This is a genomic window from Psychrobacter sp. UBA3480, assembly GCF_002377945.1.
In the GTDB taxonomy this organism is placed as follows: Bacteria; Pseudomonadota; Gammaproteobacteria; order Pseudomonadales; family Moraxellaceae; genus Psychrobacter.
This window is the reverse complement of the sequence record NZ_DFQV01000020.1, coordinates 255,412-370,754: the sequence shown is the minus strand read 5'-3', so window position 1 is coordinate 370,754 and position 115,343 is coordinate 255,412. Positions and strand designations below refer to the sequence as shown.

Sequence of the window (115,343 nt, the reverse complement as noted above, 5' to 3'; positions counted from 1 at the left end):
CATGAAAGCCAACTATCCACAAGCATTGCTCTTGTACCGGATGGGTGATTTCTATGAGCTGTTCTTTGATGATGCTAAGCGAGCGGCGCAAATACTAGATATCACACTGACGCGCCGTGGTACGGATAAAGCAGGCAACACGATAGCCATGGCGGGTGTACCCTTCCATGCAGCCGATAGCTATATGGCACGCTTGATTGCGGCTGGGCAGACAGTGGTCGTATGCGAACAAATTGACGAATCGACAACTGGTAACGCTGATAATAAGTCCAATGTCCCTGCGATGGGCGACAAGCAAAAGAAAGATAAAAGCAAATCTGCCGCTGGTAGCATCATGCGCCGCGAAGTGGTTAAAACGCTTACCGCAGGTACTATTACTGATGACGCATTGATTGCACCTAATCATACGCCGACTGTGGTCGCCATCGATATTGCAGCTATGAAAACGCAAGACAATAGCCAGACGTTACAAGCAGCCGTTAGTCAGATGGATTTGGCCGCGGGTACACTGACTACCCAGACACTAATAGCAGATAAAAACGATATAGATGGTCTGCAAACTCAAATGCTGACTGTATTGGCGCGTTTTGCGCCTAGTGAATGCATCATTAGTGAAGCGCTCAGCGATAGTATTGGCGATACTGACGCAGAGTGGCTACTATGGTTACGACAAAATTTGGACTGCCCTATTATAGAAGTCGCTGCCAACGATTTTCATCGCGAGCATGCCAGCGACACCCTTTGCCAACAGTTTGAAGTTCAACGCCTTGATGGATTAGGTATTGCTGAGGCTCCACTTGCGCAAACCAGCTGTGCTGCGCTTATCCACTATGCGCGCCAAACCCAGCAGCGCCACGTGCCTCAAGTCAACCAACTCATCGTCGAGTATAGTGATGACTACCTAATTATCGATGCCAATAGCCAGCAAAACCTTGAGCTATTTACCCCTGTTAGTAGCAATGGTACTTCTTTGATATCTGTGCTGAATCACTGTCAGACTCCGATGGGCAAGCGTTTACTCGTGCAGCAAATGAAGCGCCCACTTCGTCAACATTCACGTATCAATATGCGTTTGGACGCGATAGCATCTCTATTGAATACAGAACATGCACCAAACAATCTTGAGCAAACATTAGCAAATAGCGTAACCAAGAATACACTGGTCACGAGCATACGCGAGACGCTACATGCCATCGGTGATGTTGAGCGCATTAGTAGTCGCATCGGTCTGATGAGCGCTAAGCCCCGCGACTTGCGTAAACTTGCCGAGGGTATCGCTAGTAGCGCACAGCTGACTACTCTATTGACAACATCGGGTATCAGTCATGAAGACGCTGGCCTGCTACCAATGCTAATGCAGCAATTGCCAGATCAACTACCTGCTGTTCAATCCGTCGCCGAATTAATCGAGCGCGCTATTGTCATTGAACCACCTGCGCATATCCGCGATGGAGGAATGCTAGCGGCGGGCTACGATGAAGAGCTTGATCGTCTTACCCACTTGCATGACAATATTCAATCGACGCTAGACGAAATGTTAGAGCGTACCCGTCAAGACAATCAATTACCTAGTCTAAAAGTCGGCTTTAATAAAGTTAGCGGCTTCTATTTTGAATTGCCCAAAATGCAGGCAAAGAATGCCCCTGCCCACTTTATCCGTCGACAAACGCTTAAAAGTAGCGAGCGCTTTATCACTGATGAGCTAAAGGAAGTTGAGACAGAATATCTAAGTGCCCAGTCCTTAGCATTAGCTCGTGAAAAGCAGCTGTATCAAGAGCTGCTCACTCAATTAAACCAACACTTGGCTGACCTACAACAGCTTAGCGCGGCTATCGCCCAATTAGATGTGCTAAGCAATTGGGCCCAGCTTGCCATGACGTATAACTGGCAGCGCCCAATCATGGGGCTACATACAAAAGACCAAAGCGAATCGGTGGCCAAAAATCAAACCAACATTGATATTCGTCAAGGTCGTCATGTTGTGGTTGAAGCAGCATTGAATCAAACCAACGCCAACAGCAGGAACGGTAATTCACTAAGTACAAACCACTTTGTCGCCAATGACTGTGCACTAGGTAGTGATGGGTATCCTGAAAGGCTGCTTCTTATTACTGGCCCTAATATGGGTGGTAAATCGACCTATATGCGCCAGACCGCCCTGATTGTACTGCTCGCGCATTGCGGCAGCTTTGTGCCAGCAGCTAGTGCTCATATTGGTGACATTGATCGTATCTTTACGCGTATTGGTTCAGCTGATGACTTGGCAGGTGGCAAATCGACCTTTATGGTAGAGATGATCGAGACAGCCAATATCTTAAATCAAGCAACCAATAAATCACTGGTATTAATGGACGAAGTCGGCCGCGGTACTGCCACCACTGATGGTTTGGCCATTGCCCATGCCTGTGTCAATCACCTAGTCGAAATTGGTTGCCTGACATTATTTGCCACTCACTATTTTGAGCTGACCCAATTAACGAATGGTACTGGCAAGCATCATGCTGATATCCGTAACGTTCATGTAGCAGCCAGCGAAGTTGATGGTCAGTTATTGCTATTGCATCAAATTAAAGATGGCGCAGCGAGTTCTAGCTTTGGGCTACATGTCGCAAAAATGGCTGGTATTCCCACCCAAGTGCTAGAGGATGCTAAGCGCTATCTAGCAGACAACTTACAGTTAGACCATTTAGCCGTAGATAAAGCAAAAACTGTTGATGATAAAAATGAATTAGCTAAGTCAGTAAAGGATAAACGGGAAGATAGTTATAATGATGCTACTCTCAATCAAGAAGTGAGTCATACTACTCAAGCGGCAGACACATTGAACAATCCAAAACAAAATCAGCTATTTAGCTTGCAAGATGAGCTGAGCATAATTGACCCTGATAGCCTGACACCTAAGCAAGCGCATGATTTACTTTATCATCTGAAGAAAATCATTAGTCATTAAAGGGAATTGTCAAAGTGTACTAAAGGCGCTAAAATACGCTTTATTTTCCAACTATTCTATGTAGCCCTTATAGTTGATTTAATTTAGAAGAATTACAATGCAGCTGAGCGCAGAGGTATAAATAATACTTCAAGCAAGGTTGACACAGTAACTCTTTTAAAAGGAATTGACTATATCAGCCAATCCAATAACAGGTAGACCTCACTATGACCTTTGTCGTTACAGATAACTGCATTCTTTGCAAATACACCGACTGTGTAGAAGTCTGTCCTGTGGACTGCTTTTATGAAGGCCCAAACTTCCTAGTCATCGATCCTGATGAGTGCATCGACTGCGCGCTATGCGAGCCTGAATGTCCGGCCAATGCGATCTTCTCAGAAGATGAAGTACCGAAAGACCAAGAGATGTTTACTCAGCTAAATGAAGAGCTGGCACAAAAATGGCCAAACATCACTGAGATGAAAGGGCAAATGCCAGAAGCTGAAAAGTGGGACGGCGTAGAAGGTAAGATTCAATATTTAGAAAGGTAATCCTCATCTTAAATTACCTATATATTGTACCAATAAAAAACCACCTAATAGCGATATGCTGTTAGGTGGTTTTCTTTGCTTTGAAGATAAATATTATACTAGCCAAACACACTATAGATTAGCATTGTGGCTACAGGAATTAGGTAGATATATTGCTTCTATATTACTACTACAACTCCATGAGCCTGTACTAGTGCGAAGCCATTTTACTTTTTTTCTAGCTAGTTTTGGATTCACCTGTGTCGATATAGTGGCAATAATACTAGAAGACGGTGTCAGCGGGTTGCTAAGTTGAGCAATACCAATATTATTAGGCAATACCACACCCACTTGCGAGCTACCCATTATAAGGTTAGAACCGGATGCTCGCGGATCACATTCACTTGTACTTAAACCAATTATTGTCCTACCCGTCTGTATACACTCTTCCACCGTCAGACGCAGTTGTCCCAACTCATTGACCACTCGTGTGGCCTGAGTTTTACCTATGTAAATTTGATACTGTGGTATTGCAATGGCTCCTAATACGCCAATGATGGCCACGACTATCATCAGTTCAATCAAGGTAAACCCAAACTGATCTACTGTGTGACGATTTTTAGTAAATAACATAGTAGTAGCCAGATTTATAGTAGTATCTCTACAGGTGCACAGTTTATGCCATTATCTCTTAATTCATATAAAACATCCTGTTAAAATGTCTAGCTAATTTAACAGGATGTTTTATAAAGACATTATTATTCACTTACCCATCATTACAGTAGATGGTAAACTACTGATCGTATGACCATTAAAATTAAGCCACAAAAAAGCCAAGCAATAGGCTTGGCTTTCTTGTAACTGTCTAAATTAGAAGAGCTCTAAGATAGAAAATAACTATTATGGGCAACCTGCTGCTGCATATTTATCATCACCATCAAACGCACAAGTCCAAGTACCCAAATCACTACGTGACCAAACAACTGTAGTCGCCGCATCTGTTAATGCTGCCGATGCTGAACCAGCGAAAGTACCTTCAATCGTACCGTCAGACGTAAGTACAGTGGCGTTTGTTACAGCAACTGCAGGCGGGTTTGTTGCATCGGTAACTGCTGGTTCAGATAAATCGAAAAGATTTGAACCAGTGAAACCAAGGTCACAAGCGTTAGCAGCTGTTTTGCCATCGTTTAAACAAGTTTCATAAGCAGTTTTTAATGCGCCAGTTTCAGCTACAACACGACTAACTTGTGACTTAGCGATATAGTTCTGATACTGAGGAATAGCGATCGCAGCTAGAATACCGATAATAGCAACAACGATCATTAGTTCGATTAAGGTAAAACCTTTTTGAGCAGTGTTCATAAACATTCCTTATTGGAGTAGTACGAAGACAGATTCCTGATAGTCATCAAAATTTATCTGTCGATGATATAGCAAAATTGTTTCTTACTAATAGTGTTGCATGTTATGTGCCAAATTAACAGATAAGGCTATTAGTATAGATTTTTGATTGAGAAACAATGAAATTTGCTATAAGAAAATGACAATCGCTGTCTTATGTACTTAAATTGTCCAACAATGTTACGCTTAAGCTGCTAAAAATTGTCAGTTTGACACTATGAGTAATAAAAAGTAAGAAAGGCTGACGATTTTTGTCAGCCTTTCTTATTTCAGTGACTATTTATTTATTCCAGTCGTCTCCAGTACTACAGACGCTACCCTTGCACTTAATACCCTGATAATTAAAAGTTAAGGTGCCATCGCTACTCATCTGAGTATTAGCTTTAGGCACTGCAGTAATTACCCATTTGGCAGTTAATGGATTCGGCGTGATGGCAACAGCATAAAGGGCTGTGCCTTGCTTAGGATAATCACCACCTAACCCTGTAAGAAGGGCATTACTATAAGCACCCTGTGCCAATTTGCGACTTTGAATTTCAGAAGCAATATTGTACATCTCACTCATCATATCAGTACGTTTGGTTTTAATAACGTATCTTTGATAATTAGGATATGCAATGGCTGCAAGCACACCTATGATAGCTACTACTATCATTATTTCAATGAGAGTAAAGCCTTTAATATTATTACGTCTATTGCTCAATTTAACGTTGTTTATATTTGTGATCATAGTATTTGCTTTCTTATCGCCGTCATGATGCATGAAACTATTAGTTAGTTTTTTGATAGGACTACCAACTTTCTTGACCAGTACCACAATTGGTAGATGCTGCAGTAATAGTTCTATCTTTGCTCTTGCATTGTGTGCCAGTGCTACTGGTCATAATAACGCTAGCATGTTCAGTAATACCCGTACTCTTGGGTGTAGCTACCATACGCCATGAACTACCCGCTGTAGAGTAGCTATTCACTGCGGGTGCTAGCGTATTACCTGTGTTGCCATCCACTAAAGTAATCAAGTAGCTGTAGTTTGTATTATTACTACCTCTCGGGACATAGATAGTCTTGTTATCAGTTGCGTCATAGCCATAACTTATATCACCATTACTTGCGAGCTTTCTAGGTACAAAGCCTTTATAAGTTAAAGCGCTAGCTCGCCAACGATTAAGCTCTATTGCCAATTGCTGCATAGTTGCTTGGGCTTGTGACTCAGCGTTTCTCACAGCGTACTGTCTATAAGAAGGTATCGCAATCGCTGCCAAAATAGCAACGATAAAAACGACAACCATAAGCTCAATAAGTGTAAATCCTGTCTGATTTTTGAGCATTTGTCTGTTCATAAGTTCGCCCTATTAGTCTACTTCATACCACGTTTTTGGTTGTAGAATGAAACGCTCATGAAATATCAATTCGGGCGCTGTACCGTTACCCAATATCTGATCAGCATTCGTCAGACCTTGTGCTTCATCTATTAAGCTATTACCACTCTTATTGCTATCAGAACCAAAACTTACTCTGTCAGTCTGGCGCTCTGCTAATGTCTGTGTACCGATAAGTAGACGTTGGTTTGTAAGCGTTGAACTACGTGGGCCTAGAGTTAGCTCCTGAATTCCCTGTCCTGCTCTAACGAATCCACCAGTACCGTTCTTAGAAGTATCATCTAAACAGATACCATAAGGTAGACAATACAACTGTCGCTCTGATCCACCTACAATTTTAGCAGTGCATGAATCTGTAGGACCGTAACTCATATCTGGGTTATAGACTGTGGTGTACAAGAAGTTGTCGATAACTTCAGACTTACCAATACCTTTTGTATATCTGACATTGTCGTAGCCATCGAAGCGTGTTAATGGATAGTACCAGCCTCGCTGAACACCTGATTGCATTGTACTAATGACATTATTCTTTTGGGCTAAACTATAGCCAGCTGTTGACCCAGTTCCTATCGCCGTCGGTAACTGAACCAAATTGCTGTCCGCTAGATCAACGACTTTTTGACCATTAATGTTACTAGCTGTCGTAAAGTTGCTAGCATAAAATACTTCATTGGCTTTGGTAACATCGCTATCTATAATTCCATAAAGTCGATCCGCATATGCAGTGGTATTACGTATTTTAGATAATGGTGAGCTGCGATCGCCTGAAATCACGTTGACCAGTGCAAATAATGTATTTGTGGTTGAATTACGGTAGAAGCTAACTACTGGACGTTCATAAAAACGATAAGCATACTTTTGACTTACCGTTGTCGCATGAGTGCTTTTAAGCACGCGTGTTACTCGAGTATTACTAAATTTTGATTCAGGAGATGCTGTGCCTGATGTTACTGGCTTGACGAAACCAGCATTGGTAAAGTCCGCACGAAACACCTGACCACCCAAATCTGCAAAGTAGATATGGTCCATAAAACCGTCATTATCACGATCCAAAGTCGTAACACCACCAACAATACTGTTCTTCATGTCCGTAACTGTTTTAGTAGCCCCACTATCACTAGATGCCGACCATATTAATGCGCCATCTTTTGCGTTGATAATGTAGACCGCGTTACCTTTAGCTGAGGTTTTTGCAGAACAGCCACCTAACAACGAATCTACGATACCAACCTGAAAGCTTTCATTCTCATAACATGTATCATAACCACCACCAAATACTAGAACATCAGTCCCTGTATCTGAGCTACTGGTTTTAATTTTTGCTTTGGTCGGTTTTGCCCATATTTGCCCCATGCGGCTAAATCCTGCAGTCGAAGGCGTAATAGAGAACAACATCTTTGGACTGTCTATATTGCCAAGATCTATGCCATAAAAAGCCTCGCCCCCCATTCTTAAGCCGCCATAAGCAAATACACCTTTGTTACCACTAGTATCGATAGATACTCGTTTATTTGGAAAATCATACTGATAATCTGTATTGACTAACCATGGTGCATCAATACCAAAATTTGGCGTTCCAATCTCAGTTTTGGTACTATCCTTTATGAGCGCATCTGACTGGCTAGTATTTCTCAGCATCTCTCTCGGAATAATGACGAATCTTTCCTTTCCGCCATCACCAGCATTACTATAGTTGTCGGCATTGACAAGGTGCAATCCGCCTTCAGTAGATCCAAATAATATATAATCGTCACGTTGGTCGGTAACTTTACCATCAGCATCTAGTGTTGCAGAATAAGACACAGATGCTGGTGTAGAGTGCAATGTCGCACCAACAACTTTGATTGCTTTCGAAGCATTTGCAGTACTCAGTGTCATGTCCTTAACTGCTGTAGCTGTACTTGGAAGAACATCAAAGCCTAAAAAGTTCAATAGCTTTCTCAAAGAAGTCTCAGAGTAAGTGCCTGTATCATTGAACTTATTAGTACTAGAAAGTGGAGCATTATCTAGTGTTACTTTTCCAGCACTGTTTACACCGAATTTCCTCAACATAGTGGTTTGGTTTGTAGCACTCTTCCAGTCCTCTACATATAACGTCCTGACTGAAGATACACCTGTATCTGGTGTTTTTAGTTGCGCATAGAATCCACCAGATTCCACTTTATCGTTTGCATTGGTATAGTCTTTGTCAGACCATAAATCTTGTGTCGTTTTGTTCAACTCCCCTGCTGTATTTTTGAACAGCTTTGCACTATTTTTACCGTATAGTGTTCCTTCATTCAAATTGTATTTTTTCATATTACCTTCCCAAATCACTGAGTTCTCAGCAACTTTAGGCTGTAGGGTTGGGTAATAAGCAATAGCAAGTTGGCTATCAGCACGGTAAGGATCGTTAGGAACGATGATAGTACCTGAAGGTGTAGAAGGTAATGTTTGATTAAGGTCGCTAACAAAGGTTGTAATACTATTAACAATATCCTCTGTGGATTGTGCTGAATAGAAACCACCTTCACCAAACCCACCTACATTGGGTAACGATGGGTGTGACTTTGCTCCCCAGTTGCAAGCATTTTTTGCATCAACGCCTGTAATTTTTTCACAGTTGTAAAAATCACTTGTTTTCTGCGTGCCTTTGGAATCTACGTACGAAAGCCTACGAATTACCCTTTCTGTTTCAGGCAAGGCTGCATCAGCTACTCGGTCAACGTCGAAACTTGAACCAAACCCAACCACAGCTGTTAAAATTTCACCATTTGCCCCTAATGGATTGAGAGCTGGATTACGCAACGCTTTAGCAAATGCTCCTACTTCAGGCATACCATTGTTATTTTCACTACCGCTTGGTAACGCTCCTGAAGATGGCACACTGAAAGTATTTCCTGTAACGTTCAGTGCTGACCTCATAAGGGTAGTAGGAGAAGGTGCACTATTTGGATTACCATCTGTTAAGAAGTATATTCCTCTTCCATCACAGCTAGCACTAGTAGTAGACGACAATGGGCTAATATAATTATTACCACTCTTAGAAGATGACACAGAGTCACTAAAACCACTATAGGAAGAGTTAGAGGTATTGGTACCCAACATATAAGCGCCAGCCTCAGCATAAGCATTGGCTGTTGGCGTACCATTTTCACCATTCAAGCCTGCTACTGCTACTTTAATAGCAGTACGCTGTGCTGGGGTAATTAATGCTGCTGGCACAAGGATTTTTCCACTCCTACCATCACCACCTTTATACTGGTTGTTACTATTACTCTGTGTAGAAAACTGACCAATACCGATAGCAACCTTTGTAGAATCTAACTGAGTACTGTCCATCAAGGTAAATATGGCATCTTTAAGACGTGTTAAGCGATCATAAACTTTATCAAATTTGTAAAAATAAATATTACCACTACCAGAGGTTATAGAGCTAAACCCACTTCCTGTTGGGGGAGAAATCGCTGTACCGCAATCTGCAAAACCGTAACCAACAGATCCAGACCCATCGCTAGCACCACATCGGTACCATTGACCCACTGGAGAATAACGATAAAAGTACTTTCTAGTCTCACAATAGTTTTTAGGATATGTAGGTACAGTCGTAGATACCTCAGAACCCTTAGTATAAGAAACTCCTGAAGGTAAATCACAAGCATAACTCACTTGGTTGATACTCATACTACCTGAGGTATCCAACATCATGGTAATAGTAGTTTTACCACCTTCAGCCGCTTTATAAATCTCTAAGTCGCCAATTTGTTTATTTGCGACATCCGCTTGTGATATTGGCATCGCAACCATTGATGCCATTACAACGACTAAATATTTCAGTGGTAACGTACGTTTTTCCGTGTTTTTTGATACGTTGTCAAGTCGTTTCATGACATCTATCCTTTATGAAATTAGCGTAATTAATAAGCAGATTAGGGGGTAACTGAGAGTATGCATTTTGATGACAGTGTGCCTTTACCATATGGTATACATAAGGTGGACGAAGAAGCATTTTCTACATCTACTTGCTCATATAGCATTTTGCTTGGCGTAGATGCAGACAACATACAATCGCTTAGAGATTTTTTGCCAGTAGCTACATTGGCATTTATACTGGTTTGCTCAAAACATTTGTCACTGCCTACTTTTGGTTCGTTGTAAGCTGGTAGAGCGGAAGAGGCTCGAACGTCAAACTGGTAACGTTTACTGGTCCTATCTTGTACCTCTTTACCGATAACCATATGATCAAACACAGGTGTATTGGGGTTGGTAGGCGTAACTGTAACACTCATTTGTGTCATGACTGTCTGTCTAGCACTGGTATAGTCATTGGCGTTGGTATAATCACAGAATCCACCGCTTAAACTACTCCAATAGCCACCAGTCGATTTTTTGACAGAGGCATTTGCGGCCAAGTATTTTTTAGTGCGAGGATTGAAACAATAAATAAATTCGTTGGTTGCATTGTCTGGATTCAATAAAAAATGACCAAACACCCCTGCTGCACTTGTTACGTCGCGGTACTCTTCAGAACTCGGACTACCATTAACCATCATTTCTAGCTTTTGATTGGCGCTATCAGATGATTGTAATAAAACCGTATTTATTTGATCACTCGTTGCAATTTTTAAATCGGTATTACTTTGTCTAACGGCTATCGCGCCTGCTAACATAATGAGAACTAAGAACAATAGCACCACGATCAGTGTTGCCCCACGCTCTCCATTAGAATATATCTGACCACTTTTCTTTCCTTGGTCTAAAGAATGTGATAAACGATAGTGGTTGCTCATTTCAAATTATCCTAATAGGTCTTAAGGAGTTAAGCTAGTATCAACATCAATCACTCGTGCATTACGCAATAGCGTTGTAGACTCATAACTTGTACGCACTTGCTGTTGGCGAGTAGTGTCTGTCTTCAAACTATTACTTTGGCCCAGTAAGGTAAATGAAGATTGGTCATTACTACCTATAATAGGTGTCGTACCATGAACAATAAGACCTATCTTCACAGCTGTTATTGACGGCTTCGTCGCCATCAATAAATATGAGCTGCTTGGTAGATACATCATTTGGCCTGCACTGGCTGCTGCTGACGATTTTGTACCTAGTAAAATTTTAAATTGGTCAACATTGATAATAAACTCTTGACCAGCTGTGCCAAAATTACGAGAGTCTGTTGACGCACCAACAGTGAGTATGCCACCAGTTGGACTAACCCTTCCTGCATCACAGGCTAGTACTAAATTTCTTATATTACCGGTACTCGTATCACCTGTTGCTCTACGTAAAAAGTAGCGCTCCACTACAATATCATTAACAGCAGCATCCGCACCTTCACAATCACTCATGATATTGCCCGTTGTATTGGTGTATTGAATGGTCAACTGATCGCTATTAACATTAGTATTAGAGATACCTGTCCATCCATTGGTGCCAATAGCACTATCACCATCACGTCTTGTTAGATAGGCGGTATTAGTATAAGGTGTTGTTATACCTAGATTAGCAGCAGTTAATACAATTCCCCCATTTACCGTTGTACTAGTAATTTGAGTAGTTGGATTACCTAAATTTGCGATTCGTACTTTTTTCTCTAATTGTTGTAGTCCAAATATACTTGCATCTTGTAGTTCGCTACCACTAGATTGAATACTACTGGTCTTAACATTGATTAAATATACTTGCATCACGGCAGCTGATACTAGTAAACCTAAAATCAGAGAAATCATAAGCTCTATTAACGTAAAGCCTTGTTGATGTTCATATCTGCGACTATAGCTTGATATCATCAGTAAGCCTCCATAATAAAGCACTCTGCACCATTCTTATAAGTACCATCTGCATTAGCACAAGCAGTCGATAAACTATTATCTAACGTAATGGTTGTATCTCCCCAACTAGCAACAAAACACTGACGCTCTTGTTTACCCGATGTACCAGGACAGCCATTTGGTACTAAACCAATCGTAATATCATTCGCACTTGCATACGATCTGACTAATAGGCCATCACGAGTCGCAAGCTGCGCAAGCGTACAACTATCAGCAGCTACTGGTACGGTATTGGTGTTTTTTATACAACTGTCTTTTGTAATACTAGTACCATCGATAGTAACTGCGTCAGCTGTACCGTTTATAGCTGTTTTAAAAGCACTGATGCCATCAGGATTGGTGCGCATTATCTCAGCACCACCTCTCATTATAGTTAGTGCCCGAGTGCGCATAAGACTTTCATCTGTGGCTTTTACTGCTGACATTTGCATAGCCGTAAAGCCCAATACAGCGACTGCTAACAGTAATAGCGCTACTAACACTTCTACCAATCCTACACCTTGTTGCTGGCTGACGTTTTTCATTAACAACTCCCAGCGTTTGTAATATCAACATTAGCAATACTCGTAAGACTAACCTGCTTAGGAGATTCACTAGTAGAGCCGCTATCGCATATGGTATAAACTACTGTTGCACCACCATCTATTGACTTACTAGGTCGAAAAACAATATTAGTAACAGTAGTAGGACTAATTTGTTGTGTTACCGCGCTCTGTCTATTGAGATTATAGCTAGAGATACTAGCTCCATTAGCTTGCAATACAATTTTACTAGGAGTAGTAGACGTATCATATAAAACAGTAATATTCTGCCGACGAAGAATACTTTCTACTTTAGCCTCTTTTAACGCATTAGCAATCGTCGCCGCCGTCGACTTAACCCGCTGGTCTGCAAGCTGAGTACTAATATTAGGCGCCGCAATACCTGCAATAATGGCGAGTACAGCAATGGTTACCATTAGTTCAATCAAGGTAAAACCTGAACTAATATTTTTTAGCTTAGGTGATAATTCGTTCAAAGATGCGTTCACATCATATTCCTATTTAAAACGGCAATTAACTATCTTTCGTCTATATCTCACTAAAATTTATTGTAAGTATCTTATATTTTTAGCTTACTACTATTTTTATACTGACTACCCTAATAATATGCAATTTTCGTTCCACGACATATAACTAATGATGTTTAAAAAAGTCGATATTTGTCACTTAATATATGTAACTTATCCATAAATATGTAAATCACTATCGACGTATACAGCTATAAAACAACAAATTAGTATACATAGTTATAATAATATAGCGTTAAGGAAATATATTAGCAATAATTAGATATTACTGACAAAGATATATTGGGTTTAGGATTTGCTGCCATGGGCTAATACGTAAGCAGAAATTTGATAAATATTATGGCTGCTATCCGTTGCTAATTTTACTGCTGCAGGTGGAACAAGGACTCGCGCTAATGATTGTAAGCTTGCACCTGTAGTAGATACGTCATCAAATAATAGTAAGCGTTTTTTAGGAGGGTTTTCGATTAGAGCAAAGGCGTTATCTAAGTTGCTAAGACGTTCGGCACGAGACAGTCCCTGCTGACTAACTGTATCGTCAATACGCTGAACGCCTTGCCATAAAGGAATTTGCCAATGTTTAGACAATTGAGCAGATAGAATACTGACAGGATCGAACCCACGTTTGACCAATCGTTGACTTGTCGTTGGCATAGCAACAATCACGCTGTTATTGCGATGACAACCGTGTGGACGCGGTAATTGACGTATGGCATGTAATAGTAACGGCAATTTCGTCATATCCTCTTGATGCTTAAATGCTCGGATAGCTTGACGTATCGGATACTCATAGTAGGTGGAGGCTTGGATAGATAGAGATATACTAGGAGCGATATCCACTTCAAAAGGTCTTGGCAACCAAGTAATATCATTGTGACAGTGAGCACAAAGTAAACCACTGCTCAAATAGCTGTTTGCTTGATGAATGATATCAGTAAGAAAAGAGTGTTTCTTTAAGGCTGTCCGTGTAGAAGATGCATCCGATACATCATGTAGACTAGATGGGGCTTGATGGTGCAGTAGTTGAGATTGTGGTGTACTACGATAAATACGGCATAGTTGGCAGCGCATATCCATATACTCTGCCAACCACAGTCCAGTTTGATAAGGCGCTAAACGGCGCATAAACTATTATTCGTCATAACTTATAATAAATTTCATCTATGTCAGAACCTTTCTCAAATTGATGTCCTTGCTAAATTAGAGTCCTTTCCAATCGTTCAGTACGATACCAAAGCCGATAGAGGTATTTTCATGATTATAATCAATGATCGACTCACCATAGCCTTGGAATAGCTGCACCATACCATTAACGTTCTCTGATATAGGATAGATATAGTCGATTTGCGCAGCACCTTTATTGGTACCTGGATTGTAGCGCAAGGTACCGCTAATGCTCTGATCAGCTGGCAAATCATACAAGAATTTGATATCACCGTAGCCCATGTAGTCTTCGATATCTGGATTATCGTCATCGCTACTACTTTCGTTATTTACTCGAGCCCATAGGCGCGGTATGACTGAGAGTCTGCCCCACTCTGCACCCGCCATGAGGTAAGCACGATTCCATGAACGTGATAATGGATCATCTTGTCCATTCGAGTGATGGACAGCACCTGCGCCCAACATACGTAGACGTCCACCAAAAGGTAGATCTGCTGTCACAGGTTGGGTTAAGAATATTTCAGGTTGATAATCGGTAGCACGGAATGGACGCGAGTTGTCTTCGTTATAAACTTGCCAATGTGATTCTTGAGTATAGCCAAACCATAGGTCAGCACTGGTATCAAACAAATCTTCTGCGACTTTCGTTTTTAGGGACAATTGGAATTTTAGCTCAGTCTCACGTATGTCATTAGAATCAAAAGGATCTGTTTCTTGTGATGGTGTGCTTGGATTCAAATTAGGATCGAAAGTATAAAATAATGGCAACAGATACGTCGGTCGATATGGTCTAACCGTCCAAGTACCACGCTCACTGTTTTTATCTAGGTCATAAGATAGACTGAGTGGCGAGAATTTTTCGATGTCTGTTTGAGTGACACCTACATTTTCTAAAATTTGCGCCTCACTATTCGTTTCAGCATCTATTTCTACGTTGCCATTTGCCTTCAATTTGCTGGCTGCTGTTTGCTGATTGGTCATTAAAATGGTATCTGCATCTTCAACTGTCGTCCCACTCATCGCCGTTTGAGACTCAGCCAATATCACTTTTGGATTACCTGAGACCGTACTTTGAAAGGTCTTTGCCAAATCAATTGGTTGTTTGGTTGAGGTGTAGCTTGGTGTCTTACCTTGTTCAGCTACTTTATCAAAACAAGCGAGGCGAGCAGCACTAGACTGGACTTGAGTACATTCAAAAAACAGCTTGGCTTGCTGAGCAATAAATTCTTTGCTAATTATTTTGCCATTTTGTGTACTCATATCAGAAGATATCGCACTGTTATCAAGACTCTGTGATAGGTCAAGATCCTCGTATTCAAACGCAGCTTCGGGTGCTGGCAGTTCGTTATAAGTCTGAGAATCATCAGCAGCTTGTACTTGTATCGTGGTACAACTCAACGCAAGAGCAACTGCAATACGAAGAGGCATCTGCGCATTCTGGTAAGACGGCTGTTGGTGACGCTGAGTATTGGTATGGGCAAACATAAGTGTCCTTTATCTAACTAGCATTAGCGCTAGCAGAGTATATGAGGTAATTAATATAGCCATTAGCGTTATCGCTAAAATAGAATTGACTGAGACTATCAGCTAATCGCAGATATTAGGAGCGAAAAAAATGACAATTAGTGCCCCTGCTGCATTGTTTCTTTATTGTAATGAAAATATAAGCACGATACTAGCTTTATCGATAGTTAAAATAAGCGTATATCAATATAATTACTTATATAACAAATACTTAATAAACATTCCATAGTATGAATTTAATGGCATCAAAAAAGCCAGCATACTTTCTTAGTATACTGGCCTTCTTAATATTCTTAAGAATTTTCGAAATATTACACTGGTTTCTTAAGTGTTCATTGTTAAATGTTAGTTGTTCAACGCCGATAATGTTTGCTCAAATTCTGAGCGACCGATCTCACCCACTTGCTGATTTACTAGCTGACCATCAATATAATACAGTAACGCTGGTGGACCAAAGAGTTGGTAACGAGACAACACGGCTTTTGAGTCTGCTGTCGTCTCAGTGATATCGAGCTTTACTAGTTGCCAATCTTGCATCTGCGCTGGACGATTATGAAACAGGTTCTTGTCCATAATGCGGCACTCAATACACCACTCTGCTGTCAGATCGACAATGACATTCGGATTGGCTGCGACAATGGCATCTAGCTCTGCAAGCGTCGTGATCGTCTTATCAGTGGTGCTATCACTATTCACTGGTTGACCAGACGTTGACTGTACCATCATCGGTGCTGCACCCAATGACGCTAATGGATGTAAGCTATCGTCATTACCCAATGCAGCGCCGACTATTAAACATGCTGCCCAAATACCAGCGATAAGGCTCAATGCTTGGGTCAGCATACGACCTTTACCTAGCCAACTCCATGCCCATGTTGCCACGACCATATACCATAACGCCCATACCATCAGCATGACTGGCGATATAAAGACTCGCTCAATCAATAGCAGTGCCACGGCAAACAGTAGTAAAGCAAAGCCTTGCTTGACCCAATTCATCCACTCGCCTGCCTTTGGCATAATTTTGCCTTGGGTAGCACCGATTAGAATAAGTGGTGCGGATAAACCAAAACCCAGCATGAATAAAGCGGCAAAGCCTAGCAATGGACTACCAATGGTAGAAACCGCTAATAATGCCCCAAATAATGGCGCAGAAACACAAGGTGACACGACTAGCGCAGATAAAAACCCAGCGATTAAACTGCCGCCTGTACTGCCAAGCTTACTGTCACCTGCTTGGCTTAAGCCTTGCATCTTTCGACTGATCGCTTGTGGTAATCGCACACTGAAAAGACCTAACATGTATAGTGCGAGAAGTATAAAAACAATAGCAAAGCTAATGAGAATAATTGGATTCTGCAGCCAACCAATAATACCTAAAGACTCACCGAATACTGCAATGACAGCGCCCAAAATACCATAAGCAGTCGCTACCCCAACCGCGTAACTGGTGGTCAAGATGACACCGCGTTTGACCGTTGGGTTTTGTTCGCGGGCTACAATATTGGCCACAATAGGCAGCATCGGTAGGACACAAGGCGTCAAAGCCAAGCCTAAGCCTGCTAAAAATAATAGTACTAATGCCAGCCAAGGGTGAGAGGCCAAACCAAAAGGATCGCTATCAACGAAACTGTTATTCAAGGTACTTTCGCTATTGGCCGTCTCGCCCGATACGCTGCTATTTGCTGCAGAAATCGTATTCGTCGCCGCACTACTATCTAAAGAATCATACTCTACAGCGCTGTCATCAATGAGATCATAGTCAATAGCACCATCGTCTGTCAGTGCTTGCGCCTCATCAGGCAAAGTATTATCAAGAGCTGTTGAGCTTGCTTCCTCTGGTGTCGCCGTAGCACTATTCTCTGAATCGGTCGAGCTCGCAGTATTCTTACTATCTGCTGATACCTGCGTCGATGCAGCTGCAATATCGACAGTCGTATTAATCTTTTCAGGTGGATAGCACAGCCCTGCTTTTGCACAGCCCTGCCAGCCGACGACGATAGCGGCACTATCTATATTCTTGCCACTATTGTTCGTCAGTGTGGTGGTAGCGACCATATTGGCTTGGTCAAATACCAGTACCTTGCCAAATGTTGGATCATCTATCGAATATGGTGTCTGGCTAAAGGTAAAAGGTGCAGCCGTCACGCCAGCGGGTAGCGTAAGCTTAATTTGCTTTTTATAGACGTAATGTTCAGGAGTGATATCAAAATTAATAGATAACCGCGTACCTGCTTTGACGGGGGTACTATCTGTACTTACCTGAAACGCTTGATCTACTGGCAAAAACTTTGACTTCGATGAGCTTTCACTACTACCGAAAAGGTCGCCTAACCCTGCCGCTTGTACCGCCGATGTCGCTGATAAACCTGTCAACAATGAGCCACTAGCGATAGCAAGCGCTAAGATATGTGATTTTTTCGAATGAGTAGATACGCTAAATGATGAGGACTTTGGTGATGTCTTGATGGACATGAATGGCTACCTATTATTACCGATATTTTAATCAATCTGCTCGCTATTTATTTGCGTGTCGCAGCAATGTCTATCTTGGTTTTAACTTTTTCTGGTGGATAGCATAGACCTGCTGTTGCACACCCTTGCCAACCAATAATAATAGGCGCGTTTTTGGCGCTCTTACCATTACTCGTCGTCAGCGTCGTGGTTGCAATGACACTTCTTTGCGTAAATACAGGAACCTGACCAAAGGTCGGATCATTGATTGATACTGGTGATTGATTAAAAGTGAACGGCGTGGCACTTATTCCTTTAGGGAAGCTCAACGTAAGCTTATCCTTATAAACATAATGCCCTGGCGTAATTTCAAAACTGATCGACAACCGGGTGCCTTTGGAAGTCGCTTTGGTATTACTGACCACCTGAAAGGCTTCATCCACTGGTAAGAACTTTGATTTTGCCGAGGAGCTATTTTTAAATAAGTCATTTAACCCTGCTGCTTGTACACTGATCGATGTCATTGACAGAACCGTTACTAATGAAGTGCTTGCAACAGTTAGAACCAATTTATAAAGGTTTTTAGAAAAATATTTATTAGACTGTTGAATCGACATAGATGATTACCTTTAATTGCAGTTTGCGATGACTATTTTGCTGAGCGCCTAGATATATTTATAGCACTGGCTATCAAACTTGTAATGAACAGCAGGCGATTTATCTACTGATAAAAAATATCAACCAATAAGAGAATATTGGTTGATATTTATAAATTGTTGAAAGTGCATGGATGAACGAATGTTTCATTCTACAAAGCTATATCAGTATCAGAATTTGTTCACTATACGTCTGTTACTAAGCTTTATAACTGAGCATAAAGATCCGCATCTTGACCTTCACCACCTTGTTGACCATCAGCACCTAATGAAAATAAATCGTAAGGTCGCCCTTCACTACCTGGTGCAACATACTGCATCTCATTTTCCCAGCCATCGGTTGGATAGCCACCTTTAATATATCCACCTTCAGGATAGTTTTTTGCATCAGCTGGCGGTGTCGTAAGCGCCTCTAACCCTTGTGCAGTCGTTGGATAGCGCGAGTTATCAACCTTATACATATCTAGCGCATTTGAGACAGTGGCAAGCGCCGTTTCAGTTGTTTTAACACGGGCCTTATCACTTTGACCAACTACTTTTGGTACCACTAATCCAGCAAGAATGGCTAGGATCACAATAACGACCATAATCTCGATAAGAGTGAATCCTGCTTGACCAGACTTTCTCGCCACACTGCACTGCATAGCTGAAGAAGCGGTCTTATGGTCAGTTACAATATTTGAATGGGATTGCGTATTCTGAATAGCACTTTTTTGCGTCATATTTACTTGGAGTTTGTCAGTCATAGTCATCGCTTTGGTCATCACAGTTATGTAAATAGTAAAAGTGGCGTTCTATCATAGCTCTCATTAATGATATATCAATGAGCTCTGAAACTATTGTCACTATAAACCATGGTTTTATTTTTATCCAGCGCTGCGCCCAGTTTGAGTTTGGGTTTGCTATTTTAGCCAAAGCCAAATATTGAATGACACCAACTGTATGACTATTAAACCGTGCTTACTATAGCGCGGCGCTGGTGTTTGCCATAGCAAAAATAGCGTTCGTTCAACAATATACAACAGTAAGCAAACCTTAAGAAAGCTAGTCCAAGGTTTAGCAAGCAAGTGAGGTTATATGAATAGAGTAAAAAAGAACTAAATAGATATTTTGGAAAAGGCAAACTGGCTGCATGTAAGGAATATAATTAATAATTAACTAGCGCGTTAACTTTAACCTAACCTGCCAAATCGTTCATATTAACAATAGGTAGCATAACCGCCATCACAATAATCATGACTACTACGCCCATTAGCACTAGCATTAGAGGTTCAAGTAATGATAATAAGGTGCTGATAAAATTGGTTGCTTCTGCCTCCTGCATATTGGCGGCACGGCTCAGCATATTTTCAAGCTCGCCTGAGTTTTCTCCACTTTTTATCATCTGTACCATCATCGGTGGAAAGTAAGTAGATTTCTCTAGTTGGCTAGACAAGCTAGAGCCTTCTGTGACCCTATCAGCAGCAGTGATAATGGTTTTTTGGATATGTAAATTGGTCGTGACCGCAGCCCCAATATGTAATGCCTCAATCAATGGCACCCCTGAGCGTACTAGTATCGCAAGGGTACTGGCAAACCGCGCGGCATTCAATCCTCTCGACAATCTAGCGAGTATCGGTAATCTTAGTACCACGCTATCAATCGTTAATTTACCTGCTTGCGTTTGGGCAAAACGGTAGAATAAAAATGCGGTACTTGCCAATACCAGTAATATTAACCACCACCACTGAGTAATGATATTCGATAGCGTGAGAACAATTTGAGTAATTAAAGGCAGTGCTTGCTCAGACTGTTCAAAGACTTTGACAATTTTGGGCACGACGAAGCTCATCAGCCCCATAATTACCGCAATTGCCATTACCATCAGGACAATTGGATAGACCATAGCCCCTTGGATTTTCTTTTGGAGGGCAAAACGGTTTTCGGTGTAGTCTGCTAGCTGATTGAGGATAAGGTCAAGATGGCCAGATTTTTCGCCTGCGGCAATCGTAGCGATGTATAACGGTGGAAAGCTAGCAGCTTGTTGCAGGGCACGTGCTAAGCTGAGCCCTTCCAAGACATGTGAGCGTACCGCAAGCATCAGGGATTTGATATGAGTCTTTGGGGATTGCTTAGCAACCGCTGCCAAGGTTTCCTCAAGTGGAATACCCGCTGCTAGTAGCACAGATAGCTGACGTGTCAGCAATGCCAACTCGTATGCAGACGGTTTTTTGTAGCGGTTTTTGCTCTGACTTTGTCTGTCATTGACCGGGTTGACTTCAACTGGTGTCCATTGCTTATCACGTAGCTGCTGGCGAATTTGCCGCGCAGAATCCCCCTCTAGCAAGCCTTTTTGGACAACGCCATGGTCGTCAAGCGCTTTGAAATGATAGGCAGGCATGGCAACAGATATCCTAAGAGACTTACAGGTAGACAGTTATAATTTATGACTTAATAGAAATTTATTAATTTGACATGTGACGCTTAAAAAAGTGGCGTTGAGTCATTACTATCAGGCATCAAACCTTGTAATAATAAGACATCCAGATGCTGCTGCTGTAGCTTTTTATCGAAGTCATTGACCTCAGCGATTAGCATTCTTTCAATACGTTTATCACTCGCGAAAACGCTCAAGCGCGCACAAATAACGGCCAACTGATAAATGCGTTTTTTGCAATAACCGTCAAGACCTTGTAATAATCTAACCATATGCGGGGTTTCAAGACTGGCATAATCATAGTCAGCCACGACTTGCTGGCCAAGAGCTGTGACGCCATAAGTAATCGACAGATGGGCACAATAATAACAGCTGAATAAATAACCAACCACATGACCGATATAATAGCCTCGATCGTAAGTAAAACTACTCACACCAAAGTGCCCAAGTACATAACTGTTGAGGCTACCTTGGTCGCGAATTGGCTTGCCGTGCTTTAACTTACCGACCGTAGCAAAGCACAATGGATTGCGACCATCTTGAGTCGTTAGCTGCCAACCGGCGGGTTGCTGTGCAGGCATATGGCGTACGATATCTGCAATAATGTCATCGACTACATGCAGCTGCTGCCAGAGTCTTTCGAGCGTATCCGTATCCATCAACCCACGTTTATCAAGCTGCTGCGCAAGTAAATATTGCTGATATTCTGCGAATTGCGGCTTCAGGGTTTGTACTAAGTAAGTAGGACGCGTATTGGCAGATGCCATATATAACAGTCGAGTACGCTCATGCTGAGCACGATAAAGCGCAACACGCTGCGTAGCGACATTAGTTTCTTGAGCCACAGGTTTTGCAGCTACTGTAAGACTATCGGATGACTCAGATATTACTGCTTCAGTTGATACCGCCTCGATATCTGACAAGGTAAACATCGTCAATAATGCCGCCTTATCAGGTGTCTCTACCGACTCATTTTTCGGTGCATCTTTGCTGACATGCGGGTTATCTATAGCAGTGTTTTTATCAACATTACTTTCTATTTTAGCAGTTGCAGCAGCCTCTTGTTGGCCATTACTTTCTGCATTTAGCTTTGCGGTCGGTTCAGTCATAACATACCATCAGCAGCGAAAATAAACATCGTCTCGATCCTTTTATATGCCTATCGTATAAGGACATATAACGCGCTACAACATCAACGCTTTTGTCTCGACGACTCATCAACCCATAGTACCTGAACACAGACTCAATGTCAGCTGCCCTTAACTAAAATAGCCATAGCAAGTTACCAAAGATCTTATAGATATGAGTGACTCAACGTTTATAAACAATATATATTCACAAATTAAAAAAAAGCGCCAAGGACATATAAATGACCTTAGCGCTTATCGTCGAGATTCTATTTAAATAACTTAAATAAACAGCAACTAGAACTATGCAAGATTGTTCTGTCGATACTGCTGACGGTATGCTTTTGGCGAAACACCATACACACGTTTAAATGCCTGACTAAAAGTTGAATCTGAGGCGTAGCCCACCATCTCGCTGATACGGCTAATACTGTTTTGCTGTAAGCGTAAATAGCGAGCCGCCAATCGTAAGCGGTAATCGATCAGATAAGTCAGTGGCGGCATGCCAACAGTGTCTTTGAAACGCTGTGCAAAGCTGGAACGCGACATCCCTGCCACTTCGGCAAGCTGATGAATGGTCCAGCTCTCACCCGGTGCCCCATGCATTGCGGCTAGCGCCTTAGTCAAAAATGGATCCTTCATGGCTTTGAGCCAGTTTTCTGTGGCTTCAGGCAAGCTTTCAATATAGACGCGCAAACACTCAATCATCATGATGCTTGCCCAATGATTGATTACAGCCGTTTTGCCCATACGCTCACGCTCAGCTTCTAGTGTTAGCAGCTTTATCTCTACATCAATCACTTCAAACCGTCCGTCAGCAGCATCATTGAGCTCTGGCAATATCGGTGGCAGTACTGACAACAGAGGATTAATCATCTCTTTGTCGTATTTGCATTCGATCAGTATCAAAGAAGAATTGGGGTCGCCATCGCCATCGATATCAAGTGTACGCTCGGTGCAATTACTCAATAGTTCATCAAGCGACTCGGCAACATCGCCATGGTGATTGAGTGCGTAACTCACATGCTTGTGCGCATTCGGAATCATGATCATGTCGCCAGCGCGAGCTTCTCGTAGACCATTACCAACATCGATGCAAAAACCGCCAGACATTACTAAGTAAAATAAAATGGTGTCTTTTCTAGTAATAGAATAAGACCAATTGCCAGTGCCATTTAGACGATAATACTTAGTCTCAAATAAATGCACGTTTTGCAGCAATACACTTAGTGCGTCCATCAATCAATTCCTCAATAATGCAGATTAATAACGATTCATCTTAAAAAAATAATAGTATTCTTAATAACGATTTCTGTCAGTTTCCTCTATGCCAATACTTGCTCCAATAAATAATTTTTATTAAATACAATGGATGTGAAAACACTTAAGCATAATGCATCATTTAAAACGTCATGTCTATTTACTTATTAGAATTACTAAACAATAATAGAGGAGACACAGTCACGCTAGGCCTTAAGGAAAACCTACAGGAAGTATTGATAAAAATTTGGGGGATTATCTAGTATTGAAGATGCTATCAAATTCTATCTGTTTAATCTTATAAAGGTAATATAGAGATAAAATCGAATAGGCATAAAAAAATCGCCATCAAGGGCGAGTGCTATTACTGATATATTTTTAGATTAAGATATGATTTGTATGTAGATACATAGAGAATAAAATATGGGGCGACTGATGGGACTCGAACCCACGACAACCGAGATCACAACCCGGGGCTCTACCAACTGAGCTACAACCGCCATAACTATTGCCAAAGAATAGGCAAGATTTGCAGGCTAAATGGTGCGCCTGGCAGGATTCGAACCTGCGGCCACCTCCTTAGAAGGGAGATGCTCTATCCAGCTGAGCTACAGGCGCTCTTAGAGGACTTTTATATACTAAGCTTACTTTGCGATATATTTTACTATATCAGAAACTAAACCGTTATACATAAAAAAAAGCCTGTAAGGCTCTTAAAATAGATGGTCGGAGTGATAGGATTCGAACCTACGACCCTCTGGTCCCAAACCAGATGCGCTACCAAACTGCGCCACACTCCGAAATTCTCTATTATCACGATATTTTGTTAATCAACTCGTTGTTGGCAATGCCGCTAACTTGTTAATGTTCCTCGCTATCGAGGTGCACATATTAAGGGGTAAAGGCGATTGTGTCAACACCTATTTTCGATTAATTTCAAATAATCGCTAATTTTTTTCAAATTACGTCAATTTTGCCAAAATAGTGACAGTAAGACCCTTTTCTTATTTACCTATCAGTCAGTCATTCGCGTTGTCATTATTGACCGTATTACATTTCTCCAGATGTGGCAGTACTTCACCGTTGAGTGTACCTGTCAAAACATCAAACGGCATTAACCATAAATGGGCATCAATTGATTCATTGTTTTTAATATCATCGCTACTGCTATCATTACTACCATAATGAGTTTGCTGCTTGAGCGCTACTGGCTGCCTATCACTACCTAGCACCGGATAAACCAACCAGACCTGCCCCGCCAAGTAAGCTTGTGCATAGCTGGTCAATTGATAAGCGTCGCTCGCACTAATTGCAGCGGCATGTGGTAAGTACTTCCACTTAATATCGATGACATGACTGTAGTGACCTTTGGTTTTGTTTTTGGCTTTAGTTTGATGAGATGCTATATCGTTCTGATTTTGACAATCGTCAGAGACGGTTTTAAATATCAGCAAATCAGGCCGTATAGATAAGCATGCTAGTCCTTCAGCATCGTTAAGCCAGACACTTTGGGTCTGATAAAAAGGACGGTAACTACTACTAATCTGTTGAAACATCGATGCAATACGCTGACTTGCCCATTGCTCAAAAGCTTGATTCATATCAATCAATAAACACAACCTTAGCTGAGAGCAATTTTGTCTACTTGGATCAATACCGTTACCTGTCGCAGCTGTCGTCTGTTTCAATAACCAGTATGCCAAGTCTACTAACTGCTGCGCGTTGTGCAATTTTTGCTTTTGGAGTGGCTGAACGTCTAGTTGACGCTTTACTTGAGCATATATTAACGCTATCTGCTGCATTTCGCGGTTGTTTAGCGTAGGCACTTGCTGCCATGGCTGCAACAGTTTTGAAGAAATAAACTGGGGCAATAAAGGCATCAAGTAAACCAATGCTCTTTTAATCAGCCGATTGGCCAACATGTTGTGACTGAATACGCTACTTTCACAGATGAACTTATGCGGTTGCATACTATTGTGACGCAGTTGCTCTTTGATGAGCAGTCGACCTTGCAGGGATGCCTGATTTTCAATCTGAGCCTGATAATGCTTGGTTGGTTGATAATCCATTAAACGCTGCAAAAATTGCTCAATCAACCAGTCTGATATAGGCAATACTTTTAACGGTAAAGAATTGGACTGGGAACTAAACTGACCGAAGTTTTTCATATCGGGTAGCTTACGATTGTTATGCGCATCAAGATGAATCAAATCCGATAGCATACCCTGTATCCAATGACGAGTCTGGACGATATCGCTAGGCTGAGTGGACTGATTGAGCTTTGGTAATATCTCAAGCGTCATGCTACTGGGTAGCAGAATAATTCCAATATAGTGTCCAACCTTAAGCTGCCACTGTCCTTGCTTACGCTTGATAGTAAATACTGCAAACTCTTGTGCCATTAGCCAGTCGAAGTCAGACGCGTGCAAAAAATCATGCATGGACAAGCGTTGATGCTCAAACACGGTGATAACATTCATAGTAGCGACACTACTGTTAGGGATACGAGTCTGGCGACTGCTTACCCTAATAGAGTGTTCCTTGGCGTAATATGGATTATTCGTCATCACTGAACAGTCACCCTGCTAGTACAAACGCTGATAGATAGCAGCATGATTAAACTCACCATCTCTAGCAATCAAATCGGCATTGATAGTATAGCTATTCATACTCATAGACTGACCAAGAAAAGAACCTTGCCTTGCAAACATTTGGTGTTCAGCGGAAGCATTATTTTGGCTGCCCATCGGATTATACAAGTCGTCATTCATTAGCGATTGACTGTCCTGTACAAACTGCTTACTCGTCGGTTGCTGCTCATCTCTAAAGATATACTGCAGCACCGTAATTTGACCACCAGCTGCTTGAGCCAATTGAGGAATAATTTGTTCGACGAGCGCCGTTTGTAATTGCTCTAACTGAGTGACGGCGAACAAAAACGCATGCCCCAACTGTGCTTCTATTCCCAGTGTCTGCATGATACGTCTATTCAAGCCTGTTAGTAATTTACTCAAATCTATCGTACCTGCTTCTAAGTCTTCAGACACACCAGCATCAGTGTCATTACTATCATGAATTGTCGATAGTAAATTAGGCTGCGGCGGACAATCCACAAAGCGAAAACGTCGACGTAATGCCATATCAAGTGGCGCTAAAGAATGGTCTTGGGTATTCATAGTGGCATAAATATCGACATTGGCAGGCACGCTAAAAGCACGCCCAGAATACGCCAAACTCACTGTCATCGCATTCGGCTTGCCCGCTCGTTTATCAGGCTCTATCAAACTGAGAAGCTCGCCAAACACCCGTGACACGTTAGCACGGTTAATCTCATCAATCAGCATGGCATAACGCTGCTGAGGGTCACGGGCGGCGCGTTGGCACAGCTTCAGGAATGCTCCATTTTGCACCGCGTAACTCATTTGATTCTGATTAGAAGGGCTATTGTTTACTTGTGCGGCGCCACTCATGACAGGCCGTATACCTTCTACAAACTCTTCATAACCGTAGGCTTGATGGAAGCTCACCATACTAAAACGTTGCTGAGCAATATTTTGATTTTGATGGGCTTGATTGTCACGCTGTGCCTGCTGAAACTCTGCTAATTGCTGCGATAAATCTTCTAGTAGCACCATACTCTCTGGCAATAAATACCATGCTCCACTATTGTCTTTATCAAAATAAGCTTGGCTCGCGCGGTTATCAAAACTGACTGTTTGAGAATTCGTAGGGCTATGTCTACGTAACTCTAACCAAGCTGTACTATCTAGATTTTTATCACGTGCGTTCTGAGCAGCTTTGGTCATAAAAAAAGGATGATCAATAATTTCTCGTACCTTTAACAAATCCTGCTGCTCAGCACGTAGATCTAAAAACACCAGACACAATACTTCGCGCCAGCTTAGACCTTGCAGCAGCTGTTCTAATAAGTCCTCATTTTCAGTCTTGGGTAGATAGTCGGTATATTGCTTCGCGATTTGCAGCAATCTATAGGTTTTACCTGTACCAGCAACGCCCGTATAAATAATATTGGTCGGTTCATGATCAGACATATCAGGCATAACGTTATCCAGCGGCATTGAAAACAGGTTTGAAATAGACATGCTAACATTTTGTCATTATAACGTGGCTGTCTATTGGCATGGTAACTATAGTCAACCCTCTATAAATTAGATGCGGTGTCAGTCTCGCTTAATCTACTATTTGTAGTACTGTTCCTCGGCTTCCTTGTATCCAAATTATATTGAACTGACTATACCAATCACTTAATAATATTAATGCCCAAATGTTGCTGATAGATAAGATGACTAGGCTGCTTTAAGTGGCGATCTAAATTGATGACATAACCTAGCAACATAGCCACGCTACTATAGTTTTGTAAGCGCAGCAGTTCATGCTAATAATAGTAGGAAGGCAATGGTTGATGTACCATAGTATTTGTAGTGACTTTTATAACCTATATTTTTGTCGCTATCATAAAAAGCCATACTAAGAATGTCATTCAACTCATTTACGTTAAGGAATTTTGTATGTCAGGATTATTAAAAAAACTACCCGCCAAGCTGACCAATAAACTGCCAGCCAAAGTATCTGACAGCACAAAATCTTCAGTTGAGAAACCCAGTAGCACGCTAAAACCAATTAGCAATCAATTTACTAAACTGTTATCAGTCACCAAATATCTGCCTGCTGGTGCACGCTCAAGTATTTTATCTAAAGCCTTTGGCAAGGTCGTCCCCTATGTCGGCACAACTGGCATTTATTATGAGACGGTAGAACCAAACCAAGTCGTCGTTAGTTTAAATAACAATAAGGCCGTCCAAAACCATATCGGCTCTATTCATGCAGTCGCCATCACATTACTAGCTGAGACGGCTACGGGGTTTATTTTGGGTTTAAACTTGCCCTCTGATCGCATTCTGCTGATTAAGTCTTACTCGGTAAATTTCCATCGTCCAATCAAAAAAGGTCAAATTGCTGCTATTGCAAGCTTGTCTGATGAACAGCGTTTGGATATCCTAAACACACCAAAAGGTGAGATGATTATCCCTTGTGTCATCAAAGATCGTGAGTCTGATAGTGACCGCGATCCAATTATGGTTGAGATGACGTGGGCATGGATACCAAAAGCGGAACTAGAGGCACGCCGCCAAGGTAAAGCGTCTGAAAAAGTTGCAGAAAATGACACTGAAGCCGATGCACCAATCGAAGAAAACGACGCCTCATCTATTCAAAATAATAGTGCTGATAAGTAGTTAATAAAAATTGATAACAAACCCAATGAGGAAACAGTATGTCGAAACTTAGTACTTGCCTATCTACGCTAGCGCTAGCCACTATGTGCTCATTGGGTTTTGTTCATAGCGCTAATGCCAATACAACGACAGCTGTCAGCGTTGCTAAGTCTGGGCCTACTTTCTTGGGTGATGGCGGTACTTATCCTTTTTCAGAAGCTGTACGCGTGGGCAATACATTGTATATGTCGGGACAAATTGGCTTTAAAGATGGCAAACTGGTCAAAGGCGGTATCAAAGCTGAAACCAAGCAAGTGCTAGATAATATCCATAGCACGTTATTAAAATATGGCTACCGAAGGTCTGATATTGTTAAATGTATGGTCATGCTGACTGATATGGATGACTTTGATGATTTTAATAAGGTCTACAAGGCTGAGATGATAAAGCCTTATCCTGTACGCTCAGCCTTTGGAGTATCAGAACTGGCTGCTGGAGCAAGCGTTGAGATTGAATGTATGGCTGCCAAATAATAGCGGCTGAAAACTCTAAAGCTTCACAATCATAAAAATATTAAAACTAAAATAACTGGCTATTCACGCCAGTTATTTTTTGTCTGTTATACCGATATCGAGTCTGCAAATTTACACCAATATTTTCTCGTCCGTTAAGGCGCTCTCTTTCGTTACACGTAGCACTTCTTCCAATGTCGTACGCCCTTCTATAACTTTACGCAAACCATCTGCACGTATCGACGGTGTTTTCTGGCGAGCATACTCTTCCAGCTCATACTCAGCCGTATTGCTATGAATCATACGGCGCAATGTATCGTCGATTGGCACGACTTCATATATAGCGGTGCGACCTTTAAACCCCGACTGATTACATTTATCGCAGCCAACTGGCTTAGGCAAACGAATCGACTCATTTACTATATCTTTGGTATCACTTTTCAGCATTGACCCAATGCCAATTTCAGTAAATAGCTTGGCTTGCTCAGTATCAGCAGCCTGCCAGCTCTGACAGTGTAAACATAAAGTACGTACCAAACGTTGTGCTACTACGCCAATAAGTGACGACGACAACAGAAACGGCTCAACACCCATGTCCTGTAAGCGAGTAACCGCGCCAGTAGCGGTGTTGGTATGCAGCGTCGATAGTACCAAATGCCCTGTCAAAGACGCCTGCACGGCAATCTCTGCTGTCTCTAAATCACGAATCTCACCAACCATCACCACATCGGGATCTTGACGGAGCATTGCACGCAAACTTTTAGCAAATGTCATGTCTACTTTATTGTTGACCTGCGTCTGCCCGATACCATCAAGCTGAAACTCAATCGGATCTTCAGCAGTCAAGATATTGCGTGTCTGATCATTTAAATCGGTCAATGCAGAATATAGCGTCGTGGTTTTACCCGAGCCAGTCGGCCCTGTCACCAAAATAATGCCGTGTGGACGATGGATTAAGCGCTTTAGCTCAGTGTAGTCACTATCAGAAAGCCCCAAATACGTCATATTCAAACGACCAGCTTGCTTGTCCAATAAACGCATCACCACCCGCTCACCAAAGCTCGATGGCAAAGTCGATACACGCACGTCGACCTCTCGCCCTGCCAGTCTTAAACTGATACGACCATCTTGCGGCACTCGCTTTTCAGCGATATCTAACTTAGCCATTACCTTAATACGCGAAACCAACAATGGAGCCAGTTGACGTTTTGGTGTGATGATTTCTTTTAGCTCACCATCGACTCGGAAACGGACGACCAAACGCTTTTCAAAGGTCTCAATATGAATATCTGAGGCGCTTAAACGGATGGCTTCGGACAACAAGGCGTTGATCAAACGAATAATAGGTGCATCGTCTTGTTGATCCATCAGGTCTTCAGTTTCAGGGACACTATCTGCCAAGCTATCGAGATCAGGATGGTCTTCAAGTCCAGCAGCAATATGCTGAGACTCTCCTGTATTGCCAGCATAAGCTGCGTTCATACGTTTTTCAAAATCGTCCGCGCTAACACTTTCGTAAGTGGGTACACCGCGAATGCCTTGCTGCTGTAAAAACCGTACTGCTTCATTGATCGCTGACAACGGAGTAGCTTTGGTAAGTACCAATGTCGGCGGCAATTCAGGATCTATCGCAAGTATGGCCAAAATCTGATGGCGTTTCGCAAAGCTGTATGGCAATTGCATCATAAAGACGGCCCAATAAGTGAGGAGAAGATAAGAAGTACGCACGCCAAGACAGGGTTGATGCCTTGTCCTTAACAGTTCGAATCAAAAAAGACTGCCAGTAAGGTTGCATGAGTTTGTTATAATAGCATTTTGTTTTAGACGGGTATTATTTTATATGACTGGCGCTTTATACCTATCGCCCAGCACATATTATTACTATCAGAGTTAGCATATCATGCGATTTTTTGCTGACAGCTTACCATTGTCTATTACAACTTTTAGATTGCCCATCATATTTTGTCTGTCCCTTCTCCCGCTCGATATTAGGATTTTCCGTTATGTCAGAGAACGTTAGCACTACTCATCCAACACCACTTTTACAGGATACCTTCACTGTTGGTAGCCGCACCTTTTCTTCGCGTCTGTTAGTCGGTACCGGTAAATATAAAGACATGACAGAGACTGGAGAAGCCATTGCCGCTTCAGCAGCCGAAATCGTGACCGTCGCCATTCGCCGTGTCAATATTGGACAAAATAGTGATGAGCCTAACTTATTAGATGTGATTTCACCTGATAAATATACGATATTACCGAATACTGCTGGCTGCTTTGACGCCGAAACAGCCATTCGCACTTGTAAGCTTGCTCGTGAACTATTAGGTGGGCATAATTTGGTTAAGCTTGAGGTATTGGGGGATGAGAAAACCTTATATCCAAACGTTATGGAAACTTTAAAAGCCGCCAAAGTACTGATTGATGATGGTTTTGAAGTGATGGTTTATACGTCAGATGACCCTATCGTCGCACAAGAATTAGAAAGCATGGGCTGTGTCGCCATTATGCCACTTGGCAGCTTGATTGGGTCTGGGCTTGGTCTACTCAATCGTCATACGCTTAGCTTAATAATCGAAAACGCTAAAGTACCCGTATTGGTTGACGCTGGTGTCGGTACTGCGTCTGATGCTGCACTTGCGATGGAGCTTGGCTGTGATGGTGTACTGATGAACTCAGCCATTGCCAATGCACAAAATCCAGTAATGATGGCACATGCAATGAAACATGCTATGTGGGCAGGTCGCGCTGCGTTTTTGGCAGGTCGTATGCCAATGCGTAAGATGGCTACTGCCAGCTCACCACAGACTGGGTATTTCTTTCAATAAATTGAATTATAGATGACATATCATAATAGAGCGTGTTGAGTATTTACGTATAGCGCTGTCAGTGCTATGGTTTATTGCTTAACACGCTTTATAAAATAATAAAAAATGTTATTTGATTGAATATCTACTTATTATAATTTTCACATAACACTTATCGTCATAAAAGGATTTATTATGCGACTTCTCACAGCAGTCGACCAGTTGTTTCTACTTCTTGAGTCGCGTAAACAGCCCATGCACGTTGGTGGACTGTTTGTATTTGAATTACCAGATAATGCAGATAGCGATTTTGTCTATCAATTGGTAAAACAAATGCAAGAGTCTGATGTGCCGCCTAGCTTTCCTTTTAATCAAGTACTTGAACATTTAGCCTTCTGGAAAAAAGACAAAGACTTTGATGTTGAGCATCATTTGCATCATGTCGCGCTACCAAGTCCTGGACGCGTACGTGAACTATTGATGTACGTCTCAAGAGAACATGGACGTTTATTAGATCGTGCCATGCCTTTGTGGGAATGTCATGTTATCGAAGGTATCCAGCCAGAAGTCGAAGGTGGACCTGAACGTTTTGCATGGTATTTTAAGATTCATCACTCTTTGGTTGATGGCATTGCGGCGATGCGTTTGGTTCAAAAATCCTTATCACAATCGCCAACCGAGCCAGTTACCCTTCCTGTCTGGTCGTTGATGGCACGTCATCGCAACCAAGTAAATGCTATATTGCCTGCCGAACGATCTATCAGAGGCATCATAAAAGAGCAGATATCTACTATCAAACCTGTATTTACAGAACTGCTAGATAATGTGAAAAACTACGGTGATGAAGGGTACGTCGGTACTTTTGACGCCCCAATGAGTATCTTGAATAAACGTATATCAGCCTCACGGCGTATAGCCGCACAGTCTTATGATATAAAACGGTTTAACGATATTGCTGAAAGGCTCAAAATTAGCAGGAACGATGTGGTACTGGCGGTCTGTGCAGGTGCTATTCGCCGTTATCTAATCTCAATGGATGCGCTACCGAGCAAACCGTTGATTGCTTTTGTACCGATGTCACTGCGTACAGATAATAGTATCTCGGGCAACCAGCTGTCATTTGTATTGGCAAACTTGGGTACGCATTTGGACAATCCCCTGCGCAGGATAGAGCTTATCCATCGTAGTATGAATCATGGCAAACGTCGCTTTCGCCGCATGAACCAAGCGCAGGTCATTAACTACAGTATCGCCTCATACGCGTGGCAAGGCATTAATTTGGCGACAGGATTATTCCCTAGAAAGCAGGCATTTAACCTAATTATCTCTAACGTACCCGGTTCTGAAAAACCGCTGTACTGGAATGGTGCACGTCTACAATCGCTGTACCCTGCTTCTATCGTCTTCAATGGTCAAGCGATGAATATCACCTTAGCCAGTTATCTAGATAAGATTGAGTTTGGCATCACCGCTTGTAGCAAGGCATTACCTCGCGTACAAGATATGCTGATGCTGATAGAAGAAGAGTTGCAGCTGCTAGAAACTACCAGTAAGGAGTTAGCATTCAAAGGCATCACTGTTGAAGATAAAGCAGGCAATAAGGGTAATGATAAAACAAAAAAGCTGGCTCCATAACGGAACCAGCTTTTTTTCATTCATACTCAATCTAGACACTAACCACATCTAAATCCTGAAAGCGCTAAACGTTAATACCATTAAGGTTAACGTTTAGATTGCGTCACCCCAGATTGGTACAACTGTTTGCATCAATGGCTTGAGTAATTTCACATTACAAGCGAAGATAGAGCCTGATGTCATAGAGTTGTGCGCGCCAGTATGATCAACCACCACACCGCGTGCTTCAGTTACGATAAGCTCGCCCGCAGCGATGTCCCAAGGCTTGATAGACATCTCAAAATAACCGTCAAAACGACCAGCAGCAACATAGCATAAATCAAGCGCAGCTGAACCCATACGACGTACCTGACCACCTGCCTCAGATATCTTCTGTAAGCTCTCAAAGTGCTGTTTAGCATAAGAGATAACTTCGCCATTGCGCTTACGCTCAAGCGGATGACCGGTCGTAAAGAAACCGCCATCAATGGTTTTGCGCTCGCTCACTTGCATACGGCGATTGTTCAAGCGCGCGCCTTTACCGCGGCTCGCTGAGAACATCTCATCACGAACTGGATCATAGACCACACCGTGCTGAGTAACACCTTTATGCTGTACAGCGATAGATACGCAGAACTGCGGTACACCGTGGACAAAGTTCTTAGTGCCATCTAGTGGATCGATAATCCAGCACCAGTCAGCATCTTCGCCGCGACCTTCTTGCATACCGAACTCTTCACCCAAAAATGAATGATTAGGATAGCTGGCTTTTAGCGTCTCGATAGTGAGCTCTTCGCTAAAGCGATCAATGCGGGTAACCAGACCATCAAGTCCTTTAGACTCAATATCTAACTCGATTTTGTGGCGGTTTTGATGCGCATATAAAATCTCTTTACCAACTTTTTCAGCAGTACGCGCTGCGATGACGACCATGGGTTCCATAAATAACCTATTTGCTTGATGAATGAATATAAAAAATAAGACTAACTCTGTGCCCACAACATGCCAAACAGCCGCCGCATCACACCACATCTATGCGATTAAAAACGTGTCTTTTATAAACGAAAACTTATAAAAGACACCCGCATTATACTAAAATTGTTCGATAAAAACGAAAAAACCGTCACGCTGACCAATCCAGTATTTTGGCGATCATCTAAACTGCGCAAGTTGTAAAAAAGTTAGCACCTGCGGCTAGCAGGCGTTTGCTCTGTTTAAGGAGCTTATATCGGTTTTAATTCATGCTTTTTTAGCGCATTAATTTCTTAAAATAATATTGTAACGCTTACGATAAAAGTATTTTAAGCTGTTTGATCACGCCTTCGATATCTAAACCACAGTCAGCTAACTGCTCTACTTGGGAGCCATGAGCGATAAAACGATCAGGAATACCGATATTAGCAATAGCTGGACGACTTTGCTTAAAGGCTGCCGACCCATTGAGTAAATATTCATTCACTGCACTACCTGCACCGCCCATAATCATGTGCTCTTCCAAGGTCGCGATATGAGTCACCCCTTGCGTCAGTAACGTCTCAAGCATTGCTGTATCTAGCGGTTTTACCCAGCGCATATTGACCACATGTACTTGACACTCTGGCACTGCATCGTTATTTATTAAGCTTTCTGCGGCTTGCTGAGCAGTGGCTACCATCGTACCAAAGGCCAATAAGGCTAGTTTATAAGGTGCATCAGCTTTACCTAATACTGACTCAACAACTGCTTTGCCAACTTTATAAGTTTGGGCTGGTTGCTTAATATCAGCACCTGTGCCTGTACCACGCGGATAACGTACCGCCGTACAGCCTGGATACTCATAGCAAGTATTGAGCAAATGGTAGCATTCGTTCTCATCTTTTGGCGCTGCAATCACCATATTAGGCACACAACGTAAAAATCCAAAATCAAACACGCCAGCATGCGTGGCACCATCTTCACCGACTAGGCCCGCTCGATCTATGGCAAACATCACATCGAGATTCTGTAAGGCCACGTCATGAATCAGCTGATCATATCCACGCTGCAAGAACGTTGAATAAATCGCGACAATAGGTTTGACGCCTTGAGTTGCCATCCCAGCCGCTAGCGTGACCGCGTGTTGCTCAGCGATGGCCACATCAAAGAAACGCTCTGGAAAGTGACGAGCAAAGTCCGTCATCCCTGAGCCTTCTTCCATGGCAGGGGTGACAGCTAGTAGCTTATCGTCTTCGGCCGCTTTATCACACAAAAACTGGCCAAACACTTGCGAGTACTTTAACGCCGGCTTATCTTTTGAAGCCTTTGCTATTGAAGTATTAGCTGCGTTGGTTTTTGCTTCGTTATCTTCGACAGGCAACTTACTAATTGCGTGATAACCCACTGGATCCAATTCTGCGGGTGCAAACCCTTTACCCTTAGTGGTATAAATATGCACCAATACGGGACCTGATACTTGCTTTGCCAATGACAATACACGCAATAGCTCAGGAATATTATGTCCATCAAATGGACCAAAATAGGTAAAACCAATCGCTTTGAATAAGTTGTCTTCTAGCTGCGGAACATCGCGCATCTCTTTATGACGTTTGCGGCGATCGAACGCCTGCATATCAGGACGGTGGCAGAGTACTGGCTCACCTGACTCAGAGATATCAACTTGATAACCTGATTCCCAAAGCATGGCTAAATGTCGTGAAAATCCGCCAATAGAGCAAGATATCGACATATCATTATCGTTTAGAATGACCAACAAATCAGCATCTTGCTGTACTGCGTCATTCATGGCCTCAAATGCCATACCACCTGTCATCGCACCATCACCAATGATGCAAGCAACCGTTTGCTCGCGGCCCTGATAGCGCAGTGCGAGACTCATACCCAGACCAGCTGAAATAGAGGTCGATGAATGCCCAACGCCAAATGTATCGTAGACAGATTCTGCGCGCTCAGGAAATGCTGTCAAACCGTCTTTAGATCTGATAGTACCTAGCTGCTCACGGCGACCTGTCAGTACTTTATGAGCATAGGCTTGATGACCTACATCCCAGACAATTTGGTCTTGCGGCGTCTCTAACAAATAATGCAATACTATGGTCAGCTCAACCACGCCCAAATTGGCACCAAAATGCCCACCGCTTTGACCAGCTGAATACAATAGAAAAAGGCGCAATTCATCAGCCAACGTAATAAGCTTGGCAGCCGAAAGCGTGCTGAGGTCAGTGGGTGTATCAATTGCATCAAGCAATGGCGTATGAGGACGCACACGTGGAATCACAGTATAGGTCTGCTGTAAGCTCGATAGCTGAGCAGCAGAATCCAGCACTGATGTAGATAGGGACTGAGACTTTGGAGAATGAGGTGACTGCTGCATAAACCGTACGATACCTACCAATCTGCTGACAAGACGTGTCTTTAAAATATAGCGATGACTATAATCAAAAGACGTCAATAATACCTACATCATTATTGATGTAATCGACCATATAATTATTCATGCAACTTTCGTATTTGTATAGCTGCGCTACTTACGACAGTACACACGCTAGCTCAATAGACTGCGCGTCAATACCAACGTTTTGATATCAAAATATTGATGCTTTCATACTATTGACAACTGAGGGGTGACATTATGCCCTATTATTTTGCATCAATAGCGGATGTTAGTGACGACATAGTAATGTAAGGGTAAAGACTTGTCACTGTATCCGTCAAAATAGTATGGCATAATAGCATTTTTTTTTAATTGTCGCTTTAATCATCGTGCGTCGTCTGTGAACTTTGTGTGTTTTTATAAAAAATACAATGAGCACGTTGTCTTTATGAACAGGTTATACTGGTATCATCTTAATTTTAGCAGTAAAGTTTAGGTGACATGCTCATCTCAACTAATAGTTATTTCGAAAACAGTAGTTATCTCGAACAGTAACCGGCTCTAACAGCGCTCATCTCGAACAGCAACAACATACTTTTCACCGCCACGACTTTAGGCTTATGTAGGACAGCAATGTCATATCAATTTATCACTAGTGCCAAATTACCCACTCGTCACGGCGAGTTTGATATTCATATCTTTGAAAATAGCGAAGGTCAAGAGCATGTCATGCTGACCGTTGGTCTAGCTGTGGTCGATCAACAGACAGATGATGTGGCTATTCAACACTCAAACGACAAGATATTGAGCCAAAAAGATGAATCAGTATCGAAGCAAGTACCGCTCATTCGCATTCATTCTGAATGCCTAACAGGCGACGCGTTTAGCTCATTGAAATGTGACTGCGGTCCGCAGCTCAATACTGCCATGCAAGCCATCCAAGAGTCGGGTTGCGGTGCGATTTTGTATTTGCGTCAAGAAGGTCGCGGTATTGGTTTGACCAATAAGATTCGTGCGTATGCCCTTCAAGATCAAGGACATGATACGCTAGATGCTAATCTCATGTTAGGCTTGCCTGCCGATGCGCGTATCTATGATATGTGTGGTCCGATGCTTGCCCATGTCGGTGTTGACGCTGTCAGGCTCATCACCAACAATCCAAACAAAGTCGCTTATCTGACTGAGCATGGTATTGATGTTGTCGAACGGGTGCCATTGTTGGTCGGTGTCAATGATATGAATGCTGAATATCTAGCAACCAAACGTGATCGCATGGGCCACTTGTTTGATAAAAATATCAATCTTGATATAGACGCTTCTCTCGATACAGACCTTAATACCGCCATACACCTGAATAAATAGATATCTTATGAGTATTACAAATACAAATAACGAAACAGACTTATCAACGGTAGCGTCCGTGACGACGCCAACCAATAACGACATCATGCGAGTGCGTGAGTTTTTGGTTGATTTACAAGCACGTATCTGTGAATCGCTAGAAGCACAAGAGCGTGACGGCAGCACTAACGACAACGAATATGCGACCTTTGTACCTGATGACTGGGAACGTCCTGAAGGCGGCGGCGGTCGATCGTGTGTATTGGCAGATGGCGAGGTCATCGAAAAAGCGGGCGTCATGTTCAGCCATATTCATGTACACAACCTACCTGCCTCTGCGACCGCGCGTCACCCTAATATCGCTGGGCGTAAAGCCCAAGCAATGGGCGTGTCTCTGGTTGTCCATCCCAGAAATCCAAACGTGCCTACGAGCCATGCCAATGTGCGTTTATTCGTAGCGGAAGCGGAAGGTGAAGCACCTATTTGGTGGTTTGGCGGTGGTTTTGACTTAACGCCATTCTATCCAGTACTCGCTGATTGTGTACACTGGCATCAAGTCTGTCATGATCTATGTGCGCCTTTTGGGGACAATATCTACGCTGATTTCAAACAGTGGTGTGATGAGTATTTCCATCTGCGCCATCGTGATGAGCAGCGCGGTATTGGTGGTCTGTTTTATGATGACGTCAGTACTGAGAGTCGCGGCTGGGACTTTGAGACTTGCTTTAATTTTATGAAAGCCGTGGGCAACGGTTATCTTGACGGTATCATGCCGATTTTTGAACAGCGTAAAAATACGCCTTATACTGAAGCGCAGCGCGAGTTCCAGCTCTATCGCCGTGGCCGCTACGTCGAGTACAATCTGGTCTACGATCGTGGCACCCTATTTGGACTACAGAGTAACGGACGTATCGAATCCATCCTAGTCAGTATGCCACCGCTTGCCAGCTGGCATTATCGCTTTGAGCCTGCTGAAGGAACGCCTGAATTTGAGTTGACCGATTATTATCTAAAACCGCGTGATTGGTTAGCACTATAAGTTTCGTAAATATCACGGCATTCATATTTTTGGCAAATATTAAAAAGGTCAGCTACTATTCGCTGGCCTTTTTTATTGTCAGTACTATCCAAACGAGCTACTCTCACGTCGTTATCGTACAGAAATATGTTGTTTAACTACCATAAAATCACTGCAACCAACCATAACCAAGTTAAGTTATGCTTATCTAAAATATTACGAGGATATAACAACTATATAATTCCCATCGCCCAGATAACCGTTACAATAGAAGACATTCTTTATTAGCAACTGTGCTCAGAAGAATTTTAGGCAGTATTTTGTATAACTATATTTTACGACGAAGCGAGCGTTTGTAATCGCGCTTACTATTAGCCAAGTTTAAAGGAGTAAGTCATATGGCACAGGTTCATACCAACAAATCTTTCAAATCTCTGTTTAGCGTTACCTTGATGGCGGCTGCACTGGGTCTAACGGCCTGTAGCACTTCAACAGGATCTAACCCTGACGTGCAAGCGCGTCAAGACACCATGAAAAACTGGGGCGATGCAATGGGCGTCATGGGTGATATGGCAAAAGCACCTGATACATTTGATGCCGATGTATTTAAAGAGCAAGCGGCGTTCTTGGCAGAAGATGCCGCCAAGCCTTGGAGTCATTTTGAAGACCCTGAAGCGGTAGGTAATGCTACCGAAGCGGTTTGGTCTAATGCTGATGGCTTCAGTGCTGAAGCTGAAAACTTTCAAAAAGTCACTGCTGAGCTAAATGCTGCCGCCCAAAACGCCACTAGCATGGACGATGTTAAACCTGCCTTTGGACAAGTTGGTGCAAGCTGTAAATCATGCCATACCGACTTTAGAGCAAAAGACGAATAAAGCTTTTATATTTATAGCAAGTAGACACGTATAAAAAACCGCCATATCAATTGATGTGGCGGTTTTTTAGTTTTTTAAATATTGTGGAAATCAAAGTTTTAACACTAAATGAATATTTCACCGAGCGCGCTACTCTGCCACTGTTTTATTCACGTCCATAACGTCTTGCTGCTCGTTCATTTTATTAACGATTGCACTTACTGAAGGGTCACTCAAATCGATCGTACGTATTGGGAATGGAATGTTTACGCCCGCTGCATCCAACGAGTTTTTGATACCTACAATTACTTGATGAATCGAGGCAACCTTATTGGCTTGCGTACCATCTTCGATAAACCAGCGTACCATTAGATCAATGGACGAACCACCAAAACCAGTAGCAATCACGCTTGGCGTTGCTTTCTTCGAGACGCTTTCTATCTTATCTAATGCTTTTATAATCTCAGCTTTGGCCGCTTCAATATCATCTTCATAACCAATACCAACTGCGACTTGCAGACGGCGCTGCTTGTAAGCGGTATTGACGGTCAATGCTGAAGTATAAAGATCTGAATTTGGAATCACCACTTGCCTGCCATCATAAGTTCTGATGGTGGTTGCACGGATTTTAATATCTTCGACTGTTCCTTCATAGTCGCCTGAAACAATCTGATCACCGATACGAAACGGCTCTGAAATTAGTAGCAAGATACCAGAGAGTAAGTTTTGGAAGATATCCTTAAAAGCAAAACCGATAGCCACAGAACCGATACCGAGCGCGCCAATCAGCTTAGCAGGGGTGAACCCTGGTACCGCAATAACCATCGCTATCATAAAACCAATAAAGAAAATAAGCGCCCCGCCTACCCGTTGAAACACTTTGACCAAGTTCTGATGCCGACTACGACTGCCTAATAATTTGTGAACGATTTTTTTGAAGACAATCGATAAGAACCAAAAAATTAGGATAACGATAATTGATGCGACAAAGTATGGGATGCGTTCAACAAAACCAACCCATATCTCATTTGCCGAACCAAGAATGCTTTGATACGTTAATCCATCTGTCGTCGTAGACTGCGCAGTTGTCTCAGCACTCAGTGTCGTGTCTGCCTCAGAGGTAGGCATCTGGGTAATACTCCTTTATTCTATTTATTTTTAGCACTGCACCTGTACTAATAGGTGCTGTCATTCTGACAATTAGCCCATCAAATCGGCCTGTACGATTTCGATCCAGTAGCCGTCCACATCTTTGATAAAGGCAATGTTTTTCATGCTGCCATCTTCTGGACGTTTTTTGAATTCGACGTTGTTTTTATCAAACCAAGCAACTGCTTCATCCAAGCTTGGAACACTAAAACAAATATGACCAAAGCCTTGTGGATCTTGATTGCCATCATGATAGCTAAAATCAGCTTTTGTCTCGGTGCCGTAGTTATGCGTCAACTCCAAGATGCCACGTTGACGGAAAGCAAAGATTTCTAAGTCATCGCCAGTTGGCAAGTTTTCGCGCTCGCTCTCGGTCAACTTAGCCAAGAAATATAAATCGAATTCCATGTCAGGGAATTTCTTAACGGCAAGCAATGTCATGCCCAAGACACCAGTGTAAAACGCTAGCGATTTAACAGGATCTTTGACACGCAGCATGGTGTGGTTAAAAGTAAAACCGGTCGTCTGTGATGAGATTGGCTGAACACCATTAGTACTGACGCTGCTAGCAGGCTGGTCTATTGCGTCGTTATTGTTGTTAGATGAAGTAGACATAATTATCCTAATATAATTCAAAAAATAAAGGCAAAAACACGCAAATCACGATTGTCGTAATTTGCGTCGTTCTCTTATCATAATAAAAAATGGCAAAATAACTGATAGGGTTTTGTAAGAATATGAACAAGGTATGTTCGTCTTTATGCCCTAACTAGCTAGTTATCTGAATCTACCTAAGACTGATTAGCTATCTAAAAAACGCACTTTTCCTGTCTCGAGATCATACTCAGCACCGACTACCAGTAGCTGACCACTATTGGTTAAGTCCTCTAATGCACGTGAGCCATGTTTTAGCTGACTGACTGACATACGTACGTTAGCGCGGATAGAGCGATCGACCAGCTCGTCTGCATCGACGTCTTGACCATTGGCAGTTGCTAATTCGTGCAAGTTATAAACGCTTGGGCGAATACGATCAACAATAGATTGCAAGTTAGGTGAATAATTCTGCTCAGGGTTAATCAATGTCTCAACGCAAGCCGTGACAGCGCCGCATTTTGAATGTCCAAGTACCACTACCAATTGCGTACCAAAGGCTTCGGCTGCAAACTCGATTGAACCAATCTGCGATGGTGCAACGACGTTACCCGCAACTCGTATAACAAACAAATCTCCCAAACCTTGATCAAAAACAATCTCAACTGGTACTCGTGCATCTGAGCAACCCAAAATAATGGCCAATGGATTTTGATCCTTGACCAACTCTGGACGGCGCTGCATATACTCATCGGTACTGGTGAGGCTATCAACGTAGCGTGCATTACCTGCTTTTAAAAGCTCAAGCGCTTCTTGACCTGTGGTTGGACGTATATCGGTAGGCATGAGAGATCCTTTATCATCAATAATATTAGAGTTATAAGCTGTTTTGCATACATATATTCAAGCACAGATTGGCTAATTATCGCCAAACTATCAGGCTAATCATGTTTGTCAACCATAACGTGATTGTATAGGAATAAAAACCAAAAAACGGTAAAAAAATTTGTCTAAATATCGCTAGGTGAATGTAGTCACATCTAAAAATACAGCTGTATATATCGCTGCTACGATAGTATGACTCGCGTAACTTATAACGAACTTGCACTGAATTATATCAAGGGTTTGTTATAATACGCAGCACTCAGCCAGCATTCAGACCGCGCTTACGCTCATGCCAATCCCTATAATGACAGCCAGCTGCATATAGCTATTGGACGCTTAGGAACAGATATTATGACCGATTTATCTCAAAATACGCATAACACCTCTGCGTCACCTCATGATGATCAGGTGCTGCTACAACTGACTGGTCTAAAAAAAACCTATGATCAAACTGAAGTCCTAAAAGACATCAACCTTGATATCAAGCATGGTGAGTTTCTGACGTTACTTGGTCCATCAGGCTGTGGTAAGACGACATTATTACGCTTGATTGCAGGCTTTGAGCAGCCGAACGCTGGGGCGATATATTTGGATGGCGTACAGATGGCAGGCTTGTCCGCTGATAAACGTCCAGTGAATACCGTATTTCAGCAGTATGCGTTGTTTCCTCATATGAGCGTCGCCCAAAACGTAGCATATGGCCTAAAGCTGAAAAAAGTTCCAAAAGATGAAATCCAAAGACGCGTCAGTGAGATGCTAGCGATGGTACAGCTAGAGCATTTGGCCAACCGTAAGCCGCAAGATTTGTCTGGTGGTCAGCAGCAGCGAGTTGCGATTGCACGCGCGGTGATTAACCGTCCTAAATTACTATTGCTTGATGAACCGTTATCCGCGCTCGATCATAAACTACGCCTGCAAATGCAATCTGAGCTAAAACGTCTGCAACGTGAGCTAGGTATTACCTTCGTTTTCGTGACTCATGACCAAGAAGAAGCGCTGTCGATGTCAGACCGTATTGCGGTGATGAAAGACGGTACGTTCCAGCAAATCGGTACGCCTATCGAAATTTATGAAACCCCTGCCAATTTATTTACTGCTAAATTCATCGGCGAGACTAATTTATTTAGAGCTGAAGTCAAAGGGGTTTATCCAGACCAGCCAGATCGCGATGGCAAAGTGACCAACGGACGTATCGAGGTCGAAGTCTGTGAAGCACAGGCACAAGAAGGGCCAACCACCTTACGCAACTTACGTCGTCCCAATTTTGCCAATGACGTACAAGTGGGCGATATCGTCAATTTACTACTTCGCCCCGAAGACTTACGAATATATGATCCAAAAGACAATGAACATAGTGGACTGTTGGGCCGTGTCATCGAGAGTAACTATAAAGGTAGCACCTTAGACTCGATTATCGAACTGGCAAATGGTCATATCATTAAAGCCTCTGAATTTTTTGATGAGGATGATCCGAGCTTTGATTACAAACTAAATGAAGGCGTCAAAGTCTCATGGGTAGATGGCTGGGAATGGGTATTGCCAGAAGATCCTGACACTATGAAAAACACGACTGTACAAAAGGATGGTAGCTGATGGCCCGCAACCACTTAGGCAGTAAAAGTTCATTTCGTACCGCTACGCTTTGGCTAATTTGGGGTTGGCTACTGATATTTGCACTATTACCAAATACCCTAGTCATCGCTGTCAGTTTTTTAACCCGTGATAGCAGTGCCTTTATCAGCTTGCCTGTCAGTATCGACAGTTATGTGCGGATGATTGACCCCTTATATTTTGAGGTATTTGTCCACTCATTATGGATGGCAGGTATCACAACGGTTATCTGCTTGCTGCTGGGCTACCCTTTTGCATGGCTGATTTCCAAAGCAAAAGTGCGCTGGCAGCCGCTGCTGATGCTACTACTGATACTGCCCTTTTGGACCAACTCTTTGGTACGGACGTATGCGCTCAAATTACTATTTGCCAATAATGGTTTGATTAATAAATTACTATTAGCCATCGGTGTAATCGATACGCCAATCGATATTTTATATACCCAAGGCGCAGTGATAGCTGGTCTGACGTATTTACTATTTCCATTTATGGTCCTACCACTATATGCCGTATTTACTGACTTACGCAATGACATGCTACTGGCCTCGCAGGATTTGGGTGCCACTAAAACACAGACCTTTTGGCATGTAGTACTGCCATTAACGACACCGGGGATTATTTCTGGTGTACTGCTTGTGCTATTGCCTGCAATGGGCATGTTTTATGTGGCGGATATCTTGGGTGGTTCTCGTAACTTATTGGTTGGTAATATCATCAAAAACCAATTTTTGGATGCGCGTGATTGGCCCTTTGGCGCAGCAGCTAGCGTATTGTTGACATTGGCTATGGCAGTATTATTACTTGCTTACCGTGCCAGTAGCCGCCGCATTGGCAAGACTGACTTTAACGAGGTGGCCTAATGTCTTACAGCTCACCGAACAACAAAACTCGTCCGCTTAAGATTGGTCATATCGCTGCCAAAGGCTATCTCGGACTGATTTATGTCTTGTTGTATCTGCCCATCATTGTCTTGGTGGTGATGTCCTTTAACAAATCAAAAATTGGCTATAACTGGGGCGGTTTTAGCTTAAAGTGGTACGAATCACTATTCAATAACCAAGCGATGCTCGATGCATTTTGGCATTCTATTGTCTTGGGATTGGTGGCGGCCACTGTCTCGACTTTGATAGGCACACTCACTGCCCTAGCCTTACATCGTTATAATTTTCGTGGTAAAGGCTTATTAAATGGACTGCTATTTGTCCTGATGATGTCGCCTGAGATTGTACTCGCTATCTCATTGCTAGCATTGTTCTTACTGATTGGTTTGCAACTAGGCTTTGTCTCATTGCTATTGGCGCACATTACTTTTTGCCTACCTTTTGTTGTGATTACTGTCTTTGCACGTTTGAGTAGTTTAGATGAGCGTCTAATGGAAGCGGCACGTGATTTGGGTGCTAACGAATCAACCATGGTGCGTACAGTATTGATTCCTGTTATCTTGCCAGCCGTCATGGCAGGTTGGTTGCTGGCATTTACCTTATCGCTAGATGATGTGGTAGTGTCGACCTTTGTCACAGGACCTAGCTATGAGATTTTACCGCTGCGCATTTATTCTATGGTGCGCGTAGGACTCAAACCAGAAGTCAACGCCATTGGTACGTTATTACTGTTTGCTTCGCTAGTATTGATCGTTATCTCACAGTTACTGTTACGCAAGCGCTAGATGTTAATTGCTAACTAATTGCTTATTAACTGACCATTAATACCGGACTATGAGTGAAAGTCAGCGCTATATTGACTATAATGAATTTTTCTCACCTTAGCGGTTAGGTTATATTATGCTTGAGCTACGTCATCTTAATACGTTAACCGCGCTACGGGCGCATGGTTCACTTGCAGCAGCGGCGGATGAGCTACACGTTACTGCCTCAGCCGTTTCGCATCAATTAAAAGAGCTTGAGAACTACTACGACATCAGCTTGGTCAATCGTCGGACGCGACCGCTTAGTTTTACGCCAGCTGGTAAAGCAGTATTGGCGTTAGCAGACAATATCTTACCGCAAGTAACTCGTACCAAATCCAACCTTAAACGCTTAGCGCATGGTCAAGCAGGCAGGTTGCGCCTAGCATCAGAGTGCCACAGCTGCTTTGATTGGCTCATGCCAATACTTAACCACTATCGCCGTGAATGGTCGGATGTTGAGCTAGACTTTGCCACAGGGTTTGAACCTGAGCCGCATCATTTACTTATGGAAGGTGATATTGATCTGCTTATTACTACCAGTGATTTACCGCTCGACGGTATCAGCTATCAGCCATTATTTGAATATGAGAGTCGTTTGGTACTTTCACCAACGCATGATTTAGCTGCTCAAAAACTTATTGAACCTGATGATTTGATCAATGAGACATTGATTGCCTATCCCGTAGAGGCCAAACGCCTCGACATCATTGCCAATTTTATGACGCCAGCACAAGTAAGCTTTGAGAGTGTTCGTACTACAGAGCTGACAGCGATGCTAATCCAGCTGGTCGCCAGTGAGCGCGGTGTCGCAGCATTACCTGATTGGGTGGTTGCTGAATATGAGAGGAAAGGCTGGGTCGTATCACGACCACTAGGAAAGGGTGTGCATTGTCAGCTGTATGCCGCGACGCGTACCTCAAGTAAAGATACGGCGTATATGCAGGGATTTGCCAGTTTATTGGAAGGGATAGTGAAGCCAGTTTAATACTCCACTGTTCATTACATTTTTTGGTTATAAAATATCGTTCGCTTTCTTACGTTATGATAGGCGTTGGGGAAAATGATGGTTCCCTAGTGAGGACTTGAACAATAGGCTGTCGGCTAATGATATCAACGTTTTAACTCGATGAAATAGTCACGGTGTACTTCATGGTGTACATGCAGTGAGCTTTTCGTGGGCACATCAAATTACCCTTGATAATTGTGACAACCAGGACAGCTGCAATGACATTTTATTTAAAAGATAGCGACCAAGAGTATTTCAGCAAGTTTTGGGTGCAAGAAAGAAAATATCTAAGCGAAGTTGGTGGACGGTTATTAACCGTAGATGAAGCAAATACTCACCCATTTAATGATCTATTAATTACAGGGTCTAAAGGGATAGTGGGGATCGATGCTATGAAGCCTAGGCTAACTCATAGCTACCATTACTTTTGTATTCCCTATGAGCTAGGAGAAGAAATAGAGGAAGGTTTAGTACCTGAAACTATAATAGCTCAATTAATTAATGATAACTTGAAGTGTGCTATCTTTATAGCATCAACCGATGCCAGTTTTGGTTGTTTTGGTGAGTGCTTTCACACAAACGAGGAAATAATTTGGAATTTTTCATCACCACACTTAAATACACCGTTTCTTATATTTGATAATGAAAAGAAAGTGTTTGCGCTGATAGACTATGACTTACCCTTACAAATCATTGGCTATAAAACCCCTATTTTAGATAGAAAGGACTACATTAAAAGTAAAATAGGTCAAAATGGATGGGATACTGTATTTGAAAGGTATTCCCATTATACGAACATGCCACACTTTTTTAATGAGTATTATAAGTTTCTATTGCCCGATAAAGTAGTCAAGTTTTTAGATTCTAGAGTGATACCTCCTCCAGTGAACTGCACTCAAAAATAGAGTTTTATGGACATCATCATAGTCAGATATAACTCCTAAAGTGAATATTCAAAAAATTGTGTTCGGTGCGCTATACAGGCATCTAACTTCTAGTGCTAGAAATAACTTCAATGACTAAGGAATTGATAGCATAGCTTAATATTAGTCATACTGATGAGATGGAAGGCAAAGATATTCCACAAGAACTAACAGATGAAATGCAAGATTTTCTTGATAGCAGTAGAAGCAAAGAAAAATAATTATGAATGAATACAAAAAACTACGAATGAAAGTTTTCAGGCTTTTTAAAGAAGGCCTGATAAAAGAAGCTTCTGAATTATTCGAAAGTAACAATATGGATTACTTTGAAACATCTCCAACTGATAAATGGAACTGGCTACATCAGCTCTCAATGGGATTTAACCCAAAAGAACCACCGAAAAAAACTATTGAGTTTTTTATAGAAAAAGGTGTTCCAATCAATGCTCAAGACAGTTATGGCATGACACCATTGCACTATGCAATGCGAGGAGAAAATGCAGAAGCCGCTATTGCCTTATTAGAAGCAGGGGCAGATCCAAACATTCCTAATAGAGATAAACTTATACCTCTGAGAATGACTTTGCTGATGCCTGATAGGTTAGATGTACTAGAACTGATGTTAAAAAATGGTGGGGATGTTAACTACTATAATGGAAAAGATTACTTACTTGAAGCAATTAAAGGTTTTCGAGGTGATCATCCTGATTTTCAAGAATTAATACAAATGCTTGAAAATTATTCAGGTGAGTAAAAAAATTGTAAGAGAAATGATTGAAAATAGGTATACCCCAACGGAACCAGCTATTTCACTCTTCAAACCTATTAACAGACCACTTAAAACAGACTGATATAATGGAACCACTTATAACAGACTCTTAAACGATTAATATCTATCAACGCCTACAAAACTAGCTTAAAGAAATAAAAACCCAGCGCGGTTGCCAGTAAAGTCAGCCCAACATGCAAACCGATGAGCGCTAAGCCTGCCAGCAGCCGCCCGTCATGGATAAAGCCAAATACCTCTGCACTAAACGTACTAAAAGTCGTCAATCCACCCAAAAATCCGGTAATCACAAACACGCGCACGTGATCGGACAAGTTGCTACCCATACGCTCAAACCACACTAGCGCCAGCCCTATCAGCAGTCCACCCAAGATATTAGCGCTCAAAGTACCGAGCGGCACCCAACCATGTAGAGCATTAAAACGCGATAACCAAGCTCGCAGACAAGCACCGAATGCTGCGCCCAAACCGATAGCAAGCCACTGCATAAACTATCCTTAATTCATATAAACGTGTTGGACCAAATGCTCATTTATACGGCTGGCAATTCTGTCATCGGCCAACGCGGAATACAGCTAACAGCCAAATCATCAGACTGTCCAGCTTGCAAGCGCTCAAAACCTGCGTAAGCAATCATCGCGCCATTATCCGTACATAGCGCAGGCGGTGCATAATGAACCGTCGCATTAATTTTAGCCAGTTCCGCTTCTAACATCTCACGCAGATGAGTATTGGCACTAACCCCACCTGCAATTACCAAACGGCTCATATCTGCTTGCTTGAGTGCTTTAACACATTTCTTCACTAGCGTGTCGACTACTGCATGCTGAAAACTGGCGGCAATATCAGCACGAACCTGTGGATCGCTGTCAGATTTATGACCAGAACCGCCTGACAGTGGCGTGTCTTTAATCAGATTATGTACGGCAGTTTTCATACCACTAAACGAGAAGTCTAGACCCCGATGTAGCATTGGTCTTGGGAGTGCGTAAGCGTCAGGATTACCAGTTTCTGCTAGTTTGGCAATATTAGGGCCGCCAGGATAAGGCAGGCCTAGCATTTTAGCCGCTTTATCAAAGCACTCACCCGCCGCATCATCTATCGACTCGCCCAATATCTCATATTGTCCAACACCGTGAGCAGCAATAAGTAACGTGTGCCCACCAGATACTAGTAGCGAGACAAAAGGAAATGCCGGAGGGTTCGCGCCCATAAGCGGCGCCAAAAGATGCCCTTCCATATGATGGATACCAATCGCTGGAATATCCAAACCATATGCCAAGCTACGACCAAACAGTGCGCCTGTCATCAATGCACCAATAAGACCAGGTCCTTTAGTATAGGCAATCGCATCGATGTCGCTTTTTTTCATATCGCATTGCTCTAGCAGCTCATTCAATAACGGCACGAGCTTACGAATATGATCGCGGCTAGCAAGCTCAGGCACAACGCCACCATAAAGTGCGTGCAGCTCAATCTGAGAGTACAGTACTTGCCCGACCAAACCTTGGTTGTCGCTATTTATTTGCTCACTATCAAAAATCGCTAGCCCCGTCTCATCACAAGAGGTCTCTAAGCCCAATACTTTCATACTTTTGCCTTTATACTTTCGTTTTCGTGCTATTTTTGTCGCACTTTTATCTTACATCATTTTGAGAGATTGGATAACGAATACAGCCAGTCACACACTATCTCAAATTCGCTTGATACAGCTATATATTATGAGACTGGCGTGACAAAAAACGTGCATAAAAAAACCGTCATTGTCAGTCACAATGACGGCCAGTTTAGCAAATTTCAATAGCTGACATACTCTAATATAGCGTATCAGCTTACCGACGCTAGCATATAATCAACAGCCGCTTTAACTTGTGCTTCGGTCACACCATTTACCGCTTGCGCTGGCATTTTATTAAAGCCTTTAGCCGAGTGCATATACAGCGTTTCTTTGTCTTTAGTTAGACGAGCTGTCCAAGCCGCTGTATCACCATACTTTGGCGCATCGAGTAAACCTGCAGCATGACAAACCTGACAGTTTGATTCATACAGTTTAGCACCTGCATCTGCGGCCAACGCTTCAGAATCAGTTTCAGGTGTTGCTACTGCGTCATCTACTATGTCGGCAGACTCTGTTGCTGCTTCTGATTCTGATTCTGGATCAACCACAGACTCAGGCGTCGTGCCTTCGGTTTCTGCTACAGCTGTCTCTTCTATAGCGGTAACAGGCTCATTGGCTGCTGTAGACTCTTCAGTGGCTGTGTTATCACCGCTACAAGCACTCACAGTAAATACCACGCTCATGCCGATCACAGACAACTTCAGCTTGTTCATATACAGTTGTATATCAATCATGGTTTTACCCTTACTTAGTCAGTCTGCAATCAATTAGTGATGCGTTATATCAGCTTAAAGTACTTACGTATACGACCAACGACTGTTTAATAGTCAATTGAGCTAATGGTCAATTCAGCACTAAATTACTCAGCAGTAGCTGCAGCTGTATCGTCAGTAGCCGCCATATCAGTGCTGTCAGTAGCTGCTGCTTCTGCTGTATCAGCGTCAGCCGTTCCTGCTTCGGCAGTAGCTGTACCGTCAGCTTCTGTACCCGCAGCATCAGCCGCTGGCATCGGTGCTGTCTCTGGGAATTCCATTTCTTCAGCTGGTGGCGCATTTTTAATGGCAAGTTCAGCAGCTTCGTCAACGCGATCGATTGCCATTACTTCTTCATGCTCTTCGCCGCCACTACAAGCGCTCACGCTCACACCTAAAGTTACGATAAGTGCGGTGCTTAATGCCGTGTTAAATACTGTTTTTTTCATTCCAACATCCTCAATAAAATACACACAAAACGGTTCATAGGCTTACTAGGGTCTATTGAACTTTCAAATGTGGTGCTGGCAGTCACTATTTTTTAGACAATATGCAGTGAAATTGCTGAAGCCTAGTCATTCTAGGTTAAACTATTTCGCCATATATTGACAAAAAAGAGTACTGCCCTGAAAGGCTGATGCTAAAATTACCCCAACCGTTGTTGAAAACCTAGCTAAGGTCTCGACATTATCGTCGGTTTTCGCCTAGTTTGGGGTAACTTTAGCCATCAGCAGCCCTAATATTTGAAAGTTCAATAGACCCTATAATATGGGAATTATCATAGCATAAACTCCAATCAAACCGTTATAGACGGTAGGGATTTTTTATTGATAAAGCGTTGTATATATGTCGAATTCATAGTTTGAGAGCCAAATTCAAATAGCTATCTAATTGAACACCTTATCAGCAATAAATGCTTAAAATCATTGACTTTGTTGGTATTTTTTATTAAAATACCTGCCCTTACGCTAATGCGTGAGAATTGTCCTAGTTTGAGCTGATGCCTGTAATCTTGAGATATTACGGCTAAATACTAATACACAGCCAAACTAATGCCCTTATATCTCATCCTAATCGAGGAGTCTTCATGCCTGCAGTTAAGGTTAAAGAAAACGAACCAGTTGATATCGCTATCCGTCGTTTCAAACGTGCTTGTGAAAAAGCTGGTGTATTATCAGACGTACGTAAGCGTGAGTTTTATGAAAAACCAACGCAAGTACGTAAGCGTAAAAAAGCTGCTGCCGTAAAGCGTTATAAGAAGAAGTTACAACGCGAAACTATTCGTACCACTCGTATGTACTAATCAGTAATCTGATTAGTTAAGTACAAGCGCTACACTAACGCCACTGTTATCAATCGATATCAGTGGCGTTTTTTATGCTACAATTTTTGTTATTACTGCTGACATAATTTTTTATTAAAACTACTATCAGCAGGTTTTGTTCTAAAAATTTAACAAACGACCTCTAACGAATAGCATTTAACAGATCGATAAGGATAATAGCAGTGAGCCAACTTAAACAGACGTTATCAGATAATATCAAAGTTTCAATGAAAGCTCGTGAGCTTGAGCGCGTCAAAGTACTGCGCAACGTACAGTCAGTAGTGAAACAAATCGAGATTGACCGTCAGACAGAGCTTGATGATGCGCAAGTATTAGAAGTTTTGCAAAAACAGCTAAAGCAGCGTCAAGAATCACTAACTATCTTTACAGAAAATGGCCGTGATGACTTGGCCACCAAAGAGCAGTTTGAGATTGATATCATCAACGAGTTTATGCCGCAGCAAATGAATCAAGACGAGATCATGGCATTGGTAAATGCTGAAATCGCTGAGCAAGGTGCTACGTCTATGCGTGATATGGGTAGCGTCATGGGTGTTTTGAAGAATAAAACAGCTGGCCGTGCTGATCCTGCTTTGATTTCTAAAATGGTTAAAGACGCGCTACAGGGCTAGCACTTGCTATTGATTGGCAGGCTAATCTGTATAAATAACCGCCTAAGGCTTAAAGTCTTGGGCGGTTTTTATTGCTTTGATTTCTGCATTAATATTGGCCAATAACGGACGCGCACTAGTAGCCTGATCTGTGGTTTGTAGATTTTCCGTCAATTGTTTGGCTTGTGTCAAAGAGGTCAGCGCACTCTCATAACGCCCATTCCACAGCTGATCATAACTGCGATAGCGCAATGCATTAATCGTCGCAATATTGGCTAACTGTGGTGAGGTGGTGGTCTTAGCAAGTTTTTCATTGGCGAGTTGCAAGCTTTGCCATGCATAACGATCGCTTGGCTGCTGTTCTGTTAGTGGTTTCAACAGCGCTTGGGCTTTTATCGGCTGACTACTATTAGTCAGCGCTTCGGCTAGATAAAGGCGTAAATCACGGCGCTCCGGATATATACGCTGCTGGCTCTCTAAGACATCTACGGTTTGTTGCCATTTACCTTGTTCACTTAATAGCTGACTGTGGGTAATCGACAATAGAGGCTCTAAATTCTGACGCTGCGTGCTTGATAACGCATTTATCTCAGCCAATACCTTATTAGCATCTGTAAAGCGTTGCTGCTCTCCATACCAATGCATTAGCGCAAGTTTGGCCCCGAGACTGTTTTTAGCGGCCGTTGTCAGTGTGACTTCGGATGCATGTTTACCAGTCACTTGCACACGCCAATACAACAAATCAAACAATGCTTGATGGCGCTGCTGCTGGCTCAATGAGAGCGCTGGATACTGCTGAGCGCGACTTTGTGACTCGCTCAACCGCTCATTACTCAGAGGATGTGAGCGTACAAAGCTCGGTAAAAATTGATTCTCAACTTGGTTCAACTGACTCTGTTGATTCATCGTGGCAAAGAACCGTGGCATCGCCCGAGGATCATAACCCGCTTGGGTCATAATTTGCATCCCTACTCGGTCAGCCTCACGTTCGTTACTACGGCTAAAGGCCATGCTGCTATTCATATAGGCTGTCTGACTGCCCATCATCACTGCCGCAGCGGCATCACCATCGACAGCTGAGGCAGCAATCGCGGCTAGCATACCGCCTAGCTGCATCAGCAAGGCTTTTTTACGTTCGTTAGCGCCGCTTTCGTAGTGCCGTTGACTGATATGCGCAACTTCATGCGCGACAACGCTTGCCAGCTCATCCATGCTACTAGCTGACAGTATCGTCCCAGTATTGATACCGATTACGCCGCCAGGTGCTGCAAAGGCATTGATACTAGGGTTATCAATGATAACGACGCCAAGTGGTGCTTGCTGACGAGCTTGAGCATTGAGACGCCACGTCATGTCTTTTATCGTTTCTTGTACCCAAGGATCATGTTCCATTCTGACGCGGCCATTGATATTCTGTAATGACCACTCGCCAAGCATTTTGTTTTGATATTGCTCAGCAAAGCTCAAGCCTTGTCCGCGCAGGTTTGGTAGATCTAGCGTTTGCGGATCTGTGACTTGCCAAGAGCTATCAGCAAATGGCAGCATTTGACTCTCACGACTATGTGCACCACTAGCCATGGCTAGTAGCATCATTGACAGCCCTACCTTGATACTATTTGGCAAAGCTACACTCATAAAATGACGTTTACCTTTTTGCTTAGACAGCATAATCGGCAAGCCTACAGAGTTGGTGGCTACTAAAGAGTTGTTGCTGTTGGGTCGCTTCGTTCTATGAGCGTGGTACAAGTGCATATCCTATAAGATAATTGACGACGTCTTTTCGACTATACGAGCTTGTTTATACAAGGTCAATTCTACAATGAACTTAACTACCAATAACTTAGCCACCCGTCACGATTGCGCAACATGGCTGTGTAATTATTCATTAGGCTACTATTTATGCAGTAAATCTCAAACGTATAACTATTAATCGGGCAATTGCCAATCGGGCAACTCTTGGTTATGTGATTCTAGTGAACCGAACACAGCGTTGATTATATTCAACTGCAACTATACATTGTCTATTTGGTATAATAAGCAACAATGATAGTAGGTTTAGATGACTGTGATGCCGACCTCATAATTTATAATTGATAGATTATGTTCGTACTCAATATCAGAGCCTATTGCTAATAAAACAAATTAAAATATAGATATCTACAAGGTTTAAGTTATGCCCGCTGCTAGTGAATTAGTCATCGAACGTGTATCGCACTTTATGCAATTATCAGGGAATTTGACTGATGCACAGCAAAACGATATTGCGAGTTTACTAGAGTTGCTACCGACTGAGAGTCATAATCCAGATGATGTAGCTATAGAACAATCTGAACTAAATATAAAAGGTTTCGTTGATGGACGCGGTCTTGCATGCCCGATGCCATTGTTAAAAACTAAGGTCGCATTACGTGACGTAACAGTTGGCAAATCACTGTATGTAGTTGCAACCGACCCTAACTCGCAAGCTGATATCACAGCGTTTTGTAGACAAAGTCAGCAATCACAGGCGACAGATTATTTAGAGCTAGTGGTCAATGAAGTTACTGACCATTCGTCAGTTGATGGCACATCATTACAGCGTTTCGCTACAATATATCACTTCATCATTACCAAAACTGATAGCAACTAAGCGCTGCTATCCTTTACAATTAAATCATAAAGATTTTTATCTGACTATTTGCTTAACTATTTAACCAAGGTCAAGAATATGGCTAATACTTCTACTGATGCTGTAAATACAAATAAAAAAGATGGCTCAGCTCCTATAAAAAACGATGCACGCGATGCTGCATTAAAAGCCGCTGCTCAGCGACCACCCTATGACGCGAGTGCATTGGGCAATACCAGTACGCGCGACTTGGTACCAGCTATGCCAACTCACCTGTCAGCGCCAGGGGTAAATTTGGGTGCGTATATCAATACTGTCCATCAAATTCCTATTTTGACGCCAGTGCAAGAGCAAGAGCTGGCACATCGCTATTATGATGAAGGTGATGTCGAAGCCGCTCGTCTACTGGTAATGTCGCATCTACGTTTTGTGATTCATATCGCACGTAGCTACTCGGGCTATGGATTGCCGCAAGCAGATTTAATCCAAGAAGGTAACTTAGGATTAATGAAAGCAGTCAAACGTTTTGACCCAAATAAAGGCGTACGTTTGGTATCCTTTGCTGTGCATTGGATCAAAGCTGAAATTCATGAGTTTGTGATTCGCAACTGGCGTATCGTCAAGGTTGCGACCACCAAGGCTCATCGTAAACTGTTCTTTAACTTGCGTAGCCTTAAGAAGACCAATAATCAGCTGACACTAGAAGAAGCGGACGCTATCGCTAATGACTTGAATGTCACACGCAAGCAAGTGTTAGAGATGGAATCACGTCTAACCTCTTATGATGCTTCGTTTGAGGCGCAGTCAAGCGACGATGATGATGGTCGTTACGCCCCTCAGCTATTTTTGGAAGACGGTATCGATCCAGCTGAGCAGTTAGAGGAAGCGGATTGGGAAGAGAACAACTCATCAGCACTCATCGCTGCTATGGGCACTTTAGATGATCGTTCGCGTGATATCGTCGAACAGCGCTGGTTGTCTGAGCAAAAATCCACCTTGCATGAGTTAGCAGCGGTTTACTCTATCTCAGCTGAGCGAGTCCGTCAGATTGAAAAGAATGCCATGGACAAGATTCGTGATGCGATGACCATTGATAGTGTGATTCTGCCAGATGATATTCAGTAGCCCTAAGATGATACGAGTTGTTCAATGTTAAATTGGATCGGTATTGCAGCAATTAATATGGCTATTGCTGTTGCTTTGGGCGCATTTGGTGCGCATGGTCTAGAAGGTCTTGTCAGTATGCAGCAGCTAGAATGGTGGCATACGGCAACGCTGTATTTGTTCGTACATGCGCTTGGACTACTACTTGTGGGTCTCTTGATTCGTTTGAAATATATTACTCAGACGACCGCTTGGTTACTACAAATTGGCATTATCATTTTTGCTGGTAGTTTGTATGCAATGACGCTTGGTGCACCACGTTGGTTCGGTGCGATTACGCCTATTGGCGGCGTTCTTATGATTGCAGGTTGGCTATGGCTGGCCATTTCTGCCTTTCGATTGAAGGACTGAGTTAGCTGAGCTGTTTAATAGTTATTGTCATTTTTAGCTCTTTGCATCAGCTGCAACGAATCATCAATAACAAAATAGAAGATACGTAGTGAATAGCGGATACACAGGAATTTTAAAATATTAAGGAGTATTTAATATGAGCACCATTAGTGTCAATGGTAAAAGCTTGCAAACCACTCATCAGACTGTACAACTGGTTATCAATGAGCTTGGTCTTAGCCAAGGTCGTTACGCTGTAGAAGTAGACGGCGAGCTGATGCCAAAGAGCGAGCTTGCTCAACTACGTATCGTAGAAGGTATGAATATCGAAGTAGTACAGGCCGTCGGCGGTGGTTAATAATGTTTAGACAGATAAGCTTGAGCTGACAGCTAGTTTATTTCGTTCTAAGTTTACTAATGCTAAAAAAGACCTCAACGTATTACACGTTAGAGGTCTTTTTTTACGTCAATTACAAACTAATGCAGTAGCTACTTATAAATTTTTTATTCTCTTAGTCTGCTTTCACTAGCTTGTAACGATAGTGTTCAAAGTTTTAAACTTGAACTAGGCTGCTGGTACTGCTTCTGCAGGGGTTAGATCCTGATAACGACTATCGCGTCCTGCACCCTGAGTCTTTTTGCGCTCTTGACGGGTTTTATACTTACGTACTTGTCTATCTAGCTTGTCTGCCATCTCGTTAATGGCTTTATACATATCATCTTCATACGCTTGGACAAACATTTCTTGACCCGAGACACGCATAATTGCTTCAGCTTTATGGCTCTTTTTACCGCCGTCGCTAGCACCACTATTGTCCAACGATAAAATCACTTGAATACTTTGTATCTGATCAAAGTGACGCTCTACTTTTTCAAGCTTCTCGCGTACTGCTGTGTCCATAGCTTCGGTAACGCTGATATGATGACCACTGATAGAAACATTCATATTGTTGTCCTTTTATTTGTAACTTACAATCAACAGATGAGATAGCATTCTTGCTCTTATCATCCTGCCTTACCACTAACTATACCAATGCCTCTAGTAATGTGTCGACGTATCCTTTTATCGTCTCCTTTATTAGTTGTAAATAAATACTATAAATCGGCGCTTGGTTTTCGTTGTTGGTATGGCTCTAATTTGTCATGAAAATCGCCCAGTAGCAAGCCATTAAATTGTAATGAAGTGTAACAATACCTATTATTTCTACTTGGTTTCTATATAATCAAAAAATTTTATTTTTTATATCTGTATTGCACTATACAGACAGGTAGCCATTAACCTTATAGAAAGATGAGCTTAGATAATTAGTATTTCTGTTTGCGCTGAGTAGACGAGCCAATATTCATTGCTTCACGATATTTGGCGACGGTTCTTCTGGCTATATCGATACCATCTGCTAACAGCTCATCCTTGATACGACTGTCTGATAATGGTTTTTTGGGATCTTCGTCAGCGATGAGCTTTTTAATCATGGCACTGATAGCGGTCGATGAGATATCTCCATCAGCACTACTTACGTGAGAGGAGAAGAAGTGTTTCAAAGAAAACAATCCTTGCGGCGTCAAGATGGTTTTACTGGTGGTAAGGCGTGAGACTGTCGACTCATGCAAGTCAACTTCTTCAGCAATTGCCTTTAATATCAAGGGTTGCATGGCGGTTGCACCATGCTGCAGGAACTCTTGTTGATAGCGTACAATGCTGGTCGCTACTTTGAGTAGGTTTTGATTGCGCTCTTCGATACTACGAATAAACAATCGAGCATCGGTAAGGTTTTCGCGTAGATATTGATTGTCAGGACTGTCATCGCCGCGCTTGACTAGATTGGCATATTCTTGGTTTACGCGTAGTTTTGGTAGGGTGTCTGGATTGAGGCGTACATACCAGCCATCCTCTTCTACTTCAGAGTTACTTGTCGCCTTATTGTTTCTAACAGGTGTGACCAACACATCTGGAATATCGTAGCTTTCAGGCGGCTGGGCATAGTCAGGCTGGCTAGATTGAAATAGCAGCCCTGGCGAAGCGTTTAAGGTACGTAGTAGCGTAAGCGCAGGTGTAATATATTCTGGTGCAAGCCCTGTACATTCAGTCAGTGCTTTAATATTATTACTGACTAAATGCTCGCTCGCTGATAGTAGCGCTTGGGCTTCTTGTAGATATTCGGTGTGGGCATCTAGTTTGGATAGCTGAATCGATAAGCACTCGCTTAAATGACGCGCCCCTACGCCAACGGGATCACAGGACTGGATAATGCGTAATACCGTCAAGACCTCTTCTTTTTCAACGCGCTCATCCCATTGATAGAAACTTGCCATCGTATCAAAGCTCTGCAGCAGCTCATCTATATTAATTCGAATAAAGCCCATATCATCCATGGAGTCTATTAAATATTCTGCAATCAGCGTATCGGCCTCTGATAAACGCTTAAAGTTCAGCTGCCAGCGCACATGATCTTGAATGGTAGACGATGTACCGCCTTGGTAACTATCGAAATCTTCATCACCCCTACTATTGCCAGAGCCCATTGCAGTAGAGGCGTAGTTACCCGTGTCAAAGCTACCTATATCAAAGCTATCGGTATCAGAACTGCTGTAGCTATCTACATCTATTGCACTATCATCGATATTAGGCTGTTGAAGCTTATCCAAACTATCACTGAAGCTATCACTACTATCGCCACTGTACTCTGTACCGCTAGTAGGTACTGAGTCGAATGAGTCAATACTACTTTGATTCCAACTATCAAGCGTCAATGGCTCGCTCCACTCCTCTATTTCATCGTCACCACTGTCGTATTCGTCATCATTTTCAATACGTTCAAGTAATGGATTACTATCTAGCTTTGCCTGAACCTCTTGTGCGAGCTCAAGACTAGAGAGCTGCAGCAATTTTATGGCTTGCTGCATTTGCGGGGTTAGCTTTTGTGAGTTGCTCAGCGTGGTCGCCAATCCGAACGACATACTCATGGGCGGCTTCTTGCACTCCGATCTTAGTGATATTGTGTTTATTCTGTCAGTAAAGGTAACGACATAAATCTTATCAGGACATGACGATAGCATTTTTTGCCACAATTTTGCTATGATAATTTATGTTTTGTCCGGATACGTTTGGTTTGCTATCGCTAGTAAACTATCATCTTGGCAAGGATGAGCAACCCATAAATACGAGCAGTCTGCTCATTACCGCGAAAATATTATAATAAATAAATTACGGTAAATGGCCAATACAGCTCACACCCAATAGGAATATTGTCATGAATTCAAGTAACCACCAACTTAACGTCGCTGCTATTCAAATGAACAGTCAGCAGAATGTTGAGGATAATCTAGCAGATATCAAAGCCGCCATCACAGACGCACAAGCTCAAGGTGCTGAGCTTGTTGTATTGCCTGAGAACTGCTGTAGCATGGGGCAGCAATCTGCTACTGCTGAGCGTTTTGATGATTTATCAGCGACGATAGCAGATTACGCCCGCACCGCTGGTATCCATGTACTAGCAGGCTCGTTACCCTGCCATTATCGCCCTAATGGCACTGTCGTTCCTGATGGTAGATTGCGCCAAGTGAGCCAGCTGTTTGCACCAGATGGTACCCGTGTAGCACGTTACGACAAGATTCATCTGTTTACCGCAACTGTAGCCGATAAGCATGGCAGCTATAACGAAGCGGCGACCTTTGAGCCGGGTACGCAGACCGTAGTTGCGCCACTAGCAGTAGGCAATACAGTCTATCAGCTCGGCATGATGGTATGTTTTGATTTGCGCTTCCCAGCATTGGCGCAGCGTCTGCGACAAGCAGGTGCTGAACTATTGAGTGCCCCTTCTGCCTTTACGTACTTGACTGGGCAAGCGCACTGGTCGTTGTTATTACGGGCGCGTGCTCTAGATAGTCAGTGTATGGTCATTGGCGCAGCGCAAGGTGGTGATCATCTTTATAAAGATGGTAGTACTCGTCAAACATGGGGACATGCAGCTATTACAGCGTTTGATAGTACTGTTATCGCAAGCTATGACGATAGCGAGTTGGATAAACAATATGCCATCGTCATGGCGTCATTAGACAAACAAGCGCAAGAGCAAGGCCGTCAGAAACTGCCTATCTTTGACTGTCATCGTTTGGCATAGATTATTAATTACAGTAGATTTCGTGCCTAATTGCTAGGACAAGTCTTCATTTTGAGCATGAGTTGCTCGTGGATGGGCGCGATCATAAACTTGCGTTAATTTTGCAAAATCAACGTGGGTATAAATTTGCGTGGTGCTAATATCACTATGCCCGAGCATCTCTTGTACGGCGCGCAAGTCACCACTGCCTGACAGCATATGTGATGCAAAACAATGACGCAGTAGATGTGGATACATGTTTTGTGCGATACCTGCGCGGGTGGCAGCAACTTTTAAACGCTGCTGCACTGCCCGTGTTGATAATCTGGTGCCGAGCTTTTCACTGATAAACAAGGCATTGTCCATTTGCTCTACCCACAGGTTACGATGCGGCAGGTAGCAACTAATCGCTTCTGCTGCCTTTATCCCTAATGGCACTAGGCGTGTTTTATTACCCTTACCCGTGACTCGTACCCGTAACTCAGACAGGTCTACATCTGTCATATCGAGTGCAACCAATTCGCCAACACGCAAGCCACTACTATAGAGCAGTTCAAACATGGCCTTGTCACGTAACCATAAGCGCGCTTGCTCTGGCGTATCAGGCATCTCTTGATCGAGTAGCTGAGTCAGTAAATCGACATCAGCGATAGAAGGCAGCGGTCTAGGACTACGCTTAAGCTGATAGCCAGTGGTTGGGTTGATACGTGCTAACTCTTCTTCAATCATCCAGCCATAAAAATGCCGAATCGCAGACAACTCTTGCTGGACACTGGCAAGCGCTAGCTTGTCTTCATCAAGACGTTGACTAATGTGCTGGGCAAGTTGCCGTTTATCACAGCGTGTCCACGTTAGACGCTTACCACGTAAAAATAATGCCAGTTGATTTAAACCAGCGAAATAAGCGGTCAGAGTATGCGGTGAATGGTTGCGAACAGATAATGTATTGAGCCAACGATGCACAGGTGCAAGTAGCTCTCGTAACGCAGCATCGGACTCTATAATGGCGGCCAGCTCAGTAGATAGCCAAGGTGCTGAGTTCGCTGCCTGATTGCCTTTATTATTAGACATAGCCATACTAGAACCATCCTTGGCATTTATGCGACTGGCCTAACAACAGTTATCAGCCTTCAGCATTTGGTTTAAGTCCCACTTGTGCCATCAGGCCATCTGGACTAAATACACCTTCATAAACGAAAGCGGTCGGACCCGTCATCGTAACCGAATAACCTGGCTGCCATTTGATAATCATGCTGCCACCATATAGCTGTGCGCGAACTTCCTCACCCTCATCGAGCCAACCCTCACGTATACCAACGGCTACTGCTGCACACGCGCCCGTACCACAAGCTTGCGTCTCGCCTACACCGCGCTCGTACACACGCAAACGAATGTGGCGCTGATTCATCACTTGCATAAAGCCCACATTGACGCGGTCTGGGAATGCAGGATGCGACTCAATTGCTTTACCTAGAGTCTCAACCTCAGCATCGAGTACGTCATCGACTTTTATCACAGCGTGCGGGTTACCCATATTGGCAACGTACAGCTGCACAGGCGTACCATTTACATCAAGATGATAGGTGTTTTGAATTTTGGTCGTCGCTCTTGGGCTAAATGGAATCTCATCTGGCTCAAATTTAGGCTTGCCCATATCGACATCTACCCAACCGTAACGATCAGTAGTTAGAGAAATAATACCGCTAGCCGTCTCAACGCGTAGACGCTGCTTAAATGACAGTTTACGTGCTTGCACAAAACGCGCGAAACAACGAGCGCCGTTGCCACACTGTTCGACTTCGGTGCCATCAGTATTAAAGATACGATAACTGAAATCGACATCAGGGCGCATGGGTGGCTCAACTACGAGCAGCTGATCAAAACCAATGCCTAGGTGACGATCGCCCAATAACTGCACCAAATCCTTGGTCAAATCTAAGCGCTGGGTCACTAAATCAATGACCATGAAATCATTACCCAACCCATGCATTTTAGTAAACTCTATTAGCATATCTTTGATGTCCTATCCTATTTTTATGTATGCCTTATATTAGCACGCTGTCAGATACAATCATAATTATCACCGCTATCAAATACCAAGTTATATGTATATCTCACAACTGACCTACTTACTTAGCATTAGGCACAAAAAAACCCACTGTTATCGCCACAGTGGGTTCTCTTTAATCAACAGAGCTATAATTAAAAAGCTATTTAATCAACACAGCCATCGATGACCATATCAATTAACGCGTCTTACAATGCTATTTATCCTGCCACAATGTTTCATCTGCATATAACGCTTCAATCGTTTCGCGCTTGCGAATAAGCTGATGACTATCACCAGACACCATTACTTCGCTAGCACGCGGGCGTGAGTTATAGTTACTACTCATGGTAAAGCCGTAAGCACCTGCACCTGTAATGGTAAGTACATCGCCTGTGGCCAATGATAGTAGGCGGTCTTTTGCCAAGAAATCACCCGTCTCACAAATCGCGCCAACGATATCCCACGGCTGCGTACCATCCGTATCGATACCAGCACTAGGTAATACACTTGGAATCACCGCCATCTCAGCTTGATATAAAGCAGGACGAATCAAGTCATTCATCGCGGCATCAACGATAGCAAAATTCTTATGCTCAGTCGGCTTGAGTACGTCAACTTGAGTCAATAGCACGCCAGCATTAGCAACGATACTACGACCTGGCTCAAAGAACACGGTCAAACCAAGCCCGCTAAGTTTTGGTAATAAAGCTTGGGCAAACTCATCGATAGACACAGGCGTCTCATCGATATAGCGCACACCTAAACCACCGCCCAAATCGATATGCTGTAACTCAATACCTGCGTCACGCAGGCTATGTATCAGCTCAATAACTTTATCTAATGCTGCAACAAACGGCTCTACTTCAGTCAATTGCGAGCCAATATGACAATCAATACCAACAATGTCGATATGTGATAAGTCGGCCGCTTGCTGATAGACCGCTAATGCGTCTTCGTGAGTGATGCCGAACTTGTTGTCTTTGAGACCTGTTGAGATATATGGATGGGTTTTGGCATCGACGTTAGGGTTGACGCGTAACGAGATTGGCGCAGGCTTATCGAGTGACTTTGCCACTTCATTAATTAAAGTCAGCTCGCTGATAGACTCAACATTAAAACAGCCAATACCTTGAGTCAGCGCATATTCGATATCACTGTACGTTTTGCCCACACCTGAGAATACCACACGTGATGCTGCGCCACCTGCCGCCAACACGCGCATTAGCTCACCGCGAGAGACAATATCAAACCCAGCACCTGCCTGTGCCAAGACACCCAGCACGGCAAGGTTAGAGTTTGCTTTTACGGCATAGCATACTTGATGATTCAGACTGGCAAAGCTATCAGTATAAGCTTGATAAACGTCCAATATTGCTTGCTTTGAATACACGTAGCAAGGTGTGCCATATTGTTTTGCCAACTCATCGATACTGACCTGCTCCATATACAATGCATCGTCGCGATAGCTTAGCGCTGGCAAGTGAGCACTCAACGCTTTCGGGTCAACATATAGTCCTTGCTCAGTTTGGATAGTAACGGATTCGCCAGTAGTAGAATCGGTCAAGTCAGCAGGTAGTTCAGAATGACTCATATAAACATCTCTAATATAATCAGATTATCAAGGGTGAAAATTAAATTTAGGTAGCAAAGCTATTTAGTCAATCAGGCAGTAAAGAATCGACAGTTAGTTAGACAGCCAATTAAAAAGCATCTGACCGCTAACTATTTATTCAGCTTAGCGATTATTAGCCTCGCAACTATTAGCCCAGTAATTAATAGCGTGGCAATTAATAGTCGTTGGGATCAGTACTAGGCTCAGGTAGCACCATTTGCTCTTCTAGATAGCGGTTTTTTTGATAGTTATCATCGTCGATACCTGCAAGGGCTGCATCTTGTGGATGGCTAGTACTATCCAGTACAGACGCACTGCCCTCTATCGTTTGACTACTAGAGTCTGCCAGATATAGATCACCTTTTTGCCCGCAGCCTGACAATCCTACCATAACCACACTGCCAATAAATAAAGTGGCAACAGCCTGACGACTGGTACGAGCGAACGAGCTAGCATGCTTGGCTGCTGAGGGGCTGTGTATAGTAGACATATAATAGATAACCTGTGAGCTTACGACGGCATAATGGCGATAGTAAATCGTGATAAATAAAAAATAAATTGATAGCCAAACCAGCAGTTAAAGCACTGTCCTTATGACCATTTTCATCATAGCATTATTACATAAAGCTGTACGGATACTGAATATGATTGGTGAATAAATTTGCGTGATGTTGGATATTTTCTAAAACATTAGTCGAATTTTTATAGTAATATCGTCTGCGAGCTTAGATATGAATGTATGACATATGGGTGTCTCGACAATATTTCTTACAATTTTGTGAGTCATAGCCCTGCTATGCAGCCCATACAAGTTATCCATTTATAGTTCTATAACTCCCTGAATATAATTGATTTATTTCATATTTAGCCATTTATTAATCACACATTTTAAACCTTACCCCTGTCGTGGTGTAGAAACAAAAATGTGTTACATTATATTCCCAGTTTGCGGCGGCAATAGGATGCTAGCCTGAGATGCATACGCATTACCTCATAAGCATGGATGCATAGCACTGTCAGAAATAGTAGCCCAAGTATAAACAAAATCGCCAATATGCTTGCTTGATATGATCAGCATAGATATAGCTGATTTTTATTTTACTCGGCAGTTATCAACTTCATCAATTCCATATAATAATGACATTATGTCTCAGCTGTGACCTTTACTACAGCAGTTGAGATATCAGCGATGTAGCATTTGATGATAATAAAACAGGACGTGGCAATAGACGTCTTTTTTGTATCGAACGAACGATATAATTGATTTGCCCTTTATAAAAACCAATCTAAGGATAGAGTATGAGCACCAACCTAAGTACCACTTTTGATGATAAGAATAGCGAAACATCAACCCTAACCAGCCCCACTTTAGTCCTCAACTGCGGTTCGTCTTCTATCAAATACGCGTTGATTAGCGATGACAACTCTACTCGTATCACCGGTCTTGCCGAAAACTTAGGTCTCGATACAGCCCGTATCAAACACACCACGCTAAATGGCGATAAGTTAGAGATCTCTATCCCTGGCGGTAGTCACAAACTTGCCCTGCAAAAAATCCTAGAGCTACTAGAGCAATATCACTTCATCGCAGTCGGGCACCGTGTGGTACATGGCGGCCGTGAATACTCTCAAGCCGTTCGCGTTGATCAGCATGCGTTAGAAGAAGTCAAACGCTTAAAGATACTAGCTCCACTACATAACCCTGCAAATGCTTTGGGTATTGAAGCGGTTCAAGCTATTTACCCTGACATTCCACAAGTTGTGGTATTTGATACCGCCTTTCACCAAACCATGCCGCCTGTCGCCTTCCGCTATGCATTACCAAAATACCTATACGAAGAGCACAAAATTCGTCGTTACGGCTTCCATGGTACGTCTCATGCCTATGTCTCAGAACGTGCTAGCCAAGTCACTGAAGCAAAAGGTCCTCATGGCTGGATAACCGCGCATCTAGGCAATGGTTGCTCAGCAACCGCCGTATATGATGGCAAAAGTCTTGATACCAGCATGGGTCTGACCCCACTTGAGGGACTGATGATGGGCACACGTAGCGGCGATGTCGACCCAAGCTTACATATGCATCTGAAACGTCAGCTCGGTATTAGTCTAGAAGAAACGGATAAGATGCTAAATAGCGAAAGCGGTCTGCTTGGTATCTCTGGTCTATCAAATGATTTGCGTACTATTGAACAAGCTGCGAGCGAAGGCCATAAAGATGCGCAGCTCGCCATCGAGATGTTCTGCTACCGCGCTGGTAAATACCTCGCTAGCTTAAGCTGTGCACTGCCTGAATTTACCGGTATTGTATTCACAGGTGGTATCGGCGAAAACTCTGTCACCACGCGCGCAAGTATTTTAGCCGTCATGCGTCATTTCGGTATCAAGATGGACGCTGAAAAGAACGCTGGATTGTACGGTGGCCAAGAAGGCAGCTTCCAAGCAGAAGGTAGCAGTGTCGAGCTGTGGGTTATACCAACAGACGAAGAATACCGCATCGCTCAAGAGACTCGTCAAGCATTAAAATTAGTATAAGCCTATTGATTATAATGCCTAGCGCTTATCTTGCGAAACGCTTATAAAAAGCTGAGAACGAATAAGATAAAGCGCTTCGTGTTTTTATACTGCATTTCTTATGCTGCTCAAAATGACTCGACGTCTAAAATAAAATAAATTGTAGGACACATTATGCAAACCATTTTACTTGTTCCCATTAGTCGCGGTATCGGTGTGACATCAGCCGCACTGGGTCTGATTCGTGCCTTTGATTATAACGGTATCAAAGCGGGCTTTATGAAGCCGTTTTTGCAAGATGACACGCTAGACAAACAGCACAGCTTAGACAGCTCAAGCGCATTGACCATGCACGCATTTGGCCTAAATCCACCTGACTCTATCAGTCGTCAACACGTCGAGCGTATGCTAGGCGATGACAATCTTGATGACTTGATGGAAGAAGTGATTGCCAATTTTCATACGATCGATGATGGTCATGACGTGATTATCTGTGAAGGTCTGGTGCCAACCACTGAGACCTCTTATGCTTCACAAATCAACCGTGCGCTTGCTCACGCGCTCGATGCCAAGATTATATTTGTCAGTACCGCTGACATCAGCAAACCTGCTTATTTAGCAGACAAACTGGATGTCCATGCTCGTGAGTTTGGCGGTGTCATCGATTCACGGACACTAGGCGTGATATTGATGCGGGTACAAGACGTGCCGAACACCTTTGACAATCAACCTGTCGCGCCTGGTGAGGCCGTTGTCAGCTTAGATCCGAACTTCCTACAAGAGGTTCAGCGCTTATCGCCTTCGTTCAATACCGAAGTATTCCGCCTTATCGGGGTGGTGCCTTTTAGTGATTCCCTATCTGTGCCACGCACATGGGATATCGCAACAGAGCTTGATGCGACTTGGTTAAATGTTGGTGAAGCAAAGACACGTCGTATCAATCGTATTAGCCTAACCGCTCGTTCAGTGGCGCGCGTCAATGAAGTCTTTAAGCGTGGTACGTTAATGGTCGTGCCCGGCGATCGTGATGACTTGCTATTGGCTGCAGGATTAGCCTGTATCAATGGGATTCCACTGGCAGGTCTAGTATTAACAGGTGGCATTACCCCAAGCGATACAGTTGCTGAGCTTTGGCAATCAGCACTCAAAACTGGCATACCAGTCATGAGTGTCGAAAGCGACAGCTACGAGACAGTACAGAGCTTGATGCATATGAGTTCTGAGATTCCAAGTGATGATACAGAACGTGCTGATGAAGTCGCTCGTTATGTGGCGGCGCATTTGGATCTAAGCTGGATTAAAGAATACTTCAGCCGCAATCATGAGCCGCGTCTATCACCATCAGCGTTTCGCCATCAGTTGGTCAAAAAATCACAACACGCCAAAAAACGTATTGTACTACCAGAAGGCGCGGAACCACGTACAGTCGAAGCGGCCTGTATCTGTCAAAGTCGTGGTATCGCCAACTGCGTACTACTTGCTAAACGTAGTGACGTTGAGCAAGTGGCCAAAAACCGTGATTTGACGTTGCCTGAAGGGTTAGAGATCATCGATCCTGATAACCTCGATATGAGTAAATATATCGCCGCTGTCGTCGAGCGCCGTAAAGGTAAAACCACTGCAGAAGTCGCTGCTGAATATCTAAAAGACACGGTCTATTTAGGTACTATTATGCTCCAACTAGACGAAGTAGATGGTCTGGTCTCAGGTGCGATTCATACCACTGCCAATACGGTACGCCCAGCATTCCAGTTGATCAAGACCGCGCCGCAGTACTCACTCGTGTCGTCAGTATTCTTTATGCTGCTACCTGAGCAAGTGGTCGTCTATGGTGACTGTGCGATCAACCCAGATCCTAACGCTGAAGAGCTGGCAGAGATTGCCATTCAATCAGCACAGTCTGCTGCTGCCTTTGGTATCGACCCAAAAGTGGCGATGATCAGCTATTCTACTGGCTCATCAGGCGCAGGCGCAGATGTCGAAAAAGTCGCCCGTGCAACCCAAATCGTTCGCGAGCGCGCACCAGACCTCAAAGTCGACGGCCCACTACAGTATGATGCGGCATCGGTCATGAGCGTCGGTAAGCAAAAAGCGCCAGACTCACCTGTCGCTGGACAAGCCAACGTCTTTATCTTCCCTGACCTCAACACTGGTAACACGACGTATAAAGCGGTACAGCGTAGTGCCAACGTCGTCAGTGTCGGCCCTATGCTACAAGGCTTGAATAAACCCGTTAATGATTTATCACGTGGTGCCTTGGTCGACGATATCGTTTATACCATCGCGTTAACCGCTATCCAAGCGTATAGCGATTTGATTTAATCGCTGTAAGACTCGCTAATTAAAGTCCTATACAAAGCCGACTATCATTATGATGGTCGGTTTTTTATTGGGGCTCTGTGACAGACAGTGGTGACAGATGCTCGTCTGCCCTCTACAATAGCGCTATCATCAAATCATTTAATCTAAAAAGGCCAGCCAGTAAAAGAGCAAGGTGCATCAATGTTAACGTGCACCCTATCTACTTTTATACATTTATTTATGCCAAATACGAGCAACAGCCCTCAAGAGAAAACACCTGCACCTGCCATTCGTGCCTATCTTGGTGGCTCGTTCGATCCCGTACATAATGGTCATTTGGAAGTCGCAATATCTGTCTATCAGCACCTACTACCAATTGCAACGCAGCTACAGTACACATTGCATGTGTCCTTATTACCCAATGCCCGCTCGCCATTTAAGACCCAAAGTACAGACCCTAACCATCGTTTAGCGATGCTAAAGCTAGCGACGGAGAGTACGCCGATACAGATCAATGAGTTAGAGCTATGGCAAGCGCCGCCTGTCTATACGATCGACAGTGTACGCACATTAAGACAACAATATCCTAATGACAGTTTGATATTTATCATGGGTATGGACAGCGCCCATAGTTTAGATAAATGGAAAGATGGCTTGCGTCTCACTGACCATGTCAATTTATGGGTGTTTAATCGTCAGAGCAGTACCGATGTGAGTGATGATATTAGCGAAAAATTTACTGACCGCACTATCTCTTCTAAAAATAATACAGCGACTACCCAAGATGTTAATTTCTTAAAAACGCAATTGCCGTTGTCATTGCAGCCCCATATAACGGACTCACCTATCGAGCTATTAACTCCAACCATTCAGCAATCGTCAGATAGCTTAAACTCAAATAGTACTAATCCAAATAACACTGATCCGACTAGCACTGACTTGAAAAGCCCTGACTTGAAAAACGCCAAGCAAGGACGCATTTATATAGATTCGCGACCTATTACTGCGGTATCGAGTACGCAAATACGTGAACAACTACAGAAATTAGACGATCAAACAAATAAAATGCCAGTCGCTGAGAGGCAAATCGCATCTATAGCATCAATAAATGATATCATTAGCAATACTGAATCTAATCCATTAGCTAAATGGCTAAATCCTGCTGTTTATCAATATATTATCGCCCATCAGCTATATTCTGCTGCTCAATTCCGTTAAAATCGCCTTATCTATGTCATTTTGCCTATCCTGTATCTATGCGTGACTGACAATATATGATCAGTCGGATAAGACAAATTGACGTTTTACCCCTTTATTTTACATATTTACGATTCAAGAGATTAAAATTTATGACCAACACCATGACTACAGAACGCCTAACAGAATGCTTGACCCTAGTACAAAGCGCTCTAGATGATATGAAAGCAAAGAACATCACTGTAATGAATGTAGAAGAGTTGACTGACGTAACAGAGCGCATCATCATCGCTGATGGTACTTCAAAGCGTCATGTACGTGCGATGGCTGATAGCGTCGGCGCTGAAGCTAAGCAAGCGGGCTTTATGCCACTTGGCCGTGAAGGTGGCATCGACTCTGACTGGACGTTGATTGATTTGGGCGCAGTTGTCGTCCACATGATGACGCCGCAAGCACGTGAGTTTTATGACTTAGAAGGCCTATGGTCATCACCTGAGCAGTTGGCTGAGCTGGTTGCTACGCCGCGCGAAAAGAAAACTGCAGGTCGTCGTAACAAAAACAAATAAGCTTGTCAGTGACGATATTCGTTCAAGATTAAGAAACGCTACACCAAAAAGACCAGAATACTTATTCTGGTCTTTTTTTATGTAAATTTTATGGTGATGAACCAGTATAATCAGATACATCATTGAGTACAGATAAGCTCATTTCGTATTAGTATTTATTAGCCACTAAAATTAAACCGCCAAAATTAAGCCGCCTTAGCCTATTCATTCTACTTATTAGGAAACCATATGAGCGCAGAATCGATTACGTCACCACCTGAGCAAACCTTAACAGATTTTAACCAAGACTTGCCCCTACATATCGCTACCCTCACTTGTGTTCGCGCTGGTAAGTCTATGCCATTCGCCCGTGAAGAAATGAGCGCCATTGATAAAGCACCTATCAAATCTCCTGTCGCCGTCAACTTTATGGGCTTAACCACTGATGAACAGGCCGATCGTAAGCATCATGGTGGCCCATTAAAAGCCGTGCATCAGCTAGCGCCTGCGACGTATGAAAAAATCAATGCAGAGTTCGGTTTAAAAGTTCGCGTCGGTACGCTAGGAGAAAACCTTACGACTGAAGCTGTCGATGGTTTGCCTGAAATGACCGAATCTACCGTTTGTATTGGTGATATTTTTCAATACGGAGGAGGCTTTGAAAACGGTTTAGATACTAGTAATGATGGTGCTAGCGTTCAACTACGGATTGTCCAACCACGCCGCCCTTGCTACAAAATCAACGATCAAATTGGACAATTTACCAAAGTACCAAATATCGCGGCATGGGTCAGCAAGCAAGGTATCTCTGGCTGGTACTTCCAAGTCGTCCGTGATGGCATTATAGACGCTGATTTACCCGTATATTTGGTTGAGCGCCCTTATCCGTTTGCGACATTAGAGACGCTATGGCAATTGGCAAACTCAAAAGAAAAGTTTGATACCAGTGTGATTGAACCGTGGCTCGCGATTGACTGTTTAGAGGACAGTTGGAAAAAGGTTCTGGCTAAAAAAATCCAACAGGATTGAAAAGGTAACACTCAACAAAAACCTTTAATATGACTTTTCTATTTATAAAAGATAGCCACTACCCTGCGTAATGGCGTCACAAGGTTTTTCATGTTCTATATCAGCTCCATAATAAACACTCTCTCCTTCTCTATGTTTAATCGTGAAGGAGTACTCCATGAGTGAAAAGACAGAAAGTATCAGCTACCTACAAGCGATAGCGATTAGCGTCGGTGCGATTATCGGCTGGGGTGCGTATGTCATGCCAGGCGATTTGTTTTTACCGCAGTCACAGTTATTAGGCTCTTCTGTCGCTATTATTATCGGTACTTTAGCCATCTATATGGTTGCGCGTGCCTATATTAATTTGCTGACCCAAACACCAGAGAACGAGTCAGGCGGTATCTATTGGATTGAAAAATATATCAATCGCAAGCATGCCTATATTTATGGTTGGGGCGTTACGATAGGCTATATATCTATTATCGCGCTTAATATATCAGCCGTCGCTTTGCTACTGCGCTACCTGTTACCTAGCGGCTTACAATTAGGTTATCTGTATACGATTGCTGGTTGGGAAGTCTACGCCAGTGAAGTGTTTCTATGCAGCGCGGCTATTATTTTGTTCAGTTATATCAATCTAAAAGGCGTACGAGTCGGCGCAAAAATCCAACTCTATATCGCCCTCTTTATGATTCTATCAGTCACCGCGCTGTTTTTTGCCTCACTTTGGATGACACCAACGAGCCAAGCATTTTTGCCAACTGATATGTCTAGCAGCTCTATCACCAGTCTGGCATGGTTACCTATCTTGGCCGTTATGCCGTGGGCGTATGTTGGTTTTGAGACCACACCGCAGATTTCAAAAGCCATTAGTGATTCAAAAACCAAGACCAAAAGCATTATCCTAATTTCACTTATCGCCGGTGTGTTGTTTTACTTTTTAATCAACTACTTTACCGCGCTGAACATGAGCTTTGACTATCAAGCGATTAAAGACAGCCACTGGGCGACAGGTGAAGGCATAGACAATCGGATTGGTAGCATCGGTATCTGGCTGCTATCGATCGCTATGATTGGCTCGATAATGAGCGGTATCAACGGCTTTATATTGTCATCGGTTAAGCTCTTAGAATCTATGGGCGACACGTCATTATTGCCCAGTGTATTTACAGATAAACACAACCAATTTAGTAAGCAAAAAACCGTTATATTGATATGTTTGGTGTGTCTACTCTCTCCTTGGCTGGGTAGAAACTACCTACTCGATATTGTGACAATGGCATCCTTGGGTATTACGGTTGGCTTCGCTTATGTCACTACCGCCGACCTCATCAATGAGCGGAAAAAAAAACAAGCGGGTTTGCTAAATTATCTCTCTGTATTAATTAGTGCGGTCTTTATATCGCTATTGCTGCTACCATTTTCACCAGCGGCGCTGTCATTCAATGCTTATGTCTTGCTAGGATTCTTTATTCTGCTTGGGGCAATTGGTTATAAAAGAATCGCAATTAATCCTAATGTTAATCCTAATGTTAATCCTGACATTAATTAACGGCAAGCAGCACTTACTTGTTATGCAAAATAAACATCAAACGCAAAAGAAGCTATAACCGCAACCCTTCCCATACAGAGCATTTCATGGCAAAAAATATTTTCTCGATGGCATTGGCATCAGTATTAATATCATCCTCTATGCTATCGCTCGTTGGCTGCGTATCAACGACAGCGCCGCGTTATGTCATCGACAGCGATAGCTACCAAGCGACTGGCAAAAGCCAGCGCATAAAAACCATCGTCCTACACTATACGGTCTCAGATAACGAGCGCTCGATAAAGACATTGACCACGGGCAATGTGAGCGCGCACTATCTGGTCTTGGACAAGGACGATGATAAAATCTATAACCTCGTGCCAGAATCTGAGCGCGCGTGGCATGCAGGCGACGGTGGCTTTTCAGGTCGAACCATCCTCAATGATACGTCTATTGGCATCGAAATCGTCAACGCAGGGATCAAGCCTGAATATCGAGACGCGCTAAAGAATGGCAATATGGATTACCATCCTTATGAGCATTATGTGGCGTTTGATGAATTGCAGATTAAAAAAGTTGCGGAGCTGGTGCAAGATATCGCCGCGCGCTATGATATCTCACCCAAAAACATCATCGGTCATGCAGATATGGCACCCTCGCGCAAGATCGACCCGGGTGCCAAATTCCCATGGGAGCGACTGTATAAAGAGTATGGTATCGGCGCTTGGTATGATGAAGCGGACAAGCAAGAAATTATGAATCGGCGTACCTTGGTCGCGCCAAGCGTGCAGGAGATCAAGCAAGCTTTTCGCAAATACGGCTATCAAATCAATAATAGCGACGAGTGGGACAGGCCCAGTCGCGATGTCATCTATGCGTTTCAACTGCATTTCAGACCGCAGCAGCCAACGGGTAATATGGATAGCGAAACCTATGCGATATTGCAGGCGCTCAATATGAAGTATGCTAGTCGGGATGACTTCTACTAAAATTAGGTATTAGCCATTAATAACCAATAATCCATCCATAACAACAATGAAAAAGGAAATACTATGAGCACCCTATTTAGTGTCAATTTAAATAAACTCGCCTTAATCAGAAACTCTCGCGGCACAGATTATCCCAATCTGCTGTACTTCGTAAAGAAACTCATTGATCTGGGTGTCAAAGGCTTTACTGTGCATCCGCGACCTGATGAGCGTCATATCAGATACCAAGATGTCTATGATATCAGTGCCTTTTTAAAAGATTATAAAGACATCGAGTTCAATATCGAGGGCAACCCGAACGAGCAGTTTTTAACCCTGATTCGTGAGGTCAAACCGCATCAATGTACCCTCGTGCCCGACAGCGAAGACCAACTGACCTCCGATCATGGCTTTGACATCATCAAACATAAAGATATGCTGTCAGCGTTGAGTCATGAGCTGCAAGGGTTTGGCACACGCTGCGCGGTATTTATCGATCCTGATATCGAACAAATAAAAGCAGTCATCGACAGCGACGTGCAAACGATCGAGATGTATACCGAAGAATGGGCGCGCGCTTACAGTAATAATAAGAGCGATGACAATATTGACTTCGATGAGGTCAAGCAACGCTTTAGCGACTGTATCAATCTCGCCAGTGACAATGGCATTCGCGTCAATGCCGGTCATGATTTAAATTTAGAGAATTTAGCCGAGCTACTCAGTCTTGGTAATATCGCTGAGGTGTCTATCGGTCATGCGTTTACGATTGAATCACTAGAGCAAGGCATGGATAATGTGGTGCGTCAGTATTTAGACATCTGTGCTTAACTCGTATCCATAAGCAAATAATTTGGCTCTATCAACAAACCCTAAGCAAACGCCAATAATAGTAAAAAAGGAATCTTTATGTATCAAGCCTTTCAAAAACATCTACAACAAGAAATCAGCGATATCCGCGACGCAGGTCTGTATAAAAACGAGCGCGTTATCACCTCTCCGCAAGATGCGCTCATCACGATCGCCGACGGCCGTGAAATGCTGAATTTCTGTGCCAATAATTACCTTGGATTGTCTGACCATCCTGAAATCAAAAAAGCGGCTATAGAAGCCATTGAAGACTCAGGTTATGGCATGTCATCGGTACGTTTTATTTGTGGTACGCAAGATTTGCATAAGCAATTAGAGGCCGCGATTTCCAAGTTTTTTAATACCGAAGATACGATTCTTTATGCGGCCTGTTTCGATGCCAATGGCGGTGTCTTTGAGCCACTGCTGACCAGTGAAGATGCCATTATTTCTGATTCGTTAAACCATGCTTCAATCATCGATGGTGTGCGCCTGTGTAAAGCCGCGCGTTATCGCTATGCCAATGCGGATATGCAAGATTTAGAGACTCAGCTGCAAGCGGCACAAGCACAGCGTTTTCGTTTGATTGTCACCGATGCCGTGTTTTCAATGGATGGTAATGTGGCACCGATGGATGAGATTTATGCATTGGCACAAAAATATGATGCCATGATCATGATTGATGAGTGTCATTCAGCAGGCGTGGTCGGTCGCACGGGTGGCGGCGTGACTGAATTGTTTGATCTGCGCGGTGATATTGAGCTGATCACGGGTACTTTGGGCAAGGCATTTGGCGGCGCGATTGGCGGCTTTACGACGGGTAAAAAAGAAATGGTTGAGATGCTGCGTCAACGCTCACGCCCGTATCTGTTTTCAAACTCCATTCCACCCATGATCGCGGCCGCTGGGTTAAAAGCGTTTGAGATGCTAGCAGAGGACAATACCCTACAAGACAAACTGCATGAAAATACCGCCTATTTTGTCAAGCAAATGCAAGATGCGGGCTTTGATATCAAGCCTACCGAATCGGCCATTTGTGCAGTGATGCTCTATGACGCCAATGTCTCGCAACAAATGGCAGAGGCACTGCTTGAGGAAGGCATTTATGTGATTGGCTTCTTTTACCCTGTCGTCCCTAAAGACGAGGCGCGCATTCGTGTCCAGCTTTCTGCCGCCCATACGCGCGAGCAGCTCGACCAGTGTATCGCCGCCTTTATCAAAGTCGCCAAGCAAATGAAGGTGATTGATTAAGCGTCGTTCGATAGTTATCTAGATTCAACCATGAAATGCAACACCGTTAAATAAGAGAAAAGTATGAAAGCACTGGTTAAAGCCCATGACAAAAAAGGCATCTGGATGCAAGACGTGCCAGAACCGACCGTCGGCATCAATGACGTAAAAATTAAAATTAAAAAAACCGCCATTTGTGGGACAGATTTGCACATTTATAAGTGGGATGAATGGTCACAAAACACCATCAAGACGCCGATGATTATCGGACATGAATACGTCGGTGTTATTAGTGAAATGGGCGATGGCGTCAAGCATCTGGAGGTGGGCGACCGCGTCACAGGCGAAGGTCATATCGCTTGCGGGCATTGCCGCAACTGCCGCCGTGGTAAGCTACATGTGTGCGAAAACACTATCGGCGTGGGCGTTGACCGCGATGGCGCGTTTGCCGAATATTTGGTGATCCCTGCCGATAATGTCATCAAACTCGATGAGCGTATCAGCGATGAGATGGCCGCCATTATGGACCCTTTTGGTAATGCCACTCATACTGCCCTTTCATTCCCTGTACTGGGTGAAGATGTGCTGATTACGGGTGCAGGGCTGATTGGTTCCATGGCAACGGCGATTTGCCGCTTTGCTGGGGCGCGTAATATTGTGGTCAGTGATATCAGCGATTATCGCCTAGAGCTTGCCAAAAAAATGGGCGCGACGATGACCATCAACCCAGCCAAAGGTGAAACCATTGAAGGCGCTATCGATACGTTAAAAATGCACGGCTTTGATATCGGGCTTGAGATGTCAGGCTCGCCTCAAGCCTTTGATTCAATGATTAGCAATATGTATAACGGTTCTAAAATTGCGCTCTTGGGTATTTTACCCAACACCACTACGGTGGATTGGAGCAAGATTATCTTTAAGGCGTTAACCCTAAAGGGTATTTATGGACGTGAGATGTGGGAGACGTGGTATCAGATGGAGCAAATGCTGATTAGCGGTATTGATTTGACACCAATCATTACCCATCGCATGCACATTGATGACTTTCAAGAAGGCTTCGATATCATGGAAAGTGGGCAATGCGGTAAGGTGATTTTAAGCTGGGATTGATTTTGGCGATTCAGCATTTAAAGAGTCGTGGTTAGGGTTTACATTGTCACGACTGATAAAACGGCACTGATTTCAGTGCCGTTTTTTATAGGGTAAAAATCATATGAGGGATAAACTATGGGCGATTCTGAAGCCGATAAACTTGAAAAATATTTAGCAGGAAAAGCCAAGCAAGATCAGGAAAAAGAGCAAGCGTCTGAGCCGCTTTCTGCTTATGATGCTTGTGTGCTAAAGGAAAGTGCTAAAATTCATGAGTTGATAGCTGAGGCTCAGAAGGATTTGAAAGATAAGTAGCTGGATAGAGATATATTCTAAACAAAGCTATCTTATCAAGTTTCTTTAAATAGTTTAGTTTTGCAAATTACTGCAGAAATTGTCTGTTGCGAACTACTGATTTAAATACTTGTATACTATCTGTTGATATTTCTGGTTTAAAGTATTTTAATAACATCCAAAGAAGGCAATAGTGAAGTCATATGGCGTTCAAAGAATCTCTTCTAGCAAGCCATTGAGTATGTTCTCTTGAAAACGCATTCTCACAATCTGATATAAACTCTGGAAAGTCATCAAAATCAATACTTTTGATACGCTCCCTCATTTCAACTTCTATATCTGCAATTTCCTGTGCAGTGAGAAGGTATGCAGTATTGAGTTCGTTGAATCTTTTAGTCTGTAACCAAGTAAAAGAAAAAGCAGATAACAACAAACAAATATCTATTGGGTAGTATTCAAAATCTGGATAAGCTGCTCTTATAATAGAGAAAACCAAGGCTAAAACCAAAAACACAACTATGACAAAACTCCAAAACTTACTTCTCGCACCATTATACTTTGCTTTTGCAAAATACCATTTCTTTTGAGATATTATTCGTTCTTCTAGGTAATACTCAGCTCTTTCCTGAAGTGTAAGACCCCTAATTTCATTCATCTTATCGGATATAACTATCAGTTCATTATTGTTAGGGACTAAATTCTGAAAAACTGATCTATGCTCGTTTCTGACACTACTAATCTTATTAGTAAAGTCAGCTTTAACTTCCCTTTCACTTATAAAGTTATGGACAAATGGCTCACCCCCAATGATATATTTCCATGTGAGAGACTTAGCAGATTCAGCTAGAGCTCTACTTCTATACCATAATTTTTCCTGTTTTTCAGATACTAATGACCACATAGAAATAACACTTGCTAGAAGTGCCATTATAGAGAGAATTAGGAAAAACTTAGAGTCATTCCCCAAAAGAATAAATGTCGCTGAGAAAGTAGCGATAATGCCATTCACTTTAATTTTATTCAAATAAGATTTTTGACAGCTTATAGAATATTGGTCAGCCATACAAAAAATTGTAGGGAAATCGTTGTTATCCATATAATCACTTATAACCTAGTCTGCTATATATAAAGGGTTCAAAATGCCAATCGTCACTTTCCTCTTTACCAAAATTATCTAGAGCGTGTGCGATTATAGCAGGGGAAAAAGGTAAAAAAACTGCTCCTTTATTCCGCAATATTGGTGGACACAATATTTCGTCAACTTGTCTTTTACCATTGAGGTTAACACCTATTATTCTACAATTTTTTTCGAGCGCAACTTCCATCTCCCACCTTACAAATTTATGCTTTCTTCTAGTATCCTCACCTATCAACGATATAAATGTACTAGACATATTGATTCTTTCTCTAAGCTTTCTCTTAATATAAATTTCATCATTAGAATTAATAGCCTTTATAAGCTGACAATCTATAAAGTTAAAATCAAATTTAGAGTTCTTCTTCCATGCTTGCATCATTCTATAGTAATGAATATCAGTATTGCTAAAACCTACAAATGCTCTTGAGTAGCTCATATATTGTGTCCCATATTTTTATGATTTTTTGAACTCCATTTCTTACTTAGTAATAAAGTTCAATAAGCGATATAGCTATTTGATATTCGTAAAATTAGATTCTTAGCCCAACTGCAAGTTACTGATACTAAATTTAATTCCAAGCTTATACTACTTTGTAGAATAAAGTAAATATTTAGGAAGGTTGAACGAGAAACTTGGTTATTCAAACTCACAATATCCCTACGGAGGCGCGATTTAGCCCCGACTGTAGCGGTATCCTGCTGGTTTGGGCGAGTTGCGATGGCTAGGTTTTGGGGTGTCGACGCGAAGCAAGCGACGACCCAAACCGTAGCCAGCGCCGCGCCCAGACTGGCAGATACAAGCGGAAGGCGGGAAATAGCTCAATTATTTATAAAAAACGTTATATCTTACTCAGCTCTTTTAACGCAGATAGCGCCTGCTCCGCCTTATCATCCGATACAAATATATGATCATGATAATAGGCAGCGATCACATTGGCACTGATACCTTTTGAGGTCAGTTTGGTTGCTATTGCTGCGGTTAGACCGACCGCTTCTAGGCTTGAATGCACCGTCAAAGTGATTTGCCGAAATACGCCCTCATACTGTAAACCCGCCTCATCAGCTTTTTCTTTTGTCAAAACCAGAGTCAGCCCTTCTGTCTCTATAAACGTCGCGATTGGCGCTAAGTTTACGTATTCAGCCAGCTGCCCTGTGACGGTACAAAACACGAATAAATCATCAACCAATGCTGGCTGCATAGAACCCAATAGCTCATTGATATCTGTAATTCCTGACATTTTATTCTTCCTTATTTTGCCTGATTTTAATCTTTGTCCACCACAATTTTAGCATGGGTGTCATTACCTATACTTGTGAAAACACGGTATAAACGCTAACCCTTATCTCCAAACACTCAACTCTTAAACACAAAAAAAGTGAGCCGAAGCCCACCTTTTTTATTATCTAAGATTAATTCAAATTTTCCTAGCGCAACCAAGCTCGGGCATTGCGGAACATACGCATCCACGCGCCGTCTTCGTCCCACTCTTCTGGTTTCCAGCTATGGTTATAGGCTTTTAGGTTACGCTCAGGATGCGGCATCATGATGGTGACGCGACCATCAGTGCTACATAGACCAGTGACACCGCCGAGCGAACCGTTTGGATTGAGCGGATATGTCTCGGTTGGATGACCTTGGCTGTCGACATAACGCATCGCAAGCTGACCGTGTTTAGCCATACCGTCGATTTCTGTGTTGTCTAGCGTGGCGTAACCTTCTCCATGCGCCACCGCGATTGGCAAGATGCTGTCTTGCATACCTTTGAATAGGATAGACTTGGTACGCTCGACTTTCACGTTGACCGTACGCGCTTCAAAACGAGCCGATTGGTTGGCGATGAAGCGTGGGAAGTTGTCTGCACCTGGGATGAGGTCTTTTAACTGAGCCATCATCTGACAACCGTTACAGACACCCAAGCTAAAGGTATCTGGACGGGCGAAGAAGCGGACAAACTGCATGCGTAGCTCGTCATGGAACAAGATAGAGTTCGCCCAGCCAGAGCCAGCGCCCAGTACATCACCATAACTAAAGCCACCACAAGCGACCAGACCGTCGAAGTCACGTAGATTGATGCGACCACTGAGTAGATCACTCATGTGTACATCGACCGCTTCAAATCCTGCTTGGGTAAAGCCTGCTGCCATTTCCGTCTGACCGTTGACGCCTTGCTCACGCAAGATAGCGACTCTTGGTTTATTCTCACGACTAGCTAAGTATGGTTCTTCTACTTTTTGATTGAGATCAAAGTTTGGCGCAGCGATTAGGCCTTTATGGCTCGCGTCGCTAATCAAATCATACTCTTGCTGTACGCACGCTGGATTGTCACGGCGACGCGCGATTTGATAGCTGACCTGCGTCCACGCTTGCTGTAACTCGCTACGGCTAAAGCGTAGAGTGTCGTCACCCATTAGCATTGGCGTTTGGATCAGCAGGCTATCTTCTTCAGAGCTTTGACCAACGAGGCTTAGCATGTCGCTGACGTTAAATTCTTCTGCCAATTGCATGAGCGCCGCAACGTTTTCTGGCAATACTTGGACAACTGCGCCCAGCTCTTCACTGAACAGTTGACCGAGTAAGTTATCGTCATTTAATGACAGCTTGATACCCTGACGGCTAGTGAACTGCATCTCAGCGATGGTTGCTAGTAAACCACCATCACCGATATCGTGATAAGCGCTGATGACGCCTTGTGCATTGCCCGCTTGGATAAAGTTAAAGAAGTCGATCAAGTCGCTTGGCTGCGCCAAATCTGGGCAATCATTACCCAATTGACTCAGCGTTTGCGCAAGGATTGAACCGCCTAGACGTAATTTTCCTTTAGACAAGTCAATGCGGTAAAACGCGCTATCGCCATTGATTAGCTCAGGGGTTAGTGTTTTTGCTACATCAACGACAGGAGCAAATGCAGTCACGACCAAACTCATTGGTGACACAACTGATTTGTCTTGGTTTTCACCATTGCCATTGTCGTTGTCAGTCCAGTTAGCACGCATCGATAGCGAGTCTTTACCGACTGGGATAGCGATACCCAGTGCTGGGCATAGCTCTTCGCCAACGGCATGTACGGCATCGAACAATGCAGCATCTTCTACGTCATCACCACACGCGGCCATCCAGTTCGCTGACATGGTGATATCAGACAACTGAGCGATACGCGCACCAGCGATGTTGGTAATCGCTTCACCGACTGCGAGTCGTGCCGAGGCTTTTGGACTGATAAGTGCAACAGGCGTACGCTCACCGACACTCATGGCTTCGCCAGTCATTGGCTGACCATCTAGCGCCACTAAGCCAGAAGCCGTCACCGCACAATCTGATACAGGCACTTGATAGCGACCCACATACTGATCACGCACGACCATACCTGTGATAGAACGGTCACCAATGCTAATCAAGAATGATTTGCTAGCGACAGTTGGGTGACGCAATACATCAGTAATTGACTCAGCTAGATTAACATCGCTAAGCTCTAATGCTGGTAACGTGCTTTCGGTACGCTCAAAGCTGCGCTGCATCTTTGGTGTACCGCCGAGTAGTACTTGCATCGGCATATCGACTGGTTGCTCATCCAACAGCTCATCATCAACGATTAGCTGACGGATATCCGTCGCCTCGCCCAAGATGGCATATGGGCAGCGCTCACGGGCACAGATAGCATCGAACTGCTCTTTGCTCTCTGGGCGAATCGCTAGCACATAACGCTCTTGAGCTTCGTTTGACCAGATGGCCATTGGCGACATGCCAGCTTCTAACGATGGAATCTTACGCAAGTTCAGATGCGCGCCCATTTCATGGTCATTGACCAGTTCTGGCATCGCATTAGACAGACCACCTGCCCCTACATCATGTAGTGAGACGATTGGGTTACCGTCTTTACTATTATTACTTACATCGACATCATTACCAGCGAGGGCCCAGCAGCGATCAAGGACTTCTTGGCAACGACGCTCCATCTCAGCGTTATCGCGCTGAACTGAGGCAAAGTCTAAGCCTTCATCAAGGTCACCACTATCGACCGACGATGCGGCACCGCCGCCCAGACCGATTTGCATCGCAGGGCCACCAAGGACGATTAGCAAATCGCCTTTTGTGATTGCATTTTTTTCAATCAGGTTGCGTTTGATATTACCGTAACCACCTGCCAACATGATTGGCTTGTGATAACCGCGCATCTCGCTACCGTCTTTTGCCGCTGAGGTGTCTAGCTGAAAACTACGGAAGTAACCACATAGATTTGGACGACCAAACTCATTTGAGAAGTTGGCTGAACCTAATGGCGCTTCGGTCATGATCTCAAGGCTGGTTGCCATACGATCTGGCGTACCATAATCCTGCGTGCTCAATTGACCTGACTGCTCCCACTTTTCGCTAAGCTCTGGGATATGCAGATGTGACACGTGGAATCCTGTTAGACCAGCTTTTGGCTTACCGCCACGACCAGTCGCGCCCTCATCACGAATCTCACCGCCAGCACCTGTTGCCGCACCAGAATAAGGGGCAATCGCTGTTGGGTGGTTGTGCGTCTCAACTTTCATTAAGATATCGATGTTCTCTTGATGAAAGTCGTAAGGATGGATTGAGTTGGCATCCATCGCGTCAGTTGGAATGGGATAAAAACGCATGCCATCAGACCCTGCCATGACCGCGGCGTTGTCTTTATACGCTGACAAGATGCCTTGTGGGTTCGACTGGTACGTGTTTTTAATCATTTGGAACAGTGATTTTGGCTGCACTTCACCATCGACTGTCCACTGAGCATTAAAGATCTTATGACGGCAATGCTCTGAGTTTGCCTGTGCAAACATCATCAGCTCAACGTCAGTTGGGTTGCGTTTCAACTCATTGACGTACGCATTCATCAGATAGTCGATATCTTCACTTGATAACGCAAAACCGAACTCTGTATTAGCTGATTCTAGTGCTGACTGACCTTGTCCGATCACGTCGATATGATTCAATGAGGCTGGCGCTTGATCGTCAAATAATTTGCTGACATCGCTCAAGTCATAAACCAAGCTCTGAGTCATACGGTCAAACAATAACTGCTCGGCGTCTACTGGTAGTTTTTCGCCTACGTCACCATCAATTGTTAACGTATAAACGACAACACGCTCAACACGATTGATCTCGATTTCACAGTTATTAAAGATATCTGTCGCTTTACTTGCCCATGGTGATATCGTACCAAAACGTGGCCCAACGATGACTTGTAGTTGGTTGTCTTGCGGCGCATTTAGCGTTGCTGACTGGTCAACCGCCAGTAGATCTAGCGCTTTTTTATGTTCATCACCAGATAGCTCTCGTGATAGCACATACACTTGCTGTGTACTTATTTGACTGACATTTAGCTCGGTTTTTTGCTGAAACTGACTGATGAGTTGCTGCGTCTGAAAATCGGTAAGAAACGGTTGTCCGGCGATGGTCATCATAAAGGCATAATCCGTAAGATCAAGGCATCTCTGCCATGCTAAGTAAATGGTCTGGGTATTATAACAAGAAGACCTGTAATAAGCAGGTCTAAACCAAGATAAATTGCCGATAAGTTGCGTTCTATCGCGACTTACTATTTGCGAATCGATAATTCAAAAAAGTAGGTTTTTAAGTCGTTTTTGAATAATTCATCGAAAAATAGAACACTCAAATCATAGAACACTCAAATCTACGCTGTCACAATTTTTACCTAACCTTCATATTCCTTACAAACACTCACATCGCATTACTGGGAACCTATATAAATGTAGGGTGACAAGTCGGTATTCTAGTCTCAGTTGTTAAGGCGACGATGACGTTTAACTTTTATATATATTTAAGGGTTAAACATATCTAGCCTGAAGAAAAATTACTATAAATAATCAACTGTTCAATTCGGCTAATTAAAACAATGCTATATAAGCTCAATTAAAACACTATAAAAAAGGAAATTTATTATGAGTAGACAAGACCATATCGATAAAGTACAAGAGCTGGTAAAAGAAGTGAAATTTGCCATGATGACTACTCGTACTCATGAAGGCCATTTACATGCCTGCCCAATGACCACTAGCGAGACAAGTATTGGCGCAAAAGAGATTTGGTTTATTGGTGATAAGACTACCGAAACCATCAAAGATATTGAAAAAGATCCACAAGTGAACTTGGCCTATGTCAGTCAAGATTCAAAAGATTATGTCTCAATTAACGGTAAAGCAGAATTGGTCGAAGACCAAGAGAAGCTAGACGAGCTATGGTCGCCAATTTACAATGCGTTTTATGAACAAGGTAAAGAAGATCCAAATGTCCAGTTAATCAAAGTCGTCCCACATGGTGCAGAATACTGGTTAAGCGGTAGCTCAGTAGTTAATATGTTTAAGATGACTACTGCTGCAGTAATGGATGGTAAGAAAGCGACCAACTTAGGTGAAAACAATTCAGTGACACTATAAGTTGTCTGAATTTAAGCAGTAAAAACAAAAACGCCAGTGGCTAATGCGACTGGCGTTTTTATTGTCTAAATTTTGAGCTTATTGTATTTGTCTTATGGAATTATCCGCTTTGCTTTAAATAAGGCCAAGCAGCTTTTAGATAAATCATCATCGACCATAAGGTAAGTATCACAGCAGCAACCATTAATACATAACCGATAGTTTCAAGCGACTGCCAATTAAGCAGTAGTACGGTAATCGCTACCATCTGGAACGTAGTTTTTAATTTGCCAACATAAGATACGGCGACGCTAGTGCTCTTACCTAGCTCTGCCATCCATTCGCGTAATGCAGATACTGCGATTTCACGCGAGATAATGACGATAGCCGCTATTGCCATAATGATATTAGGGTGCCACTGTACGAGAACGATGAGCGCTACAGCTACCATCAATTTATCAGCAACAGGGTCCAAAAAGCGACCAAAGGCTGACATGACATTAAGTTTACGAGCAAAATATCCATCAAGCCAATCGGTAATTGCGGCAATAATAAAGACGCCGGTCAATAATAAATGGCGCAACAAACTATCGCTAAACTCGCTCATCCCAACGCGCGCAATGACATTGTCTGAAATCGCAGGCATACCAATACCCATGGCTGGCGGCCAATAAGCAATCGCGACAAATAGCGGAATCATCAAGATACGCGCAATCGTAAGGTTGTTAGGCAAGTTAAAAATACTCTTGGTATTTTGCGAACTTGGCGGTTCTTCCTGCGTATGCAAATGCGTGCTGTCAGTCATGGCAAACCCAGTTTAATATGAACATAATAATGGCAGATAGCTTAGCATTTTTCGGACAAGGCGTCATGCCATCTCTGCAGCGATTAAGTTATCAAAGGTATCAAGATCGACTAGATGCCCTCCTATCGACATAAGGTATTGAAATTATTGGAAGCCTTTATCAATGATTGCATCATAAAGCTCCGCTACTTACTCTAAATATCAGTGCTTCATACAAGTCTTGGCGTCTTTTGGATTTTTACAACGTAATATACTGTAACCAAAATCGCCAGACAGCACTCAATTGCGCTATCATAGCGACTGTACCAGAACACTTGTACACTTAAATCAGTAAATATTAATAGCTAAGTAAATATCTCCACCTATTGTATTGATAATTATTACCCTTATAAATAACAGTAGAGAGCACCAATAATTACAACAACTCTTGACCACGGCCTGTGTAGCTAATACATGACCCGTTTTCCTCAGCCCACAGTACCTCCTCTGTGGGCCTTTTTTTGCCTACGTTTTGCTAAATGTCGAGTTTTTATACTTTCCAAATATCGCTTAAACACTAGCTTTAAAATAAGCCTCAGTTCTAAACAATGCAAAATAATGAGCATGGATATTACGCTTACTGAGTTTGCATGATTGCTTTAACAGTTTGCTGCGCCATTCGATAGCAGCTTTCAATATTACCTTTTGCACACCAGTCACCACTGACGATCCACTGCTTAGTTGCATCGATTAAGATGCCCAACTCTTCAGTATCCTTATTTACAATAGTAGCTGCATAGCGCCAACGATGACAATCTGTTTGGCTAGGTGCGCTGTCTTCATTCCAGTTCAATGCTTGTTTTGCCGCCTGTAATAACTGTTCTTTTACCAACTCAATATCATCATCGACGTGGGATTCTGACCAGTCATTACGTGCATGAATGGTGACACTTGGTAGTAGTTCACCATGAGCAGGCTTTTTATGCTCAATGAATATCCTATCAAGAATAGCGCTATTTAAATAAGCGACATCCCATTGCGGTGCTAGTTGGCCATTTAATGTTTCAGGTAGCTTTTGCACATCATCCCAACCAAGCATCAGCGTATAGCAGGCTTGCATTTGCGGTTTAGTAATTTTGTCTTGTTGAGCAAAACCGCTATCTGCCATTAGCTCTAATGCCTGACCATTTGGCGCTGTGTAAATAACCCAATCAAACCAACCCAGACTGGCTCCAGTTTCGTCAAATAGCTCAGTTTGCTTACTGTTTTGATTAAAAGTTTGATTAAAAGTTTGATTATGAGTCTGGTTCTGGCTCTGATGCTGAGACTGCTGCGGGTTTTGATGGTGCAAATACTGAGCAAGCGGTGCGACACGGGTCTTAAATACTATGGTCGTATGCTTAAGCGCGGCAGCCAATTCACGGCCCCAACTGGTCATTTTTGGTGTGCTGATATATCGTGCATGCACTGCATCCCATTGCTCCTTGCTTTGGATATTAGGCGACTGACCATTGTCACTTGCTGGCGTTAACTCAATCATTTCAGCACACCATGGCTGCAGCAACCCTGTATCTAACCAAGGCGCGATAAACTGTTGAAAGTCAGCAGTTTTCGCAGTAAAAAACTGCGCACCGAATGACCATTGCCAGTTTTTATTAGTATTACTATCGCTGCGATAGCGGGTCGCTAAACGGCCTACACTGCGTGATTTTTCAAAGATAGTGATTTGCGGGGTGTTAGATGACGAGCCTGTCTGGTTTGAAGCACGCTCTAATAGTGTTGCGGTAAGCAATCCAGTTAAGCCTCCACCGATGATGGCGATTTTTGGGGCGGATAGAACAGTTGAGCACGAAGCATGATCAGTCATGATGACAGTAGACCTTATAAAGTATTTATGAGTCGCTACTATATTAATTAGTTAGTCTAGTAAGTACCGAGTGGCTCGTCAATTAATCCTCAATTAAAATGGTAGCGATGTTGTCTTGTTAGCATTATTGAACCTTCAAAATGCGCCAATATCAATATCGTCTACGTAAAAAAGCCATGCTATTCTCGATAACATGGCTCTTATTCAACTTTGATATGTAAATATTAATGGCTAGTATTGAATAACTATCCTTAATACTGCAGGTTCGTTATCAGACTGACTTACTCTCCACGACCCGCTTTTACTTCTTCGACTAAGTCATTAATTACCGAGCTATCGGCAAGCGTAGATAGGTCGCCCAGTCCCACATATTGCCCTGCTGCAAGGTTACGCAAGATACGGCGCATGATTTTTCCTGAGCGCGTTTTTGGTAGTGCATCGACCATATAGATGGCATCTAAAGTCGCAATTGGTCCAATCTCGGCACGCACATGACGTTTTAGTTCTGCCTTTAGATCGTCAGTTTTTTCTTCACCTGACTTTAGAATGATAAATGCACAGATACCTGTACCGCGTATCTCATGCGGCATACCGACGATCGCAGCTTCAGCAGTTGCAGGATGCGCAACCACGGCGCTTTCAATCTCTGCTGTGCCCAAGCGATGCCCTGCAACGTTAAGTACATCGTCGACACGACCGGTAATCCAGTAATGCCCATCTTCATCACGTTGAGCGCCATCACCCGTGAAATAATGACCCGGATAATCGCTAAAGTAGGTTTTCAAAAAGCGTGGATGGTCATTGTAGATAGTACGCATTTGCCCTGGCCAACCGCTACTGATCACCAAGTTGCCTTCTGCTGGGCCTTCTAAAATCGCACCATCGCTATCAACGACTTCTGGTTTGACACCATATAGTGGTGTCATAGCAGCGCCCGGTTTGAGATCAACCGTACCTGGTATTGGCGCCATCAAGATACCACCAGTCTCGGTCTGCCACCATGTATCGACGATAGGACATTTGCCATCACCGACGACATTGTAATACCAGTCCCACGCTTCTGGGTTGATCGGCTCACCGACCGACCCTAGCAGACGCAAACTAGAACGATCCGACTCTCGAACGAAGGCGTCGCCCTCTTTCATCATCGCGCGAATGGCTGTCGGTGCAGTGTATAGGATAGTCACGTCATGCTTATCGATAATATGACCGATACGTGCCCATGTTGGATGCTCTGGTACACCTTCAAACATTACCGTTGTCGTGCCATTAGCCAGTGGTGCATAGGTTGAGTACGTGTGGCCAGTAATCCAGCCCACATCTGCCGTACACCAATAGACGTCATCTTCTTTGATATCAAAAACATCACGGAACGTTGAGATAGCATAGGTAATATAGCCGCCTGTAGTATGCACTACACCTTTTGGCTTACCTGTCGAACCAGAGGTATATAATAAGAATAGCGGGTCTTCGGCGTTCATGACTTCAGGCTCACAGATCTCTGATTGACCATCGACCAAATTGTGATACCACACATCACGGCGGCCACTCATCGGTATAGAGTTACCCGTACGATGAACGACGATGACTTTTTCGACACTCTCAGTACCATCCATATCGAGTGCGTGATCGACGTTGGCTTTAAGCGGTGTGTGCTTACCGCCGCGTAACCCTTCGTCAGCGGTAATAACAACTTTTGAGCGACTGTCTATCAAGCGATTGCCCAGACTCTCGGCAGAAAAACCACCAAACACCACTGAATGCACCGCACCAATACGCGCACATGCCAGCATCGCTACCATGGCTTCCGGTATCATCGGCATATACAAGGTTACGCGGTCACCTTTTACAACGCCAAGCTTGCGCAATGAATTACCTAAGCGGCAGACAGCTTCATGCAATTCTTTAAAAGAAATAATTTTGTGCAGTGAAGGGTGATCACCTTCCCAAATTATAGCGGGTTTGTATGGGTTTTCTTCGAGGTGACGATCAAGACAGTTGACTGAAATGTTCAGCTCACCATCTTCAAACCACTTGATGCGAAAATCATCTAAGTCATAATTGACGTTACTGACCTTAGTCGGTTTTTTTATCCAGTCGATTAGCTCAGCACGCTTTCCCCAAAAAGCATCAATTGCTTCGGCTGATTCGATAGATTGCTGGTAGTCTGTAAGGTACTTATCAGGTGTGGTATTGGCAGCAGCCATAAACTCGGCTGAGATAGGAAATGATTTCTGAGTCATAGTGTTGGGTCCCTTTTAATTATTATGACCTACATGGATAAACGTCTATGACGCGCCCCATGTAAGCGATAAGAGTCATCTTCCATAATGTGTGACACTCATCGTTAGTTTGACAAATAAGCGTGACGGTTGCAAGACATCAAAAGCCAAACATAACAATTTCACTGTACATCTGTATGTTTAGGCACAAATAATCCAGTTGCTATAAGCGAAATTAACTCAGCATTCTAGTCAATTTCTATTGTTTGTAACTCATGGCTTACTTTGTATTGAGAAGGAGCTTGTACTTATAAATAATCATAAAATAGTTAAAATATGAAATTATTACCAAGCCCAAAGCGTATAAACGACACAAGCCATACTTGTGTATGGCTTGCTGCTATTGAAACCTCACTGAACGCCTAGGACGTATTATTTAAGCTGCGTTACTGTTTTCCATTGACCATTTTGTACTTGCGACAAGTAAATATCATTAATCGCGACATGGCTCTCAGGCGTGATGGCAACTGTAGATCCTGTGACGCCATCGACAAAACTGACAGTCTCAAGACCCTTGTTGAAAGTGTCAGCATTTAGGTCAGGACCTGCTGCGGTTAGACCGTCAACGGTTACTTTAGCGGCTAGATAACCAAGAATAGCACCTGCTGATACTTCCTCCCCTGTGGCTTTTTCAAACTTCTCAACCCAAGCTTTAGTCTCAGGTTCATTCGCTCTTAGTGCCAAATCATTATAGTAAGACACAGAATATAGGCCTTCACTTGCGCCGCCTGGTGCCGCTGCAACTGCAGGGTGGAAACCAGTGACAGGAGCGATAAATTTCACATCACTCCAACCCATAGCGTTTGCTGTACCGACTGCCGTGATAGCGCCGCGAATGGTTAGAGATAAGGCAATAAGCTCACATTTAGCGTCTTTTAACTTGGCCATTGCCCCAGCAAAGTCTGTTTCATCAGGACGATGTGAGCTGGACTGAACTAGGGTGACGTTAGGATTGTTATCGCTGATATCTTTAGCCGCTTCATTGGTCTCTTCACCATAGTCTGATGGGATATACATGACACATAAATTGTTAACTTTGTTTTCGGCAATAAGATACTCCATGCCTAACTTTATTGAATCATAATAAGTACTACCAGCGGTATAGCGACGATTGAAATCCCCTTCTTCTTGCATAGCCCGAGCAAAAGTGAGCGGCATGATGCTAGGAACGTTGGCACGATCCATAATAGGAAAACTCGCTAAGTTGTGCGGTGTGCCAAGCGACATCAGCATAGCAAACACTTTATCACGGCTGACCAGTTTGTTCGCAGACTGTACGGCCTTTGGTACTTGATAAGAATGGTCCTCGACAATGTAACGAATCTTTCGTCCATTGACGCCGCCTGCCGCATTCACCTCATCAAAATACATATTGGCTGCGGCGACTGCAGGATTACCAAATCCAGCAAACGGACCGGATAGATCGTTTGCACCGCCTAAGATAATCTCAGTATCGGTCACGCCTTGTACTGGCATATCACTTGTAGAAGTAGATGTAGCAGCCTCAGTATCAGTGCCCGTCGCTGCGGTCGTTTCTGGATCACTACACCCTACTAGACCCATCGTACCGACCGTGAGTGCTAGTAGCGTCGTCTTGAATGTCCATTTCATTGCCTTTCTCCTTGCGACTCAGTCGCTGTTAGTTTGATGCTCTTGAGATTAATACTTTCGAGGTTGAGACGATTTCAAAAAAGCTGAACGGTGCTAAACTAAACTGTATTAAAGAGCTAGATCAGTACATAGAGTCGATGAGAGCATGATGCTTTTTCTCAACCAAGTTTCTTTTCAATTTCATCGTCGCGGTCAATTCATCATCTTCAGGACTGAGCAGCACATCTATAAGTCTGAATTGCTTTATGGTTTCTACCTGAGCTAGGGTCTCATTAGCAGACTGTACGACATCATCTATCAAAGCGATGACTTCTGGCGCGTGACACAACGAGCGAAAATCAGAAAACATCACTTGATTGTCTTGTGCATATTTTTCGACGTTTTCTTGATCTATCATGATCAGACAAGTCAAATACTTCCGTTTATCACCAATGACAACTGCATCTGAGATATAAGGTGAGAATTTAAGTTTACTTTCAATCGCAGCTGGTGTGACGTTCTTGCCGCCTGCGGTGATAATGATGTCCTTGATGCGACCCGTGATAAATATATAACCGTCTCTTATCTCGCCGACATCGCCCGTATGTAGCCAGCCATCACGTAAGTCCTCAGCGGTTTTTTCTGGCTTATTCCAGTAACCTGCAAACACGTTAGCGCCTTTTACGAGTATCTCCCCATTGTCGGCGATACGGACTTCAGAGTCTGGTAGTGCCTTGCCTACACTGCCGGCCATCTGCGCTTCAGGGGTATTGACCGATATCACGCCCGCACTTTCGGTCATGCCATAGCCCTCATAAATAGGTACGCCTATCGCATGAAACCAGCGGATAATATCTAGGGAGATGGGCGCAGCACCCGTAGTGGCACGGCGAATATTACTCATGCCTATAAGGTCACGAATTTTATATAGCACCAGTCTGTTCCAAAACTCGTAACGCAGTCGCTGACCTGTCGTAGGAGTATTGCCTGCCATCACGATATCAGCGTAGTCATGGCCTGCTTTTATGGCCTGATCAAAAGCCCAGCCATTGAATGTACTGGCGTCGCTACGCATATTACTGATAGAGGCGTACATTTTTTCCCACAGTCTGGGCACAGCGGTAAAAGTATCAGGCGAGACTTCTTTCATATTCTCAAATACCGTCTCTGTACTCTCAGCAAAGTTAACGATACAGCCTCGATGGATAGGCAGATCTACTGACGTTAGACGTTCTAGTACATGACATAAGGGCAAAAAGCAGAGCTGCTCATCAGTAGGCAAAATAGGAAGGATATCAATGCTTGTTTTGAGCTCAAAGAGGACATTGGCGTGCGTTAAAATAGCGCCTTTTGGGTTACCTGTCGTGCCAGAGGTATAGATTAAAGTACGTATGTCATTGGGCGTACCTTGATCAATATAATCACTAAAGCGTTCTCTTGCGTTATCAACACTTCGACCAATCGTATATAGCTCATCGAGGAAAACAACCTGATCATCCTCTAGGCTACGCAAGCCTTTACGGTCAAGGACAATGACTTTTCTAACATGCGGTGTTTGCTCGCGAATCTCTAAAAACTTATGCAATTGCTCATCGTTTTCTACAATTAAAAACTTTGAGTGGCTATCATTTAATATATAAGCAAGCTGCTCAGGACTGTCTGTCGTATAGACACCATTGGGTATCCCGCCTACGCCGCAGACACCCATATCAAAATAAAGCCATTCTTTATTGTCTTCACTCAAGATAGAAACGGTATCGCCTTTATTCAGACCAAGTTCGACGAGTGCCATGCCGATATCACAGCTATGATGATAATAGTCCAGCCAACTATAACTTTGCCAAATACCAAAGCTCTTTTCTCGATGAGCAATCCTATCGCCTCGGCTCAAGCAAACTTGTCGCCAAAGTTTGCTCAACGTATCGCATCCTTCTAGGATTTGAGGCGCATGATCAAAAGGCGCATTGTGGATCTTTCGACCCGTATCGTAATCATGACTTTCAGAGCGATCGTGAGACGATACTGGTGCGGTAGATGTTATCTTCATGTCTGCCGCATCCGCAGGAGAAAGTGAAGTATTGTTTTCAGTATTAACATCAATAGAGGTCGTCATGATTATTATCGCCAAGTCTTTTTGCGTTTCCACCGAGTGGCTTCCGCAGTGTTGTCTTTGGTTTGTCCCAAATAGAACTCTTTAATATCATCAGAGTGCATCAGTTTGTCCGCTGAGCCTGCCATGACAATACGCCCTGTTTCTAACACGTAACCGTAATCCGCTGCTGCCAAGGCAACTCTGGCATTTTGTTCAACTAGCAAAATCGTTACACCTTGCTCTTTATTTAATCGTCGAATAATGGCAAATATCTCCTGTACCAATAATGGAGACAGCCCAAGAGACGGCTCATCGAGTAGCATAAGAGAGGGTCTTGACATTAGCCCTCGACCGATAGCGAGCATCTGCTGTTGACCACCAGACATCGTGCCAGCTGCTTGTGTACGGCGATCTTTTAGAATAGGAAAATACTCATATATCATCTCGACATCACGCTGTATCTCAGACTTGTCACGCCGAGTATAAGCGCCCATCGCTAAGTTTTCGGCGACATTCAAAAAGGGAAACACTTCGCGCCCTTCGGGTACGTGCGACAGTCCTTTTTTGACTAAGCGATCAGGCTCGGTACCATCGATACGCTCTCCGTGGAACCATACTGCGCCCTTGCGAGGATTGATAACCCCCGAGATGGTTTTCATTAACGTTGTTTTACCCGCACCGTTAGCGCCCAAAATCGTGACCACTTTGCCTTCCGGCACCTCTAGACTCACGCCTCTTAATGCCATCACTGGACCATAAGCGGATTCTAGATTTCGCACCTCAAGCACATTGTTCTTTACTTCAGAGTCGACCAAATTCATTTCAGTAGCTGGCGCGGCAGAGGATAGTGATTTTTTGATAGATGACATTACACACTCTCCTGTCCAAGATAGGCTTCAATGACCTGTGGATTGGCTTGCACCTCAGCTGCTGTACCCTGAGCCAAAAACTTACCTTCAGCGACGGCCAGTACTCGATCTGACACCCGATTTACAAGACTCATGTCATGCTCTACCATCAAGATAGTCAAACCAAGATCTTTTTGCATATCTTCGATCCACCATGCCATCTCGGACGTCTCCTCTACGCTAAGGCCTGATGCCGGCTCATCGAGCAAAATAAGCTTGGGGTTAGCAGCTAATGCACGCGCAATCTCAACCACCTTTCTAATACCGTAAGGCAAACCTGCAATCAACTTATCTCGATAAGGCGCTAACTCTAAAAAATCTATGATTTTTTCAACTTGCAAACGATGCTCGCGCTCGCTACGGCGCACCTTTGGCAAAAACAATAAGTCCTGTATCCATGACGTATTGCGTTGTGAATGGCGGCCGATAAGTAGGTTTTGTAACACGCTTGAGTGATCAAATAACTCAATGTTTTGAAACGTACGGGCAATACCCAATTTTGCGATATCGTGAGCAGGTAGCTTGGTAATATCAGTGCCATCAAAAGTAATACGACCACTAAGCGGCTCGTACAAGCGACTGATTAAGTTAAAAATCGTAGATTTACCAGCACCATTAGGTCCTACGATAGTAAATACCTCGCCCTCGTTTACCTCAAAGCTAATATCATCAACAGCTTTGACGCCACCGAACGCAATAGATAAGGAGTCAACTTTTAATAAGCTCATCGCATACGCTCCGTTTTAAGATAAGTTTTAGAACGGCGAAATAGTCCTTTTCGATATAACGGAAACATCTGAAACCAAGTCCGTATCTTGATCCAAATGCCGTATATACCGCGTGGCTCATAGATGATCATGATGACAATGACTAAGGCAAACAGCGCTGTATCAATACCAGGAATACTGGTGATACTAGAGCCCGCACCTTGACCAACCATATCGCCTAAGATAGCAATCACTTGTGGCAATAAGACAACGACGACAGCACCAAAAAACGCACCATGTATGGAGCCTAAACCACCGATGACAATCTGCAGGAGGATAGTGATGGAGATGATAACGGTGAAGCTCTCATAATTGACCGCTTGCACAAAATGCCCGTACATAGCGCCGCCAACAGCGGTAATCGCGCAAGATATGCTGAACGCTAGTGTTTTGGCTTGCGGTACATTGACGCCAAGCGCGCGGGCGGATACTTCGCTGTCTCTGATGGCTAAGAACGATCGTCCTGTGCCACTTCTGAGTAAGTTGATATACCCTAAGGTAACTAGCACCACGAGCGCGAGGCATAAGTAATAAAATGCTTTTGGCGTGATGTAGCGATCGATGGTGTAACCAAACAGATTGATAGGAGAAGCAAAGGTGCCAGAGATACCGCCCGTAATAGGCTCAGCTACGATAGCGATGTCCTCGACGATAATACTAAGTGCTAAGGTTGCGATGGCTAAGTAGATGCCGCTGGTTCTTAAGATTGGTCTGGCGATGATCGCACCGATAACCCCAGTGATGAGTGCACAGGCAACCAAAGCAGGGAAAAAATTCCACCCTCGAGCCATCAGTGCCATATGGCTAAATGCTCCTATCGCCATAAAGGCAGCATGCCCTAAGCTGACCTGTCCAGTGTGCCCCGTCAAGAGCATCAGACCCAGTCCAGAGATAGACCAAATCAATATGGCGCTAAGCTCACTGATGTAATAGTTGCTCAACAACCAAGGCGCCATTAATAGTAGCAAGAGGAGCACGCCATACTTTATAAGTTGGCTTTTGTCATCGAAGATATTGATATCTTGATCATAGCTGTGTTTAAACTGAGCTTTCATGGGCAGTACTCATCCTTGAAAAGTTTTGGAGGCCGCTTTGTCATCCTTGAATCAAAGCTTCCTTGGATCAAAGCTTCTATACTTTTTTCTGTTTGACCTGAGAAAAAATACCGCCCGGACGCACGATTAGTACGATCAGCATAACCACATAAGGCGCAATTTGACTAAGACCTAGCGGTAGATAACGCCCAGCAAAAGGCTCTATCACCCCTACTAGCAATCCGCCTGCCAGCGCACCAGGCAAGGAGCCTAATCCACCGATTACCGCAGCAGCAAAGGCTTTGATACCGAATAGTAATCCGACAGAGGGTTCAATCGCGCCTTTGGCCGCAAATAGTATGCCGGCAAGTGCGGCAACCACCCCTGACAATGCCCAAACGATACCGTTGACCCGCTTGACGGGAATACCCATATAGTAGGCTGCCATCTGGTTTTGACTACTGGCTTGCATCGCAATACCAAGCCGCGTATGGGCAAAAAAGAAGTACAAAATAGAGGTTAATGCGATAGTAGATATGATAATAATAATGTCGACATAAGCGATACTCAGCGAGCCTAATGCCAACATCTTGCCTGAAAACGGTGCCTGTAATGAGACTGGGCTATGTCCCCAGATGACACCAGCGACAAAGCGCATTAAGAAACCAAGCGAGATGGTAAGGATAACCATCGCAAATTGCGGCTGACCAAAAATACCACGTAGGATAAAGCGATCGAGTAAGTAGCCAAATGCACCCATGATCACAGCAGCAAAGGTGATACCTAATAAGAAGGGAAGGTTTGCCTGATCGGCATTGATGAAAGATATGCCCAAAAAGGCACCGAGCATAAGCATGTCGCCTTGGGCGAAATTGACCGCTTCTGAGGCTTTGTAAATAAGTACAAAACCCAGCGCTAACAGCCCATAGATACAACCATTAGCAATCCCACTAATGAGCAGTTGTAGGATATCCATAAAGTCCCTTTTGTCTTAACATTATCATCCGTGACAATGTTTGAATAAGCGGTTCAATCGACTGACTTTTTCATCAACTACTTGTAAAGAAATTCATTTTCTTTGTATCAAAACGACTAGCGTTTTAGTAAGCAATCAATATGGCAGCAGTAGTAGCGAATAATATTCATATATTCACATTATACCAACCATGAATTATTGTCTATAGAAAAATCAAAGTTATTCAATGATTTATAGCAAGCGGCAAAAGCTATTTATATTACTCACCTAAAAACACCGCCATTATTGCCATGGTATAATTAGCTACTTTATATCGTCTATCCAAACCTATTCTATAAGTCATCATCATGAGTCAAATGCCAAAACAAGCAAAGCCAGTTAAGCCAAGCAATTCATCAGCGGGTAATCCATCGTCAGCCAAAAAATCTACGGATAACCACTATGACGTCATTATCATCGGCGCTGGTGCTTCAGGATTGTATTGTGCACTGACTGCTGGTCGCCGCGGCCGCCGTGTCTTGGTGTTGGATCATGCCAATAAAGCTGGCAAAAAGATTTTGATGTCGGGTGGTGGTCGCTGCAACTTCACCAATTACTTTGTGGAGCCTGAGCATTTTATCGGTGCCAATCCCCACTTCTGCAAATCTGCACTGAGTCGCTATCCGAGTTGGGAGTTTATCGGCATGGTAGAGTCGCATAAGATTGCCTACCATGAGCGCGAGCATGGTCAGCTGTTCTGTGACGACTCCGCACAAGACATCTTGTCTATGCTGTTAGATGAATGCGCGGCCGTAGGCGTACAAGTAAAGCTTAATGCTCAAATTGATCATGTCAAAACTACTGCTCATGATAAAGGCGAACGCTTTTATCTAACGACGAGCAAAAAGCTTGGTAAAAAAGACATCGCGAGCGGCACTCAGTCCGCGCAAACACGCTATAGCTGTGAGTCTTTAGTTGTCGCTACTGGTGGCCTATCTATCCCAACCATGGGAGCAAGTGGTATCGGCTATGAGTTGGCGCAGCAGTTTGGGCATACGCTCGTGCCTACTGATGCCAGTCTTGTGCCGTTTACTTTCACTGATAAAACAGGCGAGCTTATCCGTGCTTTGGCTGGTATCAGTCTGCCAGTTATTGCCAGTAACGAGCGTATCTCTTTTAAATTACCCGTCCTATTTACCCATCGCGGTCTCTCTGGCCCTGCCATGCTACAGCTATCCAACTATTGGCAGACTGGCGAAACCATCAGTATCAATCTGTTGCCTGAGATAGATGTCACTGAACTTTTACTTGCTCGCAAAAAATCACATCCGCGCCAACTGATTCGTACCGTATTGGCAGAAAACACGGACAATGCGCTACCCAAGAAGCTATTGGCAGCGTTACAGACGCATCTGTGGGAAGACATCAAAGATACAGAACTTGCCAATATCAAAGACGAGCGACTCACAGAACTTGGTACTACGCTTAATGGCTGGCAACTCAAGCCCTCTGGTACAGAAGGTTACCGCACTGCTGAGGTCACACGTGGCGGCGTCACAACCGATGAAGTATCCTCCAAAACGATGCAAAGCAACTTGCAAGATGGCTTGTACTTTATCGGTGAGGTACTCGATGTGACTGGCTGGCTTGGCGGCTATAATTTTCAATGGGCTTGGGCCAGTGGTTTTGTCAGTGGTGAAGTCGTTTAATCACCTTAATAGCTTCCCTATTTATAGCGACAATAATAGCCTTAATGACTGTCAGCATTTGAATAATTGACTATTACTCAGATAATGGCTGACAGTATGTTTGATGATAGTTGAATGGTTTTAGACAGTGATATTAGAGAGCAATGAGAATAAACACAACATAAGTCTATTTTCATAGTAGAATTAACGTAAGGCATTCATCCTATTGATAGCAATGCCACTTAGACTTATGAGGTAATCCATGCGTTCAATCAAGCATATTCATGGTGATAAAAAGCCGCATTGGGTAGGTGACGGGTTTTTTGTAAAAACCCTAATCAATCATCTCGATAATAATCCTGATTTCAACTATAGCCATACCGATCCTTTTTTATTATTTGACTACGGTAAGCCCACGACTTTTTCACCCAATCCTGATTATAAGCTGCAACCACATGGTGTTGGACTGCACCCACACAAAGGTTTTGAGACCGTAACCATCGCTTATTCAGGTGAGATTAGCCATGCAGACTCGACCGGTGGGCGCGGCGATATTTTAGAAGGTGATGTACAGTGGATGACTGCTGGTCGCGGCATTCTACACGAAGAGTTCCACTCTGAAGCCTTTGGGCAACGTGGCGGCGTCTTTAGTATGGTGCAGTTATGGGTCAACTTGCCAAGCGCCCACAAACTGACCGACCCCAAATATCAATCTATCAAACGTGCTGACATGCCTATCGTTGATCTGATAGACAATAGCGACGAGCAAACTGTCATCGGTCAAGCTGCCATTATTGCCGGTGACTGGCATGGAATAACGGGTGCCGCAACGACATTTACGCCTGTCAATATGTGGGATATCGAGCTACATACAGCAGGTACAACCATGCTAAAAGTACCGAAGACACACAATACCCTACTGCTGGTACAAGAAGGTCAAGTATTGGTCAACGGTACAGCCGTCAGTGCAGGTAGTTTGATAGAATTTTCAGCGCCTATCCAAGCTCATGTAGGCACTGAATCTGAACATTCATCATTACCTGCTACTGATACTATCGAATTGACCTACCCTGCAACTACCGATGAAGACACACCTATCAAATTGCTACTGCTAAGCGGCGAGCCAATCGGCGAACCGGTCGCAGGTCACGGTCCCTTTGTCATGAATACCCAAGAAGAACTAAGACAAACCTTTCGTGATTATCAAATAGGCATTTTCGGCAAATAATTAAAGTCTAAGCATAAAAAAAGCCGCTCAACTATTGCTAGTTAAACGGCTTTTTTATGTTGCGTTATTTAGTTAAAAATCTAACTATTACGCTTGGTCTAAAAATGGATAGTCGGTGTAACCTTCAGCACCGCCACCATAGAAGCTCTCTGGATGCTGCTCGTTGAGCGGTGCGCCCTCTTGAATACGTTCAGCGAGATCAGGGTTGGCAATATAATCACGACCGAATGCTACCGCATCGATATAGCCTGCTTTGATGTTCTTCTCAGCTTTGTCCGCATCATAGCCACCCGCCGCGATGATGGTCTGATCGAACGCATCACGGACACGCTGACGGAACTCATCGCTATACGGCGTACCACCTGCCCAATCTGGCTCTGACAGATGCAAATACATTAGACCACGCTTATTGATTTGTTCAATCAGCCAAATGTTATCGTCTTCTTCGTAGCCTCCCTCAACATTGTTGAATGTGCCCAGTGGCGAGATACGAATACCAATATGATCTGCATCCCAAGCATCCACACATGCATCGATAACATCTAAGGTCAGACGCGCGCGGTTTTCGCGGCTGCCACCGTATTCATCGTCACGCTGATTGGTATGCTCGGCCCAAAACTGATGCAGCAAATAACCATGCGCGCCATGAATCTCAATACCATCAAACCCCGCTTCCTGCGCGCACTTGGTTGCATGCGCAAAGTCAGTAACCACTTGCTGAATCTCATCAAGACTGGCTGGGCGCGGCGGCGTGGCATCCGCGCGAATGGCTTGGTTGTCACTATCACGCAATGAGGTACGGATACCTACATCGACATCTGAGGCTGAAATTGGCGCACGGCGTTCAGGTTGTACGCTTTCATGTGAGACAAGTCCTGTGTGCCATAGCTGGACGACGATCTTGCCACCTTTGGCATGGACATTGTCAACGATGGCTTTCCATGCAGTGACTTGATCTTGAGTATGTAGCCCTGGTGCGCCTGCATAGCCTTTTGCTTGAAACGATACTTGCGTTGCCTCAGTGATGACAAGGCCCGCCCCTGCACGCTGAGAGTAGTACTCTGCTGCCCATGTGATAGGGACATCGCCTGGCTCAACGGCACGCAGACGTGTCAGTGGGGCCATCATAATGCGGTTTTTTAGCGTTTGTGTGCCCATTTTTACAGGCTCAAATAAAATATCGTGTGCCATAATCTGTCCTATTGGTTATTGTCGCTATTTATGATCTTTAGTTATAGCAACCATCATTCATACTGATTATTATCGAATGCTGTTTAGAAAAACTTATAATATCATTAGTAAAACTACGTTTAGCGCCTACATTTATAGGGGATAGATTTCATTATTCCAAGCAATATTTACAAACAGATACAACAATATTCACCTATACAAATCTTCGTATCTGTTTACTACGAAGACTGTTTACTAAGCCTTAAATACTGTTCGTCTGGGTCTTGTCTTTTGGCTTTAGCATTTTCTTAATTGACAGCTCTAATGACAAATATGTGCCGATCAATATCACAATCGAACCAATGATAGCTTGTATATTTAGCGCCTCGCCAAGTAATAGATACCCTAAAATAATGGCAAAAATTGGGATGACTAAAGTAATACTGGTGGCGCGCGTTGGCCCAATATTTTTGATCAACTGATTCATAAAAATAAGGGCAATGGCGGTTGAAAACACACCAATACAGATCACCGAAACCCATGCCTTTATGCTGATATCTTTACCATAAGGGAACTCATTAAAGGCTACAGGCAGCATAATGATACTACCGATAATGAGCGAGCCTGCGGTGATAGCGACTGGCGATACTTCGTACAGATAGTTCTTGGTAATGTTGGCCCCAAGCGCATAACCCACACAGGCTAGTAGCGCGTAACCCATTGGTAGTAGCCCTTCGACCAATCCTTTGCCTGGCTCACCTCCGCCAAATAAGCTTTCGCTCATCAGTATGATTACCCCAATCACTCCGATGACCAAACCGAGTGCTTGTTTTTTCGATAGCCTATCTTTAAAGAAGACTCTGGCGATAAAACCACTCATCATCGGTACAGAAGCATTTAGCACGGCTAGCACGCCTGCGTTCACTGACTGCGCGGAAAACGAGAACAACACAAAAGGTAGCGCTGCCGAAAACAAGCCGACGAGTGCTAGCATTTTCCAATGCTCCTTAATACCGACTCTGTTTTTCTTATTTAATAATACAAAGACCAACATGACTAATCCGGCGAATATCACACGCAAACTGGCGAATGCCAATGAGCCAAACTCGGGCACGCCGATACGATAAAAAACGAAGGAGAGTGACCACATAAAAGAGAGCGTCACAAAGATGATGAGGTCACGGTTGGTCATTGGGTAATCCTATTAAGCGCTTAGACTGCTTTTGCCAACTCGTGTCGGTCATAAGCATCTGATGCGTTGTAAAAACTATCATGTGATTAAAAACTCATGATGATAACTTTTTAATTGTTTGATGGGTAATTTTTTATAAAATTTATAGTGAGTTTTTATCCGTTTATTAATTTTTTTATCACAGTTTTAAGGTTTTCACCTCTTAATAATTTATAAATTTGGACAAATTCTTTTTATTAAGCAGCATATAGCAAGCAGCGCTTATCCTATATTTCCTATACTTTAGCTTATTCCAGCGCTTTTCTATTTACATACTAAAGAACTCGAAAGTCATCCTTAAGTAAGTCATCCATTCAATATCTACAAAAATAGATTCACGGTCATAGTAAATCCTGCTTATATCACTACCTTATAACAGCTACTCTTAATAATGCTAATGATAGAAGTAGCTTTAATACATCAGTTCAGGTTTTACTTAAATATATTAGTTGATATTTGTTTACTAATTTTCTACTATCTAAAAGGTATTGGTTAGTATTTGGCCATACAAAAAATAGATGGCAAACATCATTAGTAGGATTTATAAATTATTGAGGAATGATTATGAAAAGGATAGCGTTATTTGTCGGTATGATGTCAGTTGCAACGGCAGGTTTTTGCGGGGTTGGTCAGTTCTCAGATGAGACCACTTGCTATGTTTATAAACAAGATAAACTGCAAAAAAAGCTAAACTGTCAGTATGAGGGCGCTGAGGGTGCAGCGATGAGTTATAGTTTTAGACAGGTCTCCTATAACCTGCCAGGATTTGGCAAAATGGCAACCTCTACCAGTGCAAACTATAATGACCGTAATGAAGTGACTGGATGGACGACCACCGTCAATGACGAGCCAGCGATCATCAGATATCGTCTGCCAACCAATCAGCGTATCGTCAGTGATGCCTATGCGCAGTCTGGTAAAGCAGTTATGCAATGTTATCTTAGTACAAAATCGCAGTGGGAGATTTGTGCTAAATAGAACAAAGTACTCTGGCAATTCATAGTGCAATAAAGCTGAGCGTTTTGCTTGGCTTTTATTGCCGCCCGCTAAAAACTGAAGCATCAACCTTAGCGCCCTCTTCTATAAAATTTTCTCACCGTTTTCTCTATATGCTCAACGTCTTCACCACTGTCAAAGCCACTGATAAAATCAACCTCCCTGTTAGACAGCCATTGAATTACAAGCTTGCATCAGTAAGAATGATGCTACCTATTTATAAAACCTACTCACCAACCCAGTTTATTAAAGAGTCAAATACATGAAACTGCGCATCCTAAAATCTGCTGTGACCAATCCTTGGTTTAATCTTGCCACCGAGGATTGGATATTTAATACGCTTAACCCCGACTCACATACTCTATTTTTATGGCGTAACTCTGAGACCGTGGTTATTGGACGCTCACAAAATCCATGGGTAGAGTGCAAAACCGATAAGATGGAAGCAGACGATGTATTTTTAGCGCGGCGTCAGAGCGGCGGCGGCGCAGTATTCCATGACTTGGGTAACACCAACTTTACCTTTTTATCGCCTAGTGATGCTTACGATCAAGAAGCAAACTTCACCATCATCATCAATGCGCTTAAGAAACTCGGCATAGACGCCACGCTGTCTGGTCGTAACGATATGCAGGTCGGCGACCGCAAAATATCGGGCAGCGCATTTAGACATGCCGCCGATCGCAGCTTTCATCATGGCACATTGCTAGTCAATGCCAATATGCAAAAACTTGGCGACTATCTAAACCCGCATCCCCTAAAACTTAAAGCAAAAGGCATCAAATCTGTGCGCGCTCGCGTGGCAAACTTGGTAGATTTTAATGAGACTATCAATCACGAGACATTGTCTGATGCGATTATCGAAGCGTTCTGTGAATATCATGGAGAGAGTGCACAGGTTGAGCAATTAGATGAAGCTAGCCTTGCTAAGCAACCCACGCTAAACGCTTACTATCAGCAAATGGCAGATTGGGATTGGCGCTTTGGTAAAACGCCTGAGTTTACTCATCATGTCGAGACACGCTTTGATTGGGGCATGATGGATGTACATATGGATGTGAAGCAGGCAATGATCACCGAAGTTGTCATCTTCTCTGATGCGCTAAATGTTGAGCTTATTGACCTACTTAAAGAGACATTAACTGGTATTAGATATAACAAGAAAGAGATTCAAGCTAAACTCGATAAGTTAGCAAAAGCGCAACCTGAATTGGCAGCTCAGGTGGGTGATTTTGAGCAGTGGTTGGTTGGCGAGATGGAAGGTTAAGATTTTGCGACGTCAGATTTAATCTAGCAAGTATTATAGAGTGTGCTGCTTGCACTGCTTGATAAAAAGTTACTGACACAAATGCGCTTTATGTAATTAACGGTATTGATACCATACATACGCCATCTGAGATTTTGTATATTAATGATGCATAAAAAGCACCCTACCATTACTCCATTTTTTATGAATAATCAATATTAAGGTATTTTCATGAAGTACTTACATGCAATGATTAGAACCAACAAACTAGAAGAAACGTTATTTTTCTATTGTGACCTTATGGGCTTACAACTGCTAAGAAAGAAAGACTCTGAATCAGGCAGATTCAGCTTATATTTTTTAGCAACGCATGAGGGTGCGCCAGAGATTGAGGTGACACACAACTGGGATGAAAGAGAATATACCAATGGCGATAATTTTGGGCACTTTGCCTTTAGAGTCGACAACATATACGCACAGTGCGACACCTTTATACAGGCAGGGATCGAGATATTAAGACCGCCTAGAGATGGCCATATGGCTTTTGTTAAAGACCCTAATAACATCTCAATTGAGCTGCTACAAAATGGCGAAGACTTAGAACCTATTGAGCCTTGGATTTCGATGGAAAATATTGGCAGTTGGTAAATGAGTGAGGCTGGTTAGTTGGGCTAGGATGGATGGACTGATTCGTTTTTTGCAGATAGTGATGATGACACGTATATCACAGTTATAGCGTTCTTAAAATACAATCAAGCTCTAAAAAATGAGGGTAATATGAAAAAGTTATGCATCACTACAATCGGTATTTTAGGCACTTGCCTACTCTCCACTTATGCCAATTCAGCAAGTTTTGATTGCAACAAAGCGGCTAGTTGGGTAGAAAAAACCGTCTGTGACAGCCCTGAGCTTTCTAAGCTTGATGACGCAATGGCGAAGAAATATAAAAGCAATCTTGCCACCTCTTCTGACTATGAAGACAGCAAAGCCTTTAAAAATAGGTCCATTGCGAATCAACGCACATGGCTTACGTTTCAGCGTAATACCTGTAAAAGTGAAGAATGTCTGATACGTGAGTATAAAGAGTATATCGAAGAGCAAACCAATTACGGTGTGGCTTGGAATTTTTCAGATGAGTTAAGTCCTTCTGATTTACCGAGTAAAAGTGCCTTTGGTAAGTTTTCTCAAACCTCTCAAATCTCACTATACAATTCAGATACTCAGCGCTGGGAAGATACGGGAGAGGCAAAAAACACGGTATCGATTCATAGTGTCGCTAATAAACCTTATCTTTCTATTATCGATGGCGTTTTGATTTTTACCAATGCTCATACCTGCGATTTGGGAGAGAGTAAAGCCATATGGTCAGAAAATCACTGGGTCGTCAACGATGATCAGCCAGATAAAAACGTTGAGCTGCGTTTATATCCAGCAACTTATAAAGGCCAGACTCAATTATTATTAAGAGATATGGATGATCACTATAGAAGACTGCATTGTGGTATGCGAGGGTATTTTGACGGTATTGTATTAGAGCGTGAGTAAGTAAACAACACCTCTCGATTCTCTCGAAATAAACATAAGCTGAACTGAATATCCAATTTAATAAGTCAAATTTTCATTCCAAATAAAAAAGGACGGCAAGAGATATCCCCTCACCGTCCATGATTTAACATTCATGCTAAAGAGTTTAGATCTGAGCAGCGACTTCAGCACCATCACGAATCGCACGTTTGGCATCTAGTTCAGCTGCTAGCTTAGCACCGCCAATCAAATGATATTGCGCGTCTGGCGCGTCACCAACGTTTGGCATCAGCTCAACGACTGACTCTTGACCAGCACAGACAACGACGCTATCAACGCGTAATAACTGGCTTTGACCTTGTGGGTTAGTCACCCAGATACCTTCGTTGGTAATTTTGTCATATTGTACGCCAGCGACTTGGATCACGCCGTGCGATTTGATATGCGCACGATGTACCCAGCCTGAGGTTTTGTTCAGACCACTGCCTAGACGGCCTTTGCTACGCTGCATTAAATACACTTGGCGAATCGGCTTGATCGCATGTGGTCTGACCAGACCGCCATCACTTTGATAGTCAGTATCATTGGTCACACCCCATTCTTCGCGCCACTCGCTGATAGACTGTGGCTCAGGGCGATAGCTTGGATCTTTTAGTCCCTCAGGGCCGATCTCATCCAGCGACTTACCATGATTAGCCGTCAGATATTCACTGACATCAAAGCCGATACCACCAGCACCGATGACCGCTACTGTATTACCCACTGCTTTTTCGCCAGACAGCAGCTCAGCATAGCTCATTACTTGTGGCAGCTCAGCCCCTTCTAGCTTACCTTCTAGACTTCTCGGTACGACACCCGTTGCTACGATGACATGATGGAACTTAGCTTTTTCAAGCATTTCCTTATCGACTTTGGTATTCAGTTTAATCTCAACACCCAAATGCTCAAGCTCATTGATATAGTAGCGAATAGTCTCAAAGAACTCTTCTTTACCAGGGATGACTTTGGCGTAGTTAAACTGCCCGCCAAGCACGTCTTTTGCTTCAAACAGAGTTACGTCATGACCACGTAAAGCGGCCACATGAGCGGCTGACATACCAGCAACACCGCCACCGATGACGGCGACTTTCTTCGGTTTTTTGGTTTTCTTATAGACCAGTTCAGTCTCATAACAGGCTTGCGGATTGACCAAACAAGTCGAGCGTTTGTTTTCAAATGTGTGGTCGAGGCAGGCTTGGTTACAGGCGATACAAGTGTTAATGCGATCTGTCTGTCCATTTTTGGCTTTATTGACCCAATGCGCATCAGCCAAGAATGGACGTGCCATTTGAATCATGTCAGCTTGACCAGTCGCAACGATTTCTTCTGCTGTTTCTGGCATGTTGATACGGTTAGCCGCCATCATCGGGATACTAATATGCTTTTTGATTTCCGCGGTAAAATCAACGAAAGCGGCTCGTGGCACGCTCGTCACGATAGTCGGCACACGCGCTTCATGCCAGCCGATGCCAGTGTTCATGATGGTCACGCCCGCTTCTTCTAACGCTTTGGCCACGGTGATGACTTCATCCATGACGTTACCGTCTTTGACCAAATCAATCACTGATAGGCGGAATAGAATAATAAAGTCTTCGCCAGTCGCCTCGCGTACCGCTTTGACCACGTCGACAGCGAACTTCATACGTCCATGAATATCACCACCGTAGATGTCTTTACGCTTATTCACATGGCTTGATAAAAACTGGTTGAGTAGATAACCTTCAGAGCCCATGATTTCGACGCCATCATAGCCTGCTTGCTTGGCAAGTTTGGCTGAACGAGCATAATCTTTCACCGTCTGCTCGATGTTTTTGATGCTCATCTTACGAGGTTTAAATGGTGAGATTGGTGACTTAATCGGGCTAGATGATACGGTAAAAGGATGATAGCCATAGCGACCACTATGTAATATCTGCATGATGATTTTGCTGTCGTGCTTATGCACAGCACGGGTGACGCGCTGGTGATTGATAACGTCAGCTTTGGTATTCATCGTTCCGCCAGCAGGCAACAACCAACCTTCACGATTGGGCGAGATACCGCCAGTAATCATCATTGCCACGCCGCCCTTGGCACGTTCTGCAAAATACGCCGCCAGCTTGCCATAATTATAAAAACGGTCTTCAAGCCCAGTATGCATCGAGCCCATAACCATACGGTTTTTTAGCGTAGTAAAGCCCAAATCTAGCGGCTCAAATAAATGCGGATAGTGTTCATTGGTGCTAGCGGTTTGGATCGTATTGGCACTATGGCTGGCAGACATATCATTTTCCTTATGAATAGTTTATGAGGCTACTTCTTAAAAACGGCTTTTTAGAATTAGTGGGCCTAAGGGGTTTAGCATCTTCGATATCGTAACACACCGCGATTATTGTCAGCTATGCAGACAAGCGACTGATGAGTGAGCACTATATTAATTGCTATAACGAGCGGGACGGTGTATCAGGCGGTACTGTGGCATATGGTTAAGCAAACACCACAAAACCCAGTCAACTTTTGAGGTAGATTATATACCGTTGGCTTAATGTCACCTAAAAATTAGACTAAGGTATAAATCGATAAATATCGACTTATACCTATAATTTCTATGCTAGATTACTGTACTAAATAATATACTAACGTTAATGTACTGACGCATTATAGAAATACGATAAAGGACTATCATCATGACAGATTTCCATACAGGTCTCGGCAAAAATGCCGCCAATCATCAACCACTTACCCCTATTGATTTTATCATTCGCAGCGCGCAAGTTTACCCTAATAAGACTGCCATCATTTATGATGACCTAGAACACAACAACCTCACTCAGACGTGGCAACAGACCTATACTCGCTGTCGTCAACTGGCTGACGGCCTGCGCAAATTGGGTATCGATAAGAATGACACCGTAGCCGTGATGCTGCCAAACACGCCAGCAATGGTCGAATGCGCCTTTGGTGTGCCGATGTCAGGCGGTGTCCTCTGTACCCTCAACACCCGACTCGATATCAATGCGCTTACCTTTTGTTTGCAGCATTCCGAAGCGAAGGTTTTAATTTTAGATAGCGAATTTGCTGAGCACGCCGAGATCATCGATGAGACTTTTCCAGACTTAATCGTCATTCACTCAACGGACAAGGCAGTCGATGTCCAGCGTTTTGGGCTCATGAGTTATGAAGCATTGGTAGCCAGCTCAGACAGTTTGGATAACTGGGAGATTCCGACAGATGAATGGGATGCCATTGCGCTGAACTATACCTCTGGTACGACAGGCAAGCCCAAAGGTGTGGTCTATCACCACCGCGGCGCAACTCTCAATGCTATTTCTAATATTTTAGATTGGGACATGCCAAAACACCCGATGTATCTATGGACGCTGCCACTGTTTCACTGCAACGGTTGGTGCTTTCCGTGGACCGTCGCCGAGCGTGCTGGGGTCAATGTATGCTTGCGAAAAATTGATGCTGATTTGATATTGCAGCTGATTGCCAAGCATCAAGTTAGCCATTATTGCTCTGCACCAGTCGTGCACAATATGATTGCAGGCGGCAAACCAGAGTATAAAGAAGCTATCACCCATACGGTCAAAGGTTGGGTCGCGGGTGCACCGCCATCTGAAACCATGCTGGCTGCGATGGAAGCAATGGGTTTTCATATTTCGCATGTCTACGGTCTCACTGAAGTATATGGGCCAGTGACGGTCTGCGCTGAGCAGGAAGAATGGAATGAGCTTGATGTGGCCACACGCGCCCAAAAGAAATCACGTCAAGGTATGACTTCTCACTTGATGGCAGGGTTTGAGGTATTTAAACAAGGTACTACCGAGCCAGTCGCCGCTGACGGAGAAGAGATGGGTGAGCTGGCGCTACGTGGCAATATGGTGATGAAAGGCTATCTAAAAAGCCGCAAAGCTACCGAAGAGGCATTCGCTGATGGCTGGTTCCGCACGGGTGATCTGGGTGTTAAATACCCTGATGGCTATATCAAAATTATGGACAGACTAAAAGATATCATCATTTCAGGCGGTGAGAACATCTCTAGTATTGAGGTAGAAAACGTCTTGTATAAACTACCTGCGATTGAGAGCTGTGCCGTCGTCGCCGCACCAAATGATAAATGGGGCGAAGTGCCCGTCGCCTTTATCGAGATTCACGCCGGTAGCACGCTGCAACGTGATACGGTGATGGAGCATTGTAGTCAGCACCTAGCAGGTTTTAAAGTGCCGAAATATATTGTCTTTGCAGAAATACCTAAGACCAGTACCGGTAAAGTTCAAAAGTTTGAGCTACGCCAAGCGGCTAAATCATTGGCACACGAAACGCCAAAAGTAACCGCCAGTGCTAAATGATCTGACAATATATTAAATCCTGTCACAAATTAATATTCATAAAAAAGGTCAATCACGTATAAGTGACTGACCTTTTTTCGAATGCTAGCCTATTTATACTATAGTTGGTTCAATATAATTTGGAGACAAGGAAGCCAAGTGAAAGTACTACAAATAGTAGACTAAGCGAGGCTGACACCGTGTCCAAATTATAGAGAACTAACTATATCAGCCAAGCTTAGGCTCAAGCCATTGATAAACCAGCATTCCTATAACCATAGCTGGAATAAACACATAGGCTTGCCACTGGCCCGTACCAAGTAACACAATTCCAGGTCCTGGGCAAATACCAACTAGCCCCCAGCCGATACCGAACAACATCGCACCGATAAGCAATTTTTTGTTAATGACAGTTTTGCTCGGCATATCAATTGGTGTGCCAATCCAACTGCTCTGTTGACGCTTTGCTAATCGCACACCGAAAAATGCCACTATCAGGCCACCACCCATCACCAGTGCAAGGGAGATATCCCACGCGCCAAATACATCCAAAAACCCTTGTACCTTTACAGGATCGGTCATACCTGATACCAATAGTCCCAGTCCAAACAGCAGTCCTGCTAGCAATCCGATTATATTTTTTAGCATCGTCGTATCTCGCTATTATTATCTTTCATTAATCATCGTATGTCGTTCACGCGTTAGCCCGACTATCAGTCTTCATCTGGCAATCTGCCATGAATTCGCTATAGCAGGCCTAGTACGTGACGACCGATATAAACGGTCACAATCCCAAACAGCATAAAGGTAACGGTTGCTGCCAATGACCGTGGAGACAGCCGTGCATTACCACAGATACCATGCCCACTGGTGCATCCAGAACCTAAACGCGTGCCAAAGCCGACCAGTAACCCTGCACCAATCAATAATGGCAAAGAGCTACTGATAGCTACCTCAGGTAGTGGTCTTGCCAACTGATATAGCAATGGTGAGATGATCAGACCCAGTATAAATAGCACTTGCCACATCTCTACACGCTTGGGCTTTAGTAGGCTTGAAAAGATGCCACTGATACCTGCTATACGGCCGATACCCAGCAGTAAGATAACCGTCGCTACGCCTAGCATTAGACCTCCTACCAAGGAGATCGGCGTAAATGCTTGCCAGTCTATTTGTATGCTCATAACGGACTACCTAATTAAGTTTATTAAATACGTACTTGAGTATTAATTTATAAAAATACATTATATTATAAAATATAATAAAAAGGTAAAAAAATACTGAACCTAGCATGACACTAATGGTTCAGTATTTTTTATAACTGTTAGGACTATACTGTAAAGGCTTTAAAAAGGGCAGTGAAAAAGACTTAATAAGCTATCCTATTAATATCTTTATCAGCCCTCTTAATTGGTATCTTTACTGGCTCAGCACTTTATCGAGTGCCGTTTCAAAACGCTCTACTGTGCCATCGATATCAGTCAATTTATCCAAGCCAAATAGACCCAAACGGAAAGTTTTGAAATTATCAGGCTCGCCCACTTTCAATGGTACGCCAGCAGCGATTTGCACTCCGATTTCAGCAAACGCGCTACCTTTATGCATGTCATCACGATCAGTATAAGAGACGACAACGCCAGGTGCTTTAAAACCTTCTGCAGCAACGCTCTCAACGCCCTTGGCTTCTAGTACTTCGCGGATACGTTTGCCAAGTGCCCATTGCGCGTCACACAATTTATCAAAACCGATTGCTTTGGCTTCATTCACGGCATCACGGAACTGACGTAAGCTGTCTGTCGGCATAGTCGCATGGTACGCATGACCGCCATTTTCGTAAGCACGCATGATGTTTAACCATTGTTTTAGGTCGATACTAAAACTATCAGATTCAGTACTGTCTACTTTTTTGACAGCAGCATCGCTTAGCATGACCAAGCCAGCGCCCGGCGTACTGCTCCAGCCTTTTTGCGGTGCGCTAATCAGTACATCGATACCCAATGATTTCATATCTAGCCATACACAGCCTGAGGCGATGCAATCAATGACTAATAATCCGCCAACGCTATGCACAGCTTCGCTCAACGCTTTGATATAGTCATCTGACAAGATAATACCCGATGAGGTTTCGACATGCGGGGCAAATACCACTGCTGGCTTTTCTTCTTTGATTTTGGCTACGGCAACGTCGATATCGACTGGGGCAAACGGCTTTGGCGACTCACTATCATCAGCACGATTGGCCGTGAGGACTGTAGATGACTTGGCGATTTTGCCTTTTTCTAGGATTTGTGTCCAACGATAGCTGAACCAACCATTACGAATGATTAGGCAGTCTTCATCATTTGCCAACTGACGAGCGACTGCTTCCATACCATAAGTACCAGAACCAGGAACGATCACCACTGCGTCAGCGTTATACACAGATTTTAGGTCACTAGATAGGTCGTTCATCACTTGCTGAAAGGCTTTTGACATATGGTTCAGCGCGCGATCGGTGTAAACCACTGAATACTCTAATAAGCCGTTTGGATCGATATCTTGACGTAATGCAGGCATTGAACACTCCTAGTGTATGGTTAGATAATATGCGACATGGATTAGATAGCACTATAATCAAATGCTATTATTTTTGATGGTGAGGTCTTGCACTGTCTAAAGATGCATGATTTTTAAACAAATAAAAAACAACGAACACTGATGAGGTCTACTAACGTGAAGTTAATATATTTATAGTCATATTACGAGCAAACACCAGCACATATCTTGACCTAAGCCATCCATGAGAGCTTGATATTAGCACTGATACTGAAGGTTGACAACGATACGCTCAGGCAGCGATATGACTTGCGCTATCGAACATTTATTGGTAGGTATTGGTTGATAAGTTTTGATTTATAAAGACCCAATGAAAACATCAATGCCCACGATGAGCATCTTGCAATCCTGATACCACGAAGTCTAGCAACTCACTATCGCCTTCGCGTGCGGCTTTGCGCATCAGTTTCGATGGTGCATGGGTCAATGTTTGGGTCAAACGTCGTGACAGCTCAGTGATGATATCTTCTGGACTGACATCGTCTTGTTGCAGCTTAGCAATAGACTCATGCAGCAGCTTATCGACTTGACCTTGAGTACACGCACGATACTGCTGAATGTCTTTGCCAACTTGGCGAACCTGAAAGCGACGGTCTATCTCAACCACCAATTGGCTCACTAGCAGTTCAGCATCTACTGCGGCTTGGCGACGCTGCTCGATATTACCTGCAATCACATGCTGCAAATCATCGACAGAGTACAGATAAACATCATC

General features: G+C 43.4%; 96 protein-coding genes, 3 tRNA genes and 1 pseudogene (1 of these 100 running past the window's edge). 41 read left to right on the top strand and 59 right to left on the bottom strand.

Features of this window, described 5'->3' with window-relative positions; all coding sequences use genetic code 11:
- Nucleotides 1-2,950 carry the 3' portion of a DNA mismatch repair protein MutS gene (gene mutS / locus B2863_RS08890; protein WP_296209449.1) on the top strand. 152 nt of this gene lie to the left of the window's left edge, so only the last 2,950 of its 3,102 coding nucleotides appear in the window; its start codon lies beyond the left edge, outside the window; it ends in the stop codon at nucleotides 2,948-2,950.
- A gap of 206 nt (nucleotides 2,951-3,156) precedes the next feature.
- Nucleotides 3,157-3,480 (top strand): ferredoxin FdxA, encoded by a 324-nt coding sequence (gene fdxA / locus B2863_RS08885; RefSeq protein ID WP_101205516.1) that lies wholly within the window; start codon nucleotides 3,157-3,159, stop codon nucleotides 3,478-3,480.
- A 111-nt stretch (nucleotides 3,481-3,591) separates the two neighbouring features.
- Here the strand turns inward: fdxA and B2863_RS08880 are convergent, their stop codons facing one another.
- The 22 genes from B2863_RS08880 to B2863_RS08775 form a co-directional block, all read right to left on the bottom strand.
- The gene (locus B2863_RS08880; RefSeq protein WP_296209442.1) at nucleotides 3,592-4,092 is read right to left on the bottom strand and encodes a pilin; all 501 of its coding nucleotides are present in this window, start codon (nucleotides 4,090-4,092) and stop codon (nucleotides 3,592-3,594) included.
- 267 nt (nucleotides 4,093-4,359) lie between these two features.
- Nucleotides 4,360-4,821, bottom strand: a complete 462-nt coding sequence (locus B2863_RS08875) for a pilin (RefSeq protein WP_296209439.1) — start codon at nucleotides 4,819-4,821, stop codon at nucleotides 4,360-4,362.
- A gap of 319 nt (nucleotides 4,822-5,140) precedes the next feature.
- Nucleotides 5,141-5,590, bottom strand: coding sequence for a type IV pilin protein (locus B2863_RS08870; RefSeq protein ID WP_296209436.1), 450 nt, complete (start codon nucleotides 5,588-5,590; stop codon nucleotides 5,141-5,143).
- Between the two features lie 61 nt (nucleotides 5,591-5,651).
- Nucleotides 5,652-6,200 carry a type IV pilin protein gene (locus tag B2863_RS08865; protein ID WP_296209434.1) on the bottom strand — a complete coding sequence of 183 codons (549 nt, stop codon included), beginning with the start codon at nucleotides 6,198-6,200 and terminating at the stop codon, nucleotides 5,652-5,654.
- A gap of 12 nt (nucleotides 6,201-6,212) precedes the next feature.
- Nucleotides 6,213-10,106, bottom strand: a complete 3,894-nt coding sequence (locus tag B2863_RS08860) for a pilus assembly protein PilY (RefSeq protein WP_296209431.1) — start codon at nucleotides 10,104-10,106, stop codon at nucleotides 6,213-6,215.
- Between the two features lie 41 nt (nucleotides 10,107-10,147).
- The gene (locus B2863_RS08855) at nucleotides 10,148-11,008 is read right to left on the bottom strand and encodes a pilus assembly protein PilX (protein ID WP_296209429.1); all 861 of its coding nucleotides are present in this window, start codon (nucleotides 11,006-11,008) and stop codon (nucleotides 10,148-10,150) included.
- Nucleotides 11,009-11,029: 21 nt separating this feature from the next.
- Nucleotides 11,030-12,007 (bottom strand): PilW family protein, encoded by a 978-nt coding sequence (locus B2863_RS08850; protein WP_296209426.1) that lies wholly within the window; start codon nucleotides 12,005-12,007, stop codon nucleotides 11,030-11,032.
- Nucleotides 12,007-12,573, bottom strand: coding sequence for a type IV pilus modification protein PilV (gene pilV, locus B2863_RS08845; protein ID WP_296209423.1), 567 nt, complete (start codon nucleotides 12,571-12,573; stop codon nucleotides 12,007-12,009). Before pilV ends, B2863_RS08850 begins: the two co-directional genes overlap by 1 nt.
- The gene (locus tag B2863_RS08840) at nucleotides 12,573-13,007 is read right to left on the bottom strand and encodes a pilus assembly FimT family protein (RefSeq protein ID WP_414706929.1); all 435 of its coding nucleotides are present in this window, start codon (nucleotides 13,005-13,007) and stop codon (nucleotides 12,573-12,575) included. The genes pilV and B2863_RS08840 overlap by 1 nt, the downstream gene beginning before the upstream one ends.
- A 399-nt stretch (nucleotides 13,008-13,406) precedes the next feature.
- Nucleotides 13,407-14,243, bottom strand: coding sequence for a ComF family protein (locus B2863_RS08835; RefSeq protein ID WP_296209418.1), 837 nt, complete (start codon nucleotides 14,241-14,243; stop codon nucleotides 13,407-13,409).
- 75 nt (nucleotides 14,244-14,318) lie between these two features.
- Complete coding sequence (locus tag B2863_RS08830) at nucleotides 14,319-15,767, bottom strand: phospholipase A (RefSeq protein ID WP_296209416.1); 1,449 nt, start codon at nucleotides 15,765-15,767, stop codon at nucleotides 14,319-14,321.
- 384 nt (nucleotides 15,768-16,151) lie between these two features.
- Nucleotides 16,152-18,281, bottom strand: a complete 2,130-nt coding sequence (locus tag B2863_RS08825; RefSeq protein WP_296209412.1) for a protein-disulfide reductase DsbD domain-containing protein — start codon at nucleotides 18,279-18,281, stop codon at nucleotides 16,152-16,154.
- A gap of 47 nt (nucleotides 18,282-18,328) precedes the next feature.
- On the bottom strand, nucleotides 18,329-18,877 hold the full coding sequence (locus tag B2863_RS08820; RefSeq protein WP_296209409.1) for a protein-disulfide reductase DsbD N-terminal domain-containing protein: 549 nt from the start codon (nucleotides 18,875-18,877) through the stop codon (nucleotides 18,329-18,331).
- A gap of 245 nt (nucleotides 18,878-19,122) precedes the next feature.
- Nucleotides 19,123-19,560, bottom strand: coding sequence for a type II secretion system major pseudopilin GspG (gene gspG / locus B2863_RS08815; protein WP_296209810.1), 438 nt, complete (start codon nucleotides 19,558-19,560; stop codon nucleotides 19,123-19,125).
- A gap of 533 nt (nucleotides 19,561-20,093) precedes the next feature.
- Complete coding sequence (gene gspF / locus B2863_RS08810) at nucleotides 20,094-21,296, bottom strand: type II secretion system inner membrane protein GspF (RefSeq protein ID WP_296209407.1); 1,203 nt, start codon at nucleotides 21,294-21,296, stop codon at nucleotides 20,094-20,096.
- Nucleotides 21,297-21,379: 83 nt separating this feature from the next.
- Entirely contained in the window at nucleotides 21,380-22,441 is a 1,062-nt protein-coding gene (locus B2863_RS08805) for a hypothetical protein (protein ID WP_296209405.1), read from the bottom strand.
- 321 nt (nucleotides 22,442-22,762) lie between these two features.
- Entirely contained in the window at nucleotides 22,763-23,698 is a 936-nt protein-coding gene (locus B2863_RS08800; protein ID WP_296209402.1) for an AraC family transcriptional regulator, read from the bottom strand.
- Between the two features lie 445 nt (nucleotides 23,699-24,143).
- Nucleotides 24,144-24,219, bottom strand: a tRNA-His gene (locus tag B2863_RS08795).
- A gap of 41 nt (nucleotides 24,220-24,260) precedes the next feature.
- Nucleotides 24,261-24,337 (bottom strand) — tRNA-Arg (locus tag B2863_RS08790).
- Nucleotides 24,338-24,442: 105 nt separating this feature from the next.
- Nucleotides 24,443-24,519, bottom strand: a tRNA-Pro gene (locus tag B2863_RS08785).
- Nucleotides 24,520-24,738: 219 nt separating this feature from the next.
- A complete protein-coding gene (locus B2863_RS08780) occupies nucleotides 24,739-26,286 on the bottom strand; it encodes an McrC family protein (RefSeq protein WP_296209399.1) in 1,548 nt (515 codons plus the stop codon).
- An 18-nt stretch (nucleotides 26,287-26,304) separates the two neighbouring features.
- Complete coding sequence (locus tag B2863_RS08775) at nucleotides 26,305-27,822, bottom strand: McrB family protein (protein WP_296209397.1); 1,518 nt, start codon at nucleotides 27,820-27,822, stop codon at nucleotides 26,305-26,307.
- Between the two features lie 426 nt (nucleotides 27,823-28,248).
- Here B2863_RS08775 and B2863_RS08770 point away from each other — a divergent pair, with 426 nt between their 5' ends.
- The gene (locus B2863_RS08770; protein WP_296209394.1) at nucleotides 28,249-28,974 is read left to right on the top strand and encodes a DUF4442 domain-containing protein; all 726 of its coding nucleotides are present in this window, start codon (nucleotides 28,249-28,251) and stop codon (nucleotides 28,972-28,974) included.
- Between the two features lie 38 nt (nucleotides 28,975-29,012).
- A complete protein-coding gene (locus tag B2863_RS08765) occupies nucleotides 29,013-29,486 on the top strand; it encodes a RidA family protein (protein WP_296209391.1) in 474 nt (157 codons plus the stop codon).
- 111 nt (nucleotides 29,487-29,597) lie between these two features.
- Here the strand turns inward: B2863_RS08765 and gspE are convergent, their stop codons facing one another.
- Nucleotides 29,598-31,151: a type II secretion system ATPase GspE gene (gspE, locus tag B2863_RS08760; RefSeq protein WP_296209389.1), complete on the bottom strand. Its 1,554-nt coding sequence runs from the start codon at nucleotides 31,149-31,151 to the stop codon at nucleotides 29,598-29,600.
- Nucleotides 31,152-31,468: 317 nt separating this feature from the next.
- On the opposite strand from gspE, the gene B2863_RS08755 reads away from it, so the two are divergent.
- Together B2863_RS08755 and B2863_RS08750 are read left to right on the top strand one after the other, a co-directional pair.
- A complete protein-coding gene (locus tag B2863_RS08755; RefSeq protein ID WP_101205496.1) occupies nucleotides 31,469-32,290 on the top strand; it encodes a thiazole synthase in 822 nt (273 codons plus the stop codon).
- Nucleotides 32,291-32,464: 174 nt separating this feature from the next.
- Complete coding sequence (locus tag B2863_RS08750) at nucleotides 32,465-33,904, top strand: WS/DGAT/MGAT family O-acyltransferase (RefSeq protein ID WP_296209387.1); 1,440 nt, start codon at nucleotides 32,465-32,467, stop codon at nucleotides 33,902-33,904.
- A 93-nt stretch (nucleotides 33,905-33,997) separates the two neighbouring features.
- Here the strand turns inward: B2863_RS08750 and B2863_RS08745 are convergent, their stop codons facing one another.
- Together B2863_RS08745 and dxs are read right to left on the bottom strand one after the other, a co-directional pair.
- Nucleotides 33,998-34,825 (bottom strand): inositol monophosphatase family protein, encoded by an 828-nt coding sequence (locus B2863_RS08745; RefSeq protein WP_057758174.1) that lies wholly within the window; start codon nucleotides 34,823-34,825, stop codon nucleotides 33,998-34,000.
- A gap of 343 nt (nucleotides 34,826-35,168) precedes the next feature.
- The gene (gene dxs, locus B2863_RS08740) at nucleotides 35,169-37,232 is read right to left on the bottom strand and encodes a 1-deoxy-D-xylulose-5-phosphate synthase (RefSeq protein WP_296209385.1); all 2,064 of its coding nucleotides are present in this window, start codon (nucleotides 37,230-37,232) and stop codon (nucleotides 35,169-35,171) included.
- 633 nt (nucleotides 37,233-37,865) lie between these two features.
- Here dxs and ribA point away from each other — a divergent pair.
- From ribA to B2863_RS08725, 3 genes are all read left to right on the top strand, one after another.
- Complete coding sequence (gene ribA / locus B2863_RS08735; RefSeq protein WP_296209381.1) at nucleotides 37,866-38,594, top strand: GTP cyclohydrolase II; 729 nt, start codon at nucleotides 37,866-37,868, stop codon at nucleotides 38,592-38,594.
- Between the two features lie 7 nt (nucleotides 38,595-38,601).
- Nucleotides 38,602-39,612: an oxygen-dependent coproporphyrinogen oxidase gene (hemF, locus tag B2863_RS08730; protein WP_102078051.1), complete on the top strand. Its 1,011-nt coding sequence runs from the start codon at nucleotides 38,602-38,604 to the stop codon at nucleotides 39,610-39,612.
- 377 nt (nucleotides 39,613-39,989) lie between these two features.
- The gene (locus B2863_RS08725; RefSeq protein ID WP_057758167.1) at nucleotides 39,990-40,466 is read left to right on the top strand and encodes a c-type cytochrome; all 477 of its coding nucleotides are present in this window, start codon (nucleotides 39,990-39,992) and stop codon (nucleotides 40,464-40,466) included.
- A 129-nt stretch (nucleotides 40,467-40,595) separates the two neighbouring features.
- Here the strand turns inward: B2863_RS08725 and B2863_RS08720 are convergent, their stop codons facing one another.
- From B2863_RS08720 to B2863_RS08710, 3 genes are all read right to left on the bottom strand, one after another.
- Entirely contained in the window at nucleotides 40,596-41,573 is a 978-nt protein-coding gene (locus B2863_RS08720) for a mechanosensitive ion channel family protein (protein ID WP_296209376.1), read from the bottom strand.
- 72 nt (nucleotides 41,574-41,645) lie between these two features.
- Nucleotides 41,646-42,209 carry a lactoylglutathione lyase gene (gene gloA, locus B2863_RS08715; protein WP_296209373.1) on the bottom strand — a complete coding sequence of 188 codons (564 nt, stop codon included), beginning with the start codon at nucleotides 42,207-42,209 and terminating at the stop codon, nucleotides 41,646-41,648.
- 186 nt (nucleotides 42,210-42,395) lie between these two features.
- Nucleotides 42,396-43,034 carry a carbonic anhydrase gene (locus tag B2863_RS08710; RefSeq protein WP_057758161.1) on the bottom strand — a complete coding sequence of 213 codons (639 nt, stop codon included), beginning with the start codon at nucleotides 43,032-43,034 and terminating at the stop codon, nucleotides 42,396-42,398.
- 390 nt (nucleotides 43,035-43,424) lie between these two features.
- Here B2863_RS08710 and potA point away from each other — a divergent pair, with 390 nt between their 5' ends.
- The 6 genes from potA (at nucleotide 43,425) to B2863_RS08680 (ending at nucleotide 49,054) form a co-directional block, all read left to right on the top strand.
- Complete coding sequence (gene potA, locus B2863_RS08705) at nucleotides 43,425-44,666, top strand: spermidine/putrescine ABC transporter ATP-binding protein PotA (RefSeq protein ID WP_296209371.1); 1,242 nt, start codon at nucleotides 43,425-43,427, stop codon at nucleotides 44,664-44,666.
- On the top strand, nucleotides 44,666-45,544 hold the full coding sequence (gene potB / locus B2863_RS08700) for a spermidine/putrescine ABC transporter permease PotB (RefSeq protein ID WP_296209368.1): 879 nt from the start codon (nucleotides 44,666-44,668) through the stop codon (nucleotides 45,542-45,544). Before potA ends, potB begins: the two co-directional genes overlap by 1 nt.
- Nucleotides 45,544-46,350, top strand: a complete 807-nt coding sequence (potC, locus tag B2863_RS08695; protein WP_296209365.1) for a spermidine/putrescine ABC transporter permease PotC — start codon at nucleotides 45,544-45,546, stop codon at nucleotides 46,348-46,350. Before potB ends, potC begins: the two co-directional genes overlap by 1 nt.
- A gap of 115 nt (nucleotides 46,351-46,465) precedes the next feature.
- On the top strand, nucleotides 46,466-47,356 hold the full coding sequence (locus tag B2863_RS08690) for a LysR family transcriptional regulator (RefSeq protein ID WP_296209361.1): 891 nt from the start codon (nucleotides 46,466-46,468) through the stop codon (nucleotides 47,354-47,356).
- Nucleotides 47,357-47,595: 239 nt separating this feature from the next.
- Entirely contained in the window at nucleotides 47,596-48,282 is a 687-nt protein-coding gene (locus tag B2863_RS08685; RefSeq protein ID WP_194363065.1) for a hypothetical protein, read from the top strand.
- Between the two features lie 241 nt (nucleotides 48,283-48,523).
- On the top strand, nucleotides 48,524-49,054 hold the full coding sequence (locus tag B2863_RS08680; protein ID WP_296209355.1) for an ankyrin repeat domain-containing protein: 531 nt from the start codon (nucleotides 48,524-48,526) through the stop codon (nucleotides 49,052-49,054).
- A gap of 149 nt (nucleotides 49,055-49,203) precedes the next feature.
- Here the strand turns inward: B2863_RS08680 and crcB are convergent, their stop codons facing one another.
- The 4 genes from crcB to B2863_RS08660 form a co-directional block, all read right to left on the bottom strand.
- Complete coding sequence (crcB, locus tag B2863_RS08675) at nucleotides 49,204-49,575, bottom strand: fluoride efflux transporter CrcB (RefSeq protein WP_102078044.1); 372 nt, start codon at nucleotides 49,573-49,575, stop codon at nucleotides 49,204-49,206.
- Nucleotides 49,576-49,619: 44 nt separating this feature from the next.
- On the bottom strand, nucleotides 49,620-50,678 hold the full coding sequence (tsaD, locus tag B2863_RS08670) for a tRNA (adenosine(37)-N6)-threonylcarbamoyltransferase complex transferase subunit TsaD (RefSeq protein ID WP_296209354.1): 1,059 nt from the start codon (nucleotides 50,676-50,678) through the stop codon (nucleotides 49,620-49,622).
- Between the two features lie 236 nt (nucleotides 50,679-50,914).
- A complete protein-coding gene (locus B2863_RS08665) occupies nucleotides 50,915-51,439 on the bottom strand; it encodes a c-type cytochrome (RefSeq protein ID WP_296209353.1) in 525 nt (174 codons plus the stop codon).
- A 125-nt stretch (nucleotides 51,440-51,564) separates the two neighbouring features.
- Complete coding sequence (locus tag B2863_RS08660; RefSeq protein ID WP_296209352.1) at nucleotides 51,565-51,906, bottom strand: hypothetical protein; 342 nt, start codon at nucleotides 51,904-51,906, stop codon at nucleotides 51,565-51,567.
- 638 nt (nucleotides 51,907-52,544) lie between these two features.
- On the opposite strand from B2863_RS08660, the gene rpsU reads away from it, so the two are divergent.
- Entirely contained in the window at nucleotides 52,545-52,760 is a 216-nt protein-coding gene (gene rpsU / locus B2863_RS08655; RefSeq protein ID WP_010195908.1) for a 30S ribosomal protein S21, read from the top strand.
- 203 nt (nucleotides 52,761-52,963) lie between these two features.
- Complete coding sequence (locus B2863_RS08650) at nucleotides 52,964-53,413, top strand: GatB/YqeY domain-containing protein (protein WP_057758141.1); 450 nt, start codon at nucleotides 52,964-52,966, stop codon at nucleotides 53,411-53,413.
- A gap of 42 nt (nucleotides 53,414-53,455) precedes the next feature.
- On the opposite strand, the gene B2863_RS08645 is transcribed toward B2863_RS08650, so the two are convergent.
- Entirely contained in the window at nucleotides 53,456-55,027 is a 1,572-nt protein-coding gene (locus tag B2863_RS08645; protein WP_296209351.1) for a M48 family metalloprotease, read from the bottom strand.
- A 538-nt stretch (nucleotides 55,028-55,565) separates the two neighbouring features.
- Between B2863_RS08645 and B2863_RS08640 the strand changes: the two genes are divergently transcribed.
- The 4 genes from B2863_RS08640 (at nucleotide 55,566) to thiS (ending at nucleotide 57,852) form a co-directional block, all read left to right on the top strand.
- Nucleotides 55,566-56,021, top strand: a complete 456-nt coding sequence (locus tag B2863_RS08640) for a sulfurtransferase TusA family protein (RefSeq protein WP_296209349.1) — start codon at nucleotides 55,566-55,568, stop codon at nucleotides 56,019-56,021.
- A 240-nt stretch (nucleotides 56,022-56,261) separates the two neighbouring features.
- The gene (rpoH, locus tag B2863_RS08635) at nucleotides 56,262-57,125 is read left to right on the top strand and encodes an RNA polymerase sigma factor RpoH (RefSeq protein ID WP_197099889.1); all 864 of its coding nucleotides are present in this window, start codon (nucleotides 56,262-56,264) and stop codon (nucleotides 57,123-57,125) included.
- Nucleotides 57,126-57,149: 24 nt separating this feature from the next.
- On the top strand, nucleotides 57,150-57,515 hold the full coding sequence (locus B2863_RS08630; RefSeq protein WP_296209347.1) for a DUF423 domain-containing protein: 366 nt from the start codon (nucleotides 57,150-57,152) through the stop codon (nucleotides 57,513-57,515).
- Nucleotides 57,516-57,651: 136 nt separating this feature from the next.
- Nucleotides 57,652-57,852: a sulfur carrier protein ThiS gene (gene thiS, locus B2863_RS08625; RefSeq protein WP_057758131.1), complete on the top strand. Its 201-nt coding sequence runs from the start codon at nucleotides 57,652-57,654 to the stop codon at nucleotides 57,850-57,852.
- 207 nt (nucleotides 57,853-58,059) lie between these two features.
- Here the strand turns inward: thiS and hpf are convergent, their stop codons facing one another.
- Both hpf and rpoN read right to left on the bottom strand, forming a co-directional pair.
- Nucleotides 58,060-58,440, bottom strand: coding sequence for a ribosome hibernation-promoting factor, HPF/YfiA family (gene hpf / locus B2863_RS08620; RefSeq protein WP_057758130.1), 381 nt, complete (start codon nucleotides 58,438-58,440; stop codon nucleotides 58,060-58,062).
- 359 nt (nucleotides 58,441-58,799) lie between these two features.
- On the bottom strand, nucleotides 58,800-60,458 hold the full coding sequence (rpoN, locus tag B2863_RS08615) for an RNA polymerase factor sigma-54 (RefSeq protein ID WP_296209341.1): 1,659 nt from the start codon (nucleotides 60,456-60,458) through the stop codon (nucleotides 58,800-58,802).
- A gap of 287 nt (nucleotides 60,459-60,745) precedes the next feature.
- On the opposite strand from rpoN, the gene B2863_RS08610 reads away from it, so the two are divergent.
- Nucleotides 60,746-61,615, top strand: a complete 870-nt coding sequence (locus B2863_RS08610) for a nitrilase-related carbon-nitrogen hydrolase (RefSeq protein ID WP_296209339.1) — start codon at nucleotides 60,746-60,748, stop codon at nucleotides 61,613-61,615.
- A gap of 33 nt (nucleotides 61,616-61,648) precedes the next feature.
- Here B2863_RS08610 and B2863_RS08605 read toward each other — a convergent pair whose 3' ends face one another.
- From B2863_RS08605 to lptM, 4 genes are all read right to left on the bottom strand, one after another.
- Nucleotides 61,649-62,671 (bottom strand): tyrosine recombinase XerC, encoded by a 1,023-nt coding sequence (locus B2863_RS08605; protein ID WP_296209337.1) that lies wholly within the window; start codon nucleotides 62,669-62,671, stop codon nucleotides 61,649-61,651.
- Between the two features lie 46 nt (nucleotides 62,672-62,717).
- On the bottom strand, nucleotides 62,718-63,605 hold the full coding sequence (dapF, locus tag B2863_RS08600; protein ID WP_296209335.1) for a diaminopimelate epimerase: 888 nt from the start codon (nucleotides 63,603-63,605) through the stop codon (nucleotides 62,718-62,720).
- A gap of 253 nt (nucleotides 63,606-63,858) precedes the next feature.
- Complete coding sequence (gene lysA / locus B2863_RS08595) at nucleotides 63,859-65,235, bottom strand: diaminopimelate decarboxylase (RefSeq protein ID WP_296209333.1); 1,377 nt, start codon at nucleotides 65,233-65,235, stop codon at nucleotides 63,859-63,861.
- 196 nt (nucleotides 65,236-65,431) lie between these two features.
- On the bottom strand, nucleotides 65,432-65,746 hold the full coding sequence (gene lptM / locus B2863_RS08590; RefSeq protein ID WP_296209331.1) for an LPS translocon maturation chaperone LptM: 315 nt from the start codon (nucleotides 65,744-65,746) through the stop codon (nucleotides 65,432-65,434).
- Nucleotides 65,747-66,555: 809 nt separating this feature from the next.
- Between lptM and B2863_RS08585 the strand changes: the two genes are divergently transcribed.
- The 11 genes from B2863_RS08585 to B2863_RS08535 all read left to right on the top strand — a co-directional run bounded on the left by B2863_RS08585 (nucleotide 66,556) and on the right by B2863_RS08535 (nucleotide 78,803).
- The gene (locus B2863_RS08585) at nucleotides 66,556-67,788 is read left to right on the top strand and encodes an acetate/propionate family kinase (RefSeq protein ID WP_296209329.1); all 1,233 of its coding nucleotides are present in this window, start codon (nucleotides 66,556-66,558) and stop codon (nucleotides 67,786-67,788) included.
- 153 nt (nucleotides 67,789-67,941) lie between these two features.
- Nucleotides 67,942-70,089, top strand: a complete 2,148-nt coding sequence (gene pta / locus B2863_RS08580; RefSeq protein ID WP_101205111.1) for a phosphate acetyltransferase — start codon at nucleotides 67,942-67,944, stop codon at nucleotides 70,087-70,089.
- 180 nt (nucleotides 70,090-70,269) lie between these two features.
- Nucleotides 70,270-71,286 (top strand): nicotinate-nicotinamide nucleotide adenylyltransferase, encoded by a 1,017-nt coding sequence (locus B2863_RS08575; RefSeq protein ID WP_296209325.1) that lies wholly within the window; start codon nucleotides 70,270-70,272, stop codon nucleotides 71,284-71,286.
- A 131-nt stretch (nucleotides 71,287-71,417) separates the two neighbouring features.
- Entirely contained in the window at nucleotides 71,418-71,831 is a 414-nt protein-coding gene (gene rsfS, locus B2863_RS08570; protein ID WP_296209323.1) for a ribosome silencing factor, read from the top strand.
- A 228-nt stretch (nucleotides 71,832-72,059) separates the two neighbouring features.
- Nucleotides 72,060-72,839 carry an MOSC domain-containing protein gene (locus B2863_RS08565; protein WP_296209319.1) on the top strand — a complete coding sequence of 260 codons (780 nt, stop codon included), beginning with the start codon at nucleotides 72,060-72,062 and terminating at the stop codon, nucleotides 72,837-72,839.
- A gap of 157 nt (nucleotides 72,840-72,996) precedes the next feature.
- Nucleotides 72,997-74,373 (top strand): APC family permease, encoded by a 1,377-nt coding sequence (locus tag B2863_RS08560; RefSeq protein WP_296209316.1) that lies wholly within the window; start codon nucleotides 72,997-72,999, stop codon nucleotides 74,371-74,373.
- Nucleotides 74,374-74,459: 86 nt separating this feature from the next.
- On the top strand, nucleotides 74,460-75,341 hold the full coding sequence (locus tag B2863_RS08555; RefSeq protein WP_296209313.1) for an N-acetylmuramoyl-L-alanine amidase: 882 nt from the start codon (nucleotides 74,460-74,462) through the stop codon (nucleotides 75,339-75,341).
- A gap of 63 nt (nucleotides 75,342-75,404) precedes the next feature.
- On the top strand, nucleotides 75,405-76,151 hold the full coding sequence (locus B2863_RS08550) for a pyridoxine 5'-phosphate synthase (protein WP_296209311.1): 747 nt from the start codon (nucleotides 75,405-75,407) through the stop codon (nucleotides 76,149-76,151).
- Between the two features lie 78 nt (nucleotides 76,152-76,229).
- Nucleotides 76,230-77,420 (top strand): glycine C-acetyltransferase, encoded by a 1,191-nt coding sequence (gene kbl, locus B2863_RS08545; RefSeq protein WP_296209309.1) that lies wholly within the window; start codon nucleotides 76,230-76,232, stop codon nucleotides 77,418-77,420.
- A gap of 63 nt (nucleotides 77,421-77,483) precedes the next feature.
- Nucleotides 77,484-78,509 (top strand): L-threonine 3-dehydrogenase, encoded by a 1,026-nt coding sequence (tdh, locus tag B2863_RS08540; protein WP_193012263.1) that lies wholly within the window; start codon nucleotides 77,484-77,486, stop codon nucleotides 78,507-78,509.
- Nucleotides 78,510-78,626: 117 nt separating this feature from the next.
- Nucleotides 78,627-78,803: a hypothetical protein gene (locus tag B2863_RS08535; protein ID WP_296209303.1), complete on the top strand. Its 177-nt coding sequence runs from the start codon at nucleotides 78,627-78,629 to the stop codon at nucleotides 78,801-78,803.
- A 178-nt stretch (nucleotides 78,804-78,981) separates the two neighbouring features.
- Here the strand turns inward: B2863_RS08535 and B2863_RS08530 are convergent, their stop codons facing one another.
- The 4 genes from B2863_RS08530 to purL form a co-directional block, all read right to left on the bottom strand.
- The gene (locus B2863_RS08530; protein WP_296209300.1) at nucleotides 78,982-79,878 is read right to left on the bottom strand and encodes a DUF4231 domain-containing protein; all 897 of its coding nucleotides are present in this window, start codon (nucleotides 79,876-79,878) and stop codon (nucleotides 78,982-78,984) included.
- A gap of 4 nt (nucleotides 79,879-79,882) precedes the next feature.
- Entirely contained in the window at nucleotides 79,883-80,356 is a 474-nt protein-coding gene (locus tag B2863_RS08525; RefSeq protein WP_296209297.1) for a TIR domain-containing protein, read from the bottom strand.
- 403 nt (nucleotides 80,357-80,759) lie between these two features.
- Nucleotides 80,760-81,158: an ACT domain-containing protein gene (locus B2863_RS08520; protein WP_296209294.1), complete on the bottom strand. Its 399-nt coding sequence runs from the start codon at nucleotides 81,156-81,158 to the stop codon at nucleotides 80,760-80,762.
- Nucleotides 81,159-81,345: 187 nt separating this feature from the next.
- Nucleotides 81,346-85,350 (bottom strand): phosphoribosylformylglycinamidine synthase, encoded by a 4,005-nt coding sequence (purL, locus tag B2863_RS08515; protein WP_296209291.1) that lies wholly within the window; start codon nucleotides 85,348-85,350, stop codon nucleotides 81,346-81,348.
- 498 nt (nucleotides 85,351-85,848) lie between these two features.
- Here purL and B2863_RS08510 point away from each other — a divergent pair, with 498 nt between their 5' ends.
- On the top strand, nucleotides 85,849-86,343 hold the full coding sequence (locus B2863_RS08510) for a pyridoxamine 5'-phosphate oxidase family protein (RefSeq protein ID WP_057758090.1): 495 nt from the start codon (nucleotides 85,849-85,851) through the stop codon (nucleotides 86,341-86,343).
- A 100-nt stretch (nucleotides 86,344-86,443) separates the two neighbouring features.
- Here the strand turns inward: B2863_RS08510 and pgsA are convergent, their stop codons facing one another.
- From pgsA to B2863_RS08465, 9 genes are all read right to left on the bottom strand, one after another.
- On the bottom strand, nucleotides 86,444-87,127 hold the full coding sequence (gene pgsA, locus B2863_RS08505) for a CDP-diacylglycerol--glycerol-3-phosphate 3-phosphatidyltransferase (protein ID WP_057758088.1): 684 nt from the start codon (nucleotides 87,125-87,127) through the stop codon (nucleotides 86,444-86,446).
- Between the two features lie 616 nt (nucleotides 87,128-87,743).
- Nucleotides 87,744-88,973 carry an NAD(P)/FAD-dependent oxidoreductase gene (locus B2863_RS08500; protein WP_296209289.1) on the bottom strand — a complete coding sequence of 410 codons (1,230 nt, stop codon included), beginning with the start codon at nucleotides 88,971-88,973 and terminating at the stop codon, nucleotides 87,744-87,746.
- Between the two features lie 281 nt (nucleotides 88,974-89,254).
- Nucleotides 89,255-91,216, bottom strand: coding sequence for an acetate--CoA ligase (acs, locus tag B2863_RS08495; protein WP_296209287.1), 1,962 nt, complete (start codon nucleotides 91,214-91,216; stop codon nucleotides 89,255-89,257).
- A 411-nt stretch (nucleotides 91,217-91,627) separates the two neighbouring features.
- Nucleotides 91,628-92,866: an ABC transporter substrate-binding protein gene (locus B2863_RS08490; RefSeq protein WP_296209283.1), complete on the bottom strand. Its 1,239-nt coding sequence runs from the start codon at nucleotides 92,864-92,866 to the stop codon at nucleotides 91,628-91,630.
- Nucleotides 92,867-92,987: 121 nt separating this feature from the next.
- On the bottom strand, nucleotides 92,988-94,958 hold the full coding sequence (locus tag B2863_RS08485; RefSeq protein WP_296209280.1) for an AMP-dependent synthetase/ligase: 1,971 nt from the start codon (nucleotides 94,956-94,958) through the stop codon (nucleotides 92,988-92,990).
- A 5-nt stretch (nucleotides 94,959-94,963) separates the two neighbouring features.
- Complete coding sequence (locus tag B2863_RS08480) at nucleotides 94,964-95,758, bottom strand: ABC transporter ATP-binding protein (protein WP_037032897.1); 795 nt, start codon at nucleotides 95,756-95,758, stop codon at nucleotides 94,964-94,966.
- A 47-nt stretch (nucleotides 95,759-95,805) separates the two neighbouring features.
- Nucleotides 95,806-96,573, bottom strand: coding sequence for an ABC transporter ATP-binding protein (locus tag B2863_RS08475; protein ID WP_296209273.1), 768 nt, complete (start codon nucleotides 96,571-96,573; stop codon nucleotides 95,806-95,808).
- The gene (locus B2863_RS08470; protein WP_296209270.1) at nucleotides 96,570-97,667 is read right to left on the bottom strand and encodes a branched-chain amino acid ABC transporter permease; all 1,098 of its coding nucleotides are present in this window, start codon (nucleotides 97,665-97,667) and stop codon (nucleotides 96,570-96,572) included. The genes B2863_RS08475 and B2863_RS08470 overlap by 4 nt, the downstream gene beginning before the upstream one ends.
- Before the next feature lie 76 nt (nucleotides 97,668-97,743).
- Complete coding sequence (locus B2863_RS08465; protein WP_296209267.1) at nucleotides 97,744-98,622, bottom strand: branched-chain amino acid ABC transporter permease; 879 nt, start codon at nucleotides 98,620-98,622, stop codon at nucleotides 97,744-97,746.
- 347 nt (nucleotides 98,623-98,969) lie between these two features.
- Between B2863_RS08465 and B2863_RS08460 the strand changes: the two genes are divergently transcribed.
- Nucleotides 98,970-100,310: an NAD(P)/FAD-dependent oxidoreductase gene (locus B2863_RS08460; RefSeq protein WP_296209265.1), complete on the top strand. Its 1,341-nt coding sequence runs from the start codon at nucleotides 98,970-98,972 to the stop codon at nucleotides 100,308-100,310.
- Between the two features lie 241 nt (nucleotides 100,311-100,551).
- The gene (locus B2863_RS08455; protein ID WP_296209262.1) at nucleotides 100,552-101,517 is read left to right on the top strand and encodes a pirin family protein; all 966 of its coding nucleotides are present in this window, start codon (nucleotides 100,552-100,554) and stop codon (nucleotides 101,515-101,517) included.
- Between the two features lie 87 nt (nucleotides 101,518-101,604).
- Here B2863_RS08455 and B2863_RS08450 read toward each other — a convergent pair whose 3' ends face one another.
- Both B2863_RS08450 and B2863_RS08445 read right to left on the bottom strand, forming a co-directional pair.
- Entirely contained in the window at nucleotides 101,605-102,708 is a 1,104-nt protein-coding gene (locus B2863_RS08450; protein ID WP_296209259.1) for an alkene reductase, read from the bottom strand.
- A 241-nt stretch (nucleotides 102,709-102,949) separates the two neighbouring features.
- Nucleotides 102,950-103,879, bottom strand: coding sequence for a DMT family transporter (locus tag B2863_RS08445; RefSeq protein ID WP_101205127.1), 930 nt, complete (start codon nucleotides 103,877-103,879; stop codon nucleotides 102,950-102,952).
- Nucleotides 103,880-104,482: 603 nt separating this feature from the next.
- Between B2863_RS08445 and B2863_RS08440 the strand changes: the two genes are divergently transcribed.
- From B2863_RS08440 to B2863_RS08425, 4 genes are all read left to right on the top strand, one after another.
- Entirely contained in the window at nucleotides 104,483-104,896 is a 414-nt protein-coding gene (locus tag B2863_RS08440; RefSeq protein WP_102094644.1) for a hypothetical protein, read from the top strand.
- Between the two features lie 280 nt (nucleotides 104,897-105,176).
- Nucleotides 105,177-106,181 carry a lipoate--protein ligase gene (locus tag B2863_RS08435; protein WP_296209254.1) on the top strand — a complete coding sequence of 335 codons (1,005 nt, stop codon included), beginning with the start codon at nucleotides 105,177-105,179 and terminating at the stop codon, nucleotides 106,179-106,181.
- Between the two features lie 210 nt (nucleotides 106,182-106,391).
- Nucleotides 106,392-106,808: a VOC family protein gene (locus B2863_RS08430; protein WP_191114585.1), complete on the top strand. Its 417-nt coding sequence runs from the start codon at nucleotides 106,392-106,394 to the stop codon at nucleotides 106,806-106,808.
- 129 nt (nucleotides 106,809-106,937) lie between these two features.
- A complete protein-coding gene (locus B2863_RS08425; RefSeq protein WP_296209250.1) occupies nucleotides 106,938-107,705 on the top strand; it encodes a lysozyme inhibitor LprI family protein in 768 nt (255 codons plus the stop codon).
- A 145-nt stretch (nucleotides 107,706-107,850) separates the two neighbouring features.
- Here the strand turns inward: B2863_RS08425 and B2863_RS08420 are convergent, their stop codons facing one another.
- The gene (locus B2863_RS08420; protein WP_296209248.1) at nucleotides 107,851-109,986 is read right to left on the bottom strand and encodes an NADPH-dependent 2,4-dienoyl-CoA reductase; all 2,136 of its coding nucleotides are present in this window, start codon (nucleotides 109,984-109,986) and stop codon (nucleotides 107,851-107,853) included.
- A gap of 403 nt (nucleotides 109,987-110,389) precedes the next feature.
- Between B2863_RS08420 and B2863_RS08415 the strand changes: the two genes are divergently transcribed.
- Complete coding sequence (locus B2863_RS08415; RefSeq protein WP_296209247.1) at nucleotides 110,390-112,054, top strand: AMP-binding protein; 1,665 nt, start codon at nucleotides 110,390-110,392, stop codon at nucleotides 112,052-112,054.
- Nucleotides 112,055-112,261: 207 nt separating this feature from the next.
- Here the strand turns inward: B2863_RS08415 and B2863_RS08410 are convergent, their stop codons facing one another.
- The 4 genes and pseudogenes from B2863_RS08410 to B2863_RS08395 all read right to left on the bottom strand — a co-directional run.
- A complete protein-coding gene (locus tag B2863_RS08410) occupies nucleotides 112,262-112,681 on the bottom strand; it encodes a DUF6691 family protein (RefSeq protein ID WP_296209244.1) in 420 nt (139 codons plus the stop codon).
- Between the two features lie 98 nt (nucleotides 112,682-112,779).
- The gene (locus B2863_RS08405; RefSeq protein ID WP_296209242.1) at nucleotides 112,780-113,217 is read right to left on the bottom strand and encodes a YeeE/YedE family protein; all 438 of its coding nucleotides are present in this window, start codon (nucleotides 113,215-113,217) and stop codon (nucleotides 112,780-112,782) included.
- A 235-nt stretch (nucleotides 113,218-113,452) separates the two neighbouring features.
- Entirely contained in the window at nucleotides 113,453-114,589 is a 1,137-nt protein-coding gene (locus B2863_RS08400; RefSeq protein ID WP_296209240.1) for an aminotransferase class V-fold PLP-dependent enzyme, read from the bottom strand.
- A gap of 358 nt (nucleotides 114,590-114,947) precedes the next feature.
- Nucleotides 114,948-115,343, bottom strand: a pseudogene (locus B2863_RS08395) (glutamyl-tRNA reductase); the annotation flags it as partial.

Excerpts from the sequence above, each read along its gene's own strand:
- B2863_RS08430 (WP_191114585.1), top strand. The coding sequence starts at position 106,392 with ATGAAGTACTTACATGCAATGATTAGAACCAACAAACTAGAAGAAACG.
- B2863_RS08450 (WP_296209259.1), bottom strand. The coding sequence starts at position 102,708 with ATGGCACACGATATTTTATTTGAGCCTGTAAAAATGGGCACACAAACG.
- B2863_RS08560 (WP_296209316.1), top strand. The coding sequence starts at position 72,997 with ATGAGTGAAAAGACAGAAAGTATCAGCTACCTACAAGCGATAGCGATT.
- B2863_RS08550 (WP_296209311.1), top strand. The coding sequence starts at position 75,405 with ATGAGCACCCTATTTAGTGTCAATTTAAATAAACTCGCCTTAATCAGA.
- B2863_RS08610 (WP_296209339.1), top strand. The coding sequence starts at position 60,746 with ATGAATTCAAGTAACCACCAACTTAACGTCGCTGCTATTCAAATGAAC.
- B2863_RS08835 (WP_296209418.1), bottom strand. The coding sequence starts at position 14,243 with ATGCGCCGTTTAGCGCCTTATCAAACTGGACTGTGGTTGGCAGAGTAT.
- kbl (WP_296209309.1), top strand. The coding sequence starts at position 76,230 with ATGTATCAAGCCTTTCAAAAACATCTACAACAAGAAATCAGCGATATC.
- B2863_RS08725 (WP_057758167.1), top strand. The coding sequence starts at position 39,990 with ATGGCACAGGTTCATACCAACAAATCTTTCAAATCTCTGTTTAGCGTT.
- B2863_RS08755 (WP_101205496.1), top strand. The coding sequence starts at position 31,469 with ATGTCAGAGAACGTTAGCACTACTCATCCAACACCACTTTTACAGGAT.
- B2863_RS08440 (WP_102094644.1), top strand. The coding sequence starts at position 104,483 with ATGAAAAGGATAGCGTTATTTGTCGGTATGATGTCAGTTGCAACGGCA.
- B2863_RS08765 (WP_296209391.1), top strand. The coding sequence starts at position 29,013 with ATGTCGAAACTTAGTACTTGCCTATCTACGCTAGCGCTAGCCACTATG.
- B2863_RS08870 (WP_296209436.1), bottom strand. The coding sequence starts at position 5,590 with ATGATCACAAATATAAACAACGTTAAATTGAGCAATAGACGTAATAAT.
- B2863_RS08825 (WP_296209412.1), bottom strand. The coding sequence starts at position 18,281 with ATGTCCATCAAGACATCACCAAAGTCCTCATCATTTAGCGTATCTACT.
- B2863_RS08520 (WP_296209294.1), bottom strand. The coding sequence starts at position 81,158 with ATGTCAGGAATTACAGATATCAATGAGCTATTGGGTTCTATGCAGCCA.
- B2863_RS08775 (WP_296209397.1), bottom strand. The coding sequence starts at position 27,822 with ATGTCTATTTCAAACCTGTTTTCAATGCCGCTGGATAACGTTATGCCT.
- B2863_RS08460 (WP_296209265.1), top strand. The coding sequence starts at position 98,970 with ATGAGTCAAATGCCAAAACAAGCAAAGCCAGTTAAGCCAAGCAATTCA.
- B2863_RS08525 (WP_296209297.1), bottom strand. The coding sequence starts at position 80,356 with ATGAGCTACTCAAGAGCATTTGTAGGTTTTAGCAATACTGATATTCAT.
- B2863_RS08875 (WP_296209439.1), bottom strand. The coding sequence starts at position 4,821 with ATGAACACTGCTCAAAAAGGTTTTACCTTAATCGAACTAATGATCGTT.
- B2863_RS08855 (WP_296209429.1), bottom strand. The coding sequence starts at position 11,008 with ATGAGCAACCACTATCGTTTATCACATTCTTTAGACCAAGGAAAGAAA.
- B2863_RS08465 (WP_296209267.1), bottom strand. The coding sequence starts at position 98,622 with ATGGATATCCTACAACTGCTCATTAGTGGGATTGCTAATGGTTGTATC.
- thiS (WP_057758131.1), top strand. The coding sequence starts at position 57,652 with ATGAGCACCATTAGTGTCAATGGTAAAAGCTTGCAAACCACTCATCAG.
- potA (WP_296209371.1), top strand. The coding sequence starts at position 43,425 with ATGACCGATTTATCTCAAAATACGCATAACACCTCTGCGTCACCTCAT.
- B2863_RS08860 (WP_296209431.1), bottom strand. The coding sequence starts at position 10,106 with ATGAAACGACTTGACAACGTATCAAAAAACACGGAAAAACGTACGTTA.
- B2863_RS08680 (WP_296209355.1), top strand. The coding sequence starts at position 48,524 with ATGAATGAATACAAAAAACTACGAATGAAAGTTTTCAGGCTTTTTAAA.
- potB (WP_296209368.1), top strand. The coding sequence starts at position 44,666 with ATGGCCCGCAACCACTTAGGCAGTAAAAGTTCATTTCGTACCGCTACG.
- potC (WP_296209365.1), top strand. The coding sequence starts at position 45,544 with ATGTCTTACAGCTCACCGAACAACAAAACTCGTCCGCTTAAGATTGGT.
- lptM (WP_296209331.1), bottom strand. The coding sequence starts at position 65,746 with ATGTCTACTATACACAGCCCCTCAGCAGCCAAGCATGCTAGCTCGTTC.
- B2863_RS08750 (WP_296209387.1), top strand. The coding sequence starts at position 32,465 with ATGCGACTTCTCACAGCAGTCGACCAGTTGTTTCTACTTCTTGAGTCG.
- B2863_RS08685 (WP_194363065.1), top strand. The coding sequence starts at position 47,596 with ATGACATTTTATTTAAAAGATAGCGACCAAGAGTATTTCAGCAAGTTT.
- pilV (WP_296209423.1), bottom strand. The coding sequence starts at position 12,573 with ATGAAAAACGTCAGCCAGCAACAAGGTGTAGGATTGGTAGAAGTGTTA.
- B2863_RS08640 (WP_296209349.1), top strand. The coding sequence starts at position 55,566 with ATGCCCGCTGCTAGTGAATTAGTCATCGAACGTGTATCGCACTTTATG.
- B2863_RS08880 (WP_296209442.1), bottom strand. The coding sequence starts at position 4,092 with ATGTTATTTACTAAAAATCGTCACACAGTAGATCAGTTTGGGTTTACC.
- tsaD (WP_296209354.1), bottom strand. The coding sequence starts at position 50,678 with ATGAAAGTATTGGGCTTAGAGACCTCTTGTGATGAGACGGGGCTAGCG.
- hpf (WP_057758130.1), bottom strand. The coding sequence starts at position 58,440 with ATGAATGTTTCTATCAGTGGTCATCATATCAGCGTTACCGAAGCTATG.
- B2863_RS08565 (WP_296209319.1), top strand. The coding sequence starts at position 72,060 with ATGAGCGCAGAATCGATTACGTCACCACCTGAGCAAACCTTAACAGAT.
- B2863_RS08690 (WP_296209361.1), top strand. The coding sequence starts at position 46,466 with ATGCTTGAGCTACGTCATCTTAATACGTTAACCGCGCTACGGGCGCAT.
- B2863_RS08770 (WP_296209394.1), top strand. The coding sequence starts at position 28,249 with ATGTCAGGATTATTAAAAAAACTACCCGCCAAGCTGACCAATAAACTG.
- B2863_RS08665 (WP_296209353.1), bottom strand. The coding sequence starts at position 51,439 with ATGATTGATATACAACTGTATATGAACAAGCTGAAGTTGTCTGTGATC.
- gspG (WP_296209810.1), bottom strand. The coding sequence starts at position 19,560 with ATGCAGTGCAGTGTGGCGAGAAAGTCTGGTCAAGCAGGATTCACTCTT.
- hemF (WP_102078051.1), top strand. The coding sequence starts at position 38,602 with ATGAGTATTACAAATACAAATAACGAAACAGACTTATCAACGGTAGCG.
- rpoN (WP_296209341.1), bottom strand. The coding sequence starts at position 60,458 with ATGAGTATGTCGTTCGGATTGGCGACCACGCTGAGCAACTCACAAAAG.
- B2863_RS08720 (WP_296209376.1), bottom strand. The coding sequence starts at position 41,573 with ATGCCTACCTCTGAGGCAGACACGACACTGAGTGCTGAGACAACTGCG.
- ribA (WP_296209381.1), top strand. The coding sequence starts at position 37,866 with ATGTCATATCAATTTATCACTAGTGCCAAATTACCCACTCGTCACGGC.
- B2863_RS08535 (WP_296209303.1), top strand. The coding sequence starts at position 78,627 with ATGGGCGATTCTGAAGCCGATAAACTTGAAAAATATTTAGCAGGAAAA.
- crcB (WP_102078044.1), bottom strand. The coding sequence starts at position 49,575 with ATGCAGTGGCTTGCTATCGGTTTGGGCGCAGCATTCGGTGCTTGTCTG.
- rsfS (WP_296209323.1), top strand. The coding sequence starts at position 71,418 with ATGACCAACACCATGACTACAGAACGCCTAACAGAATGCTTGACCCTA.
- dapF (WP_296209335.1), bottom strand. The coding sequence starts at position 63,605 with ATGCTAATAGAGTTTACTAAAATGCATGGGTTGGGTAATGATTTCATG.
- gspF (WP_296209407.1), bottom strand. The coding sequence starts at position 21,296 with ATGCCTGCCTATCATTTCAAAGCGCTTGACGACCATGGCGTTGTCCAA.
- B2863_RS08850 (WP_296209426.1), bottom strand. The coding sequence starts at position 12,007 with ATGATATCAAGCTATAGTCGCAGATATGAACATCAACAAGGCTTTACG.
- B2863_RS08405 (WP_296209242.1), bottom strand. The coding sequence starts at position 113,217 with ATGAGCATACAAATAGACTGGCAAGCATTTACGCCGATCTCCTTGGTA.
- B2863_RS08645 (WP_296209351.1), bottom strand. The coding sequence starts at position 55,027 with ATGAGTGTAGCTTTGCCAAATAGTATCAAGGTAGGGCTGTCAATGATG.
- B2863_RS08435 (WP_296209254.1), top strand. The coding sequence starts at position 105,177 with ATGAAACTGCGCATCCTAAAATCTGCTGTGACCAATCCTTGGTTTAAT.
- fdxA (WP_101205516.1), top strand. The coding sequence starts at position 3,157 with ATGACCTTTGTCGTTACAGATAACTGCATTCTTTGCAAATACACCGAC.
- B2863_RS08575 (WP_296209325.1), top strand. The coding sequence starts at position 70,270 with ATGTTAACGTGCACCCTATCTACTTTTATACATTTATTTATGCCAAAT.
- B2863_RS08745 (WP_057758174.1), bottom strand. The coding sequence starts at position 34,825 with ATGGAACCCATGGTCGTCATCGCAGCGCGTACTGCTGAAAAAGTTGGT.
- B2863_RS08400 (WP_296209240.1), bottom strand. The coding sequence starts at position 114,589 with ATGCCTGCATTACGTCAAGATATCGATCCAAACGGCTTATTAGAGTAT.
- B2863_RS08480 (WP_037032897.1), bottom strand. The coding sequence starts at position 95,758 with ATGAATTTGGTCGACTCTGAAGTAAAGAACAATGTGCTTGAGGTGCGA.
- pta (WP_101205111.1), top strand. The coding sequence starts at position 67,942 with ATGCAAACCATTTTACTTGTTCCCATTAGTCGCGGTATCGGTGTGACA.
- B2863_RS08475 (WP_296209273.1), bottom strand. The coding sequence starts at position 96,573 with ATGAGCTTATTAAAAGTTGACTCCTTATCTATTGCGTTCGGTGGCGTC.
- B2863_RS08420 (WP_296209248.1), bottom strand. The coding sequence starts at position 109,986 with ATGTCTGCCAGCCATAGTGCCAATACGATCCAAACCGCTAGCACCAAT.
- pgsA (WP_057758088.1), bottom strand. The coding sequence starts at position 87,127 with ATGACTGACAGCACGCATTTGCATACGCAGGAAGAACCGCCAAGTTCG.
- B2863_RS08780 (WP_296209399.1), bottom strand. The coding sequence starts at position 26,286 with ATGACGAATAATCCATATTACGCCAAGGAACACTCTATTAGGGTAAGC.
- B2863_RS08820 (WP_296209409.1), bottom strand. The coding sequence starts at position 18,877 with ATGTCGATTCAACAGTCTAATAAATATTTTTCTAAAAACCTTTATAAA.
- B2863_RS08470 (WP_296209270.1), bottom strand. The coding sequence starts at position 97,667 with ATGAAAGCTCAGTTTAAACACAGCTATGATCAAGATATCAATATCTTC.
- B2863_RS08500 (WP_296209289.1), bottom strand. The coding sequence starts at position 88,973 with ATGACTGATCATGCTTCGTGCTCAACTGTTCTATCCGCCCCAAAAATC.
- gloA (WP_296209373.1), bottom strand. The coding sequence starts at position 42,209 with ATGTCTACTTCATCTAACAACAATAACGACGCAATAGACCAGCCTGCT.
- purL (WP_296209291.1), bottom strand. The coding sequence starts at position 85,350 with ATGATGACCATCGCCGGACAACCGTTTCTTACCGATTTTCAGACGCAG.
- B2863_RS08455 (WP_296209262.1), top strand. The coding sequence starts at position 100,552 with ATGCGTTCAATCAAGCATATTCATGGTGATAAAAAGCCGCATTGGGTA.
- B2863_RS08490 (WP_296209283.1), bottom strand. The coding sequence starts at position 92,866 with ATGAAATGGACATTCAAGACGACGCTACTAGCACTCACGGTCGGTACG.
- B2863_RS08805 (WP_296209405.1), bottom strand. The coding sequence starts at position 22,441 with ATGACTGAACCGACCGCAAAGCTAAATGCAGAAAGTAATGGCCAACAA.
- B2863_RS08630 (WP_296209347.1), top strand. The coding sequence starts at position 57,150 with ATGTTAAATTGGATCGGTATTGCAGCAATTAATATGGCTATTGCTGTT.
- rpsU (WP_010195908.1), top strand. The coding sequence starts at position 52,545 with ATGCCTGCAGTTAAGGTTAAAGAAAACGAACCAGTTGATATCGCTATC.
- B2863_RS08605 (WP_296209337.1), bottom strand. The coding sequence starts at position 62,671 with ATGGCTATGTCTAATAATAAAGGCAATCAGGCAGCGAACTCAGCACCT.
- B2863_RS08425 (WP_296209250.1), top strand. The coding sequence starts at position 106,938 with ATGAAAAAGTTATGCATCACTACAATCGGTATTTTAGGCACTTGCCTA.
- dxs (WP_296209385.1), bottom strand. The coding sequence starts at position 37,232 with ATGCAGCAGTCACCTCATTCTCCAAAGTCTCAGTCCCTATCTACATCA.
- B2863_RS08555 (WP_296209313.1), top strand. The coding sequence starts at position 74,460 with ATGGCAAAAAATATTTTCTCGATGGCATTGGCATCAGTATTAATATCA.
- B2863_RS08660 (WP_296209352.1), bottom strand. The coding sequence starts at position 51,906 with ATGAAAAAAACAGTATTTAACACGGCATTAAGCACCGCACTTATCGTA.
- lysA (WP_296209333.1), bottom strand. The coding sequence starts at position 65,235 with ATGAGTCATTCTGAACTACCTGCTGACTTGACCGATTCTACTACTGGC.
- B2863_RS08865 (WP_296209434.1), bottom strand. The coding sequence starts at position 6,200 with ATGAACAGACAAATGCTCAAAAATCAGACAGGATTTACACTTATTGAG.
- B2863_RS08710 (WP_057758161.1), bottom strand. The coding sequence starts at position 43,034 with ATGCCTACCGATATACGTCCAACCACAGGTCAAGAAGCGCTTGAGCTT.
- B2863_RS08415 (WP_296209247.1), top strand. The coding sequence starts at position 110,390 with ATGACAGATTTCCATACAGGTCTCGGCAAAAATGCCGCCAATCATCAA.
- acs (WP_296209287.1), bottom strand. The coding sequence starts at position 91,216 with ATGACTCAGAAATCATTTCCTATCTCAGCCGAGTTTATGGCTGCTGCC.
- tdh (WP_193012263.1), top strand. The coding sequence starts at position 77,484 with ATGAAAGCACTGGTTAAAGCCCATGACAAAAAAGGCATCTGGATGCAA.
- B2863_RS08485 (WP_296209280.1), bottom strand. The coding sequence starts at position 94,958 with ATGACGACCTCTATTGATGTTAATACTGAAAACAATACTTCACTTTCT.
- gspE (WP_296209389.1), bottom strand. The coding sequence starts at position 31,151 with ATGATGCAATTGCCATACAGCTTTGCGAAACGCCATCAGATTTTGGCC.
- B2863_RS08445 (WP_101205127.1), bottom strand. The coding sequence starts at position 103,879 with ATGACCAACCGTGACCTCATCATCTTTGTGACGCTCTCTTTTATGTGG.
- B2863_RS08800 (WP_296209402.1), bottom strand. The coding sequence starts at position 23,698 with ATGGACGCACTAAGTGTATTGCTGCAAAACGTGCATTTATTTGAGACT.
- B2863_RS08840 (WP_414706929.1), bottom strand. The coding sequence starts at position 13,007 with ATGGTAACCATTGCTGTACTCGCCATTATTGCAGGTATTGCGGCGCCT.
- B2863_RS08510 (WP_057758090.1), top strand. The coding sequence starts at position 85,849 with ATGAGTAGACAAGACCATATCGATAAAGTACAAGAGCTGGTAAAAGAA.
- B2863_RS08585 (WP_296209329.1), top strand. The coding sequence starts at position 66,556 with ATGAGCACCAACCTAAGTACCACTTTTGATGATAAGAATAGCGAAACA.
- B2863_RS08830 (WP_296209416.1), bottom strand. The coding sequence starts at position 15,767 with ATGTTTGCCCATACCAATACTCAGCGTCACCAACAGCCGTCTTACCAG.
- rpoH (WP_197099889.1), top strand. The coding sequence starts at position 56,262 with ATGCCAACTCACCTGTCAGCGCCAGGGGTAAATTTGGGTGCGTATATC.
- B2863_RS08410 (WP_296209244.1), bottom strand. The coding sequence starts at position 112,681 with ATGCTAAAAAATATAATCGGATTGCTAGCAGGACTGCTGTTTGGACTG.
- B2863_RS08530 (WP_296209300.1), bottom strand. The coding sequence starts at position 79,878 with ATGGATAACAACGATTTCCCTACAATTTTTTGTATGGCTGACCAATAT.